Genomic DNA, 115,343 nt, shown 5'->3' on the forward strand with positions numbered 1-115,343 from the left:
TCCATAGTAAACGTTTAAAAGCCTGTTGATTGGAGTGGAAGGCGCGGAGACTCCTGCGGGAGCAGCGGGACAGGTGAGACCCCACAGGAGCATTTGCGACGAGGAGGCTCACCGCCCGCCCCGCGGAAAGCGAAGCGCCTGGAACGGAAATTAACAGACCCCATTAACAGGCCAAATAAAAAAATAACTGCAGGCAAACTCGATTTCATCGAGTTTGTCTACAGTCTGAGGCACTGTACATTCAGTGCCTTTTTTGAAGCTTATGATAAGTTTAGCTTAAAGAAAGCTTTAAAATCGAAGCAATATTTTCTGCCGTTCGTTCAGTATAATCTAAAGCGTTTGAAAGAGCATCATCAAGTGATACAGCTCCTGGAACGATACTGAACAAAGCATCAATACCGTGTTCTTTCACAACCGAACTATCCTTTGCAATATTACCGGCAATCGCAATAACCGGGATATCAAATTTCTTTGCCGTTTTTGCCACTCCGATTGGCGTTTTTCCGTAGATTGTCTGGCTGTCGATCTTCCCTTCACCTGTGATCACAAAATCAGCTCCTTCCAGCTTCTGAGCTAGCTGTGAGGCTTCCAGAACAATATCAACACCGCGTTTAAGTTCGGCATTTAAAAAGGCCATCAACCCAGCACCAAGCCCTCCAGCAGCTCCGGCACCCGGAATATTTTGAATGTCACTTCCGACCGCTGCTTCAATAACAGATGCAAAGTGGCCAAGATTGTGGTCAAGTAACAGAACCATCTCAGGCGTGGCACCTTTTTGCGGACCAAAAATAGCAGAAGCTCCCCGTGGACCTATCAAAGGATTATCTACATCGCAGGCGATTTCTATTTTAACTGCAGCAAGCCGGGAATCTATATCTGCCAGGTCGATTACTGCAAGGCTTCCAAGGGCGCCGCCACCTTCTTCAATATCCTCTCCATTTTGATCCAGCAGTTTCACTCCGAGGGCCTTTGCCATCCCAGCCCCGCCGTCATTTGTCGCACTGCCGCCAAGACCTATAATTATATGCTCAGCCCCTTGATCCAGTGCAGCGAGAATCAATTCTCCCGTTCCTTTCGTAGTTGTAATCAAAGGGTTTCTTTCTTCTCTGTCGACTAAATGCAATCCTGAGGCAGCCGCCATCTCAATAACCGCTGACTTACCGCCGCCAAGCATCCCAAAAAAGGCTTCTACCGGTTTTCCTAATGGGCCAGTAACCGTACAAGCAAAAATTTTGCCGCCTGTTGCATCTACCAATGATTGAACCGTACCCTCCCCTCCGTCAGCCATTGGGACTTTTACTATCTCTGCTTCAGGAAACACTTTACGAAAACCCCTATCAAAGGCTTCACATACTTCCAAAGCAGTCATGCTTTCCTTGAAGGAATCAGGCGCTAATACAACTTTCATTTTCTCATCTCCTGTTTCTGATACTGAAAACATACTGAACTAATTTTTCAATTGAATTTGCAATGCTTCAAATGGGCACAACGTATAAACAGGATGGAACAACTGCCAAGGGCTTTGATGGTTCAGGGTTTATTCAGTATATACACAAGAAATTTGCTCTTAATTGAAACTTGCCCGAACCTCAAAGGAACAGTATAAACTGGGCAGGCCGTTGACCATAAGGATTTAATAAACGGAGATTTGGTATTTTTTAATACTAACGGAAAAGATGTTTCATTTGTCGGCACATCTTATCTTGGCAACAGCCAATTTATTTGCAGTGACAGTAAAAAAAGGAGTTTCCAAAGAATCTCTGTCGTCAAAAACGCATTTTAAAACAATAGTACCCTAACAAACAGTCCGGGCACATTTTGTCAGCCCTCTAAATAAAATTCTCTCTTAATGACCAAAACCCTTTTTGGCTAACTTAAAAAGATCAAAGCAAAAGCACAAGTCGCTTGCCAATGGTAAGAAAGGTTAGTATTGTTACGCTCACACATAGTTATCATAGTTATCGTTTTGTTTTCTGCGTATATCGCTGCCAAAGCTTCCCTTTTCCAATGGCGACTTTGGTACTGGCACTTGCTGGGCATCGGGGTTTTATTTTTATTTCGTAAAAAAAGCTCCTGGGCGTTTGAGCTAGATTGACCCTTTTGTATACCATAACTCTTAACTTTATATCTTTTCTAAGAATGAAAAAAAGGAGCCGAAAGACTCCCCTTAAATTAATGTTCCTCGTTTTCCTTTTGTTACGTATAAAAGAAAACCGATTAGAAAGTATGTGATTACGCCTGAGTGGTTAAGGTATTACCAGTTTGCTGTTTGCTTTCCCTGATCTTTCTAATGTTAACACGTATTAGAATAGAAATAGCAAGTGCAGCCACAAAGGCTCCTGCAAAAATATAAAGAGTAATAGAGTAACTATTTGTTGCTTCACGTATCCATGATACAACAATTGGACCGACAAGCCCGGCTGCTGCCCAGGCAGTCAAAATATAGCCATGGATGGCACCGAGCTGCTTTGTCCCAAACAAGTCACCAATATAGGCCGGGATGGAAGCAAATCCGCCTCCATAGCATGTTAAAATCAGAAAAATCAACAGCTGAAACACAAAGGCATTTGTCACATTCGGCAGCAGCATGAATGCAATTGTTTGGATCACAAAGAATGTTGTATACACATTCGGCCGGCCGATATAATCCGAAACAGAAGCCCAGCCAATCCGGCCAAACCCATTGAAAACACCCATAATGCCCACCATTGTAGCAGCAGCTGCGGCGCTTAGGCCGGCTATATCCTGCGCCATGGGGGAAGCAACCGAAATGATTGCGATACCACATGTTACATTGATAAAAAGCATGGCCCAAAGAGCCCAGAACCGGATGGTCTTTATCGCCTCGTTTGCAGTAAGCTGGGAGAGATCTTCGGTAGCCTGCTCCTTGTTTTCTCTCTTGTCAGCCATTCCGTCCGGGAGCCAACCCTTTGGCGGCGGAGCCAGGTATAAAGATGAAAGGAACATGATCACAAAATATACGGCTCCAAGTAAATAAAAGGTCATGTCAATTCCAACTGACTTAATAAGGGACGCAATGATCGGACTAGCAATCATAGAGGCAAATCCAAATCCCATAATCGCTAAACCTGTTGCAAGGCCCCTTCTATCAGGAAACCATTTTACCAGCGAGGATACTGGTGTAATATATCCAATCCCAAGCCCTATTCCTCCAAGTACACCATAAAAGAAGTATAAAAGATAGATAGAGCCGATGCTTTCTGCTAGCCCTGCGCCAAGCAGACCAATCCCAAAACAAACTGAAGATATCATTCCCGATTTTCTCGGTCCGTGCTTCTCGACAAAATGGCCCATAAAGGCTGCTGATAATCCTAAAAATAGAATTGCAATACTGAAGGTTAGCGAAACTTCCCTTAAACCCCAATTATGCTCTTTTATTAACGGATTTGTGAAAACACTCCATGAATAGACAGAACCAATTGAGATATGAATCCCAACAGCAGCAGCAGCGATCAGCCAGCGATTTTTCTGTTTTGCCATTTATCTTTCAGCTCCTATTATTAAATGGTAAGCAAGGAATCCTACAACAAAGCTTACTCGCGGGCAGATCCATCTTTTTGGTGCTGTTGGTATTCGGGCAGCTGTGTTGTCCTTTCCAGTTGTTCTGTATCCTCTCCCATACCCTTAAGAAAATCAAGCAGCAATGTAACGGAACGGTTGATTTCGGGATCTTTAAGGGAACGGACAATATCGAGATAACCCATTTCCTTTTCTTTATCCTTTTGCTCGGCAACCCGGGCGATTCCCGAATTAACCTTTAACAATAACGGTTCAAGCTGCTGTACATTCAAGGTCCCAAGCGTTCCCATCATTAATAGAAGATTTTTGATTGTGTTTGCAGCTTCTGGCTTATCAGCTGCTTTGACCAGGACGTGCATAACTTTATCGCCCTGACCAAAGAGCCCGTTTAACAAAGAGAGTATGCCCCGTTCGTGCATATTCTGCATGACCTTTAACGATTCTAAAATAGCCGCTTTGTTTTCAACAAGCGCATTTTCCACCTCAAGGAGATCCTTCTTTCGCTGATCTTCCTCATTAATCTGAATTCGATGAATTGTATTTATCGCCTTAGCCATGCTGTTTTTCGCTCCTTTTCACCATGTCCCCCGGAAAGACATAATCTTTGCGGGCCCACTTTTTCTGAACCTGTACACCTATTTGCGGCTGTGGATTCCCATATCTGCTGTTAACTCGCGGCAGCGGATTTAAACCTTCCGCACTTAAAATCTCCAGCTTGGCACTTACTTCTTTATAGGCAGGTGTGTCTGTATCCTTATCCGCGTAGCTGCTTGTTAATAGGTTGATGGCAGCATCGCCTGAGTCATTCATTGGCAGGTAGACCTCCTTGCCTTTTACTCTGTCTGTAACAAGGCATTGAACTTTCACATTTCCATATGGTGATGAAAGCCTGACTAGAGTGCCATCCTGCAGACCACGCTCATCTGCAAGTTCAGGTGAAACTTCCAGAAATACTTTCGGAACTTTTTCGGTAATTCCCTTTGATTTATAAGTCATATTCCCTTCATGGAAATGTTCAAGTAAACGGCCGTTGTTGACATGAATATCATATTCTTTGCTAAATACCAGTGGTGGCGTCCATGCTACAGGAACTAGATTTGCCTTCCCATCCGGGAATGGAAACCCTTTTGTATATAGAAGCGGCTGGTCAGTGCCATCCTCTGCAACAGGCCATTGCAGGCTTTTATATCCTTCTAGCCTTTCATATGATACTCCGGCATAGATTGGTGAAAGCATAGCTGCCTCATCCATAATTTCTGCAGGATGGCTGTAATTCCAGCCTGCACCAAGACGGTTCGCAATTTCCATAATGATTTGCCAATCTGGCTTTGAATCCCCCAGAGGCTCAAGTGCTTTGTACAGCCGTTGAATCCGACGCTCTGTATTGGTGAAAGTACCATCTTTCTCAAGGCTAGGGCAGGCAGGGAGAACCACATCAGCAAATTGTGCTGTCCTTGAGAAGAAAATATCCTGGACAACAAAGAAATCCAGCTTTTGATAAGCCTCATGGACATAATTGATGTTGGAATCCACAATTCCCATTTCCTCGCCTTTTACATACATGGCTTTCAATGTCCCGGCATGGATGCCCTCTACCATATCATGGTTATTCAATCCAGGTTGTTCAGGGATTGGCACTCCCCAGACTTTTTCATACTTTGCACGTACGGCCGGGTCAGCAACCCGCTCGTAGCCAGGAAGCCTGTCTGGCATACTGCCAAAATCACTTGCACCCTGTACATTGTTATGTCCCCGCAGTGGATAAGCTCCTGCACCTGGCTTCATGTAATTTCCGGTCACGAGCAAAAGATTGGAGATCGCTGTACTTGTATCACTTCCGCCGCTATGCTGGGTTACACCCATTGCCCAAAGGGCCGAAACAGTTTTTGCATTGTAAATCATTTCTGCAACCTTAATCAATTCTGCTGCCGGGATGCCTGTCACCTGTTCGGCATATTCGATCGTATACATGTGAAGGCTTGCGGCAAACTCATCCCTCCCGTTCACATGATTCCTCAAGAAGTTTTCGTCCGCCCAGCCCTTGTCAAAAATGTATTTTGTAACAGCTGAAAGCCACACAAAATCAGTGCCGGCCTTTGGCTGTATAAACACGTCTGAACGGTCCGCCATCTCATGCTTCCTTAGATCAGCCACAATCAGTTTTTGCCCCCTGAGTTTGTGGGAACGCTTGACTCTTGTTGATAATACCGGATGGGATTCAGAGGTATTTGAGCCAATAATCAAAACAAGGTCGGACATCTCAATATCTTTTATCGAACCAGCATCCCCGCCATACCCTACTGTCCTGAAAAGCCCTACAGTTGCAGGGGTCTGGCAATAGCGCGAGCAATTATCAACATTGTTGGTCCCAATAACGCCTCTTGCCAGCTTTTGCATTAAATATGATTCTTCATTGGTACATTTGGATGAGCTGATAAAACTTAAAGAATCCGGCCCATACTTTTGTTTGATTTCGGTAAATTTATTGGCAATAAGGCTCAGCGCTTCCTCCCACTCAGCCTCGCGGAATGCATCGCCTTCCCGAATCAATGGCTTTGTCAGGCGTTCTTCACTGTTCACATAATCCCAGCCGAATTTCCCCTTTATACAGGTAGAAATGCCATTAGCCGGCGCCTCTATATTCGGTTCCACCTTCAGAATTTTCCGGTCTTTCGTCCAAACATCAAAACTGCATCCGACTCCACAATACGTACAAACTGTTTTCGTCCTCTTTATCCGTTCATCCCTCATAACCGATTCCATATCTGAAATTGCAAGAATGGACCCATAGCCAGTTTCCACATTTTTTGTAAATTCTATCATCGGCCTTAAAGTTTGTTTGGCAATGCCAGTTAGAAAGCCTGCCTCCCCAACCATTCCTTTTTCCATCATTGCATTACATGGACACACTGTTGAACAATGTCCGCATGATACACATGAAGATTCGTTAATCGGAACGTCATTATCCCAAATAACACGAGGCCGCTCCCGCTCCCAGTCGATTGTCAGCGTTTCCGTTACCTGTACGTCCTGACACGCTTCTACACAGCGGCCGCAAAGAATGCACTGATCTGGATCGTATCTATAAAAAGGGTGAGAATTATCTTCTTCATAAGGTTTTTGTTGAAAAGGTATACTCTGATGATTTATTTTCATTTCTTTAACGGTGTTATGTATCTGACATCCCCCGTTATTGTAATCACAAACTGTACAATAAAGCTCATGATTAACTAGAATCCGATCCATCCCGATCACTTGCGCTTCTCTTACTTCTGGAGCAGCGGTATCAATATGATCACCGTTTTTCAGCTTCGCAGAACAAGATCTGACCAGTTCGCCATTAACACTTACAATGCAAGTATCACAGGTCTCTATAGGGCCGAGACTCGGGTGAAAGCATACCTGGGGTACCTCGATTGAACTTTCATTCAGGAAATCAAGAACCGTACGATCCCCTCTTGTTTCCATCTCAACTCCGTTAATTTTGATGTGAATCGATTGTGACAATGCTATCGCCCCTTTCTGCCGTTTTGAAACTTCTAACATACCCACTACCCACCGTTTATTACCATTAAACCTAAGGGATTTGAACCCTTCTGTTAATTGAATGTATAGACAAGTATATGTTGGACTTGAACAACAAATAATGAGTTTATTGGAGAAAAACAATTGAAAGACCATAGATATTGATTTTATTTGTTTAATATGGCGGCGGCGTTTTTGCTGTCTCAGAATAGGTATTTTGTAAGGAGGGCAGGTGTAAATCGTGGAAAATCAAATAACGGATACCAATTTAATATTTAAATATGAAAATGGGACAATGCAGGAACAGTTCGATGAAATTGTCTCGGAATTTCCGCTGACAATCTTTCTAGGCAGAGAAGAATTCGCAACTATGGTCTGCAGTCCTGATTATTTAGAAGAACTTATTTTTGGCTTCTTAGCTTCTGAGGGAGTAATCAGAGTATATGATGATGTCAAAAGTCTGCAAATTGATGAAGGAAAGGGCTATGCCTATGTGGAGTTAAAAAATGATCAGTCCACCAGCAAAGAATACCATTCCAAACGGTTCATTGGCTCCTGCTGCGGAAAAAGCAGACAATTTTACTTTCATAATGATGCCCGGACGGCCAAAACTTCTACTTCTGCAATGCAAATTACAGCAGACAAATGCATTTCATTAATGAACGAGCTTCAAAACTCAAGTATTGTCTTTCAGGAAACAGGCGGAGTCCACAATGCCGGCCTCTTCAGCAAGGATGAAATGATCATAAATCGCGCCGACATCGGAAGACATAATGCCTTGGATAAAATATTAGGATACTGTGTCATTAACCGAGTACCAGTCCGGGACAAGATTATTGCATTCAGTGGAAGAATTTCCTCGGAAGTACTTATAAAAGCAGCAAAAATCGGTGTGGGAATCATCCTGTCAAAGTCAGCTCCAACCAATTTGGCCATTCAGTTAGCGAATGATTTGAACATAACTGCTGTCGGTTTTATTAGGGGCAACAGCTTTAATGTGTATTCCCATTCTCATCGGATATTGGAAAAATAGCAATGAAAGCGCAAGCACCCTGGCAGAGGAAGAAATGCTAAAATCGCCAGGGCCTGTGGCGATTTTAGCCGTTCACACCCGCATCCTGATAAAAGGAACGTCAACTAAGTTCTGGCAGGATGAAATTTAAGGCTTTTTCAACCTTCATCCTGTGCCAAACGTCGACCCCAGCACATTCCCATAAAGCTGCCGCTTTGTTTCGTGCGAGGTATCGCTGACGAAGCGTTCCTAGTCCTGTGCAAGTCCGACAAGCATTTGACAAGCGCTGACAGAAGGCGTTTTTTGCGTTCCGAAGTGATTGGCTAATGACCTCGAGGGGCTGGGCGCTGGAGCTAGAGATAAACACACTACTTTAAAATAAACAACTCTTGCCTTCTTATAATTACCTACCATAATGACAAAGAGTTAACGGCAGAGATTCGGCTGCCGTTAACTCTTTTTCGTTTATATTTTGGATTGCCTCATTAATTCTTTCTATAATCCCAAAGGGTTTCCCCAATACCTAACACACGTAATGAATCGTCACTAAGCTGCAGCCTTTTCCACTCCTTCAATAATCTTGAAAGGGCCTCTGGACCGGTATCATCTGCAAGCCGGTAAGCCCCATAATGCATAGGAATAAACGTTTTTCCCTTCAATTCTAAAAATGCTTTTATTGAGTCTTCCGGATTGATATGCGAAACAGCCATGAACCATTCAGGTTCATATGCACCGATTGGCATCAGGACAATATCCAGGTTAAATTGACTGGCAATATCTCTGAATCCGCGGAAGTACCCGGTATCCCCTACAAAATAAACAGATGGATCAGCAGCTGTCCCTTCCACCACCCAGCCTCCCCAATGGGAAGTGTTCATATCGGTAATGGTCCTTCTTGTCCAATGCTGGGCAGGCACAAAAGAAAGTCTAATCCCATCATGCGTGAAACTATCCCACCAATTAGCTTCGACTAACTTTTTATATCCTCTCCGCCTGAAAGCTCCTTTCAATCCGACCGGAACATAAAAAACTGGCGCTCCTTTTAACCTTCGAATTGAGCCAAAGTCCAGGTGATCATAATGACCATGCGAAATAACAACAATATCAATCTCCGGCATATCTGTTAGCGGGATACCCGGTTCTGTTAAGCGTTTCTGAAACCCCATCCTTTTTGCCCAAACAGGGTCTGTGAGAATATTCAGTCCATCTATTTGAATTAAAAATGTTGAATGTCCGATCCAGGTAACAGAAAAATCCTTGTGGTTATGCTTAAGTCGTTCTATTTCCGGACTCTCCCAATTAGGAGTATTTACGGTCAAATCTTTTTTCTTAGATCGGCGTTCCTTTGACCATTTCAGCATCTCACAAAAGGAGTTAGTATTACGGACATTATCATAGTTTTCAAAACGTTTCCGTTTCATGCGCTTTTCCTCTCTTTATAAAACATTCCTTCAACATTTTAACATGGCTACTGAAATTGTACATATGTATAGCCTGATAAACTAGATAAACAGTCAAGGATCCAGTTCAATAATAATTAATCGTTAATTGGATACAGTAATATAGGTTAAATCGGATCGTATACAAGAAAACGGATGGATTATTTTTTGCTCTCTCCGGGCTGAGTAAAAATTGGTATATCTGCTCCTGTGCATATTTTATTAATGGGGCTCTGCTTTTAAATTGCATTCCTGAATCAAAAATTAACTCTTAGCCTTCTATAAATGAAATTAATTCCTTCAATATCTCCTGTTTCAGTGCTGAAGGGTTGTTTTAAAAAGATGGGTAGTCTGCTGGGCCCGTTTGATGAAAAACCCACTGCGAAATCTGTCAATACTTGTCGAGTAATCGATATATTCTCGAAGTCGTCGATAAAAACAAGAATTCGCCGATATATTTTCAAAGTTGCCGATAAAATTCCTATTTCGCCGATATAATAGCAAAGTTGACTATACAGAGGAGGCCGTCTTTCCCGAGGCAACAGCGTGGAATCTTGAGTTGGTGATTTCAAGCAAGAAATCGCCGATATAGCTAACACAGTTGATGAAATCCTATTAAAATTTGACAACAAGGATAATTTAATTAACTATATTTTATGGATAGAACTAGACTCAATCTAAAAAGTCCGGAAAAATCATAATTTTTATCTAAATATGAATAAAAATCATTAAAAATCGTAAGAAATGCTTTACCTGAGAATTAGAATGATTGATGTTAACAAATGAGAGAGCGAACTTTATACGCAAAAGCTGCAGCTTGCTTCAGCGTTCTCCACAAACTGATCCGAACTGTCCTCAATGAAGAGCTGCGTTTAGAAGTATTTTAAATAGAAACTTTCCGATCAATCCAATTATAATTAACTGTTTCGCACGTTGACAAGATTGGCAGCAAGATACCAATACAGCATACTCGGATCTTTGCAGCAACGAAGCTAAAAAAGAATCCCCCTGTAAACTTACAGGGGGCGTTTAATTTCTTTATAAAGGACGCAAGCTGACTGATATTTCTTTTTTTAAATTTTCAACCATCTGAAGCCATTTTGCCGGTTTTTCAGGCAATACAGCATAATAGGTTGTAAGGAAATCCACGATAAGGCTGGCTGGAATTTCAGTCAGACTGTCATCGCTTGGCATAAAGCAAAGATCAAGTCCTTCTACTGCTTCTCCGTCATTTAACCAAGACGGATGCACATAAGGGAAGTCCAGTTTCTTATAGCCAAGATGGGATAACACTTCGCGTCGTACAAAAGGATTCATCGCCTGAACCCCGCCAAAATCATGATTGTCCCCAAGATACGGGTTATAGATTTCAGCAAACATTCCAAATAATTCTTTACCATTAGCTGTCGCAAGAGCATCCAGGTCTTTCTGGCGATTTTGAGCAAGGAATCGGCCAAGGCTTAAACCCGGCTTGCCAATAATCGTAAAATCGGTCATGGCGATATTCCAATCCGGATAGTAGCGGTATTCTGTTGCACCGACAACTTCCCCTTCATGGACCGCTACAAAAACACGGATTCCAGGATCTTCTAGAGGTTCTTTCCAAAGGCTGAATTCAAGGACCTCTTCTGGAGGAAAAACCTCCTTCATTAAATTATGCATTTTAGGAAATAATTCGTCGTTTATGTTCGTTATTCTGATAAATTCCATTTCGTTATAGTCTCCTTTATTTAAACGGATTTTTCCATTCCATTAACACCCCATAATTTAGTGATTCTTCATCCTCAAGATAGTTCTCAACCACTTTTAATGGAGTCCGGCCGCATTTCAACAGGAAAGTGATGACCGGGTCCTTCACTCCACCGGCTACTACCGCTTCTAAATATCGCCCAGGTGCCATCGTATCCGAATATTTTCGGTACCCTGGCATCCTTCCTCCTCCAAGAAGCCTGTCAAGCCCTAGCTGTACGACAACATGATACATAGACTGAATCAGCAGTTTTCCGAGTCCCAGGCTGCGGAACTTTGGCCTGACACTGATATCAACGATATACAGGGTATTTCCTTCAGGGCTGTGATTCCGGATATAGCCGTTATCGGTTATTTCTTCCCATTTATGGTCTGGATGTTTTGGATCGAAATCCACTATTAATCCAGTAAGCGATCCCGCAAGTTCACCATCCACCTCTATGCAAAGGGCTCCTTCCGGGAAAAGTGAAATATGATTATGTAATTGCTCCTTGTTCCACCAGAGTTCTGATGGAAAAGGAGGCGGAAAGCATTCGGACTGAAGGGATATCAGATCATCAAAGTCTTTTTCTGTATAATTTCGGACAGTTACAGATACAGGTTTGTTCTGGTCAAATACAAAAAAGTTGCTTTGATAAGCCATGATATCGTCATCCTTCCATTTTATGCTCCCAATCAGGATATAAATCCGTGCGCCGGTCACGCCATGTTGTTACTGATCCTTTTTCCCTTACTTCATATAATAAGGACAAGTCAAGATCAGCGGTAATGATCATGTCATTGTTCAATTCCCCTTCTGCCTGCAAGCCCTTTGGCGGAAATGGAATATCATTTGGAGTGATGATTGCTGCCTGGCCGAAGTTTGCACGCATAAAATCAACAGTTGGCAGAGCACCTATTGTGCCTGTTAAGACTACATATACCTGATTTTCAATTGCACGTGCATGGCTTGTATAACGGACACGGTGGAACCCGTGACGATCATCAGTGCAGGACGGGCAGAAAATTACATCAGCACCCTTTGCTTTAGCCATTCTCACGATTTCAGGAAACTCAATGTCATAACAAGTCAAAATGGCAATCCGGCCTTTATCTGTATCGAATACCCTTAGTCCATCACCTGCAGACATATTCCACTCATGTACTTCTGTAGGTGTAATGTGAAGCTTGGCCTGTTCTTCTATTCGGCCGTTCGGATAGAACAGATGGGCGACATTGTACAATTTCCCTTCCCTCTGAATCACATGCGTACCGCCCACGATATGCATATTCGTTTCTGCAGCAAACCGGGAGAAAAGCTCGCGGTACTGTTCAGTAAAGCCAGGAAGCTCATTAATTGTGAGCCTGGTACCCTGTTCACTGCCAATTGACAACAGCTGGGTTGTAAAAAATTCAGGGAACAGCACAAATTCGGATCCATACTCCTGTGCTGTTTTAATATAGTGCTCACATTGAGCGGCAAACTCCTGGAAAGACTGGATAGTGTGAAGATGATACTGAACGGCAGAAACGCGTAACTTCATTGTACTCCCCCTATTACTTTTTATTTTTATATCAGCATTTTGCTTATTGATTATTTCAGCTAAATATAAATATATAACAGGACAGATATGTTTTGTAAAGAAAAAAGTTTTCCTAAATTCACTTTAATAAAAAGCAGCATTTCTTATAGTATTCTTTGAACGGCAGGAACGCGATAACTGGAGAAAATATTATATATGGCTAGTACGCGGAAGGGGGAAAATAAAATGAAAAAAATATTGCTTTTAGCATCATTCTTTTTACTTTTTCCAGCGACACACCGTGGCGCCATATACTATATTACATTGAAGGAAAGAGCAATTTGGTCGATATCCGTAAGCTGGACAAGACAATCGTAATTGATATGCGGTATGTGTCACAAGAAATAACTTTACAAAAAAAACAAATATACCCTATTGCTATACCACTGTTTAGGAAAGAAACAGCCCAAAAGGTATTATGGCGAACCGGGAGCTTTCCAAAAAAGTCGGATTGCTTTCCGCTAAACAATATGGTCAAAAAATCCCTTGCCTTATATTCAGGACAAGGGTTAATTTTTAAATATGCGTTCTTCTGGCAAAATCAACAAAACGGAATTTGTCAGGCCTGTGCCTTGATTCAGTATATTGAAACAGGCTTGCGTCGTCCAGGTAGACAAAATTCTTGATGACAACTACATTATGGAATCCTTTCAGGTCCAATAACTGCTGATCTTCTTCAGAAGGCTCCTCTACTACAATTTCTTTTCTTGCAAAACTGATTTTTAAATGCAGCTCATGTTCAAGATAATCATAAATTGAATCCTCGCATATCTCTTTAGTTAAATGCGGGACGTGCTTTTTATTTAAGAAATCCTTATCAAGGATAATTTTATTGCCCCCGATTTCCCGGGTTCTAAGGATCCTCCAGACATTATCTTTCGAAGATAATTGGAGCTGCTGCTTAATAAAGTCATCAGGCTTGATTAATGAAAACTCATTTACCTCTGTTTTTGGCTTATTCCCCATTTTTTCAGCTAATTCTTTAAAACTTACTAATCCGGAAACCGGGAAATCAAGCTTGCCAATATCTATGACAATCGACCCTTTTCCCCTAACTTTTTGAATATAACCCTTTTGCGATAACATATTCAGTGCCTTGCGTATTGTTTCCCTGGATGTGCAGTAGCGATCCTTTAATTCATGCTCTGAAGGCAGGAGTGAGTTTGGCGGCAGCTCGCCGCTTTCGATTTGCCCGGCGATCTCGCCAAAGATTGTTAGATACTTGTTTGTCATAAACAATCCCCAATCAATTTAATTAGTATGCTGCAATCCCCATTCAAGACAGATTGCCAAAAATTTTATATAAGCTAGTATATCAATAATCTGTAAGGTTGACGGCTAAAATCTTTGATTAACTTTGTAAGAATAACAGCATATACACCATGTATTCTCATCATTCATTTCCACACAAATGGCTGTCTGTACAAACGCTTTCCGGAAAAAGCGTATTTTCAGGCTATCAACGCTTTCAATCAGGCCCCTAACACACTTAGTTTCGTTTGAAATGCAATTCTGAAAAAAAAGGAGAAGGAACAGCTGGCCGCGTCCCTCCTCCTTTTTCACACTTTTTATATTAAGCGGCCTTCTTGTTAAATGATACTTTAGAAATTTTTGTTTTGGCGAAAACAATTGTCAAAATGAATGGGATAACAATGGCAACTAACATAGCAACGGCAAACATTGAAATGTGCTGAGGCTGGATGGATAGAATTCCAGGCAGACCGCCGACACCAATGGAGTTAGCCATTACGCTGCTTCCGACAGATACGACTCCAGCAGCGAGTGAACCGATCATTGCAGCAAGGAATGGGAATCCGTATTTCAAGTTAATACCGAACATAGCAGGCTCTGTTACTCCTAAGTAGCAAGAAATAGCTGCCGGGATGGATACTTGTTTTTCTTCTTCATTTTTACGGTTGATATAAATCATGGCAAGAACGGCTGAGCCTTGAGCAATGTTTGATAATGCAATCATTGGCCAAAGGTTAGTTCCGCCAAGTTCGCTCATAAGCTGAAGATCGATTGCATTTGTCATATGGTGTAAGCCTGTAATAACAAGCGGTGCATATGCAAATCCAAAGATAGCAGCAAACAGCCAGCCGAATGATGATGTTAAGCCGGAATACACAACGTCAGAAATAAATGAACCAATGCTCCAGCCGATTGGGCCTAAAACTGTGTGAGCGATCAGGACTGTTGGAATCAAGGCGAAAAACGGTACTACAATCATGGAAATAGAATTTGGAACGATGTCACGCAATTTGCGCTCAAGCATAGCCAATACTAGACCTGCAAGGATCGCAGGTATAACCTGTGCCTGATAGCCAATCATTTCAATTTGGGCAAAGCCGAAATCCCAAACCGGAATGTCCTTTGCTCCAGCAACTCCATAAGCATTAAGCAACTGAGGTGATACAAGTGTTATACCGAGTACGATACCCAGGATTTGTGAGGTACCCATTTTCTTCGTGATAGCCCATGTGATTCCGACAGGAAGGAAGTGAAATACTGCTTCACCGATCAGCCATAGGAAGGCATGGACACCTGCCCAGAATTGGGATACTTCAGTCAATGACTTTGTGCCGTCTTCCAGCAGTTTAATGTCACCGATTACATTTCTGAATCCAAGAATAAGACCTCCTACAACAAGGGCAGGAATTAACGGAGTGAAAATATCTGCGAGATGGGCAATCATTCGCTGAAGGAAGCTCATATTCTGCTTGGCAGCAACTTTTGCTTCTTCCTTTGAAGTGCCATCAATATCAGCATGCTTAATAAATTCATTATAAAAAGATGATACCTCATTGCCAATAATGACCTGAAACTGGCCAGCTTGTGTAAAAGTTCCTTTTACTAGCTTAATTGACTCAATTTGTTCAACATTAGCCTGTTTTGGATCCTTTAATACAAAACGCATTCTTGTTGCACAATGAGTTACTGCTGCAACATTATCTTTACCGCCAATATGGGCCAGTAATTCTTTAGCAGGATCTGTATATTTACTCATTTCTTTTCCCCCTAATAAATTGGTATTGCACCAATCTACCTTTCTATTTGGCACTCATAATACCGGTGTGTCCGCTTACATTTACACCCATGTATATACAAGTTATTGTTTACGCTTTCATTTTATCCTGTATATACATGTATGTCAACAAAGAATATGTAAATTTTTTTTGTAAAATTTTTCATGCAACGCAATCGAAAGATCTTTAAGCTTAACTTCAAAAAAAAGAGAGCAAATTTTTGCTCCCTTTATGGCTTATTTATAGATGATGTCGTCTTTTAGTGTAGCTACCTTGAATAAGGCCTGATCGATATCCGGTTCGCTTACCTCAAAATGGGCAAGTGCATCGTGGAGATGTTTTACAATTGCATCAAAATGCTCCGGCTGCAGATTCATTCCTTCATGTGCTTTTGCCATTGATTTACCTGAATACTGTTTCGGCCCGCCTAAAGCAAAGCTAATGAATTTCTCCTGATGGCGGATTTGATTTTCCATATCAGAACGTTCAAAGAATACATTAACCGTTTCATCCTTCAGAACTAATTCATGATAAAAATATTCAACAACCTTAGAAATTGTTTCTTCCCCGCCAAGTTTATCGTATAGTGTTTGTTCCATAGCGTCACTCCCCGTCTCAATATAATTAAATGGTTCCCAATTTGTACCTATTTTATTACTGCGAAGCTATATGGATCGATAAATCGGGAGTGATTCAATTAATAAAAATATCTGTAAAAAAGGAAGAAACCGGCTGTAATAACAGCCGGCCATAGCATAACCACAATTTATAGATAAACAGTACTTATCCTTCGACGAATTGCTGTTTTCATACTTAACTCCTGTGAAAGGAGCCTATAACATCAGTTGTCTCAGTTATGTTTACAAATGCGTTCGGGTCAACTTCGTTTATAAGCAGCCTGACATCGTTTAGTTGATAGCGTGTAATCACAGTCATAAGGATTTTGCGCCTTTCACCTGAATATGCGCCTTCTCCATCCAGCAGTGTTATTCCCCTGTACAAGTTGGCAAGCAGCTTTGCTTTCATTTCTTCACCTTTTGCTGTTACAATCATCAGCGTTAATTTTATATGCTTTGTGTGAATAGTATCAATTACTTTTCCTGTAGCATAGATAGCAAGCAGGGTATTCAAGGCCGCATCCCAGGTAAATACAAAGCCTGAAATTATGACAACAACCGCATTCATGGAGGATAACAGGGCTCCCAATGGAAAATCCTTTCTCCTAGTCAACAGCATTGCAACGATATCAAAGCCTCCGGAAGAACCGGACACGCGAAAAATCAATCCGATGCCAATTCCGGTCAGCACTCCACCAAAAAGCGAGGAAAGAATCGGTTCAGATGAAATAGGAATGACTGGAACGATATATAAACTTACGGAAAGTACTACAACAGACAGTATGGTGTAACTAATAAACCGCTTCCCAAGATAGAGGACTCCCAGAATTAATAAAGGAAGGTTCAACAGGAAATTTAATATCCCTGTGTTAACAGGTGTGATAATCCCAAGCATGATAGCGATTCCGCTTAAGCCGCTGCTTAAGATTTTATGCGGTATCAAAAATAAGTTATAGGCGATTCCGACGATCACGGAACCAATGATCACAATAAGTATCCTATACATGGTTTCTCCTTTAATAATCTAGAGACTTGTGTAATTTATTATAGTAAAGTTTAATCCTAGAGAAAACATGATTGTTTATTCTAAATATTTGCCTTCATGGCGAAAATGATTTGTTTCGTCTTAAATCTTTGATAATAACCTCTGCAATAAACTAAACAAGCCAGAAATTCGAATAACTGCCAATCCTTCAAGAAAAATCACCCCAGCATAGAATGTCTGAGGTGTCAGGAAGAAGATTTGAGTTGCGGACTCTATATATCTTATGTATTGCATGGACAGATGTATAAACTCTTGTCCGTTGGATTCGAATTTTAAAGAAAACGGCTTGTGCCCAACCTTATTTACTCATTCATATTATTTTTCAATAATTCCATTTGCTCTTTTAACTGATGCCAGCATATTTCCTCCGAAGTTACTATAAGTACAAATGTAAAAAATGACCAATTTCTCATTCTTTTGCATAAACTTAGCCTTATAATGAATATACTTAATCTTTTAAAAATTTTTTATATTTCATTCTGGTATCGTTCGAAACAATAGCATATCAACCATGGGCGCCCGCTACTATTAAATAGGGAGGTTTACTATGGAAGCGAATGGATTACACTCAGTGGAACTCAAAGAACAAAGATCATTTTTTCAGTGGATAAGTTTTTTCATCCCGTATATCTATACGATAGGAATTATTTTAATTGTCGGATGGATGATCGCCGCATCATCCATATTGGGTTATCAAACCATCATGAAGAGTCCTGAAGCATTTTTTTTCCAGAATACCGTTGGGGGACAATCAATAAATAGTAAACATTCGTCATTATCTGGAGCTTACGATAATAACATGAAGAATACGGTTACTGCTTCAAAAGCGAAAGACACATGGCTAAATACTGTAGTGAAGCCTTTTATTGAACTCCCATTTAACAAAATAATCTTGCGCGGGTTATTTTTACTGTTGGTATGGATGCTTTTGTTTCTTGTTATTCCTGTTGCTTTTGCACGCTTAAAAAAGTTTAAACTGTTTAATCTTGAATTCGAGGTCGAAGATAAAGAACTTGCAGTCATTCAAACCGTTGAAATTTCAGGTGGAAAGGCAAAATTGATGGCCTATTTAACAAGTGACCACGCTTCCGGAAAAGTTCTTGATTTCTTAACCTCAGATTCCTCCATTATGTATCAAGAGGCGTTGGAGTATTTTTTAAAAGAAATCCAAGTAGGTTATTTTTGCCACTTTAATTCCGCCTTCTCATTTTCTATTCATATAGGCAATTTTCCGGAAAAACTTATTGATTTAGTGGAGGAATCAAAGGAATCCGGGGAAGCAGTAGCAAAAAACAAAGTTGATAATGATATAATTTTCAAGAAAAACTATCTTGTTTATCACTTTAGCTTTAATGGAATAGAATTTGTCACTCTGCTTAGCAGTTATTCATATCAATTTGATGTATTTGATAAATATCTAATCGGACTGCTGCATAATGTGTTAAATAAAAATGTAGAGAATATTGAATATATGGTCGCACTGACCTCTCCAAACAATGTGGAAACCGGATGAATCTTCTATTTTGCCTAAGTTTTGTTCCCCCCATTTCTGATTCAATCAGTCTTTCAAAAATGGAGAGTCTTCGGCTGGAAATGCAAAAGGAGTGAAGGAATGTCAACAAAGATTAAGACTCCCATACTTAACAAAGCTGTCAAAGAAAGAGCAGCAAAGAAATTAAAACAAGGCAAAGCTTCAAAGGCACCGGCAGTAACCGGAAGTATTGTACAACCCATTCATATAAGCAAGAATGATCCAATAGTCAGGAAAATGCTTGGCCATGTTTAGTACAAACTTGTTCTGCTAATGAATTTTCAAACGAAAATATACCATGCGGGTTATCACTGGTTCCTCAAAGATTTTGCATACTTTTTAGCCATTTGCTGCATAATCATTGAGCTTCCAACAAGGTCGGCTGGTTGTTTCACAGCCAAGTCCCTTAGGTTTATATCGCTTAATTCTTTGAACCTCTCTCCCTTTCGATATTTCCTGTAGATCTCAATCATCCTCAATTCATTCACCCTTTCATTAACAGGGTTTCTGCTCTGTCAGCAGACCTGATATTAATTTATGAATTAAACAGATTACTGTGCTCAAAAATAGTCATTCAATTATATTATTTTACGACATAAAGTGGGCAAGTGGAATTCACACCATCATATTATGTGATACATTTTCGAGGAAAACCACTTTATTGCGCTAAATCTCCCCATAACGATTGATCTGCATATTCCCATTTTGCGAATTCACAATAATTTGGTCCGGATTTTCTTCCAGTACAATACTCGTAATTTTATTTGGAAATTAATTAAGACTATACTTGTCTGCCTGAAGCATTTGCAATACTAAATCAATACTGAGACACTGATTAATTCAAAGCTGATTACCCCATAATAGGTCCGGGACGCCTGAAGCTCACCATCATAAACCCCCATCCAATTATATCAGCTCATCCTGTTTTGCAAGCGTAATCGCGGTTTTCAACTCTTTTTTTGCTTAACTCACGTTCATCGCATTGATTCTTCAGCATGCCGTTACCATAGAAATCATTCCCCACCCCTGGCTATAAGCTTAATATAAACATTTTATGAAGCAATGCTGTACACAAAATGTGTATGTAGTTCTGGAGAGCCTTTCTTTGTATTGGACCGATTTAGTTAATTTGTGTTGACACTTCACCGTTTATTGAGTAACTCATTGTTATTTTTGCATTTATCGAATTGGAAACGGAACAATACGTATCTCTAGAAAGCTTAATCGCCCTGACTACCTTCTCCTCAGGAAGCTCCCCTTCAAGCACGTAATGAATATGAACATTGGTAAAGCGCTTTGGATTTTCATCTGCCCGGTCAGCTTCCATTTCGATAGAGAAATTTGTCGGGTTTAAGCGCATTTTTGTTAAAATTAAAATGATATCAATACCTGTACAGCCCGCTACTGCATTTAATAATAATTCTGTAGGTCTTGGTCCGCTATTTGTTCCTCCTGCTTCCGGTGCTGCATCCATTTGAATAGAGTGGCCGGATGGAGTGGTGCTTGTAAATGCCATTTGTTCTTGCCAAGTAATTGTTGTCTTCAAATCTCTCATTCCTTTCTATAACCAGGCTCAATCCGAAATAAACACTATGACTAATGCTTATAATATGAACGTTGCTTCCTTTGTTTATTATTGTTTTTTAAAAAAACTCTGTTAAATCTAACCCTTGACCTTTTTTATTTATAAAAATATAATCGCTTTCATATAGTAACTAAGTTATTATTTTATTTTATACAATTACAAGCTGCCGCAGATTTCGGCAAGGAGGATAAATTCATGAAATTTCAAAGCTATCCAAACACTTTTGTCAGCCACGTTAGCTTAATTGTAACTGATATTAAGCGCTCACTTTCATATTACAAAGATATTATCGGTTTTCAAGTCCTGAATGAGACATCACAAAAAGCAATATTGACGGCGGATGGTATCACGCCCTTACTGACTATCGAACAACCTGAAAATGTATCGGCAAAGCAGCAGAGGACAACAGGCTTATATCATTTTGCCCTTTTGTTGCCAAACCGCTCCGACTTAGGATCAGTGCTATACCATTTCCTTCAGATCGGCTATCCGCTGCAAGGAGCCTCTGACCATCTGGTAAGTGAAGCAATATATCTTGCGGATCCGGATGGCAATGGAATTGAGATCTATGCTGACCGTCCATCAAATACCTGGAAGTGGGAAAACGGACAGGTATCAATGACAACTGAACGCCTCGATGCTGAGAGCCTTCTTGCTGAAGGACAGGGAAAGACATGGAAAGGACTTCCGAAGGAGACCGTTATGGGGCATATACATCTTCATGTTTCCGAGCTTAAAAAAACTGAGGAATTTTATTGTAAAGGTTTAGGTTTTGATGTTGTAACCCGCTATGGCGGACAGGCGCTTTTCATCTCCACTGGCAGCTATCATCACCATATCGGATTGAATACATGGAATGGTATAGGTGCCCCTACCCCTAACGAAAACAGTGTTGGGCTTAGATGGTTCTCCTTAGTCCTTCCGAATGAAGCGAAAAGACTTGAGGTAACGGAGCAGCTACAAAAGATTGGTGCCAGCGTGGACAATGAGAACGGTACCTGGATAACCCGCGACCCATCAGGAAATACCATTCATTTGCTGGTAATCTAAATTCCTTAAACGCACACAAATGCTGGAGCTAGAGATGGACACTCTACTTTAGTTATCCACAACTTTTACCATCTAATAATTTCCTGCCAAAAGAACAAAAACAGGCCTCATGCTATATGTGGCCTGTTTTGCATAGATTTATTATTCTTCGTCAAATACTTCTACTTTTTCCATTACATCGCCGTTTTTCATGCTGCGAGCAGCTTCCAGTCCGGAAGTCACTTTTCCAAACACTGTATGAACGCCATTTAAATGCGGCTGCGGCTCGTGAACGATGAAGAATTGGCTGCCGCCAGTATCTTTGCCAGCATGAGCCATAGATAAAGAACCAGCCTCATGTTTGTGCGGATTGCCTTCTGTTTCACATTTGATAGAATAGCCTGGGCCACCAGCACCAGTTCCAGTTGGGTCTCCACCCTGGCTTACGAAACCAGGAATAACGCGGTGAAACGTTACGTCATTGTAAAAGCCTTCGTTAGCCAGTTTTTCAAAGTTAGCCACTGTGCCAGGAGCTTCGTTCGGATAAAGTTCGAATTCGATCTTTTCGCCGTTTTTCATTTGTATGTATCCCTTTTTAGCCATTAAAACCATCTCCTTTTGATAAAAAAGCTCAATCCCTATATTAGCATTTTTTTTAGCTGAAAGAAAAGCATGACAACTTTTTTAGTCCCACTTTTCCATTTTGCATGTCATATTCATTTAACTTTCACAGTATTTTAGAAATAATCTTAAGATTTTCCGAGCACCCACGGCTCAATCTCCTGTGTAAAAGCAATTATGTGTGTTTCCAAGTAGTTTTCCATCTTGATATGGTCTTCCTTGATCAGTTTTTTGGATCATGGTTTCAAATAATTCATCCATCATAGTCTTCATCCGTTTTCCACGGAATTCGTTTATGGTACGGTAGTCGGGCTGTTGCATGGCCGCCAGTTGTTCGAGTCACGGCAGGAGTAAACCTTTTAGGAATAGCCAAACAGGATGACCTTTAGCATCATTTTTAGGATGGAATGGTGTCCTTCCGCCACCGGAGTAATGGGAGAATAATTTTTCATTCGGAATGGATTCAACCATTTCATCTATCAAACTGGCTGCATGGTGAGAAGGTAGCAGTTCGTTGATTTCAAAGATGACTTGGACCTGGTGGTTATTGTAGGGTTGGAATATAGGAGCAATATGTTCTCTTGGAAGCAGCATTTTCTTCTTTCACCTCTAGTGGAAGCGTGGTTTGCGCAGTATAAATTTCAGTAGTAGTCAAAAGATTGCTCATAAAAAACCGTCCTTTCCGGAGTGTTTATGTGGTAAGTTACTCTTTACAGGAAGAGACGGTTTTTTTTGGTTTTTTAATAGAAAAAGGAGCTGTCCCGAAAGTCGGTGTAACCGACTTTCGGGACAGCTCCTTTATATTTGTATTTACTTGGTATTAGCCAATAAAAATCTGCATGCTCAATTTTCCGCTATTTTATAACCAAAAGATTATTGCGGACAAATAACCAATTTTGCGGAAATGAAAGAGCCAAATGCCAGTAGGTCATGCCGGCTAAATCATATGAGTCCATTAGTCTGTATTTAGCGATGATGCTCCTGATATCTTCAAACCAGACAATATGCTGAATATTATTTTCGCTGTAGCGGTACCATGGTGTAGCTTGTGCAGCAGAAAATTTGATGGTTACTCCCTTGCTGATGGCTAAATTTTGTGCAGCCAGAACGGCTCGGGATGTGACCTTATTAGATGGAAGCGCCCAGTCATAGCTGTATAATGGCATTGCAGCCTGGATTTTCCCTGGTGGAATTCTCGAAACGGAGTAAATGAGCACCTGTTCCATCCAGTCAACTGGTGTTATTGGATTTGGCGGACCTCCAACATAGCCATACTCGATGGTCATAACCGCCACCAGATCAGCCACCTGCCCTATCGCCCGATAATCATGCCCCCCTGTAATAGGGTTTTGGGGCTGGTCAGATGTTTTTGCATGAATATTTACATGAAGCAACTTTGGAGCAATTGCAGCCTTCAGTTCACGCAAAAACAGTACAAAGTCACCTCTGTTTGCAGGGGGAACGTATTCGAAGTCGACGCTCACACCCGCATAGTTTTTCTGGCGGACAAATGATGCAACACTACTAGCCAAATTCCTTCTGTATTGTGTATTGCCAAGAACGGTTCCAACAAGAGGCCCATTAAAAGTCCCATTTTGGATATTCCTGATCATAAGAAGCGGATTTACATTTAACTGCCTACAACTTGTGATAATTGGTCTATCTTCTGCCTGGGCAATAGCAGTACCCTGTTCTGTAAACGTATAAGCAACTATAGCTGCATAGCTTAAAGAAGGGGCTGCTTCTGCGAGATTAGGTGTTATTGTCCCATCAGCGCGCGGAAGAATGAATCCGAGCGTAGTCACCTGTTTTTTGTATGGCGAAGGAATCTCAATTACCCTTCCTGTAACCAATGCGCTGGCCTCCACTCCAGGATTGGCAGCCAATATTTGGTCGACAGTTGTGCCATATCGCCTGGAAACACTCCAAAGAGTATCACCTGGCTTAATTCTGTACCCTCGATTAAGATGCTTCCGTTCCGGGATATATAGAGCAAGTCCTGGAACTATACCCGATGGCGATGGCAGTCCGTTTGCAGCAACAATATTCTCTACAGAAACATTATAGCGTTTAGAAATAGCCCATAAAGTATCCCCGTATTTAACGACATGTACCGCCATACCACCACACCCTTTTCACATATACTTAATAAAAGCATATGGGGCATGATGGCGATTCTATTACTTAATCCCTTAAGAATACCTTAAGTTTGCTAAATGAATTCTTTGATATCGTAAAATTTTCCGTTTTCAATCTCAGACTGATGGATTAATTCGTACAGTTTTTCCGAAACTAATTCAGGAGTCCTGAGTAACCCTTGCTCTTTATAGCCCTTAAAGATGGCTGAATCAGCAAAGTCTCTTTCCTCGGCTGTCCTAATTTTTTCCTGCATACCAGTATCCATAATCCCTGGTGAAAAAGAAACGATACTTGCGGGAAATTTTGCTGATTTTTGTTCTAATGCTGCTGTTCGGGTAAACATTTCAAGCCCTGCTTTTGTACTGCAGTAAGCTGACCACCCGCTGATCGGCCTTACCGCTGCACCGGATGAGACATTAACAACTACCTTTTTCAGATCCTTTTTTTCAAGCTGTGATATAAAAAGATTCGACAGCAGAACAGGCGCGAGAAAATTCAGGTTCATGCTTTTCTCCAGAATCTCCCTGTCTAATTGACCTGCAGGTTTAATTGGGTCTATCATCCCGGCATTATTAATTAAGTAAACCTCTTTAGAGGCGTAATGGAAATAAGAACTTATCTGGGAAGCAGCTTTTTGGGCTTCTTCAGGAACGCTTAAATCAACTTCTATGTATATCACTTTGGAGCCTGTTATTTTTGCAAAATCCTTAAATTCCTGGCTAAAAGAACGTGCGAGAAGAATACAGCAGTTCCCCTCCTTCATGCATTGTTCTGCAAGGCCTTTCCCCAATCCTTTTGAAGCACCAGTGATAATATATGTTTTCATTGTCCCAACTCCTTTTATTTCTATAATATGGCTATTTTCACTTTATCATAATAAATGTTTTATTCTAAGTAATTGAACTAGTGACAAGGAAAAGGAAATTTTTCGAATTATTTTTCCCGAAATATTCTTACACTTCAGATATTTGTCGTATATACTTATTTTTACAAAGAGTTTAAAAAGAGGTGCAACATGAACAAAGCAATTTTACTAGGCATTTTAGCCTCCTTTTTCTTTGCCTTCACTTTTGTGCTGAACAGGGCAATGGAGCTATCAGGGGGAAGCTGGATTTGGAGCTCTTCCTTACGGTTTTTCTTTATGATTCCATTTTTATTTATTATTGTCGGTTTACAGGGAAACCTAAAACCTCTATTTGCCAGCCTGAAGCAGCACCCGCTTGCCTGGCTCACCTGGAGCACTGTTGGTTTCGGGCTTTTTTACGCACCTTTAACCTACGCATCATCCTTTGGCCCAGGCTGGCTGATTGCGGGTACATGGCAAATTACAATAGTAGCTGGTACTTTGTTGATCCCATTTTTGCAAAAGAACAGCAAGAATGCAAAACAATCCTTTCCCATAAAAGGATTGGTATATTCGTTGCTGATTTTACTAGGGGTCGCTATTATGCAATCAGAGAATGCAGGTCAGGTATCAGCCAAGGAAGTCATTCTTTGTGTCCTTCCTATCTTGCTGGCAGCTTTTGCCTACCCGCTGGGTAATAGAAAAATGATGGAGCTTTGCGGGTCAGACCTTGGTACATTTCAAAGGGTTCTGGGGATGACGATTGCAAGCATGCCACTTTGGATTGCTCTTTCTATCTACGGATTTGTTTCAGAGGCTCCTCCGAGTAGTGCACAGCTAGCTCAAACATTTATTGTCGCCTTAAGTTCCGGTGTAGTTGCCACAGTTCTTTATTTTTTTGCAACCAATATGGTAAAACATGATATGCACTCGCTAGCCGCAGTCGAGGCCACCCAGTCAGGGGCTGTTCTCTTTTCCCTTCTAGGAGAAATTGTTTTTCTGAAAGGCTCGATACCAGGGATATGGTCCATTATCGGTATCATAATGGTTATTACCGGCATGATTCTGCACAGTCTATTTTCGGGTAAACCAAAGGCAAAACAACTGAAGAGGATAGCTGTTTAATTGCACCATTTAATTTTCTTATCAAAACCAAAAAGAACCCCTGCGCAATTCGGCAGGGGTTCCATTATTGTTAATTCTTTATAATGGCTGGGTCTTCAGCCTTTGGTTCTTCCTCTTTTACATAATTGTAATCAAGGCGATTAATTGGTTCAAAGCCCTCTGGCTTATAAAAACGGAGAAGGTCTTTTAATACGATATCATCTGATATGCTCAATTGGTTTTTAACTACAGTTGAGACTGATTGACAATCCTTTTTCTCCACTTCTTCACCGGTAGCAGTGTTATAGCACTGCTCACCAACCTTAGTGAATTGTGCTGACACATAGTCTCCGTTACGGAATGGCACAATTTGCTTACGCTTTTCAGATAATAAATCTGAACCTGATTCCAGGTAATCCTTCGTATCAATACCCAACAGATGCAGGACGGTTGCCCTGATGTCAACCTGTCCGCCAAAGGTATGATTGACACTTCCTTTTACACCCGGAACATGAATGAATACCGGAATGCGCTGGAGCATGGCATTTTCGTATGGCGTTATTTCCTTGCCTATTACTTTTGCCATCGCTTCATTGTGGTTTTCAGAAATCCCATAATGGTCTCCGTACATCACGACCATTGTATTATCATAAAGTCCGGAAGCTTTCAGGTCATTGAAAAATTGCTGTATCGCAGTATCCATGTAATGTGCTGACTGGAAGTACTGGTTAACTACATTATTATTGCCAAATTGTCCGGCTGGGAAATCTGTATCGCCTTCATCCATTTTAAATGGAAAATGGTTGGAAAGCGTAATGAATTTTGAATAGAACGGCTGTTTCAAGCTTGTTAAGAGCGGCATGGACTCCTTAAAGAAAGGAATGTCCTTCATGCCATAGTTCTTTGTATTTTCATCTGACATGCTGTAATATTCCGCATCAAAGAACTTATCATAGCCAAGTGACTTATACATCTCATTACGATTCCAGAATGTTTTGTAATTGCCATGGAAGGCAGCAGACGTATATCCTCTGGATTTTAAAATCGCTGGCAGAGCGTGATAAGTGTTTTGAGCTTTGTTTACGAAAACAGATCCCTGTGACATAGGGAATAATGCATTCTCCATCATAAACTCGGCGTCAGAGGTTTTCCCCTGGCCCGTTTGGTGGAAGACATTATCAAAATAAAATGTTTGATTTCCATGTGCAAGCGAGTTTAAGAACGGCGTTACTTCCATGCCATTAATTTTATAGTCGATCAAAAATGTTTGGAATGATTCCAAAGAGATATAAATTACGTTCTTACCCTCTGCCTTGCCGAAATATTTAGGGTTCGGTACTGAATGGTTTGCTTTAACATAGTTCTCTACTGCTGATATGTCACTGCTGTCAGCAAGCGCACGCTGGCTTGATGATTTTGCATTCTGGATCATATCGTAAATTGTAAAGTTATATGTTCCCAGATATTTGACGAGATAGTTTCGATCAAACGAACGTGTCAAAAGTTCCGGTCGATCCTTTTCAGCAAGTCCTAAATTTAAAAGGAAAACCAATACGGAAGCTGTCAAAACTGAGAAGTATGCTTTTCTGCTCTTTTGTTCAACAGGTTTATAAACTTTAAAAGCAAGCAATAAAATCAGAATGAAGAAATCACTAAAATAAAGTATGTCCAAAACAGACATTAATGACAGTGCACTGTCACCCAGCTGGCCGCCGTTTGTTTTGGTCTGCATGAGCACCGGCACGGTAATAAAATCATTAAAAAACCGGTAATACACTACGTTTGCATATAGCAGAAACGAAAGCAGGAAATGGATTCCTAAAAGTACGCAGTGCTGCAGGCGTCCTTTAAAAATAAGCGCAACACCAAGGAAAAAGAGAGCAGAGCTCAAGGGATTTAAGAATAGCAGGAATTTTTGAAGTGAGTTATCGATTCCTAATGTGAATTCAATTTTATAGGCAGCATAAGTTTTTAGCCAGAAAAGGATGACGGCAATAAAAAAGAACGCCAATTTCTGCCGGCTCACCATTTTCATAAGTTTCATAGTTTTACTCATTTTTTACACCTCTTTAAAAAGCATGAAAGAAACGCATAGAGAGCATTATACCACAGTTTTTTCCCAAATGAACTTTTCAGTAAATTTGATTTTTTCACTTTAAATTTACAATGTGTAATAAACCTGTTACAAAATCTGTTTAAAATTTTACCATACCTTTACAATGAGGGGAACTATTTGATACTTATATCTTTTTAAATCCTGCTTATTAAAACATAAAATCCCTTTTTTCCTTGGACGGTCCATTGGCTGTCGGAGCAATCTTCCGGTACAATTGAGTCTGACAAAAGGAGTGATTCGATGGCTTTACATCATTTTCATTTGACTGCGAACTGGCCTGGCCTTCGCAATGATGTCGGAGAAATAAATACAGGAAATTTGCAAACAAAGGTTTCCATTCCACTTGAAATGGATGGTCCGGGTATTGGCACCAATCCTGATGAAATGCTGCTTGGTGCAGCAGCAACATGTTATATAATTACACTGGCGGCTATGATGGAAAGGAGTAAATTGAAAAAAAAAGACCTGGTTTTATGTTCTGAAGGAATAGTGGAGCTTTCCAACGGAGTGATTACATATAGAAAAATTATACATAGGCCAAAAATAGTCCTTTTACACAATGCAATGGACAGGGACATTCGTCTCGCCCGGAGACTATCCGAAAAAGCCGAAGAATCGTGCATGATATCCAGAGCGTTAAAAGGAAATGTAATTATTGAAATTAATCCTTCAATTGTAAAAGGAAAAGAATTTTAGCCCTCCCTTTATTCCTAGGTTACCCCTCTCTTAAAATGAATACAAACCATACTTATAAGAGAAAGTAAACTATGGAGGTGAGCAAGATGGCAAAAAGAAAAACAGATCCTTCAACAATCGGCCTTGGTTCATCACAGCCTGAGGGTCAGGGAACAACAAATAGGGAAACAGGGTCTTACAAAGCTGACTCAACTCGCAAGAAAAAGAAAGCCCACTGACCGACATGTACGGAAAGATTGAAAAAAAGCTTTTATGAAAGGAATGGTAAGATGGACCGTACGATTGGTTACCTGCGAGAAATCCTTTCTAACTATACAGACCAATATCCTGAGGCACAGCAAATTTACGATAAAATAAAGCACGGAAGCTTCCCAACCGAGGAAGCACTGGTGAACGACTTGAACCACGGTGAAAGAGCGCTGCTCAATCAAATCCTTCCAGAGGAAATAAACCATGCCAAGGAAGTCCAGGATGACGAGCGTTATATCCAATTAAACGAGGTATATGAGTTGCTGCCTCTTTAAATTAACGAAAGAACCTTGTCCTCTAGTTCAATCTGGACAAGGTTCTTTCTCGCTGCCATAACGCGGCTTAATTAGCCAGCCCCTGATGCTGGACGAAAAAGCCGTCACAGCATCAGGGCTGACCAGAGGCGTTCGCTTTTCTAGTGCTCCATTTCGCTGAGGGAATCCATGTGGCTGGCAATCATGGCAATAATGGTACCAGCTTCTTCCTTGCTGAACATAAAATTAGTTTCATCTTTAATCATATCTTCATCGTCGGTATAGATGCGGTTGATTCTCCTTAATACACCGTCACCTGTTTCCTGTACAACACCGAACTGATAGGTTACTTCAACTTCGTTTTCCTTATAATAAGCGGTAACCTCAGGTGTTTCCCATTCGACATCGATTTCAAAAAGCTCAGTGTCGGACTCATCGTCCAAATCGTATACATATTCAATATCATCTGACTCACCATGGTCATCATCCATTTCATAAACTACATCCGTCTCATAAGGGGCATCCATATCAAATTGTTCATCCATGTCATCATCATCCATAAAGTCATGGAAACTTTCATGGACTGCATCAACGATATCCTCGATATCAGTCAGGACAACCTTGCTTGCTTGAATCAGTTCAGGATCGACGGATTCCATGTAGAATTCTTCATTATGAGGATCAAAAAACAGCGTGCAAAAATATGCTCTTTCGTCATCGTCCAACTCTGTGTAGAACTCGATTCTTGGATGTTTTGCCCCGCGTTCTATGGTCATTCCACCCTCTTGGTCGAATTTATCACAGATTGATTCAAGATGATCCTGCAACTCTCCGCTTACTCTGTCAAACCATTCTAAAGACATCCTCATCCCATCCTTTCAAGGTTATCGATTTTATTATTTCCGGAACAGAACGAATCTTCCCGTTCCATTTAAAACCAAAGTTGTTTGCAGGGTTTAGGGATATTCTAAATTTGAGCATAAGAAAATGCTGCACCTAAATTTCGATGCAGCAATATAAGTACTATTCATAATCATTACCATTTTAGGTTAAGTAGTTTGTTTCTCCCGGTTATAATAATCAATGCCATAAAGGCTTCCTTCAGCTACCATCTCGTTGTCAGGGATATCATAAGGATCTGGATAGGCTGCTTTTTTAATGGTAGGTTCTATATTTTTGTTTTGGTCCTTACCCATCATTTTCATGGCCTGGTCACGCATTGAATTAATCAAGTCCATTGCCTTCTGCCGATTATTTTTCTTCCGGAAGTAGGCCGCACCTGCTAGCCCGGCTCCCAGCATTAACAGTTGATTCCTTTTTGCCATAACAATCACCCTCCTTATTTTCCATATTATTTTTTTTACCCTTTTTCTTCCCTTTCAATCGTTAAAATCCTTACATTCTTATTACAAAGGAAATGTCACAAATAATTCACACTTTTTCAATATTACTAAAATTTACCTGTTTTATACCAGCTTTAATTATTTATAATAGTTTTATATTTTAAAAGGAGTTGAAATGGTTGAAACAACGTTCGAAATTGATGTTGAAATTTCTTCCGCTCTTTGTGGCGTTACTTTTAGCAGCAACTGGGTATTTATGGTATATACAGAGCGCCAGCAAACCGGTGCCTGTTTCTTTTTCAACAATGGTTCAAACCATTGAAAGCCAAAATGGCAAAACAGTATCGCTCGAAGAAAAAAGAGATGGAACGTTAACTTTGACAACAAAAGACGGGCACTACATTTCAAATGTTCCTCCTGGCAGCGAATCTGTTGATAGAATTATAGAAAAATATAATGTAGAATATTCGTTTTCAAATAGCACTCCTTTCGGTAAATGGATTCTAATTGTACTGGCTGCTGCTGCAGCAACTGGGGCAATCATTTTTCATAAGAAGGGAAAAGAAGGGTTTGGCACAGCGAGCAAGATGAAAAACAGCCTCGCAAAGGCACGTCCCCTTCCATCTATCACGCTTGATGATGTTGGTGGAATCCCAGAAGAAATGAAAGAGGAAATCTTTCAAACACTTGCCATCTTAAAAGATCCTGAACGTTCAGAGAAGATTGGCATTAAGCCTCCAAAAGGCATTTTGCTATACGGACCCCCTGGTACCGGTAAAACCTTGCTTGCGCAGGCTATTGCAAAGGAAATGAATGCCTCATTCTTCTCTACCAGCGGCTCAGCATTCAATGAAATGTATGTTGGCGTTGGAGCGTCCCGTGTCCGCAGTCTGTTCCAAAACGCCAGAAAGCAATCTCCTGCAGTTGTCTTTATCGATGAAGTGGATGCACTTGCGGGTAAACGTAAGCCGCAGGGCGGTGGGGATGAGAGTGAGAAAACCCTGACTGAACTCCTTGTCCAGCTGGATGGCGGGCATAGCAATGATGGCATTTTGTTCATCGCAGCAACAAACCGGAAGGATATGCTTGATGAAGCGTTCCTTCGTCCAGGAAGGGTAGACTTTTCATTTAATGTACCGCTTCCGGATACGAAAGGCCGACGGGAAATTATTGATATCCATACACGCGGTAAAAAACTTGCGTCTAATGTAGTAGCATCATTTGATACGCTAGCAGACAGCACCTCCGGATTCTCAGGTGCAGAACTGAGTTCTCTCTTTGAGACAGCAAGCAGACGCGCTGTACGTAACGGCCAGGATATGATCGAGAAAAGCGACCTGGATTTCGCATTGGACCGGACTATTTTAGGAAGCACTTCAAGAACATTAAAGGATCCAGAAACAAAACGCAGGGTTGCCATCCATGAAGCAGGACATGCGCTGATTGCAGCATTAACAAAACCCGGCTCCGTCCGTAAGGCAACCATAATCCCACGGGGCGAAGCCCTTGGTTATGTAGCACCTATTCCAAAGGAACTTCATTTATCGACCCGCAGTGAACTGCTTGATCAGGTAAAAATGATCCTTGCCGGCGGTGTTGCTGAACGGATGTTCCTCGGGGAACATAGTGTCGGTGTAGGCGGGGATGTCATGCAAGCGAAGCATGTCATAGAACAAATGGTTGAGATCGGTATGTTGCATGATGGTTTCTCGCTAACCTTTAATAAAGGAGCAAAAGAAGCAAAAATGCAGGATATTTTTGATGAAGCCCTACAGGGCGCTGAAATGCTCATCGAAAGTAACCAATACCAATACAATCAGCTTGTTGAAGCCCTTCTGCAAAAAGAAACACTTGAAGGCAGTGAGGTAGAAGAAATTGTTAACGGCGAAAGCCACGTGCCAAGCCTGATTAGCTAAGGCTGTAAAACCGATCTTAATAAAAAGAGGATGTTCCATTAAATTGGACATCCTCTTTTTTTACATTGGCCTGAATCTATTGAAGCAAAAGCTCACCTGTTCTTTTATAATCCGTCAGGCTGTGAGAAGTTATTTTAGACGGAGAAAGTGCAAACATTGTATCACCAATATAAATCAGGCGTTCAATACCCGTCCCCCATTCTTCGTATAGCGGAAGCTTTCCTTCTTCTATATGTGTAATTCTGTCCTGCAATGTAAATCCGTTAGTTTTATCAACTGTAAACACAAGGGCCCCCTGAAACGCCAGCTTTTTTTCTTCTGAATTCTTTACATCGCTGTATATGCTGACAGGAAAAGCAAACAATCCTGTTTTTTTATTAAAAAGCAATGCCCTATGGTCATAATTTAACGGAGAGCTGGTACCGTTAGCACCTATGACTTCAGAAAACTTTTCCTTTGGTTGCGTTACATCCGTAACATCAAATAATGTTATTGCCACAACAAAAGGGGAGACGTTTGATGGTAGAAGTCCTTCTTCAAACCATATTTATATATATGATCAAAACATGAAGCTGACCGGCCGGCTCGAAAACCTGGCAAGGGGTGAGAGAATATATTCTGCAAGATTTATGGGTGACAAAATTTATGTGGTAACATTCAAGCAGGTTGACCCTCTGTTTGTCATAGATGCAGCCAATCCAAATGCCCCAAAGGTGCTCGGTGAACTGAAGATTCCCGGTTTTAGTGATTATCTTCATCCGCTTGATGAAAACCATCTTATCGGGTTTGGCCATGATACGAAATTGATAAGCCAAAAAGGCGGCAGGGAACCGCTAATCCGGACGAACGGAGTGAAACTAACTAAAATAACCATTATGTTCATCCATTGAAAATTGGTTTAAAAGTGTTCCCTTTACTGTAGCTGTTTGCTGAAAGACTATTTTTGTTCCTTTTATTGCAAACTTGTATATTAATGTATCAGGATTCCATATGAAGTCTTGTTTCCCTTCACTATTTGAATTGTCGCTTACAGCGAGATATATGTTTTCTTTTGACATATAAAACTGTTCCCCGCTGCCCAGCTGTGTTGTAATCTCTGCTTTTTCAGATGGCTTAGTCAAATCAAAGGCAGATAGTATAGAAAAGCCTCTCTCCTGTGACTGGGGAAAATAGCTTATTTTATCATATTTGATCTTCTGCATCCTCTGTCCGTCTGCAGTATCAGCGTATAATGGGCGCAGGTCAGCATCTCCCTTCTCAAGCATCGTATAATCCGGATAATAGATGGAAGCAATATATAAGATCCCGCTGATTTTCCGGGATGAAATCATATGCCCTTCCTGTTTAACTTCTCGTGTATTTACTGGCTTCTCAGGGTTTTTCATATCATAAACAATTGTTTTTGTGAATTCATAAAAGGGCCTAGAGATCTTATCCTCGCTGTTCTGCCGTTTCTGGTACTTCCAATCTCCGCTTTCATTACCGATTACAACAAGCTGATTCTCCTCCAGGAAAATGGACTGAGGATAAAATTCAGTGTTGTACCGAATCTCTCCCACCTTATCCATTGTTCCTTTATCGGTTTTTATGATACTAATCTTTCCATCGACGAGATGATAAATATATTTCCCATCGGTTTTGACAGTGTCACCCTCCTCAATACCAGCCACCTGGACATTTGTTTCTGAACCATCAGCATTTTCATTTGATCCGCCTGCTGCACTATCCGATTTTTCTGCTGACTTTTCTTCTGATGACCAAAATCTTTTCTGATCTTTTTCGCGTTTTAATATCGTTAGAAAATGTTCATTCAAACGTTGTTTGCTGCCGATTACAGGAAGCGACTGCTGGACTGTAAAACCTATCTCCTGTTCTGAGCCAAGCCTTCGCCCTGCAGTTGATTTTATCTCCTTCGAGATGTGGAGAACATAGCTTTTGGATTTTAAGCTGTAGCCATCCTTCGGCGGTAAAATTACTACTGTCTTTCGAGAGTAATCGATTGACAAACTGGTATTCTGGCGCTCCCCCTTTTCATCGGTCACATAAAAATGTTTTTGCGTCAAACTGGAATTGTTGATTTTATCAGTAAACATCACTTTCCATGAATGGTTCGTCAACACTTGATATGGAACTTTAGTGTTGAATTCATTTATTAGCTTCGGCTTCCCCGACAGGAAAACATACATCAATGCGACCAAAAGACACATGGCTATCCCGGCAACAGAAAAATATATTTTTCTCATACTAACGCCTCCTACCTAACTGACGGAGGCTTCCTACAATACGTTACACAATCTATTGCATTGTTTTAAAGATCTTGAAAAAGGAGATATAAAAGATAACAAATGAATCATTGGAAAGGAGCAGCTATTTATTTATGCATGAAGAGTTCTTGGAATTAAAGCAGCGCCCCTATCCACCCCCTGCTTCGCCTTGGATTTTAACTCAGAAATGGAATCATTTATTGTTCATGCACTGGAAGGCCTCAAAAGACCAGTTAAATTCAAGGCTTCCTCCAGCCCTGGAGCTCGATACTTTTAACGGCGAAGCCTATATAGCCATCATCCCCTTTTTGGTCGATGGAATGCGGGCAAGAAATCTTCCGGAAATCCCGTTGTTAGGCTCGTATATTGAGCTGAATGTAAGGACTTATGTGAGATATAAGGGCGTACCAGGGATTTATTTTTTCAGTTTGGATGCAAACCATCCCCCTTCCGTGGCCGGAGCGAGCATATTTTTTAGCCTGCCCTACCGCAACGCAGCAATGGAAATCAGGGTGGATGGGTCATTTATCAATTTTCGCAGCAGCCGAAATCATCCAGGAAAAGAAGCGTTTGACTTTTATGCAGCTTATAAACCGGTGTCGGACATTTATATTCCTGAAACTGGAAGTCTGGAGCATTGGCTGTTTGAAAGGTATTGTTTTTTTACTGAACGAGGAAAATCGATATACCGCGGGGATATACACCATGACATGTGGCGGGTTCAAACAGCAGATTGCCAAATTAAACAAAATACGTTGGATTTCTCACTGCTAGATGAACCTCTTCTGCATTATTCAACCCCGAAACAAGTATTCTTTTGGCCGTTGGAGAAAGCGGGCGACGTTAGCGAAAGGTAAAGTTTTTTCCAAAATTGTTTGGATAGTTCCGGGAAAACAACGATTCACTCCTAGAAAAAGAATTTCGATCAAGGTTTGAAATATTAAACTTGAGTCTGTTTTTTCAGCTGGATTTGTTTATCCTCATTCCAATTCAGGTATGTAAATAATGAGTTTCTGGATACTAAGAGAGCGATTATTTTGTGAAATGGCGGTGATTGGATGAAACTATTGGATTGTATTATCATCGGCGGTGGCTTAGCCGGTCTGCAGGCAGCCATTCAGCTTGGAAGGTATAAGCATGACACGCTCGTAATTGATTCAAACAGCGGACGCTCGACGCTTTGCCATTGCTATCATAATATTCTTGGCTATCCAAATGGGGTCAGCGGAGACGAACTTAGGAGGCTAGGCCGCGAGCATGCGTCCCAATATAATATTTCGTTTACTGAAGATTTTGCTGTATCCCTTCAGCGGGACGGAGATTCATTTGCTGTACAGACTGAAAAGCAGAAGACCTATTCAGCGAAGACTATTTTGCTGGCTACTGGCATTAAGGATAATATCCCTCCTATAAAAAATCTAAAACCCTGCCTGGGACATACGGTATATCTATGCCCCGATTGCGATGGCTACGAAATCAAAAACAAACGTACCATAGTGCTTGGATCGGGTAATTCAGGTGCGGGAATGGCTATTGGCTTAGACTATTGGACAAAAGATCTTATTTTTCTAAACCACGATTCTGCGCCAATTGACACCGCCCTTTTAGAGAAGCTGAAACAAAACAATATTGAATGTATTGATGGAGCTATTCAAGAGGTTATTGCAGAAGATGGTTCCTCCTTTAAAGGAGTAATTTTAGAAAACGGGCGCACCGTGGAAGGAGATCGCGGATTCATTTCATTTGGAGGAAATTCTGTCAATACAGATCTGGCAAAGCAAATTAGTGTAGAAATAGATAACGATAACAAACATGTTGTTGTTAATCCTCGTACTAAAGAAACGAGTGTTTCAGGGGTCTGGGCTGCCGGTGATATGACTGTCCATTCAGAACAGGCAGCTATCGCCATGGGGGATGGGCTTCAGGCAGCCATTTGGATTCATAAAACATTATTAAAAAAAGAAGAAGATTTAAGTTAAACTTACAAATTATTCCCTGTCTCTTTGGAGGCAGGGTATTTCATTCCAGAAACATAACTGATTGAAAAGAGTTGTTGGGGAGAAAATAACCGGGAAGCTGATTTTTGCTGTAATAAACAAATGTTGATAAAAATGCAGCCAGTTCAGATTCATCACGATGCTATGGAGGTGGCACCATGGATAAATTAAAAGAGCGTGATATTATTGCGATTCAAAATGAACAGGGAGAAGAATCAGAATATGCTGTTGAAGCCCTTTTTGAAATGAATGAAGGCAGTTATGCCTTGTTAAGTTCTGGTGAAGATTCTTTTTTAATGCGTGTTGAATCAGAAGGTGACCAGCAATACTTGGTTAATATTGATGATCCTGATGAAAAAGAGAGTCTGCTGGATGCTTATTTGCTGGCTTCCACGGCTGATTATGATGATCCAAGAACCCGCCCATGACCGAAAACAAAGATGTGATTGACCTATCTTCTAACAAGAAAAAAATAGATGCAGTCATATCCACAATTTCTTTTACGAAAAACCTGAGATCAGCTACTGCTGAGGAATGGTTTATTTTTATTCCTCCATATCTGGATCCTTATACTGGAGGAGCGGCCGGAAAGGCGATTATCCAGTATAACCTGTATGGCAATAGAGATGTTTATATTAACACGACGATTATTTTAGACGATCCTCAATTACATGACATCAATGTTCATAGCCTGGTATACGCAATCGCAGATGAAATTGTGAACCGGCTTGTCGGATATGCCGATACACTGCTGTCCGTACATGCCGGGGCCAATTCTTACCAGGCTGAATATGTGAATGAATAATCCCAATTTACCCGGAGGTGTATCGACCATGCTTAAACAAGTAGCGGACAATATTAAGGAATATGCTGTTCCGTTAACCGGTACCGCAGACCTGGATGTGCTGGTGGATAAAATAGGTGACGCTAGAATTGTACTTCTTGGTGAAGCATCACATGGGACTTCAGAATTTTATCAGGTGCGTGCTGAGCTCTCAAAAAAACTGATTAAGGAGAAAGGGTTTTCTTTCATCGGTGTGGAAGGTGACTGGCCGGCTTCCCAGAAGGTTAATCGATATATAAAGGGCTATAATCATCAGTTCAACAGCGCTGAAGAGGCGCTGCGTTCCTTTCAGCGCTGGCCTTCATGGATGTGGGCAAATCGGGAAATGATCAATCTAATTGAATGGATGAAAACATATAATGAGAGCGGGAGTGCCAAGACAAAGGCTGGATTTTACGGTATTGATGTATATAGCCTCTGGGAATCAATGGAAGAGGTCATCCGTTACCTTGAAAAAATAAACTCCCCTGATTTGGAAACGGCCCGGCAGGCATTCTCCTGTTTTGAACCATTTATGCGGGATCCGCAAAAATACGCCGTTTCTTCGGGGATATATTCAGAGGGATGCATTGATGAAGTGACTGCCCTTTTAACACAAATCAGGACGAACGAATCGCTTTATCCTAAGACCGATGAGATCAGCCTTAATCTAAAGGTCAATTCACTGGTCGCTGCCAATGCTGAAAGATATTACAGTACAATGGTTCTTCATGATGCAATGTCTTGGAATGTCCGTGACCTCCATATGGTGGCAGCACTTAATGAGGTAATGGACTTTTACGGAAGCGATGCAAAGGCCATTGTCTGGGAACATAACACTCACATTGGGGATGCAAGAGCAACAGATATGGCCAGAGAAGGAATGGTTAACGTTGGTCAGCTGGTACGAGAACAGCATAAACCAGGCGATGTGTACGCTGTCGGTTTTGGCACGTACAGCGGCACTGTTATCGCTGCCGATGAATGGGGCGTTAATCATGATGTAAAAGAGGTACCGCCAGCTATATTAGGGAGCTGGGAGGATGTAATGCACCGCACCGGCGCCTATGACAAAATGCTGTTCTTTGATGATAACAACCGGCATCTCTTCAATGAAGCGATCGGCCACCGGGCCATCGGTGTCGTATATAACCCGGAATATGAACGGTTCGGCAATTATGTGCCATCTGTCATGTCTGAACGGTACGACGCCTTTGTTTTCCTAGATCAAACAAAAGCACTGCAGCCGCTTCAGCTTCAGCCATTTTTGGTATAGCCAAAGAATGTGTATTCGAAACCAAGGGAACGTTTGATTATGGTGCGGTCGATCCCACAAAGTTTACGCATTGTTTCATTTTTCGCTAACGGATCCTTTCGTCTATTGTAAGCACTGAGATTAACTAACTGCTTAGAACGTAAGAAAACCTTGTCGTATAAAAGACAAGGTTTTTCACATTCCGGATCATCAATCATCACCTTCGACATAAGGATCATGCTCATAAGCCGGCAAATCGCCAAACGCAGTCATAATCCCTTCCTCATCAAGCTCATTTTCATATTGTTGGTGTGCCTTAGTTGGGAAAATGGTGATATTTCCTTCCATATCGACACCGACATAATTTTCGTACGCCTCCACATATCCGCGGTATTCATCATATTCAATCAAAGTATCATTATAATCACCTGGAGGCCGGTAAAAATCCGATGGACTTTCTGACGAACCAAACGTTTCAAGCTGCTGCCACATGTCTTCGGCATCAAATGCAACATTCTCATCTTCTTCATCCTTTTCAAATTTTCCAAAGGGCGGCATCAGCACCCCTTCTTCGATTGGACGACTGTGCGAAACGCGGTGATCAGGAGTATGGTCCACACAGAATAGAGTTGAAGGCAAAGCCTCAAGCCTTTCCAGCGGGATATCTTCCCCACATGTTTCACAGCGGCCATATGTTCCTTTTTCTATTGCCTCAAGAGCACGCCTCAGACCAAACATTTCAAATTGGTAGTGCTCACTTAACCCCATATCTTTCTCCCGTTCATAAAGATCTGACGCTTCGTCACCGGGATGTTGGTCAAAGCTTGACAGCTCCCCAATTGATTCATGCAGAGTTGCCCGCTTTAAGTTCAAATGTTCATTACCCTCATATCTATCCTCTACATCCTTTAATGAATTCTGCAATGTTTCCCGAAAGCTTTCCAGCTGTTTTGCAGTAAGCATATTCGCCAGTCCCTTCAAATAGTTTTCTCTCTTACTATTGTTCACCATAATAGCGGCAATCATAAAAGGGAAAACTTGCAAAGACAGCAAAAACCCCCGAATGTTATCGGAGGTTTCTTATTTACGTTAACGTCTGGCACGGCCCTTTATGAAATTAAATACAAATACAACGGCTGCAACAATAAGAAGCAAATGGATCATTCCGCCTGCGAGATCGAATACAAGACCGACAATCCATAGAAGTAAGAGGACACCAATTATGGTCCATAGCATTAACCTTCACTCCTTCAAAATTGTGTGTACTAGTATATTCCCTTATTGTAGTGCCCTCAAACAAAGGCTGTGATTTTCTTACAACGAGGTATTGTAAGTTGATACCGGCGGGTTCACGAATATTATATCCTCATCTTCGGGATCCACTCCCTGTGGAATTTGCAGCACAGTCCGCAGTATTGTTTCATATTTTCCGTCGCTTACAGGATGATCTTCAGGTAGTGTAAATTCAAATGGGATACACGTTTCTTTTTTCGCAGATATTCCTTCAGGATGCTGTATTATAATCCGTGAAACTTCCTTTTCGTGATAGGAGAAATCACTATCCTCTTTTTCTGCTTCATACCGCACTGCCAGCGTGAGGACTATCGCTTCAACTTCTTGTCCAGCGGCTCCTCCCTGAATGACAATTTCACCTTCCACTGTTGAGGAAGGATACAAGGCTTTACTTTGAAGAACTGTATCGACCTTTGCGTTTCCGATTCCTATACTTGATAAGAATTCCCGCCACATTTCAAACTCTCCTTTTTGCCATGATTAAATGCATTGTGCATAATATCCCTGTTTTTTCTAATAATAATACAAAATCAAAATCGGGGTGAAAAAATGAGAAAAATAATCGTAGCATCATTATTGATCTTTATATTTACTTTAATCTCGTTTTCCTCTTCATCATATGCTGAACAGCAGGAATCCAAAACAAATATCCAGTTAACTAATACCCAAAAAGCCGAACTGGCAAAGCTTAATGAAGAAATATTGGTAAAAAAGAAAGAACTGATTGGTAAATACGTGGAATTTGGGATTATCACTCCAGAAAAAGGCGCAAAAATAAGAGCTCATATGGATGACCGTTTTGCAAGAATGAAGGAGAACGGTTTTATTTGTTATCGTATGCATTGTGGTCACAAGGGAAGACACCAACTTCATAATCAACAATCCAAAAATGACCAGAATTAATACGAATATAATTTCAAAATATTGAATAACCTTGTCAGAATGACAAGGTTATTCTAGTTTATTGTATACCTTCCTTGCTGCAGCACTTTCCTGTTTTCGGATATTTCACTCAAGCTATTCAGCGTTGGAGTTCTTTACTTTAGTCGGTGTTTTTATTGTATATGTTTTATTATTTCTCATTAGGAGTGAATTTTATTTTTCCGTCTGCCCATCAACATACTTTCCATAGTCAGGAATTGCCATTTTATCAAAATTCTCGACTAAGGTTTTCAGACTTTCAGAAAGAAGTTTCCCCTCCATCGGAATGCCGTGCCCGGTTACTGCAATGGCAGGCTTTAGCGCTTCAAGCTTTTCTACAGATTTCCGTGCACTTGGCCAGTCGGTCGTAAAATACCGTGGCGGTCCGCTTATTTCTTGCTCCTGTGTCAGCACTTTATATAGGTATTCCTGTTTAACGGTTACACATGCATCCCCTGCAATTAAAGCCCGGTCACTTTCGCGAAAAAGTGAAATATGCCCCGGTGTATGGCCCGGTGTATAGATCCATTTCCAGCCCGGCATAGCTGGCACACTGCCATCCGCTGGGAGAAACGCTGCCATATCCCCAATATCAATACCATCATTGGGAAACATGCCAGACATTTTAGCGACCATTCCGCCTTCAACCCCCATATCTGGTTCAGGGTAGTCCTGTTTCCCTGTTAAAAAAGGCATTTCCAGTTCATGAGCATATACCTTTACTCCCCAATGTTTTGCGAGCGGTATCAACGCCCCGACATGATCAAAATGACCATGCGTCAATATGATGGCTTCTGGCACACTTCCCTGTCCAAACAATTCTTCTGACGCAGCTATGATATCATCCGCAGACCGGGGCATTCCTGCATCCACCAGCACCCAGCCAGTTTGCCTTCCTGGTGTGCCAACAAAGCAAATATTGGCTACCTGGATTGTCATGCAGTGAATATCCGCTGTTACCTCCACTTTATCCCCGCTTCTTATTGTTGTAACCGGGATAATTTTTTTGTCGATGTTATTATCCATGAAATTCCACTCCTTATACGCAGTCAATAAAAATAAATCACACCGTTTCTCTTCTCTAGTATTAGGTTCGAAATGAGACATTATGTGCTTTCTGAATGGATTGGGAATTACTCATTAAATACCCAAAAATATGTGACATAATGCATCAAACACGGCCTTTCAGAACGGCCCGGAGAAAGTCTTGATAAAAAAAAAAGGGTGAACACCTGCCACAGTGACAGTGTTTCACCCTTCTATCGCTCATAAAAATGGATCATGCGTGCTGCAAAAGCAGCTGCCCATTCCATCTATTCATGACTAATTGACCTAAAATACATCCTTTCTTATAAAAGCAAAAAAGGCAACAAACAGGGCTGCGGCCCACCATGCGAGCAGCACAGAGATCGAAGAAAGCAATGTCATACCTTCAATTGGAGGAGCTATCCCGTTCAGGTATCCAGTAAGCTTCAGGTTAATCATGAATAGATATTTCGCTGAAGTCCAGGAGGAAACCATGTTTGCCAGCACCGCGCCAGATACTAGGGCTGCCAGCATAATCCCCATTCCAGCTGCTGTGCTTCGCACCAGAACGGAAACCATAAATGATAGCGTCGCGACAACCATTGCAACAAACCAAACAAGCCCAAGATCCATCAGCAAAAACTTCCACTGGCTTACCAGTCTTACCTCCGAGGTGTCAAGATTGCCATTTTCAACAGTAAAGCCAGTAAGGATTGGTGCATTTAGGCCTTTGTAGCCAAAGATCAGACCTGACAGGAAATAAGAGATTAATGCTGTCATGGCAACAATTGCTGAAACGGCTAAAATAAGAGCAATGTATTTGCTGAGCAGAATTTTCCCTCGCTTTACCGGCCTTGTCAGCAAGAGTTTAACAGAACCAAGTGCATGCTCAGACGATACCATATCGCTTGCAATGACCAAAACCAAAAGCGGGATAAATAAATCACTTGAGTTTTCGATAAACATACGGACAAAAGTAGGTGCACCCGGTTCGGAAGGGTTAATATTGTTATCAAGATAATATTGCTGCTGCTTCATGCTGATTTGCAGCTGTTCTCTCCATTCATCTGATAATCGACTGGAGCCGAGCCTGTTTTGAGTATCAATGATCTGCTGCTGAAGGGAAGCCCTCCAGTCAGATGTCCCTAGTTTTTCTCTTTGGGTTTCAACACTTTTCATTTGGGCGTATGTGAATAAGCCCACCAGAATAGCTACAATAACTGCAATAACCAGCAAACGTTTCTTTGCCAGCAGCTTCATTATTTCGTTTTGGACCAGGTTAATCAATCGTTCTCCCTCCCGTCAGCTCAAGGAACAGATCTTCCAAAACAGGCAGCTTTCGGTTCATTTCAAGTACAGATACTCCGTTTTCCACTAGTTCCCTGTTCCAAGCTGCAGCTTTTTCTTCAGCATATTCTGTAATGATAAGACCTTCCCCAGCCTCTGCTGGCTCGGTATAACGGCTAAGGATTTGCATTCCTTTATTATGTGGATCCAGGCGCCAGACTGCCTTTTCTTGATTATCCAGAAGGCTCGACACTGAGCCGACCCGTATTACCTCTCCTCCTGCAACAATAGCAACCCGATCGCACAATAGCTGGATCTCACTTAGCAAATGGCTTGAAACGAGCACGCTCAGCCCCTGCTGTTCGGCAAGCTGCCGGATAAATTGCCGCATCTCCCTAATACCTGCTGGATCAAGTCCATTGGTTGGCTCGTCCAGCACTAATACCTTTGGGCTATTGAGGAGGGCCTGGGCAATTCCAAGCCGCTGGCGCATGCCTAAGGAATAGGTTTTCACCTTATCATGTATCCTTTCCTGAAGGCCAACCAGCCGGATAACCTCATTCATTTTGGCGTCTCCCACACCGGGTAGCATCCGCGCAAAATGCAATAAATTATCCCAGCCGCTTAAAAATGGATAAAGCTCCGGATTCTCAACAATGCACCCTAAATAACGCATTGCCCGGGTAAATTCCTTTTTTACATCATACCCGCAAATCTGTATTGAACCTGAAGTTGGTTTAATCAGGCCTACAAGCATCCTGATCGTGGTTGTTTTACCCGCACCGTTCGGTCCTAAAAAACCAAATACTTCCCCTTCACGGAGCTCAAAGGAAATGCCTTTAATTATTTCTTTTTTACCGATCTTTTTTCGAAGGTTTTTGACTGACAGCGTAACATTTGACATTACTTTACTCCCTCCTGCCTTGAAAGCAGCGCTGCAACACGATCGGCAATCATTTTATATCCATCCCTGTTTGGATGGAATTTATCAGAAAAAAGATAATCATTGACGTTAAGCTGAAATAAGTCGAATGTTGGAACAAAAATAGTCCGCGGAAATTCAGAGCTCAGCTCTGCACTCCTTTGATTCCATTCGGTGACGGCTCGCGTTGTCAGCTCTGAATCTTCCAGTTCGATAAATGGATTATATAGCCCAATCAGATAGATAGCAGCTTCACTGTTAATAGAACGTACTGTTTCAAAAATCGATTGTATATTAGCTGAGTAAATATTTTGCGCCTTTTCTATTTCTTTTGGATCAATGTTCATTAAGGTTTGTCCGCCTTGAAACAGGTCATTTCCGCCAATAGTAATGAGAACAGCATCCGCCATCCCAATTTGGCGCTGGATTTCCTGCTTTTTAACCTGTTCTTTTAATTGCGCTGAACGCTGGCCGTTAATTCCAATGTTATGGATGATTACCTGTTTATCTGAATCCCTTTTTAACTGTTCTGAAACAATTCCTACATATCCCCTGCCGGTTTCATCCCCCGTTCCACGGGTAAGGGAGTCACCTAGCGCAATGATGGTCATTGCTTCATTTTCTCTCGTCTGAACAGCCGTTTCAGTGTCAGATGCCTTTATTGGCTGCGGTGCTGCACGATAATAATCATACAACGCCCAGGATAGGCTAAAAATTAAGATTAACGTTAGCAAAGCAGAAAATACAGTGAAGCTTACTACACTTTTCCGGTTCAAATGCATCTTCCTTTCAAAAACTTTCTCTTTCTATTTAATCACATCATAACCATAGAATAAAAAAGTAAGTTGTGAAGAACAAGGCGACAGCGAGCTGTTCAGAGGAAGAACGACCGAAATCGTCAGTCTCTAACTTGGAAATTGCCAGCTGCCTTCGTTACTTATTACCACTTGTATAATCAGTTCAAAACAACAAAAAACAAGCAGTTTACTATTACCCGCTTGTTTTTTCCTGATTACTATTTTTAAGGCGCTTTTCCATGAGCAGCTTTGTGCTTTCTTTTGGGGTCCAGCAGTTGAATTGGTAGTCCGGCTTCGTTCCAAATCCTAATCGGGAGCATAAATAAGCAGTTTTACCCTCTTCTTTTTTAACTCTGTAATGAATACATGAAGCACAGCAATGATATGGATTCATAACCCGATTCTCCTTGTTACCCCAGTTTGACAGTCGCAGCTGGCTTTTTCATTTTTTTATCAGCAGCTGCCATCCATATTGACAGAATAAGCCCAGCGCCAGCCAGAACGGCAAAGAAAAAATAAACAGCATAAATATGAAAAGACTCATAAATAACCCCTGACACAAATGTAGAAAACCAGTTGCCAAGGCCGTTGCCAATCGCAGAATACATTGTTACAGCTGTAACCGTAATATGATCAGGCATGATTTCACGGACATACCGGAGACCGGCCGGAATAAATAATCCTATTGAAAAACCCTGAAGGACTGCTGATACATAAACAATTTCCAGGCTTGGCTGTGTAAAATAAAAAATCCATCTGACTAAGGATACAGCGCTGGCCAGCACTACGACATTCATAATGCCAATCCGGTCGATCATCCTTCCAGCAACCTGCATAAATGGAATCTCAGAAAGAACGGCCACTAAAAAAGCAATGCCTATGCCTGTATACGTGCCTCCCCTGTCTTCAATGAATAATCCAAAATATACATTGTTCGCCAGGTTAGGACCAAAAATCAAAAATGTAATCGCAAGAAAAATGACAAACTTCCTAAGCCGGAAAATTTCCTTAATTCCAGAAAAGATATTGCCCCTTGCCTTACTGTTCTCATTAGGCATTCTTAGAGACAAAACAGAACTAATGATAAAGGCAGCACTGAATGCGTAAAAGATAACAGATAACCCCAGGTCAGTCTCTGACAGTCTTCCTATGATAAAAACCGCCAGCCCAAAACCGATCGAGCCAAATAGGCGGATATTTCCATAGTTCAATTTTTCCCGTGTGGAAAATTGAAGTGAAATGCTGTCTGATACCGGAATAACTGAACTTTGGAAAACGGCTACTAATACTGCAATAGCAATAAATACATAATAGTTATCAAACAGCAAATACGTAAGTCCAAACAGTCCCGCTAACACAGTTGTAAACGTCAATATCAATCTTGGCTTTTGTGTAATATCGCACAGCATTCCCCAAAGCGGCTGGAAGAATATCATGATAACAGGCCCAATGGATAAAATAGTTCCGATCTGATATCCATTTAAACCTTCCACTTCACTGAAATAAAGGCTCAAAAACGGATACAGACTGCCCATAGCAAAAAAGGCAAATAAATAATAGCCTTGCAAAGTATATGTTTGTTGTTTTACTTTCTTCTTCAAAACGGCTTCTCCTTAAAGTAATTCAAAGTTGTTTTTTGATTGGGCTCCTTTCGGCGGTGTGTCGCCGTGCAAGAAAGTTTTCCTGCCTTACTATACCGAAAATGTATATATGTTCTATTTATTTTAGGCTTTGTTAAACATGCCTGTTGGTTTCCGCTCCAGGTACTCGCTTCCCGCTGGCGGTTCGGGAGCTTCCTCGGCTCCTGCTTGCGCTGCGGGGTCTCCATTGATCCGCTTTTCCCGTGAATTGGTTTTCCCGAATAAACACCGCACGAGAAAATGAGGATGGATTTTCGACCGATTAACCTGTCTCGGCTGGAAGCAGTATACTAAATGTGGTTCCCTCATTTAAGCGGCTTTCAATAAATACCTTTCCGCGGTGGCTTTCAATAATCCGGAAGCTGACCATCAGGCCAAGCCCATTGCCATTTTTCTTGGTAGTGAAGAAAGGCTCACCTAATTTCTTTAGCTTCTCCACCGGGATTCCAACACCTGTATCCTTGAAGGCAACATGGACTGCCCGGTCTTTGATTTCTACCGTAACGGTCATTGTCCCGCCATCCGGCATAGCCTCGATTCCGTTTTTAAGGAAGTTAAGGAATACCTGCTTTAAGCGGTTTTCATCACATGACACTTTAATAAATGATTCCTTGGATTCAAGTTCCAATTTAACTTTCTTTTTCTTTGCCTCAAATTCAACCAGAGACAGGACATTCTGTATAATCGGAATAATATTGCGCTCTTCGAGGTCAACAGTTTGCGGCTTAGCCAGCACCAAGAATTCTTCCACAATAGAATTGACCCTTTCGATTTCATCAAGAATGATATCGAAATATTCACGCCGCTCTGGACTGGATTCATCCAGCTGCAGAAATTCTGCATAGCCTTTCATTGATGTAAGCGGATTGCGGATTTCGTGGGCAACCCCCGCAGCCAGCTGTCCAACTGCCGCGAGCTTATCCTGACGGTGAACCATTTCTTCGGTCTTTTTTCTTTCCGTAATATCATTGCGGATTGCTAGATATTGGTAAGGTTTATTACTCTCATCCAAAAACGGAACAATGGTCGTAGCGACCCAGTAAAATGTACCGTCCTTAGCCCGATTTCTAATCTCACCTTTCCATACACGACCGCTCGAAATTGTATTCCAGAGGTTTTTAAAAAATTCCTTGGAATGGTAGCCTGAGTTTAAGATTCTATGTGTAGAGCCAATCAATTCATCACGTGAATATTTAGATATCTCGCAAAACTTATCATTGACATTCGTTATGACGCCACGATGGTCTGTGAATGCGACGATTGATGATTGATCCAGCGCAAAATGAATATCCTTAATATCCTTTAGTGAGTTTTTCAGTTCAATTTCCGCTTTTTTCCGGTTTGTAATATCAGTCCGAATGGAAACGTATTGAAATGGCTTTCCTTTTCTATTTAAAAACGGGACGATCGTTGTGTTCACCCAGTAAAAGGATCCATCCTTTGATCGATTGCGAATTTCGCCGTTCCATGTTTTCCCTTGGCCAATCGTTCTCCAAAGCTCTTTAAAAAATTCTTTGGAATGATAGCCTGAATTAAGGATGGCATGATCCTGGCCAATCAATTCATCCTCCGTATATTTTGAGATCTCGAGAAATTTATCATTTACATATGTGATTTTCCCCTTTGGATCTGTTATTGCGACAATTGACGATTCATCGAGTGCAAAAAGTAAATCCTTAACGTAGGTATCACTTGCTGCAAGTCTTCTGCTCATCAATGTGCTAGAGCTGACCAAGCCGGCAAGAATCAATATGGAAACGAACACTGCTATATATATCAATAGCGAACTCTGTCCACCTGTGATTTCTGCAGATTCCTGATAAGTCATCGCCCTTGATAGCAGGAAATTCCCTTCCACAATGGCTCCAGAAATGATCAGCGCTCCTACAGGCTTTAGCCATAGCTGATGTCCCTTAACTAACCGGCTGGAACCGAAAAAAAGCCAAAACGAGAAATAAAACATTCCTAACATCATTAGGACGGTTACGGTTAAAACTGGCATATCATATTGGATGCCTGTTTTAAGTGCTGTTATCCCTACAATATGGTTTGCCAGTACAGCCAATGTAAGCAGAATACTGCCTTCAACTAAATGAAAGGATTTAACCCTCCTGTTCGTGATTGAATAGACAGCCATCCCTGAAAATGAGATACCAAGAATCATAGATAGAAACATGAGGGCAACATTAACAGAAATCAGATCCTGAACAACCGCCCCAAAAAAGTTCATAGCCCATATTCCAATGCCGAGCGAAAAGGAGGAACCAAGGAATAAAAACCGTCTATTTTTTTCCTTTGTATGAATCAGTGTTATCAGATCAAGCGCGGTGTAAGCTGCTATATATGTCAAAATGACCGCTATCACAATCAATATCGGGTTTGATGAAAAAGTCATTGTTTCCACTAGCTTATCACGCTCCCCTTAAAAATAGTCTATCTTATTGTAATGGATTGAAAAGTTCACGGAAAGGAATTTTTTATACCTGATAAGCTAGTTTAAAACATGGAAATCCCGCCAATTCTCCGGCAGCATTCGTATATATCTGCTAGTGAGAAAGCGGTCGTCTACCAAGAAAATTTTTCCAGCATCTGTTTCCGATCGGATCAGCCTGCCGCCGGCTTGCAGTACTTTATTGATTCCTGGAAATACATAAGCATAATCATAGCCATTTTTCCCATATTTCTGAAAGTAATTCTTAATAATGTCACGTTCAAAGCTTAGCTGAGGCAGGCCAACCCCTATGATAACCACGCCATTTAGCCGATCACCCTTTAAGTCGATTCCCTCAGAAAATATTCCGCCCATTACAGCAAAACCCAGCAGCAGCCCATTACGCCCTTCACTAAACGAACCAAGGAAGGTTTCCCTATCCTGCTCGGTGAAGAAAGTATCCTGCACCAGCACCTCCGCTTTTGGATTAATAATCATGAAAGCATCTTGCACCTCACGTAAAAATTGATACGAAGGAAAGAAAACAAGATAATTCCCTGTTTCTTTGTTTTCGATTTCTTTCAGCAAGTCTACAATAGGCTTTATGGCCGCTGGGCGGTCTTTGTACCGGGTTGATAGAGGCAATATAGAAACTTCCGTTTGCTCAGCACTAAAAGGAGAGCCGATGGCAATATGGTAATCTTCCTCACCTCCACCAAGCAGCTCAGTATGGTAGGCGAGCGGAGCCAAAGTGGCCGAAAAGTGGACCTTAGCACAGAAACCCTTTCCCATCCGTTTTAAATGAAGTGAAGGGTCAAGGCAGAACAGTTTCATACTGACTTCATTTTTTGTTGCCTCTGCATAGGTAACAAAGCTTTCGTCAAACAATTTTGCTATTCTTATAAAAGAATGCACCTGAAAATATACTTCCAGGAGGGCTGAGTCGTTATTTGAGTTAACAATCAAAACGGACTCCGCTGCCTCCGAGAATTTTTCCAAAAGCGGCAGAATTTCATTAGGAAGCTGCTTTGAAACCAGCTTTTTTTCCTCACCACATTGTTTTTTTAGCGCAATAAAGTAATTGTTGATATTTGAAGACACTTCAAAAATTGCATAGTTGTTTCCTTTGTATTTCCTTTGCAAATCCAGGAATGCTTTTTTATGTAATATTGCAGAAAACATGTCTCTGCCACGTTCCACCAGATTATGTGCCTCATCTATCAGCAGCACAGTCTGCCGTTTTTGTTCCTCTAATAACCGTTTTAAGGATACCCGGGGATCAAAAATATAATTATAGTCACAAATAACCGCATCACTTGCAAAAGCCGCATCCAAAGAAAATTCGAACGGACATAGCCTGTGTTTTAAGGCATATGCTTCTATAACCTGCCTATTGATGAGGCCTTCGTTCATAAGAAGATCCAGCAGAGCATTATTCAAACGATCATAATAGCCCTCTGTAAATTCACAGGATCCCATGCTGCAGGCTTCATTCCTATTAAAGCAAATTTTATCCTTAGCGGTTATCACAACAACCTTCAGTTTTAGTCCGGCATCCAGCATTCTTGAGAAAGCATCTTCCGCTGCCTTCCGGGCGATCGTTTTTGCCGTCAAGTAAAAGATCCTTTTAGCATGTCCCGCGCCAATGGATTTCACTGCCGGGAATGAAACACTAATCGTTTTACCGATCCCCGTCGGAGCATCAGCAAACAAGCTCCTTTTTTCCTCAATTGTTTTATAAACTGCTCCTGCCAGTTTACGCTGTCCACTCCTGTATTCGGGAAATGGAAATTCAAGTTTTGCTATGCTGTCATCCCGTTCGGCGATATGGTTTATTCTCCACTTGGCATATGGATAAAAACCTTCAAGCATTTCAATGATAAATTGCTGGAGCTCTGAGGAGGAATAGATCCGCAGGAAGCTTTTCTGTTCTTCAGAGACTGTTTGGTAGTAAGTTAATTTAACAGTGATCTCGCTCAGGCCGTGATCCATCGCATAAATATATGCATAGCATTGTGCCTGAGCCCAGTGAACGGGATAACTATACTCTTCAATGTTCACTAATTCGCCGCCAGTGGACTTTATTTCTTCGACCGTGACTCCATTACCACTAAAAAGCAGCCCATCACACCGGCCCTCAAGCGTGAATACTAATTCTTCATACGGAATATCTGCTCTAAGGAATACCTCACTTTGATCATTGCCACTGTATTCGTTCTGTACCTTATTATGTGCCTTTGTCCCTTCGGAAAACGATACCGCCGCCCTGAAGCGGGAAGAGATACTCCCGCTGCGGTATACATATTCCACAAGTGTTCTGACTGATAGCCTGTACAGCATAAGGTTTCTCCCCCGCTCCATTGATTTATCTCCATCTTAATCGTTGGTCTATAATTTTTAAAGCCACACTGCTATTATATAAGTCAAAAAGGCATACGAATCTGCTGGTATGGTGGAAAAAACAGAAAATCCAGATTAAATGGCCTGCGCAAAAATGCTGTCGCTTATGATTTCGTTAGTTGGATCGGACAAACCTTGCACTTATAGGAGGCTTTATCAGCGTTTTACAATAAAAATATGTCGGGTCTAGGCTGAAAATGATGTAATTAGCTGCTCGCTCGTGCTATTAAAAAAGGAAAAGGCACCTTTTCCAGGTGCCAATCAAAAACCATTCTATTATGCTTGGGTAATTCTTGGATTATTAATAGCCTGGAGCATTTTTGTACTGGCGGCCATTTCACTGCCGCAAAGTGGACAAATCTGGCTTCCTTCTGTTCGAAAATTATCACGAATCCAGCCTTTACATGTATCGGAAGTACATTCCCATACTTTCGTTTCTTCCGGTGGTACTTCTTCAACATTTTTGCGATTATACATGCGTCCCACTCCTTTACGTCATTTGGTTAGTGCATTAATGCCAAATCAGCTCTGCATATAAATTGGACGAAATAAAAACTATACCAATGCTGACGTCTTTCTTTATTATAACACAACTTACCAATTTTCAGGAAGAAGTCCGTTCACAAGAAAAGTGCAGCCGGTCGAAATGAAAAAACGGCTTAAATCGCCACGTCCTCACAAAGCTAATGCTTTGGTTTGTGCGATGGATACTGCCGTAGTGTTCCTTGTTATGTTTGTCTGGCTTTATTTTACTCCTTAAAAAGTTGCTGGGCACTGAAGCTGGATATAGATGGAAAAATCCCCCGCTGCTTTCATTAGCAGCGGAGGATTTTTTTATTTTAAAGTAGCATTTACCGGTCTTGCCAGGATAATTCCTGCACTAAAGACCGGTGATCATAGCCTTCGATTCATAAATGAAGACTAGGGAGAGTATATCGCGTTTCAACCTAAAACAATGAAAGCCCTGCCTCTCTCTCATCCTTACGGTTCCTAGACCGCGCCAGTAGAATCAGATTCAAGCATTTTATTAAAGGTGAAGACGTTCCAACCGTTAATGATTTTTACATGGATAAAAGTAATTAAGGAGTTATATGAACGAAGAATTTCATCTGCGGAAATTGTTTACGGACTTCTGCATCACCAGCAGCTTAAGACTGTGGGAAATCCGTATGTGCGATACTAAATCACATTTGCTTTAATAAAATGTTCATGCAATTTACCCTCCTAATGTTCTTTTCCCGTTCCTAGGAAATATAAACATCAGAAATTGAATTGTAGCACGGTTATTTATATTTGTCAAAGTAATTTAGGAACTTTAATCGCGCCAGCAATCCAGAGTCACTCCAACTTTAGGATTATTTGGAAAAATTTTATAGTGAAAGTCGTTTGCTGGTGATAGAATGTTAGCTGTAAATATTATTTAAGGACCGAAACTTTATTCTCCTATAGACGACTAATTTTTACAGGAGGTTTGACATGAACAGCAAGCTCCAAGAGTTATATGATAAATATCACCAAAACCTTTTTCAATTTTTATTTTATATGGTAAAAAACCGGGAACAGGCAGAAGACCTGGTTCAGGAAGTATATATAAGAGTTTTGAATTCTTATGACCGATTTGAAGGACGGAGCAGTGAAAAAACATGGATTTTTTCAATAGCACGCCATGCCGCTTTGGATTATCTCCGCAAACAGAACAGATGGAGTCAGCGAATCTTTTCAGCATTCGATTTAACGAAGCGGCCAATCCTTGATACTTCCCCCCTACCGGAAGAAATCGCTGTCCAGAACGAAATGATCCAGCAGATGTACCGCTGTATGGACAAATGTACCGTTGACCAACGCTCCGTGGTGATTTTGCGCTATATTCAATCACTAACCATTTCAGAAACTGCCCAAATTCTTGGCTGGACGGAAGGAAAAGTCAAGACCACGCAGCATCGGGCCATTCAGGTGTTAAAAGCGAACATGAGAGAATTATCAGAGAAGGAGGAATCCATCGATGAAAAAATTCAATTACGAAGATAGTGATATAGAAAATATTCTGCAACAAATGCCTGAGGTCAGAGATAACCGGAAAATGCTGGAAATTTTGGAGCGCGCTGAAAAGCTCTCCAAAAAACGGAAGGGTTTGGGCTGGGTAATGCCTGCTGCAGCATCTGCAGCGGCCATACTGCTTTTTGCCTTGATCAGTACATCTATCTTTCAAAACGACAGAAATAGAAACACTGCTGGCCTCAACTCTAAAGAAGACGCTTCTACGGCAGCACCTATAGAAAAAAAGGCTTCATCAACGGAGAAGCGTTTTGTTATAATGCCTGATCAGAATTTCATAACATTTTCGATTACAGGCATGGATCAGGCAGGGCTCATTATGCCACTGAATATTCCAGTAAGCATGGCTGTAGAAGAAAATGCTTCCCCTGCCGTTCTGTACACTAAATACATTGACAAGATGAAAAATGAACAGTGGGGACTGGCTCCGCTGGATTTTAAAAACCATGCCACATTTTCTGAAGCTTCTGACGCCAATGGCAATAAGACACTTGTGGTAGATATGATAAAAAACAGTTCCTTAGGTGTATCATCGGCCGGGACCGCCTTTATGGATTCTCTGAAAGAGTCCTTCCGCTGGCACGGATATAACCAAATTGAGTTTCAGACTCAGGGCCAAAAAGGTACAATTCTAGGCAATACCGAATACACCAGTATTCCACTTGTCGCTGAAGGAAAAAAAGCTTATTTCCAATATATATATGGACAGGATTATCCGTCGTTTCTCGTTCCATCGCCGGATACTTATCCCGACTTTTCTAAGGCACTGAATGCCATGGAAAGCGAGCAGTTTACCCTCCAGGCACCACTCCATGCCCCTATCCCAGGCGGGGTGGATATCAGCAATATATTGATTGAAGGCAGCCATGCTGAAGTTAAGTTTACAGCTGATAGCGGATTAATGGACAATGAAACCTTCGTGATGATGCTCGATGCTATCTTGCTGTCCGCCAAAGAGTTTGGTTTCCGGACGGTAACTTTTTCAGGTGCACAGAATGCCAACATTGATCAAATCGGGACTATTAAACTCGGCATGCCAAATGAAGTTCCAGCAGCCCCAAATCCTGTTCAATAAGATTTAATGAACAATTCCTTTTAATAATAGAACGATAAATACTGATATGAACAATTTGATTCAGAACGGAAACCGTGAAAATGGCAAAGGTATTGAAGTAATATTTTATCGGGCTAGATTAAAAAGGACCCTGTCACATGACGGAGTCCTTTTTTGGTGAAAATGAATATGTTTTCAGGCGTTTTTCGTTATCTAAAAGTGCGAAAATCATTTCTTATTTGAGGCAATTCCCGAACCTCTTCCTTCAGTGCTCCTCCGCACATCGGACAGGAATGATTATCCATGACAAATTCCTGGCGCATCCAGCCGTTGCACAACTCGGATTCGCAGGCATACACAACTGTTTCTTCCATTATGGTAACCTGTTCTTCTGCATTCTTCTTAGCAAAGTACATGAGCAGCCTCCTTTTGTCGGCGTTCCTTGTTAAACAGGGCGCTACCGCTTCTTTCGTTAGTATATTCATTTTGCTCATGTTTTATTTGCCGCAATAGGATTAGTTACACTTTAAGGAGTTTTTTGAAATGTGACTGCCGGGTATTTTACAAGAACTGCTTTGATTTGAAAATAACTGATATTTTCAGGCAAAGTCTCTTTAATAGGTTTTAGCTTTTCAGCTCCAATGTTCCTTATGGCATTAATTATTAGCTCCTGCTCTGAATTACCAACAATCTGTTCCCAATCCAGAGGCATTTCTTCCTGTGCACAGCGAATAATATGGTTTTCGACTGTTACCACTGACAGATTAAGCTGTGCAGCAATTTCATCAAATGAAGCACCGGAGTTATATAGTTTATAAGAATCCAGATAGCTTCCTTTTTTTACTTGCTGTTTCGTACTAATGCTTTGAATTGGTTCTGCTTTTGCAACAGGATTTTGACTAAGATAACCACTGATTGCCTTGAGAAATGCTGCTCCATACCGTTCTGCTTTTTGTTCACCGACTCCTTTAACCTGAAGGAATTCCTCCTTGGTTTGAGGCTGTTTTAAGCTCATGTCTTTTAAAGCAGCGTCTGAAAAAATGATAAACGGCGGTACTCCTTCGCCGGCCGCAAGTTCTTTCCTAACAGCCCGAAGCTTTTCAAACAGAACGTCATCAGTCTGAGCAGCAGTGATTGTAAGTTGCTGCTTCCTCAGTACCCTTTCCTTGTTTAGCAATACCTCTTTTCCCAGGTTGGTTACATCAAGTACGGGGTATTGCCCTCCGGAAATTCCGATATATTGCCTGGAAGCGAGAAAATCAATGAACTCTGCTATTTCTTTCGCTGACCTCTGTTTCATAATCCCATAAGTAGATAGTTTATCAAATCCAAAATCAGCTATCTTCTTATTTTTTGACCCTGCCAGTACCTGGCTGATCAGTGTACGGCCAAACCGTTCACCCATTCGAATCATACATGACAGAACCATTTGAGCTTCTACGGTAACATCCTCTACAGACCGAGTATCAAGACAATTGCCGCATCGGCCGCAGGGCTCGGAATTCTCTTCCCCAAAATACTGCAGGATAAATGATTGCAAACAATCTTCCGTATGGCAGTAATCCTTCATTTGGTTCAGTTTTTTCAGTTCTTGCTCTCTTCTAGAATCAGAGGTACTTGATTGGTCAATAAGAAAGCGCTGAACTCTAATATCCTGAGCGGAATAAAGCAGGATGCATTCACTATCAAGGCCATCCCGCCCTGCACGGCCTGCTTCCTGATAATAGCTCTCCATATTTTTGGGCATTTGATAGTGAAAAACCATTCGTACATTCGTTTTATTAATTCCCATTCCGAAGGCTGATGTGGCAACCATTATTTTGATATCATCGTTTAAAAACAGTTCCTGCTGGCTGGCACGCTCAGATTCATTCATCCCGGCATGGTAGCGGCCGGCCTTGTAGCCCTTTTTCAATAAGTACTGATAAAGATTATCCACTTCTTTTCTCGTTGCTCCGTATACTATGCCGGATTCCTGTTTGTTTTTTGACAAATAACGTTCAAGGAATGTTAGGCTGTTTTCATCCTTTACAACTGAAAATGATAGATTGGTCCGTTCAAAGCCGGTAATGATTGTATTCTCTTCCGAGATGCCGAGCAAGCTGCAAATATCCTCTCTTACCGTAGGTGTAGCAGTAGCGGTTAACGCCAATACTCGAGGATTACCAGGCAGCTTTGACATCAAAGAGCTGATCTTTAAATAGCTAGGCCGAAAATCGTGTCCCCATTGAGAAATGCAATGTGCTTCATCCACTGCAACGAGGGAGATATCCAATTGCTTAAGCTCTTCCAAAAAGTAAGGAGATTCCAGCCGTTCAGGAGCCATGTAGATTAATTTGTAGCGGCCCTTTACCGCATCATCCAGCCTTTTGCTTACCTCTGAAGCGGTTATCGAGCTATTGATAAAGGTTGCCGGGATTCCAGCCTGAACCAGTGAATCTACTTGGTCTTTCATTAAGGAAATGAGCGGGGAGATAACGAGAGTAGAGCCAGGGAGAAGCAGTGCAGGAATTTGGTAGCATACCGATTTACCGCCGCCAGTCGGCATAATTCCTGCAGCGGGAACACCATCTAAAACAAATTCAATAATTTTTTCCTGGCCAGGCCGAAACGAGTCATAGCCAAAATACTTTTTTAGATACTCTCTTGCTTTTTTAATCAAAACTTATCCCTCTATTCTTGGTCGCGTCTTATAAAATCATTAGGTAGCGCAAACTATGGTAAGCAGAATGATATAATTGTATCGCTTTTTTAATGATTTTTCATTAATTTAAGAGATATAGGTTAGAATCGGCCGATGGATTTTTACGCTCGTTTGTAAGGGGGTATAACTCGGGAGTAAGGTACTAAATAAAATGAAGAACTTTGAAAAGCGGGTTTGTTTTTTAACTAATATTGATGATTTTTACAAGAGATGTACCCACCTTGACTACTTCTATATAGTTTTTCAGCAAGATTTTAAACAAAAACATCAACTTCTTTGTTGTTTCAGTAATCATCATTAAAACATACCGTTCTGGGTACCATTCTTTTTTTATTGCTTTTGCCAACTTTTTACCTTTATCGCCAACTACGAGGATTTTATCAGTGAATCAATTTCACGACAATTTCCGAGATCCAAAATCAGGAAAAACCCCTCATGTCTTGTAAAAGAGCCGCTGCAGTGTTCCATCAAACACTGCAGCAGCTCTTAATGAAACAGCTTGTTAAATTCATCTTCCCAATTCCCCGCCCGAAAAAATGAGTCGGAGGCAATTTCTTGAAGCAGTTTTATTTTCTGATTAGAATTAAGTGAACTCTCTATAATTTTCTTTCTGACATCAAATAAAAAATATGTAAATTGTTCATATTCCTGGCTATAGCTTTCTTCCAGTTCACGCCTTAGTCTGACCGCCAAAGAAGGGCTCGCGCCGGAAGTTGATACTGAAATTGTAAGCAGACCCCTTTTAAAAGCTGCAGCCGTATGGAAGCTGGAACCTGCCGGATCATCTGCGATATTGACCAACTGGTGTGGTTTACAGGCCTCTTTGACAGCCTGATTGATTTCACTGCTATTTGAGGCAGCTACTACAATATAGGCATCCATCGTATCCTCAGGTTTAAATTCCCTGCTATGCCAAATGCATAAGTTTTGCTCCGTATGCCGCACCAATTTTGACGTCAGGGATGGGCTGACGATTGTGACATTAGCCTCTGCTTCCAGAAGTCCCTGTATTTTTCTTTCTGCAACCTTACCGCCCCCAACCACAAGTACCCGTTTGCCTTTTAAATCTAGCATGATGGAATATCCGCTCATAAAACTTCTTCTCTCCTTGTTTTAGGATACCGCTTTGCCCATCCTTCAATTAAGAAAAGCGTTCTTCCATTTTCATTCCTGCTCCATTCATAGCTGAAGTTAAGATCAGGGACGGACTTGCTCAGCCAATTGAATGATGCTTTCAATTGTCGGTTTTTCCGCTATTTCTACATGATCCTTATAGAAATCGTTCAAGGCTGCAGCTGTTTGCTTTCCCATTACCATTGTTTGTTTTCCCTGTAAAAAAGCTCCAAAATTTTCTCCGAGGTTGGTCAATCCCTGATCCAGCCCTCTCACTGAACTACTGCTTGGGAAGATCACTGTATCAATATCCGCCTCTTGCAGCATTCGTTCAAACAACGGCAAATATTTATCATCCATTACCTTATGCCCAGTGATCCAGAAATCACAGGAACCGAACTGCTGTGTAAAAGAGAGTTTATCGGCCAGCATACTCTCCTCCCCAACAATCAGAACGTTGTCTTTATCTATTTGTTCCTTCGGTAATGCTGAAAAACCATGATTTTCAATAGCAGAAAGTGTTGTTGAAGATCCATACAGGTCTGCAGTTATCTTTCTTATATCTATTTTTCTTTCTTTGAGCGTTTTAAAAAAAGCATCACAGCTCCGTGGTGAAGTAAAGAGGATCTTCTTGAAGCCCGGCAGCTTTTCAAGCAGCTGCACATCCGGCATAACTATTTCATATTTCCATTTTGGAAATTCGATTACATCCGCTCCCCGTTCTGCAAGCCTTTCAGCCAGTTCACTTGCCCCGCTGCTGCTTCGTGCGACCAGAATTTGCCTTCCGAACAAAGGCTTTTTTTCAAACCAATTCAGCTTTTCACGCAGTGAAACGATATTACCTACAAGTGTAATGGATGGATTGTTGAACTTTTCTTTCACGGCTAATGCAGAAATGTTTGCTAAATTTCCTTGCAAAACTTTTTGTCTGCTGTATGTTCCCCACTGAACAAGCATCACAGGGGTATCAGGAGCTTTGCCATGTTCAATTAATTTTTCGCAAATAAACGGCAAATTGGCTATTCCCATGTAAAATGCTACCGTATCAATGCCATTGGCTATCCCTTCCCAGTTTAAGTTGGGCTTTCCATCCACTGATTTATCGTGGGCAGTCACTACAGCGAATGATTCGCCAAATTCCCTGTGTGTCACAGGAACACCGGCATACATTGCTGCGGCTATCCCGGATGTTATCCCGGGAACGATTTCATACGGCACTTCATGTTCAGCCAGGAATGCAGCTTCTTCTCCTACCCGGCCGAAAACTCCGGGATCACCGCCCTTAAGCCGGACGACCCTTTCAAATTCAGAAGCCTTATCTACCATAAGCTGGTTAATCGCTTCCTGCCGTAAAAAATGTCTGTCAGGCAACTTGCCGCAATATATGAATTCACACCCGTCAGGAGCAAAGTCTAGGATTTTTGGGTTCACCAGCCGGTCATATAAAATGACTTCTGCATTTTTTATAGCGTTCAATCCCTTTACCGTTATCAGTGAAATATCTCCCGGACCTGCTCCCACCAACCACACTTTTCCTTTAATCATATAATGCCTACCTTCCCGCCAAGCTGCCATTTCTTATTTTTTGGTCTATATATTCATCTTACATTAAAATAAACACCGAATCTCCTAAAACTTCAATTTAAAACCACTTTTCCCCTTCCCAGATCAGTATCCTGTTACCTGGTAATACCGAACAAAAAAATATAAAAGCCCCCTACGCTATAGTAAGGGGCAATCGATTCAATTGAGGAATCACTTAATTAATGGAATCGGCGGCAAGTAGCAATTAGCTTAAAAAACAAAAGCATTCATTTATTCCCGCACCCTAAATTTACATTCATTTAGTTATTGGAGCCTTCAGTGGCAGCTGGGTTTCCTTGAGGTGTTTCAGTATCCGGGGCCTGTTTTGCCCGCTTGATAAAGAATGCAAGGATAAGGGAAACTGCAACAAGTCCAGCTGCAACCAGGAATGCATCATTAATACCTTCCAGCATTGCTTTCATGCCAATTTCCTGCTTCATTTGTGCGATCTGATCCGCCGTTGGCTGAGCAGTTAGACCCTTCATGGCCTCTTTACCCAACTCTTCGGCATGCGTTTCTGTACGGTTGGACATGATCGTTACTAATAGTGCAGTACCAATAGCACCTGACACTTGGTTCAACGTATTGTTCATGGCAGTTCCGTGTGGATAAAAACGTGGTGGCAATTGATTTAGTCCATTAGTAGAAACAGGCATCATTACCATCGACATACCGAACATCCGCACCGAGTTTAAGATAACGAGGTTAGTATATGATATATCAAATGTCAGCCTGCTGAAGAAATAAGTAGTTATAGCTGTAATAGCCAAACCAATGATTGATAATATTCGTCCCCCAAACTTATCAAACAATCTTCCTGTAATCGGAGACATAAGCGCCATCACTACTGCTCCCGGCAGCATCATTAATCCTGCATCTAGCGGTGAAATCCCGCGCAGTGTCTGAACGTAGATAGGGATTAATAGCATTCCTGAAAACAGGGCCATGTTAAGGACAATAGTAATTGCCGACGATAACGCAAACATAGGGTATTTGAAAATTCTAAAGTTAAGCATTGGCTGTTCCTGCTTTAATTGGCGTAAAATAAACCATACCAAGGCAATGACGCCAACAATAATAGTTAAATAAACCTGCTTGCTATCCCAGCCTTTACTTCCGGCAGAGCTAAAGCCGTACAGCAATGAGCCAAACCCTACGCTTGATAATACAAGCGAGAAAAGATCGAGTCGAAGATCAACTTTTTCTTTTTTATCCTTAAGAAGAAAAAGACCTACTAATAAAACGATAATCGCAATCGGTGTGACAAAATGGAATAGCATTCTCCAATCATAATGTTCAATAATCCAGCCCGATAATGTCGGTCCAATTGCCGGAGCAAACATAAGAATTAGTCCAAAAACCCCCATGGCTGCACCCCTTTTTTCAATCGGGAAGCTTACCAGCATAACATTCATTAATACCGGCATCATGATGGCCGAACCGGATGCCTGAATCATTCTGCCTGATAGCAGCAGCGGAAAGGCATGGGCAAAGCCGGAAAGAATGGTGCCCAATGTAAACAAAACCATCGCTACCAAGAATAGCCGCTTTACAGAATATTTTTGAATAAGAAAGGCGGTGGTCGGAATCAGAATCCCGTTAACGAGCATAAATCCTGTGGTTAGCCACTGAACGGTCGATGCTACAATATCCAAATCCTTCATAATCGAAGGAAGGGCAATATTTAATAAGGTATTGTTTAAAAAAGTTATAAATGCTCCAATCATCAGCACCGCAAGCATGCCATACGGCGGACGACTAGGAGTTTGAACGGAATGGTCCATATTTTCCTCCCATGTACTTATAGTTCATCTTTTTATACCAGCATTATACGCAAAAAACATCATATACCATGTGTTCATAAATTGCAATTCAAAAAAACCTGCTCTATAACTAGGTTTGTATTAATCGACTGAATCCTGTACTATGATTTTTATACTGGCATTCCAATTCCATTAACAGGTGATAATATGAATGAGAGAAAGCAGCATGTTATAAAAGCGGCACACCAATTATTTATTGAAAAAGGTTTTCAGGCGACCTCTATTCAAGATATTTTAGACTATAGCGGAATTTCAAAAGGAACATTTTATAATTACTTTTCATCAAAAAACGAGTTGTTACTCGCACTTTTTAAATCCATTCTTGAAAATACTGAAAAAGAGAGGAATGAACTGCTTATTGGTCAGGATCCTGCTGACATAAAAATCTTTATAAAACAGGTTGAATTACACTTGATTACTAATAGGAGAAAAAGATTGATTACTCTTTTTGAAGAGGTTCTTGTTTCAAATGATGAAGATCTCAAGCAGTTTATGAGGATTGGGCAAGTAAAGGTGCTCCGTTGGCTATACAAACGATTCATACAGATTTTTGGCAAGGAAAAGCAGCCATATCTGCTGGATTGCGCGATTATGTTTATGGGTATTTTACATAATAATCTCAAATATAACGCACGGGCAAACGGATCAATTATTAATTATCACCAAATCGTCCGATATAGCGTTGATCGAATTGCTGGAATAGTAAAGGAAGTCGCAGAAGCTGGTGACCAATTAATTCAGCCAGAACTTTTAGAGAGCTGGCTGCCTGAAAGCAATTCAGCCAACCCTGCTTTCAGGCAAAGGCTTCGCAGTATAGTGCTATCAGTCAAAAAAAAGCTTAGCAATTGTGGGGATCAGTTTAGATACGTAGAACTGCTTAATTTTATTGAAGAAGAACTTCTGCATTCTAAAACCCCTCGAATGTTTCTGATTGAAAGTGCCCTATCTTCATTGAAAGCAGGAAACCTGGATATAAGTGAGCTGGAACAAATAGTGCATAGCTTATCTAGCGAGACGAAATAAAGGATATTCCATAGGGTTTTTAAAAAACAAGCAAGAATGGAAGTTCGCTTGCCGAATGGGAGGGATCTTCAGTGAAAGTAATAGCAAAGCTGGTTATCAGGTTTTATAAGCTTTTTTTGGTTGGCTGGATCTTGCTGACTCTAGGTCTGGGTTATTTTGCTCTGCAGCTGCCAGGTCTTTTGCATGGAGATGGATTTGAGACAAATGGCGAATTTAAGAAGGTTGAGCAAGAACTAACGGAGACTTTTGGAGTCCCAAAATCGACCATTCTTTTATTATTTGAAAAAAAAGCCACTGAAAAAAATGCAGATTTCAATAGGAGAATCTCGGAAACACTCACAAGCATCCAGGATAAAAAAATAACCGAAAAAATTCAGTCGCCCCTATCGGATGATAAGCTTAGAAAGGATAAGATTTCCTATGCTGTTCTAGCCTTTGATGAAGAACAGGATGAAATGAGGGATCAAGTAGAACATATTCGCGGCATAGCAGGCAACGATAAGCATATAAAACTTACAGGTCCGCCTGTTTTGAATCTTGATATTAACCAAGCGAGCCAGGATGACTTAAAACGAGCGGAATTAATTGGGCTCCCTTTTGCTCTTTTAGTGCTGCTATTTGCGTTTGGCAGCGTTGCAGGATCCCTTGTTCCAATTATCACAGGTGCCATTACTGTTATGGCATCATTCGGAGTGCTAACTCTTCTTAGTGCCAATATTCCATTATCCATCTTCATTTTGAATGTTGTCCCGATGATTGGCCTGGCACTCAGCATTGATTTTTCCCTTTTGTTTATCAATAGATACCGTGAAGAGCTGCATGATTCCCAACATGATGTCGCGATTGAAAAAACGATTATGACAGCAGGAAGGTCAATTATCTTTTCAGCTGTGTGCGTGTTTATCGGACTAGCTTCTATGCTGGTTTTTCAAATCGATATATTTAAAACGATATCGGCGGGAGGAATGGTAGTTGTCGGAATCGCAGTGATTTCTTCTCTTTCCCTGCTCCCTTCCATTCTATTGCTTTTAGGCGACCATATTAACAAATGGATGCTGCTAAAGCCGAAAGCCGGGAATGAAAATGGCTGGAGAAAGTTTGCCTCCTTTGTCATGAGACGTCCCGTCATTGTCAGTCTGGCAGCATTCGCTGTTTTGCTGGTTTCCATTATACCGGTAAAGGATATGACACTCGCCATTCCAAAAGCCGATTCACTTCCTAAAAGCTATGAATCCAGGCAGGCATTTGAGGATATCCAAAAAGAATTTCCGGAAAGCAGCCGTAACACTGTTTATGTTCTCGCCAAGCGAGATCAAGGATGGAAATCTGCTGCCGGACTTGAGCAATTAAAAAAGCTGGAGGATGAATGGAATCGGGACTACCGGGTACAGTCAATCAGCTCTGTCTTTACCGCCGCTAACGTAAAATCAGCAAAAGAACTTAGAATGGCCCTGGAAAACCCGCAAAGCCAATCTGCATTGGAGCCTGTAACCCAGAGTTTTATTCAAGATGAAATGGCCATGATGCAGGTCCATTTAAAAGGCAATCCTTCATCTGAAGAATCAAAGGATTTTGTGCGGGAATGGAGCAGCAAAGACTTTGACGCACCGGTATTGGTCGGCGGCCAGGCAAAATTCAACCAGGAAATATTCGATGAAATATACAATAAAATCGGGATTGGTGTTTTGATTATCCTGCTGTCCACCTACTTTATATTGCTTTTAGCATTCAGATCTCTCGTTATTCCGCTAAAAGCCATACTCATGAACACTATTAGTCTCAGCGCCACCTTTGGCGTTCTCGTCTGGATCTTTCAATACGGGCATTTTGGCATCCCGAAATCAGACATAACACTGATTATTCCGGTCATAGTATTTTCGCTTGTATTTGGACTGAGCATGGATTATGAAGTGTTTTTGATATCGAGGATTCACGAGATTTACCTTGAAACCCGCGACAACCACTTTGCAACCGTTGAAGGGCTCTCCTCCACAAGCAAAATAATCACATCCGCTGCACTGATCATGATCGTAATTACTGGGGCCTTTGCCTTTACTGGCGTAATGCCCGTAAAACAAATCGGTATTGGAATCGCCATCGCAATTTTCATCGATGCAACCATCGTTAGGATGCTGCTCGTACCTTCGCTAATGAAGCTCCTTGGCGACTGGAACTGGTGGCTTCCATTTACAGGTGCAAAAAAACAAGCACGAGGATAGGAATAAATTATTGTAGTGGATTGCTGCTTATACGAAAGGTAGGCTGTAAGAGGAAAATTTCAGTCTTTTAGTATAACGTCCCTTTTCAAAGAGTGAATATGAAATTTCTGCTAGAAACGGAAACGCTTAAGAAACTAAATATTCTGCGTTAGACGATTAAATTTTGGGTTTTGGCGAGGAAATCCTGCACTTTGGCTAGTAAATAGTCCGGTGCTGTTACTGAATATGTTCAGGCAGTTTGATTTATCGGCTTAAACATCTATTTGGTCAAGTAAATCACTTATTATAGAAAGTAAAAGTTCTGATTTGGAAAGTATTTCTTCAATTTTGGAAAATAAATCTGCCATTTTAGAAAGTATTTTTTCCATCCGTTAAAAAAGGAGCGGGTTACAACAATATGCCCACTCCTTCTTCTTACTTAGAATTAATCAAGCACCTTTACAGTTACTTGTTTTGTGCCCCAGTTTATAGCGTCTTGTTGATTTGGAATGAAAACATCAATTTTGTTTCCTTTGATTGCACCGCCTGTATCGCCGGCCACTGCATTTCCATAACCTTCCACATATACTTTAGAGCCTAATGGGATGACATTTGGATCTACAGAGATAACTTTAGCATCCGGATTGTCCTTCAGGTTGATTCCTGTTGCTGTCACACCACTGCAGCCTTCACAGCTAGCTGTATAAGCAGTTGCTTTTACAATAATTTCTTTTGAATCAGAAGACTGAGCCGGTTGTTCAGCTGCTGGACGGACCACAGACTTCTCTGCCTGTTTTTCCCGGACAGGTGCTGACTGTTTTGGCTGAGCAGGTGCTGGTTTTACAGTTGCACTCTGATTTTGCTGCGCAGGCGCTGGTTTTGCTGACGCCGGCTGCTTTACTTGAGCAGTTGCTTGCTGCTTTTCCTGCGAAGGAGCCGTGGATTGCTGTTTATGCTGAGCAGCAACAGTTTCTCCCACTGTTGCCGGCCCCGCATAAACACCCTCAGTTATGATCAGCAACTGCTTTTCAGCAAAGATACGATCTCCGGTTAATTGATTCCATTTCTTTAAGTTTTCTACTGTTACACCGTAAGAACACGCAATTTCTGAAAGGGTGTCACCTTTTTTAATAGTGTAATATTCCTCAGCTGAGACCTTCAAGCTATCTCCAGGGTGAATGATATCAGAAGATAAATTGTTCCAAGATCTAATATCGTCCACTGTTACTTGATATTTCTCAGATAGTTTCCATAGACTATCTCCCTCTGCTACCTTCACTTCCTGAGCTGATGCGTTCGCACCAAACGCTGTTGTGAATGCTGCTGCCGCCGCAAAAGTTAAGATTGATCTTTTCATATTAAAACCCTCCATTTTCTATGTAAATCGTACATTGTTTATTCTGTTTGTTCCCGATTATGAACGCTTATGTACTTCCGATCGAAATAAGCTAACAAAAATTATCTTAACATACATTTTTCTGATCCAAAGAACAAACAGATGAAAGTCTTATTACAAACATTTCATTCAATTGACAGCAGAATAACAAGATAACAGAAAATTGGGATAACATTACGATGATATTTTGCAATAACAGAATTTTACTAAATGTATTTTAGGCATGAAGACAAGTGATCTTTACATAAAATGAAAATAGATAAATTAAATCAAAAGGAGCATTTTTTAGTGGCTGAATGGATTTATCCGATGACCCAGACATCCAATGATTCCCTCAGATTTTTAAGGGAGCGGGAAGTTCGTCCATTTATTAAGGTTCAGGGAAGCGGTAGAAATTTCGAAGAAGAGCGGGGCCGACAAAAGATATTCTAAGTATTTATGTTAGAAGCAACACATACATTAACAAGAAAAACCTTGAACAGAGGATGAATCCCACAGTCAAGGTTTTTCCTTTTTTATTATTCATCCTGTTTCTTATCAATGGTGTATGACCAGCCATCTTCCTGATAAATCTTACCGTCCTTCATCAGTTTCCCAAGAGCTCGTTTGAAAGCTCCTTTGCTCATACGGAAATGGAATTGGATGTCCTCGGGAGAGGTTTTATCTCCATATGGCATCGCACCGCCTCTTCTGAGTAAATAGGTATAGATCGCTTCTGAATCATCATCCATTTTTTCCTGTTTAAAAGGCAAAAGTGAGATGTTAAGTGACCCATCGTCTTTTTGATCAATTACACGGCCTTCCACCAACTCTCCAAGCCTCGGCTCACTTTTGCGCTCACTTTCGTGAAGAAAGCAGCGGTAGCCTTGCTCAGAGAAAACAAACGATCCGACTTTTAACAAACGGTACACATTGCCTTTGATCGTTTGGTTCCATATACCCTTTGGTGCCGGGACCGCTTCCCGCTGGATAATATCTTCTGTTGCCAGCTGGCCGAACAGCCTTTCCTGCTTGTCCAGTTTAAGAGTAATAAACAAGCTATCTCCTTCTGCGGGCCACAAGCTCATGATGGCAGGCAGCTCATCAAGTGATACGAGAATATCTTTTACCAAGCCAATATTAACAAATACACCCAGGTCCCGCTTAACACTTACAACCTCAGCCCAGCCGTATTTCCCAACTTGCACCTCTGGAATCCTCATTGTCGCCGCCAGTCGCCCTTGCTTATCATAATAAATAAAAACTTTAACTTGATCTCCGATTTCTATATCATCTACGATCTCACTGCGGTGAAGCAGTACGTCTTCCTCTCCGTCCGTAAGGTAAAAGCCAAAATCCGTTCCCCGGTCCACTTCCAATGTTACTTTGTATCCCGCTAGTATCCTGTTCATAAAAATGATTGTCCTCCTACTTGGTACCCCATTTTATATCCATTTTCCAGTTTACCCATTTTATTGTTTTTCATCATCTTCGAATCTACCATTATTTGCAGGCGCTGTATATACAAAAATCCTTCATGATTTTCTCCATTTTAATTTAATCCAGGTTCTAGCCTACTCGCCTAAATGATATACTTACTCTTCAAAATGCTAACTACTCCTCAAACTTTCTTCATCGGCTACTGCTTTTAAAAACAGGTTAATATCAGCGTCTAAATACGTACTTTCTAATAGTGAAGCGGTTAATGATATAATCTTGGTAATTATAAAGAGGAAGGAAAAATGTCTAATGCAGGAAAGGTTATATTATTCGCAGCCGGATGTCTTCGCATGGGAGACAAAAATAGTATCATATGGAAAAAAGGGAGACCTTTATGATGTGATTTTGGAAGAGACAGCATTTTATCCTGAAGGTGGAGGACATCCTTCTGATACTGGTGCTATTGCAGGACTTACAGTGAAGGATGTGTTTAAGCAGGATGATGTCGTTCATCATATTTTGCCTTCCCTGCCATCCGCTGAAAAGGTAAGCTGCCAAATCGACAGCCGCCGCAGGATTGACCATACTCAGCAGCACACCGGCCAGCATCTTTTGTCAGCGGTCTGCATTGAGCTTTTTAATGCACCTACAGTAAGCTTCCACCTGGGAATTGAAACTGTAACAATCGATATTGAGATTCCTGATCTAACTTTCGACATGGTAAAACAGATTGAACAACGGACAAATGAATATATTTATCAAAATCGAAAAATTAATACCTATTATGTTACGGAAGCAGAACTTGAATCACTGCCTATCCGGAAAATGCCCAAGGTCAGAGAAAACATCCGCATCGTTGAAATTGATGGAATTGACGTTTCAGCATGTGCTGGAACACATGTAAAACAAACAGCAGAAATCGGTACTTTAAAAATTTTAAAGACAGAAAAACAGAAAAACAACACTCGGGTTTATTTTATTTGCGGTTTCCGCGCAATTGCTGATTATCAGGAAACCCATGATACAGTTATGGCGTTATCAGCAAAATTCAGCACCAACAGGAATGGATTAGCGGATCGTATAGAAAAACTTCAACAGGACCAAAAGAAGCTGGAGAAGGAAAATGCCATCCTAAAAGAGCAACTTTTAGCTTACCGTGCAGAAAAAATGCTTTCCAGTACTGAAAATGGCTTTTTGATACAAAGTTTTGATGATATTCCATTTAAGGAAGTGCAACTGCTATCCACACAAATAATTAAAAAAGCAGATATCGTTGTTTTGTTAGTTGCCGAAAGTGAAAACAAGGTTATGCTTGCCCATAATGGATTTTCTGAAGTTCATCCCGGCCTGATTTTCAAGGAAAATGTTACAGAATTTAATGGAAGAGGCGGCGGCAGCAACAAAACCGCCCAAGCTGGCTTTCCTTCAAAAGAAGACTGCAGCCGCTTTGTTCAGCTCATTTCATCCATGCTGGGTTAAGGATGAGATATTTGCCTTACGTGAATAATAGAATACCTCCCGATAAGCCCTAATGTCGGTTCAATCACTAGCGACAGGGATGTCATTTCGGAAATTCATATTTTTTCGATCAATAAACACCATTCACGGGGACCGAATCCCACCGAAAAGAGGATCCGGTCCTTTTTGGTTCAACCCACTGTCGACTTAATATTCTCTGCGATTCTACTAGTGCAAAGGCTCTATCAATAAGATTTAAATGGTTACCAGAAAAAAACGGAAGCTCCATATAACACTGCGGTAATAACGGCTGCAATTAATGCAGGCTTTAATTTGTAGCGGGCATATTCCATAACAGATAAATTGAGTATCCTTGCAATGGTGTTTGTATCATCGCTCAATGGAGACGCAAGAGCACCGAAAGTCCCGCTGGCAAAAACAGCGCCTATTACTAGCGGAAGATAAATGTCGGCTGAGTGCGCCAAAGTTACTCCTAACGGCATGAAAATGCCCCATGTTCCCCAAGCTGAACCAATAAAATATGATAACACCCCTCCAAACAGAAACACGAGCGGCACCACTACGGACGCCGGAATCCATCCAGCATGATTTGTTACAAAGCTTGAGAACCCAAGATTCTCAGTTACGGAAGCAAGTCCCCAAACGATCGCCAGCAAGATGATGACAGACATTAACTCATTTCCCCCGGCAATAAAGCTATTTAATAAATCTGATGTTTTCATTTTCTGCAACCGCAAAAACAAGAAAGTGAAAATGGAAGTCAATAGGAGGGATATAAGCATTGCATCCATGACATCCGCTTTTATGAATGCTCCGATGAACCCCTTTTCTTTTTTGTATCCATCCCACCAAGTGAGAACTAATGTTAGGGTCACTACTAAGAATAGAGGCACAAGCAGATTCCAAGGTTTTGAAGGCAACTCACTGCTTACTGCGGGATCACAGTTATGCCAATCATCATCTTCGCTGTCCGGCTCTTTACCGATTTGATTCGGGTCACTGTTTTGTGTCGACTTCGAATGATGGAAAAAGCTTAAATATATACCAAGCAAAATCATGACAATAGAAAAGAAGTTAAATGGAATGCTTTGTATAAATAATCTGTAAGGATCTGCATTAATTTGTTCATTCTTAACTGCAATGTCAACGATCGATGTCATATAACCCACAAAGGCCGTAGCAATCGGAATCAGGACGATTATTGGTGTGGCCGTAGTTTCAATCACAAAACCAAGTTCTTGTGTTGACATTTTCACTTTCTTCAAAAGAGCACGCATAATTGGGGCAATGGTTACAAAACGAAAGCTTGGTGCGGCAAAAGTTCCTATTGTAGAAAAATATGTGAGAATGAGAGCTTGTTGTTTAGTGTGTATCCTTGCTGAAGCCTCTTCTACGAACCCTCGAATCCCTCCAGAGACCTTTATCATGCCAATTAAACCTGAGAACGAGTACAGAAACAACAGTATTTTTATATTATTAGAATCAATCAGCCCCTCCACTAAAAAACGGACCATTGTTTCAAGGCCGCCAACGAGCGAGGGCTCAAGCAAATAAGAGCCAGCCAACAAACCTGCAAACAAGCCTGGCAGAACCTGCTTTGTTTTTATAGCAATTGGAATCACCACTAAGAAAGGTATAAATGAAACCCATTCATTCTTCAAAATCTTCACCCTAACTATATGTACTCTCGTTAGATTGTGAAGGATAGTCATAATTATGCATTAAGCTCTAATAACCTTTTACGCATTCCTTATTCGTTGGATGTACTAAGTTAGTCCATCCCACCATTTCCATAACGGATTATAATATTTGATTTCATGCTCCTTGCCTAAAAAAAGAAAGCCCTTTAATGTAAGGGCTTCCACTATATTTTAAGAGCGGACCTTCACCGAATAGCGAGTAGTCCTTTCAGTGTTTTTAGTAACTGCGATGACGCCAGCATGCGCATCGCTTACCCCGGCGTCGGTTATCGCGTTCATCGTCATTCCGGTCGTCGTGATGCCGGTTATCGCGATGCCGGTTTCGGTTATCGCAATCATTGTCATGGCCGATTCGGCTAAATGGAAAAAGTTTATTTTGATTTAAAAATTTTGGTCTTTTTTCTTTATCCCGCCTTTTTGTCATTTCACATCCCCCCTCTCTAACTAATGTATTCAAGTGTTTAAATAGAAGTTAGACAAGCACCCTAAAAAATGGCGGATTTTTTAAAGTATCGAGGGTGATTCCGAAAATGTTTCTTAGAGGCTGTCTCCTGGAGAATGCAGAAGGGTCCGACTACTTAAGACAACCAATCGCTCTCTTTAGATTTTTCGGCGAAGAAATTCGTTATCGACTTTCGATGTTTTCAATTCGCAGCGATACTCATCTATGTGAACTAGTATGATAGATGATAATCCTATCCCGTCCCCATAATGAGCACAATGTATATGTAACAATCAATATCAATATAAGGTTATGCACGAAAAACAGGCCCCCCCATGGAGATGCCTGTATATATTAATAATCCGAAGAATGTAATCCAGCCGTCGACATGATATACCGTAACGGCTCCGTATAAGGTATTTGCCAGTTTCAGAAACACACTTACAAGCGTTTTATCATTCCGCGTAAGAAGCAGCAATGCTGGAGGCAGGGAGATAGCTTTATCAGATAAAATAGGAGCTAGCTTTTTTCCTGTATAAATATCATGAACGGTTTGATTTCTTCAACTAAGCGAAACAATATACCTATTCCGGTAAAAACGCATCTGCAATACAAAGAAAACAAAGTGCATGCTTTTTTCATCGATTCAGTCCAGGCAAGTGTATTCAGGCCAGGATGATTCCACCCTCCTCCATAATACGCCCGTTTATTCTTTCGTATAAAACACTCATTCCGGCTCTACTTTTATTTTTTCCAGTCCAGTTTTCTCAAGGAGATTATGATACTTATCCTCCACTTCAACAAGCCTTGTAAAGTATTCTTCCTCACTATAGTTTGCATCTCGCGCTTCTTCTTGAAGCTCCCGGGCAGCAAGATAATAAGCCAGCTTATCCCAGAACACCAGATCTTCATAGGCATTTATAATCTTTTGCAGTTCATTTTCATAATCTTCATTCATTTCAAAACCGCCAGCTTCTTTATCAGCAATCCCGTTCACTTTGAAGGCACCAGCAAACGAGAGTATATATTGATGAAATTTGTCGTATTCCTCATTACTCATTTCCGTTTCGCTTGACCCCGCCATCCAGGTGCCGAAGGTCGTCAGCTTAAGCAAGGTTTCGTACTGTTTTTTTGTAAACTGAATATCCATTTTTGCCCTACTTTCTACGTTTATTATGACTTATCCCTCGTGGTTACTGAAGATGTCTTCATCATGTCTTTTGCTTAATATTCTCAATTTTTTACGGTTTTCCTTTGAAGCAAAAATAATATCAAAATCATAATCATCAGTATATAGCTATTCAGAAGCAATATCGAGCTTTAGTCTTTTATGGTTAATCTCTTGTTTTTCCCCTTTAATTTGGACAGCATAATTCCCCTTCATGTCCGGCCCTTTATACACAATCCCATATTCTTGTGTTGAGGGGATAGACACACTACCTCCCATTTTATATACAGTCAGCTTCTCGGCACCGTTTAAGAGGAGATTGAGAGTATATGTCGAAATTATTTAATAAGCACTATTAGGAGGTCAAACATCAATGATAATTTCTAAATCAAAGCGGATGGATTTATTTCCATCGTCCATATTTACAGAACTGGCTGAATATAAACGGAATAAAATACGGGATGGCAAGCAGCTGATTGATTTAAGCATCGGCAGTCCGGACCTGTCTCCTCCCGATTTTTTAAGAGAGGAATTGTCCCGGCAAACATCCATCGGAACCAATTATGGCTACACCCTGAACGGGACGGCGGAATTCCATTCAGCAGTCGCTGATTACTACAAACGCAAATACAATGCAAGCGTTGATCCTGAATCCGAGGTTCTGCTGTCGATGGGTTCACAGGACGCACTTGTCCATTTACCGATGGTATTTTGTGATCCAGGAGATATAATCTTCGTGCCAGATCCAGGCTACACCGCGTATGCGACCGGAATTTCACTTGCAGGTGCAACCCCTTATTTTATGCCTTTACAAAAAGAAAATGGCTTTCTGCCTGATTTGTCAGCAATTCCTAAAGAGATTGCGTTAAGGGCAAAAATGATGATTTTGAATTTTCCTGGCAATCCAATTCCGGCAATGGCTGATTTTAATTTTTTCACAAAGGCTATTGAGTTCGCAAAACACTATAATATCCTGATTGTTCACGATTTTGCATACTCAGAATTATATTTTGATAATCATAAGCCTATTAGTTTCTTGTCAGTACCCGGGAGCAAGGATGTTGCTATTGAACTTAATTCACTTTCAAAAAGCTTTAATTTGGCAGGCTGCAGGATTGGCTACGCAGCCGGCAACCGAAGCGCGATAGCCGCATTGCAGCATTTTAAATCAAACCTTGATTATGGTGTGTTTCTCCCAGTTCAGAACGCTTCAATTGCTGCAATGAAATATGGGGATGAGTTCAGTGAACAAAATCGCAAGGTGTACGAACAGAGGAGAAATGTATTGGTGGAGGGTCTTCGTTCACTGGGCTGGAATGTTGATAGACCACAGGGCGGGATGTTTATTTGGGCACGTATTCCAGAGGGTTATTCTTCATCCGGATTCGCCTATGAATTAATAGACAGAACCAATGTGGTTGTCACTCCCGGTAACGCTTTTGGGCCAACAGGAGAAGGCTATGTCCGCATTGCCTTGGTGCAGAATGAAGCAGTGCTCGCAAAGGCTGTAGATAATATCAGTACGAGCGGAATTTTTGATATCCAAAGGGTTTAATACAATGGATGATTCATTTCAGCAAAGAATAAAATGAAAAAAGTCGCTTGGGCAGCGATCCAGGCGACTTTTTTGCAATTACACTCTTACACGCGAGAGCTGTCCTTATTTACCCAGCTCGGTTACACAAAAGTAGGCAGCCTTGTCAGTATCAACAACATAATAAGAGCCATCCTCGGAAAATTTATAGTATTTATTTTTCTGAATGCTGCTGATTACCTCAACCGCATCCGTTGCTTCTGTTTCATGTGAGACACTTGTATTTCCCTCAAAATTAAAAGTTACTTTTACCTTCATTGCTGCTCCATCCCCTTCAAGTTTTCCGTCAAACCAGCACATATGTATATAAGCGGCTTGCCTTTTATTACTTATTACCTTTAGTGTCCTGTATTAAACATGAATATGGGCCGAGAACTGGAATTTACCCGCTGTCTAAAGTATTCAATACAAATCTCCCAGCAGAAAATCACTTTTATTTTTCCCTAAAAAATATAGCCTGTTCAAAGGACGCGTCATTGTTACATATAGCAGCTTCACATCCAGCTCGTTGCGTGAGATCCTGAGGTAGCTAGTTTTGATGTTTCTTAAGCTGATCAATTTCTTTTTCCATATCTTTTATTTTTTCCTTTAAACGGAGGTTTTCGGTTAAGATTTCTTCTTCAAGATCTGAACTGGAATTCAGGGTAGGAGACGGGCTGCATGAGGTTAGAAATAATAAGCAAACCAACAATAAAGAAAACAAAACAAATTTCAATTCCCCACACCTCTCCCTATTTTCATTTAAGACATCTTTATTTCCCTCATATAAATAAACGAGACAGGAGGAGAAAAGGTTTCATTTTTTTAGAAAACTCAAAGAATTTCTTAAGTGCAGATCCATTTCCTTTAAGGTTGGTTTACTGCCTCACATCAAAAACACTCTTCCAACAAGAGATTTTCACGGATTCCGCTTGAAAACATGGTTTTAACATGCTTTCCATGCTATAATTTGAAGGATAATTTTTTTGGAGGAATGTATTTAATGATTACAGTTCAAAATGTCGGCTTGCGTTATGGTGACCGTAAGCTGTTTGAAGATGTTAATATAAAATTCACACCCGGTAACTGCTATGGCCTCATCGGTGCAAACGGTGCCGGTAAATCAACGTTTCTGAAAATTCTTTCCGGTGAGATTGAAGCGCAGACAGGCGATGTCCACCTTGGCCCAGGAGAACGTCTTGCCGTTTTAAAGCAGAACCACTTCGAATATGAGGACCATGAAGTTATGAAAGTTGTTATCATGGGACATGAAAGATTATATCAGGTTATGCAGGAAAAGGACGCTATCTACATGAAGGCTGATTTTAGCGATGAAGATGGAATGCGTGCTGCTGAGCTTGAAGGAGAATTTGCTGAACTGAACGGTTGGGAAGCTGAATCGGAAGCAGCCATCCTTTTAAAAGGATTGGGAATTGAAGAAGATCTGCATACAAAAAGGATGGCGGAACTGACGGGTGGCGAAAAGGTGAAGGTTCTCCTTGCTCAGGCATTGTTCGGCAAGCCAGACGTACTGCTTCTCGATGAGCCTACAAACCACTTGGATATTAAAGCGATTCAGTGGCTGGAAGAATTCCTGATTAATTTTGAAAATACCGTTATCGTTGTTTCGCATGACCGTCACTTCTTAAATAAAGTATGTACCCATATTGCCGACCTAGACTTTGGAAAAATTAAAATTTATGTCGGAAACTATGATTTCTGGTACGAATCAAGCCAGCTTGCATTAAAACTTGGCCAGGAATCCAATAAGAAAAAAGAAGAAAAAATTAAAGAATTACAAGCCTTTATTGCCAGATTCAGTGCAAATGCTTCCAAGTCTAAGCAGGCAACTTCTCGTAAAAAGCTGCTCGATAAAATTTCTTTGGATGATATTCAGCCTTCATCCCGTAAATATCCTTACGTAAACTTTACTCCTGAGCGGGAAATCGGAAATGATCTGCTGAGGGTTGAGGGTATTTCGAAAACGATTGACGGTGAAAAGATCCTTGATAATGTTAGTTTTATCATGAATAAAGGTGACAAAATTGCTCTTGTTGGCAGAAATGAGATTGCACGAACAACGCTGTTCAAAATCCTTGCAGGTGAGATGGAGCCAGACAGCGGTTCCTATAAATGGGGCATTACAACATCCCAGGCATATTTTCCAAATGATAACTCCGAATATTTTAATGGCAGTGAATCAACTCTTGTTGACTGGCTGCGCCAGTTCTCGCCAAACGACCAAAGTGAAAGCTTCCTAAGGGGCTTCCTTGGCAGAATGTTATTCTCTGGAGAAGAAGTTCTCAAGAAGCCTAGTGTTTTATCAGGAGGAGAAAAAGTCCGCTGCATGCTTTCTAAAATGATGCTTAGCGGGTCAAATGTTCTGCTTCTCGATGAGCCTACGAACCACCTTGATTTGGAATCTATCACAGCATTAAACAACGGCCTGATTAACTTTAAAGGTTCCATGATTTTTTCTTCACATGACCACCAATTCGTACAGACAATCGCTAATCGTATCATTGAAATTACTCCCAAGGGAACCGTCGATAAGCAAGTGTCTTATGACGAGTACCTGGATAACAAAGAACTGCAAACTCAAGTTGCGGAAATGTACGCTTAACACAAAAAGCAGAAGCGCCCTGACATTGGAAGGACAGCTAAGTGCGCCAGTGTTGTAACTTAAACCATGTTACAACCTTCGTCCTGTGGCAACGCTGTCCCGATCCACATCCTGTACAAAGGAACGTCGGCGTTTGGCACGTCCTGTGCAAGTCCGGCAAGTATAGACAAACGCTGACAGAAGGCGCTTTTTTCCTTCCGGAGCGATTGGCTTATGACCAGGGTTGTTACGGCTTGTGGTCACAACATTCGAGGGGCCGTGCGCAGGAGCTAGACATCTTTACTGGTTAAAAACATTCAACCTTCTAGATAAATTTTGAAGAACCTTGTCTTTGGACAGGGTTTTTTCTGTTTCGGATTTTCCGGTCCCAAAGTAAACTGTATAGCGGATTTATCCCCTGTCTTTAGTAGTAAGGTTCTCTGCTCTATTTTTCATTCAATGGATTATATTTCCTCTCTTAATTGGTGTATGATAGAGATACATTGAATTTATTTGTTGGAGTTGAAAGAATGCCTCAGTCAAAATGGTTTAGGTTTGGTTATGGAATTGCTTTGATTTTGCTGATTATATTTTTAGGTTCGCTTGTTGATTTTATTTTCACCCCAATTGCCGTAATGGTAACGACTTTATTCGCCCCAATCGTTCTTGCAGGTGTGCTCTATTATTTAATCCGGCCGCTGGTTAATTTTTTATCAAAATATATACCCCGTTCTCTATCAATATTGCTGATTTATTTGGTAATCATCGGTTTGGTCACGGCTCTAGTATTTGTTATTGGACCCCCTCTCCAGAAACAGGTCAGCTCATTGATTGACAATACGCCGGGTTACGTTAATAAGGTGCGGGAAATCGTCGTGGATCTTAGCGAAAATGAATACGTTGACCGATTTCAGCAAAATGACAATTTTTCAATTGAAGAGCTCACAGGGCGTCTTACAGATAATGTGAACAAATTCCTGCAAACAGTCGGCAATAATTTAATGAGTTTTATCTCAACGCTTACCGGTATACTCGTTCTGGTTGTACTTATACCGTTTATCCTGTTTTACATGCTAAAGGATGGCGAAAAGCTCCCGGGTCGCATCCTGAATTTTGTACCGGCTGCACACCGTGAAGAAGGCAGAAAAGTACTGAGTGATATGGACAATGCCTTAAGCTCTTATATCCAGGGTCAGATCTTAGTCAGCCTTCTTGTCGGTATCCTAATTTATATTGGATATTTAATTATCGGGCTCGACTACTCGCTGGTGCTTGCGTTCATTTCGCTGATTACCAATGTCATTCCATTTGTGGGTCCCTTCATCGGACTAGTTCCGGCACTGGTAGTAGGTTTTCTTGATTCACCAATGACCGGAGTATGGGTAATCGTCGTCGTACTGATTGTCCAGCAGCTTGAAGGCAATCTGATTTCTCCTCAAATAATGGGCAGACAATTGGATGTCCACCCTTTAACCATTATTCTTTTGTTAATGGTTGCTGGGAGCTTAGCTGGTTTATTAGGATTGCTGCTCGCAGTGCCAACATACGCTGTATCAAAAGTAATTGTTGTGAATACTTGGCGTTTCATCAAGCTAAGACGGGCGGATGATAATCTGGCCGCCAAATAGATAAGTTTCAACAAAGAAAAAGGCAATTAACAATTTCCTGTTTTAAACCGCCTTTTTCTTTTTAATCACTTATAAGGCAGCTGTAATAAACCTAAACTGATATCATAGGAGGCTTGAAGATGGAAATGCACGAAGTAGAAGCAGTTTTCGAGGAATATGCAGCTGATTTTTTGTTTGAAAAATTCCGTTATCAATTGTATGTGTCTGGATTGTTTGATCAGCTTGAGGAAAGTGAGGTTCTTTTAGATTTTCTGGAGGCGTACTCTTTTGACGAGAAAGATTTATTGAACTTTGATGAGTTTCGCTATTTTTTTAAGACATTTATGTATTTTCACGGCAAAAATAAACTGGCCAGCGATTCATGGCAATCTTACTTCTAATTTACATGAAAGAACACCCCTAACTGCCATGAGGAATTGCAGAATCGCAGACAACAGCAGCTCAATGACTGCCATTATTCCGGTTGCATGCATAAGGCTAACGCTTGAAAATCCAGCTGTAAGCCAGCCAGGATATCTTGTTGCAAAAAAACCTGAAACCCCCGCTAAAGCATACAACACACCGATCCATTCTACAGGCACAGACGCAGCCTTTAAAAGCGGCTGATCAAACTTGTTAAAAACAGTACCTGCTGGAATGAATACCAATGTTAATTTGATAGACATGAACAGCAGCTGAGGTGTTTTCCGAATGACCTTAATCCCTTCCTTTACAAATAGGAATGGATTAATCAAAATTTATGTTGCAATATCTGCTTCCTTCTCCGGCACTCCAGCCTTTGAGTTTTTCGGCTTTAGTGTTAGCAAAAATACCATGGCAATGATGCACACTGTACCGGCTGCCTGCCAAATGCCGAAAGGGACACCCAGCCAAAGTACAGAAGCAACTACTGAAGAAAGCGGCTCTGAACAAGATAGAAGGCTAGAAATTTTAGAATTGATTAACCTGAGGCTGTCAATAAACAAGTAAAATGGGATAACGGTTCCAAAAATAATAACAAAAATAATTAATAGATATTCTTTTATCCCCCAGCCTGTCAGGTCAACGGAAAAGGGTGATTGAAGAAACGAAATTGCCATACCGCCAATCAGCATACCCCAGCCCACCACTATTATGGAATCAAACTGTTTAACAAGTCTTTCTGAATACAAGGTATAAAAAGCGAGAGCAAAAGCCGAAAGGACTCCCCAGAACACAGCAAGTCCTGGTACTATTAGGTTTTCAGCGGAGCCATTAGTCAGCAGCAGGAAGGCTCCAAGCAAAGTGAGAAATACTGCAAGCACTTCAAACAAAGTTGGGACTTTTCTCAAAATCAGCAAAAAATAAACTAAAATAAAAACAGGAGCAATATACTGCAGTAAAGTAGCTACAGCCGCATTCCCTTCATCGATAGCAGCAAAATAAGTATATTGGACACCTAGCATCCCAATAATTCCGAAAATAGCAAAATGAAAAATGGAAAATTTGTTTTTCAAGACATCAAAGACCATTTGTCTCTTCTTCCCCAACAAGGCCATAGCCAGGAAAATTAAACCTGCAATCAGCATCCTGACAGTAACCAGCCAATCCATTTCCACCTTCGCTTCCTGAAACAGGTTTTGTGCAGCCGTCCCTGACAAGCCCCATAGAGATGCAGCCACAATTACCATTAAATATCCTTTAAAATTGTGCATTGATTTTTCACCCGAATTCCATTTACTGTTAAAGTCAATAAAAACATTATACAACAATAAGGCTAAAATTTCAGAAAAAAACAAAAGTGAACTTTCAAAAAATACGAAGAAAGTGCACAACCTATTCGCGAGGGTTTGCTATAACGAAGATGGGGACGGCACTTGATTCATTATCTCTATAAGCCGCGCATTTTGATACACAGTTCCTCCTTTTCCTTTGGTTCAGTAACTACAATATCCCTTTTACTGAATCTCATTTTCAAAGAATAAATTTATTTTTCACGGAATTGGTTCTTGTTTTACGGAATTTTTTTCATTCACGTTTTTCTACTTATTATCATTTCGCCAAAGTCAAAAACCCTGCTAATATCTAAGCAAGGTTCTCTAATAGCTCTTTAAAAAATACTTAATGAGTATTTCTTGGATAGCAGTTCCAGCAGTTTCAAACCGGCGATACTGTTTCCTTTTTCATTGAGTGAAGGTCCAGAAATCCCGATGCCATACTTCCCAGGCACAGCACCAAGAATGCCACCGGAAACGCCGCTTTTGGCTGGAATTCCGATCTTAATTGCAAATTCCCCTGCTTCGTTGTACATTCCGCATGTCACCATAAATGTTTTGCAAATCCGCGAAACATCAACTGGGATAATCTGTTCTTTTGTTTCAGGATCCTTCCCGTCAAGCGCAAACACAAGCCCAGCTTTTGCAAGGTCAAAGCATGTCATTTCGATGGCACATTGTTTAGTGTATAAGCTCATTAGTTCTTCAACATCTTCATCGATTATGTTGTGCTGTTTTAAAAAGTAGCATAATGACCTGTTTAAATGAGACGTTTGCATTTCTGACTCGGCTACCTCTTCGGAATAGCCGATGTTGGAATTACCTGATATCATCTTCGAAAATGCCAGCAGCCGGTTGAACCGATCCTCTGTAGTATTGCCTTTGATTAGATGAGTAACCGCCAGTGCACCGGCATTGATCATAGGATTCAACGGTTTTACCTCGCTCATTGTCTCAAGCTTTGCAATTGAATTAAACGGGTCACCCGTCGGTTCCATGCCGACCTTACGAAATACTGCGTCCTCACCATGATCAATTAATACAAGTGCCAGGCTAATAATCTTGGATATGCTTTGCAATGTAATTTTTTCGTGAATATCCCCTGCTGAAATACATCTTCCATCCGGATATTGAATGGCCACAGATAATTCATCAGGGTTATTTTTAGCAAGCGCTGGAATATAATCTGCCACTTTACCTTTCTTAGCATACTCCCTCGCTTCATCTACAAGCTTCTGCAGTTCTTCGTTTGATTGACATAACATTTTTCATCACCTTTGCTAGTTTGCGCAGTAGAATGTGGATTTATGTTAAACACCGATTTCAGCCATATTCATGGAACTCTTATTGACTGCATTAAACTGTTCTGCAAAAAAACGCCCGCTTATGATATTTCAAGTTACTTCGCGTGAACCATATACACCTTAAAGACCATTAAAAATAAGCGGCCTGCACGAGAAATGGCGTACAGCCCTTTAAACGGATGGATGTCAGAATTTTTGAAATTTAAACCAATTTACATAAAGCTTTATCTTCTATGGATAATAATCTAAAAAAGAAAAAAACATGATAGGGTTAGGCTTATCATCTCAATAATTGTATTTAATCTAATTGCTTTCTGATATTTTACACATTTCTGTAGGCTATCGTATTAACCATATTTGCAGGATTTGATTGCCATTTAATCTCTTAATCGTTGTCAACGATTAAAGCCAGGTATTTAAAATATGGAAAGGGCAATGAATAAGCTCTGCCATTGCATGGCAACAATATTGAGAATAAGAACCATCTATAGGAGAAGAGGAATTTGAGATTACATGACGAGTCCAGAAATACGGAGCATTTTTACCAGCAAGTAGCACAAATCAATGAAAAATATTTTGAGTTTTGGAGAGAACATACATTTCTGCAATGGGAATGGTGGTTATCTGTGGGGCTTTCGATAATTCCGTGGATAATTTGGTGGAAATATATCAATAAAAAAAGTACTGCCCGCTACATGTCTGCTGCTTTTTTCATAATTATTATCTCCTCATGGCTTGATTTTTTTGGAGTTGTTAATGGACTATGGTATTACTCTGGAATAGTAATACCAACAATCCCCTCTTATGTCCCGTGGGATCTTTGCTTAATCCCCGTAACGATGACTTTATTTATGCAATTTAAGCCTCATGTTTCATCCATTAAGAAGGCCATAGTCTATGCTTCGCTGGTCGCCTTCGTCGGAGAACCGGTTTTTGATTGGATAGGGCTTTATGAAATAGTCAATTGGAAACATATTTATTCTTTTCCTATTTATGCTATTATTTATCTTACCGCTGATTGGATCACTAAGCGAAAGTCGTTTGGACCAGTACAATGAGGATTCTTAAGTGTAGGGGTTTATGCCCTGTAAAAACTATACTATTCTGTGAACTATTTTTTTTATGAAATAACCCACAGCTAAACCGATCGGCAACGATAAAATAGGAAGCCAGATGGGTCCTATTAACACTCCAAATATTTTTAACGTCGGGGAATAAATCAAACCTACCGTTATAAAATAAGCGGCAAACACAAAGGGCAGAAATGAAAACTTGCTTTTTCCTCCGCCGGCATCTTTATACGCATCCCACATTGCAAACATGTAAAGACAAGGATAGAACATAAGCCATTGGTAATTTGTTTGCTCGATTGATTCTTGTACCCTTCCGTAAAAGCTTAATATTATGACTTGATTAAAATTGGACCGAACATTAATTACAAACTCAAGGGTGACAAAAAGAAAGCCTTTGAGCAGTTTTCCATTCAATAGTTGGCTAAAGCCAGGTAATGCTATACTCCAAAGAATAACTTCTAATAATTTCTCGTTTCTTTTATCGCTCATGTCAATCTCTACCACATTAAATCCGTATTGGTTTATCATTGGGGATAACTGATAATTGTAAATATTCATAAAGATATGTAACATTCCGCCAGAAATTGTAAAAAAATGTTTCCATTTGAAATGCCTCCCAACTATGTTGTTTCACTTTTTTAGTTAAAAAAGATTTATTTTAGTTTAACCAAGATGGATTCGTTCATACGTTTTATAGAAACTGTCTCGAATAAACCGATATTCATATGGCAAAACTTCATATATAAACATATGGGGGGAAAGTCATGTCAAATATCTTTGAAGCGTTAATCAATACCATTAAAACTGCAATGGATGAAGATACGCAAACAAGATTGCATACAGGCGAAGTAACATTATGCTGGCTTTATTACACTAGCATGAGCGAGGCTCTTGGCTATGAAGAAGATGCCCTTAATATGTCTACAGACGGTGAAGTGCTAGAAATGTTAAACGATGCAATCAAAACTTGTGGTTCACAGGTCAAAAGACTTGAACAATTTTTAATGAGAGAAGGAGTGCCTCTTCCTGCAATGCCTGCCAGAAAACCTAAAAGTGATCCTGAAGAAGCACCTCTTGGTGTAAAGTTAACTGAAAATGAAATAGCAAATGGTGTTTCAGCCAAGGTAGCTTATATGAATATACAATGTGCAACTGTGCAATCACAATCGATCAGAAATGATGTAGCCTTAATGTTCATGGAATTCCAGGCAGAATTGTTAACTTTTGGAGCCACTTTAAAACCTTTAATGAAGAAAAGAGGGTGGCTAAGAATCCCACCCTATTACTATCCTCCTGGAGTACCGGAAAGCTAATCTTTCTGGTACTTTTTAATTGATAAACAAGTATTCCTTATTGAAAATATACAGATGTCAATTAACATCGCTATATGTTAATTAGAATGAAGTCATATTCCTACCAGAAAAAGGTTTCATAGGCCCAATTGGCGCCATAGATGAAAATCCCCATAACGATATTTACCCAACCGGTGATTCGGGCCACTCTATACTCCTTTTTCATTTTTGCCACCTTATATGTACCCGCATCATAACGTAAAATAAAAATTCCAGTGACAATGAAAATAATGACAAGGTAATTTATATATCCAATTTGAACCATTTTTCTTCCTTCCTCGGAACCCATTTTTGGAAGTTTACTACTTTGATTTCATACCTACAAGTCTGATATCCGTTTTACAATCGACTTGGACCGTTAGATTTTCGTATTCCCTATGCCAATCTTCCAATGTCCTTACATTCTCTTTCCAGTAATTCGGTTCTTTGGCACGGAAATGTTCACCGAATCCATAAATGTCCGACTGGTCTTTTTGCGTTTTTTTGATTAGCTGTTTTATTTCTTTCTCAATTCCTTTGCTAAATTGTTCTTCGATAGAGTTAATGGCCTTTGGATTAAGGGGTTTTTTGGCGTTTTTATCCTCCTCAATTTCAGAGATCATAGCTTCATAATGGGCAATAATCCGAACATGAGGACGACCATTCTTAAATGAAGTTTTTACTTTTACGTTCCTTTTAGTTGCCCGGACAAGTAGAAATCCGTCTATTTCAGGTGAGTCCACAAAGGTGCCGTATCCCCCTTTTTCCTCCCCGAGAATACCCATGAACAATCCAATTTCTAAAGGATTGGTTTTTCCAATCATTTTATCCCCCTTGAAATAAGCCACCCCTTTAATTTGGACGTTTTCTTTATTCTTTATATTTAAATACGGTAGATAGGCATCCTGGGCATTACTTGAAAGGATCGACCAAAATGTTCCAATAAAATCACTTGGAAACTTCCCAATATCAACGGCATCGTCCAACACTGTGGAAAGGTAAAGGGCAGGGACCCTTTCTAACTGGGGGGCCATCTTCATGAATTTATCCGCCTTACCTTCGCTAACCACCATCCAGGCCGTTCTTCGTATTTCCGGGTTTCGCTTTAGATAATCCATAAATCGGTTTACTCCTTCACGGGCTATCTCTTCACTAACAACTATAATCCGCAAATGACCAAGAAAAAGTTCGTCAGCCACTTGCTGCTGTAAATTCAACATCGCTTCGTCTATTGTATGCCCATTGACACTGACTACCCATACAGGCGATTGATCCCCACCTCCACCGCCGCCTGTAACCGGCCCAAGCGGAATCCTGCCAGGCAATGCAATTTGTGCACTTATTCGAATCAGAGGTAGATCTGATAAATCTGCCGTTTTCCCAGAATGTGCAATTTGTATTTCTTCTTTTTCAGCCTCTTCTTTATCTATTGAAATGGCCAGAACAACTGCCCGGTCATCTATTTCATCACTGTCCCAACACCCAGTCAAAAGAGTGCATATCATAATGGGTATCAAAATAACAAACCATTTACGTTTTGGCAGCAGCACTCCTCTTCCCCCTCTTTCTGCGGATTACATCAATGACAAGGAGCAAGCATGGGTAAACAATAGTTAGGATTAATCCCATTCTGCCGACGACCTCTATTGTTTTATACATTTGAAGAAGGTTTCCTGGAAGCATAGAGAAAAGAAAGATAATCGGCAGCAAGGAAAACGAAAAAATCTTATGGTCACTTAGTCTGAATATACCAGTCAGTGCGTAACAGGTAAATGTGTATCCTGAAAATAGAGTAGTGAAGACGGCTGTGACCCAAACGGCCAGGAAAACAACATCGAGTCTTTGTAAAATATTTCCTGGAAGAGAAGTGGTTCTTGCCAATTCCAATGTCGGCCAAAGGAGCTTTTTCGTTTCTTCTGCCCCAAACACGGCTAGACTTGCCACTACAAGCATAAATAATATAACACCTGCAATCAACAAGCCTGCGGTGCATGCCTTCATGGCCCTTTTTGGTTGTAACATCGATGGGATAATGATTGTCAGGACAAAAGACCATTGGCATAACGCTGCAATTGTTAACGATCCCTTAAACATATCACCCATGTCCCCCCCCAGTAACGGCTGTAAATATAGGAAGTTGGCATTTTTCAGAGACAGAACTACTATTATTACTACAGGCGATAATATGACAGGCAGATAAAAAGTGTGGATATAAGCAAAAATATTTAAATCATTACGTGACGTGATAGCCGCTAATAAGAGCATAACGATTACGGTAACTTCGATAGGTGTTTCCCTCAAAATCGCCGTAATAACGACGGCACCAAACTCCCTTGCACCTAATCCGGTTAAAAGTGCAAAAAATAGAATGACAATGATATTGCAAAACCTTGCAAGCCATTTTCCAAGAATTTCTTCACTATACCCAATAATCGTCTTAGTTGGGTGTGTCATTCCCAGCTTAGTGATGATTAATAACGCAAAAAGCGAAATAGTAATCCCTATTAATGTAACAATGGGTGCGGCAGTATTCCCAGCTTTAACTGCAAAGAGCGGTAGAGGAAGAACACCTACGCCAATAATTGAACTAATCACAACTGCAGCCGTTTGTATTTCGGATATTTTTTTTGGAGTATCCATTACTGATATCCTCCTATCGTTATTTTCCCTCGTCAACGGGACCTGGCACACGTCTGCGATCCCTTAGTTCTTGTGTTTTTGCTCCCACACGGTTTTTGTCTTGTGCTTGCAAAAAACCAGGCCTGTTTTTCATCTTCCAAAGTGGACCGCGGACAACCACATCTTTCATCCCTTCCTTATCAGGCGGGGATACAGGACTCATATAGGGAACCCCAAACGATTGTAACGAGAGCATATGGTTTAAAATCAAAATGGCGCCGATAACTACACCATACAAACCAAAAAGACCTGCCAACATCAAGATTGGAAATCTTAGCATCCTAAGTGCAAATGCTGCCGTATAAACGGGAGTAGCAAACGAACCAATAGTAGCGAGAGCGATTACGACCACAGTAACCGGGCTTGCGAATCCTGCCTCAACAGCAGCCTGTCCAATTATGAGAACACCGACTATCGATAGAGCCCCTCCCACTTGCTGAGGCAAACGAACAGTTGCTTCCCGCAGGATCTCCATTGCCACTTCTATGACCAATACTTCTATCACAGCCGGAAAAGGAACCCCCGCTCTCCCCCCAGAAACAGCTACAGCAAATTCCGTCGGCAGCAGCTCAGGGTTAAAAGCAATAAAAGAAACGTACAAAGAAGGAAAAATTAAAGAAAACACAAGAGCCATAACACGTATGATTCTTATAAAATTGCCCATTAAAAAACGATTGGTATAATCTTCAGTTGTTTGATAAAACTGGCTAAACACCGTAGGCAATAACAGTGCAAAAGGAGACCCTTGGGTTAAAATAGCTACCCTTCCTTCGATTAAGTTTCCGACAACTCTGTCAGGTCTCTCTGTAGTTTGAATTTGCGGAAAAGGTGAATAAGGATTATCCTCGATAAATTGTTCAATAATTCCCGAATCCAAAACTGAATCAAATTCAATCTTGGACAGGCGATCTTCAACTTCCTTAACCAGTTCAGGATTAGTAATCCCTTTAATGTAGCAAACTGCAACTTTTGTCTTGGTTAATTTTCCTATCTTAGTGGTCTGTATCACGAGATCGGGAATAGGAAGCCGATATCGCAGCAGGCCTATGTTAGTACCTAATTGTTCAACAAAACCTTCCCTCGGCCCAAGAACGACCAGCTCTGTACGTGGTTCATCTATACTTCTTTCTTTTAATTTACGGGTGCCGAGCTGTAAGCCCACATCTTGCCCCTGAATCAAAATAATTGTGTCACCTAGAAAAAGATTGTCGATCAGAACATCCCACTTTGTTTCTGTTTTAACCCTGCTTTGATAAAGTACCTCCTTTATAATAACGTCAACTAACTTCGATTCATCAGGCAGGTTTTTCTGAATATGTTCTGGAGGATACATTAAGGGTTTAAGAATATCGGTATTTATTTCAGAGGGGTTTGCCTGCTCCGAAAAATAACACAAATACGCCGGGATACTTCCGAATATATAAAAGTCACGATATACAAAATCATCGTTCTTTCCTAATAATTCATTTATATAAGTAATCGAATCTTGTAAGTCACTACTTAATTTTGTTTTTTCGTTGCCATTTTGTTCTTGAGGACTTGTTTTCAGCTTTTTTCTATTCTTCCGAAACAATGACAAACTTACACCACCTTTTAAGCAGATATGGAAATATAATGAATTACTATTGAATTAGCATATCTTGTTTTAAGTAAATTATTCTCTTTATGGAAACGTTTTAAGTTAGGTCTTATAGAATTGAAAAATACAAATAGCCCTGTAGAGGATGACAGGGCTTTACACTTTAATATAATGTTTAAACATTAAACTTTAATCGGAAGAACATAAAAAAGAATCGCAAAGAAATGGGCGACAGAACCACCAATCACGAATAAATGCCATACGGCGTGATGAAAAGGAAATCCTCGCCATACATAAAACACGGCCCCCACTGTATAAAGGATACCCCCAATAACAAGCAATGACATCCCGGCTGCCGGCAGCGTAGAGGTAAGCGGCTCCCAGGCTATTACTATAAGCCAGCCCATGACTATATAAAGGATAGTGGATATGTATAGAAATTTTTTAACAAAGAATGCTTTAAAAGCAACTCCTGCAATTGCGATGCCCCAGACAATCCCAAGTAATGTCCAGCCAAGTGCACCATTAATTACGATTAATGTAAACGGTGTATAGGTGCCCGCAATGAAAATATATATCGCAGAATGGTCAAAAATCTCAAAAACATCCTTAGCCCTTCCTGGTGGAAAGCTGTGGACCAGCGTCGAAGCCACATACAGCAGCAGCATGGAAACCCCATAAATGACAAAGGTGGTAATATGCCAGGCAGTTCCTTCTCCAGCAGAATATATAATCAGGAAAACCAGAGCTGCAACACTGAGCAGCACGCCAATACCGTGCGTAATTGCATTAACCAGCTCTTCCTTTTTTGTATACACATGTGTATCAGCCAATCCGTTCGCTCCCTTTTAGCATAGAATAGATTCATTATACCCATTCCGCTGAAAAAAAGAAAAAATTTTTACCCAAAAGAAAGGACCCTATTTCGAAACAGGGTTCCCTTTCAGTTTATATCGCAAAGTGATGTCCTCCTATTTTTTTGGTTACTTCCCTTGTTCTTATCCATTTATCATCAGTAAGATCAGGATTGAAAAAATATAATGCATCACTATTAGGTTCTTCTAATGCTTCTTCAACTGCCCGTTTTGATTCCTGGTCGGCAGGTCTTCGAATGCTTCCATTGCTAACAGGCGAAAACTGGTTTTCCTCGTATACAACTTCTGAAACTGAGTCTGGGAACTGTTTAGCTTCCATTCTGTTTAGCACTACAGATGCAACGGCTACCTTGCCTTCAAATGGTTCTCCCTTTGCCTCAGCATGAACTAAACGTGAAAGCAAGTCCTTTTCAGCTGCTGTCAGCTCTACAGTTTCCGTTTCGGCCTTCTCATTTGATACGGTTTCTTTATGTTTAAGTCCGCTGTTCTTTTTATCGCTAAGACCAGCAGTAAGTGGAGTATCGCTGGAGCTTTGTGAGGTGAAGGCCATTGATAGCAGCGTAAACGTGAGCAGAAGTACGCTCACCATAGCGTTTCTCATGGTGTTACCCCCTTTTTTTCGTTACCATTCAGGATAGCAGAATCCCAATAGAAAAACATTATTTAATAATTGGGTACATGGTAAGGATTTAGTTAGATTGCAATACTTTTGGTTCTCAGGAAGTATTCCCCATGCTTAATAAGCCGACAATTGTGTTTGAACAAATTGCAATCTCAGGGGGATTTATATATTCTAGCGAGGTTTTTGATTGAATAATCTCTAGACTGTGACCCATAAGTTTCTGCGTTCAAGACCAGCAAGCAGGAAAACAGCGACAACCCATCCTCAAATTGGTCCGAAGATGAGAAATATTCGAAAAGGCCATAGCCAGCGAACACAACTCCCCAGAAAAAGACAGAAAGAATGAGAATTGCTTTACGCCCGAACTTGTCGGACAAATATCCCCGGAAAAACTTGAGAAAACTCCGACCAGTGAGCAAACTGCAAAGATCGCACCTGTCATATCAGGGGGAACAAACTTAACCTGAGTTAAATAGATAGCAGGAACGGTATGCTCATAGAGGTAGCCAACCGGCCAAACATCGTTCCGATTTTCGACGGACTTATATGTTTTAAATTGCTTACATTTCTTTCACAAGAATTCACAAGAAATTTCAAACGGTAAATCGGCGTCCTGATTTAGCCGAATGTATGATTATTACATTAAAAAGAGATAACACTAATTAATCCATAATAATTTGGATAGCTAAATTTTTCCAAAAACAAAGAACGGGAGGACTGCTATGGCTACTGCCAGCATGATTACTGCCACCGCTCCTCGTTTGTTTTTTTCTTTCCATAGGGCGACAGAAAAGCCGACAGTGTATATGAAAGTGGTTACTATTACCAAGATGATCAATATATGCATTTCTAATCCCTCATGTGTTTAATATTCGGAACTTTTGTCTGTTTCCCGAAACCAGTAAAAAAAATGTTTACAGTTACATGAATGTCCATATCCGGATATGTTTTCATCCAATCAAAATTTTTATATTCTTTAATCGTAAGGAAATATTTTCTGGCATCCAAGGATAGCGGAAACGGACACCCTTTGAATTCCTGTTGTGACTTAGCAATTAATCCGTTATATTCCCGTTCAAAATCTACTTTGATCTGTCTCCTTAAAATCTCTCTTTTTCGGGTATCTTTTGTATAGTCGACCATGGACCTGTCAGATAGAACGTCGACGACTAAAGGAACTTTGATCCGAATTTCCGGGGTGCTTTTTTCCAAATTCATGGTAACTTCATTATTCTGTTTTTTAAGTATTCTGACCGCAAGCCTGTACTCCTTATTGAATGGGTCGTGAATAGTAGACAGTACATCTTTAATATCTGTCGTTTCATCCAAAACAGATGCAATCCTTGTTTCCTGGCCATTTAATTTACCTATCATGACCCCTTCCTTAAAAACAGCAGCGCCAGCGAATTGTGTTTTATTTGCATCGCCTTTCGCATTGACCTCCCCTGCCATATATTCATCTTCATGCCTTGCTGGCGGATCTTTTGCCGGCTTAGAGGTAGTATATATGGCTAAAAACAAATCGGCATCCTGTTCGGTAATCTCATAGAAGCGATGGAAAGTTGAATCCGGAAGCATACCGGTTTCAACCCCTCTTGTAATCATAAATTGGAAATACTTATGGGGCCTGGTCTCCAATTGAGGTTTATTATTTTGCAAGTACTCACTTGCATCCTCCTTTGAAATTGCCAAATAAGTGTCCCGGCGGATTTCCCGATCCTTTGTTGTATCATAGAACCAGCGAATGAAGTCTTTGCGGCTGGCCAGCTCCTCTGACACGACCATGATTTGGAGCATCTCGTAGGTTAATTGCTTGGATACAACCGTATTCGCTGTGTTTTTAGCTGTTATGAAATCACTCGAATGAACCGTTATCGTCTCTTGGGGAGGTTCGTCTGTGCTGCCTCCCACCAATGAACCAACCTCGGGGTTTGCAATTATATATGTAATCTTTAACTGATTTTCGCGTTCCGACTTATCAAGTCCCATTGCAATTACATATGCGCGCTGATCTACCTCTTTCAAGTCATAGCACCCAGCGAGGCAAACTGTAAATAAAAGTACTAAGATAAGTAAAAGGGTTCTATACATGATTCTTTCTTCCATGTTTAAACTCTCCTTTCAAGCTTGCAATCAGCCAAAGCAGAATCGGCAGGAAAAAAAATAAGGGGCTCAGGAAATTGAATAAATACCTGCGAAGCGTAAAAATGGTATAGGTAGGTGGTTCCAAAAGCATCCCAACACATAGAAAGACCAAGGCGAGTGAAGGAATAATATATTCAAAGCTTTTAATCCTGAACAAACCTCCGAAGAGCAGCGCGTTTATATATAAATAAATTGAAAATCGGACAAAGGATGCAATAAGCCAAATTGGAAAAAAAAGTGTTTCAATGTTTGTCAAAAACTCCCCGAGTGTGATGTAGCGAATGGTTTCATGAAATGGATAATTCATCATTTTTACCGGAATGTAGTCAAATAAGGCAAGATAAATCAGGAAAGCAAGACTCAATTCGACCATCAAAAAGATCAGAACGAACCAAGTGCCTTTCTTATAATCCTTAACTCTTGCCACATAAGGAAATATGAGCGCCATATATAGAATATCCACGTAGATAGCCGTATTTAATATGCTTTCTTTCATTATTTCACGGGGACCGGATCCAAATACAGGGAAAATTTTACTGAAATCCGCATCAGGAATCACGAGAATAAACGCTAAGAACAGGAATCCGATTACTATATAGATCAATAAATAGGCAACAGATCCGATTGCTTCAATCCCCTTTTTGGCACCAAACACACATGCGGCCATAAGCACAAAATAAATAATGATTGTTGGTGTAGCGGGAAAATACATTGTTTTAATGATGTCCACATAACTTCGGGTATCTATTACTATCGCAACCGATCCGATCAGCCACAATAGCAGCGAAATCAGAAATCCAATATGACGCCCAACCAGACTTTTGTGGATCTCATGCAGGTTTTTATTTTCGAAGTGTGAAAGCAGTTTGTTAAGGAGGAAAACGGGCAGGAAGATGATCAGCCCTGAAAGTATGGGAATCATCCAGGCAGAGCTTTCCAGGTCGTCAAACAACAGGGCGGGAGTATCATCAGAAAGCTTGGTTCCAACCATCATCATTAGAATGGCACTGTATTCTTTTATGCCTATTTTCCCTTTATTGTTGTCAATCACGAATTACACTTCTCCCTTTTTAATGCTGTCTTTTGGTTTCAGATAACCTGGGCGGAACCGTTCCGAGCCAATCCTCTTTCTGGTAACGATATCTTCCGATGATCTGTATGTTGGTGTATATGGAGCAAGGTATGGAACCCCGAATGACTTGATTGAAACCATATAAAAAAGACACAAGATAAATGATGCTGTGAGGCCATAAACACCCAGTATTCCAGCTGCAAAGATAAATATAAATTTCATTAGGCGGACTGTATAGTTCAAATTTACATCATTAATGGCAAATGAAGTAAGGCCTCCTAGTGCAACAATAATAATAACCAAAGGACTAATGATATTTGCTTGTACAGCGGCCTGTCCCAGTATTAGGGCACCGACAATTCCGATGGTTGGGCCAATTGGGCTTGGCACCCTTAAGCCTGCTTCCCTGATCAATTCAAACGCGAATTCCATCATTATAATTTCTATAATGGCGGGAAACGGCACCTTCTCCCGTGTGGCTGCGATGGCCAGCAGCAAATCAGGCGGTATCATTCCAGAGTGATAATTCGCTATCGCAACGTATAATGGGGAGATAAATAAGGCAATAAATAAGGCAAGAAATCTTAATAGTCTGGTGAAATTCCCATATGGATAACGCAAATAATGTTCCTCAGGGTTGTGAAAGTGTGCCCAAAAAGTAGTCGGTACTATCAAACATGCCGGAGAGCTGTCTAACATAAGTACAATATGCCCCTCTTCCAAAAATGCCGAAGCCCTATCCGGCCTTTCAGTGTACAAAACCGTAGGGAACAGCGAGCTTTTCCGCTCTTCGATCAACTGTTCTACAAAGCTGATGCTGTGAACTGCGGCTAGATCCAGTTTGGAGATACGGCTTTTCACCTCGTTTAACAGTTCATCGTTCACTAAATCCTTAACATAAAGCATGAACAACCCGTTATTGGACCTCTTTGATATAACCGTTCTTTCAGCAACCAAGTTTTCATCACGTATGAGCTTGCGTACAAGTGATATATTTATGATAGCTTTTTCTGTAAAGCTTTCCTTCGGGCCCTTGAGAACTACTTCATTTTCCGCCATGCCAATCGAACGCGACTGGAAGTTTTGCATTTCCATAAGATAGCACTGCCTGTCGCCATCAACAAAAAGAGCTGTAACCCCGCCATTGACTTCATTTACAATGTCTTCTATTTTTTGTGCCGTTTTTAACGTTTGGGCGCTGACAATGTTTTCAATCTTCCCGCTGCCGTCCGAATGGTGCAGAAGGGGATGAAGGATTCTTTCTTCTATATCAATTACATCGCTAATCGAAGCAATATAAAGAATGGCCGCATTACGATTAAGCGATGGAATGGTAATCTCACGGATTTTCACATCCACATTATCAGGCACAGTGTATAAATACTTGAATATTTTTAGATTCTGGTCAAGTGTTTCCTTGATATTTTGCTTTTTTAAAGCAATATCTCCATGTGAGGACACTTCGGGAGGATTTGGAGTTGGAGTCTTAATTTTTTTCAGAATCCGTTTGAAAATTTTTCTGCGCATGCAAATTCCTCCCTGCCTTAATATTCACTTAGTAAGTGTTTCCTTCCTGGAAATAAATTATCAGCTTTTATGCGATGACACGTTCTACTTTTCCATGTGAAACGGGACTTATGTGGGTAGTATCGCAGCACAGTATGTAGATCATTTGTAACTGACATTAACCCCTTCAGCAGAGAAAATATTGATAATTACGCGGCCGCCCACTACTTTTGCCAGTATAAGAATTGGTTGGTTTATGTTATTTTGAAATTTAAAATCTGGTCCGTTCCAGCTGACTGTAGCATCACGTCCGAATGGTACATAAGGAACCTGCCTGGTATGGCAATAGCGCTCAACAATTTTTAATCCTGCCTGATCCACCGCATTAAACAATGTGGAAGAAACCTGGCAAATTCCGCCGCCAATCCCTTCTGAGAATTCTCCGCGGACGATCACCTTTGCTTTCATGTATCCCCTTGCTGCAGTCCTTTTACCAACAATCTTGTTAAACGAAAAAGTTTCCTGAGGGAATAACACATGATTATTGAGGGCCTCTGCCGCAAGAGAAATATTATTGGTTCGGTTTTTGTTGTATGAATTAAATGATGAAACAAACTGCCCAATCTTATGCACCCTGATTTCTGCAAGAAGCTCTTCGTCTACTTTCGGGTGAATCGGCTGTAAAGGAACTTCCAGTTTAGAAGGACCGTTCCCATAATAATAACGTAAAAAACGATCGCTGAATTTTTCACGGTACAGCTTATGCCCTGCCACTCCAGGTATAATATGTCCACTCTTATCAATATAAGCATTTTTGGGTGCCTGATACATTTCTTTATCCATTAGTTCGAGAAATTCAAGATACTTTTCAACATGTATGGTTGGTATCTCAGGTGATGGATGAGTAAAATCAGAACGGTTTACACGATTTACTTCTGTTTCTTTATGAAGAATTATCAATTCATTAGAATAAAAGCCCAGCTGACTTAGTAAGAGTATTCCAGTTAAAAATGGTATTTTTAACAGCCGGCCCACCTCCCTGCAAGTTCTAACGGAATTAAATTCTGAAGATGTATACAAAAAGTATTTCCTGTTCATCTAGTTTTATCAAAATGGCAGACAGAAATGAGCTTCCATAAATTTCGTTAATTATAGAGTGCACATTTCGAAAAAGATAAATAAAAGAGGTGATTCAATTGTGAGGACAGCTTTATTTTTCCTTATCTTCTATTTCTTAATAAGTGAGCCGGCAAAAGCCGCCCATCCCTTAAACTTTATAGAAAATTATGACAACCCTATCAGTTTTAAGGTTGAAGTGCTGCCCTGGGAAATAACCAATGACATATTGCCTAAGGGTACGGTCTTTACCATTATAGATGTAGAAACCGGCTTACAATTTAAGGTTCAAAGACGAGCAGGAAGGAACCATGCCGATGTGCAGCCTTTAACGAAGAAAGATACAAAAATTATGAAAATGATTTACAACGGAAGATGGAGCTGGCAGAGAAAAGCGATAATTGTCCTTGTTAACGATCAAATGATTGCCGGTTCCATGCATGGGATGCCACATGGTGCGGGTGCTCTTACAAATGGTTTTCGCGGACATTTTTGCATTCACTTTTTAGGCAGTACTACACACCGCTCACGAAAAACAGAGCCATTGCATCAATTGATGATCTTAAAGGCTGGCGGCAAGCTGGATGAATATATAGATAACCTTACACCTGCTGAATTAATAACAGTGTTTTCCCACGCTGTTAATTTGCATGATATGACAATCATTCATCAAATTTTGGACTCTAAAAAGAATGATATGAAACTAAAACAGGACCTGAATCAAATCATATATATGTCGGCAACAGTGCTGCATCATGAAAATATTAACGATACCATGATGCTCACTGAAATACCGGTAAAAGTGGAATTAAAACGGAAAAATCAGCCTAAGGAAAGAAATGTAATTAGCTTTGTAATCAGACGGAGTAGTTTGACCGACAGGTGGTATCTTGATGGCAGCTGTCTAGAAAGAGAGTTCAATCCACCGGAAGAAATGGACAGGGAATAAATTCTCTTTCCCTTATCTATTTGGCCATAAGGGAATTGTTTTGGATCTAAAGTAATCCGTATTAACAAACTTAATACAACCAGATTTGCTAAATTTCACATTGTAGTTTATGTAATTTAAAAGCGGTAAGCAAAAAGACAATTAACTGTGCATATCCATAAACCGCTAGCTAAGACAGGAGCGTTTCCATGACTGGAAAATTTTATAAAGCATAAAAAAGCCTGTATCGTTAATTCTAACTAACCAACGATACAGGCTTATAACGTTTGTACTCTTATTTATTTTTGTACATTTGCATAAAAGCTTCTAAAATTTCAATACCTTGGAACGTTAATAAACTAATGGCAGTAAACGAGAAAAATCCCATCATGATAAAGCGCATCCACATCATATAAATTATCCTCCTTTGCTGATAAAGTAATTACCTACTTATTCGCAAAGGACTGAAACCAAGATAATTCCCCTGAAAAAGAACAGGTGTGAGCAATATAAACCTCCTAATATTGCCGATTTGAAGAGAGCATAGAACTCGGGCACCCTGGATTACGCTTATAAAAATGAGACACGGTATGCAAAGCTGCCGCTATTTCTTGCTTTCCGACCTGATCACTGGAGGTGTTATCATTACTGCACTAATTTGCTTTCACATTATTTATCAATTTTTTATGAGCTTATCTAAAAATCTTCACACCTGTTTTATCTGTACGCTCTGAAAATACCTTTTTTGGACGTATATAAGCCTTGCTGATAAGGCAATCCCGGCTGCAAGCAATCCTGCAGTCAAGCCGATCCAATAGCCTGAAGCTCCCAGCTTGGTATAATGGGCAAGCAAATAACCAACCGGCAGGCAAATGAGCCAATAGGCGATTAAAGTCATGATAAAGGCAATATTGACATCTTTATATCCTCTCAATGCTGCCAGGGCGGTTGCCTGGATGGCGTCCGAGATTTGAAAGAACAGTGCGTAAATTAAAAAGTGGGCCGTTAACGCGATTACGGCCGTCTCGTTTGAATAAATGGCCGCAACTTCATACCTGAAGAAAACTACGAGCAGGCCTGTTACAAAGGCAATTAAAATGGAAAGGTTAATACCAAGCCAGCTGTAGGTTTTTGCATCCTTATACCGGCCGGCTCCTACCTCAAATCCCACTAGAACGGTTTGCGCCATTGAGATGCTCATCGGAATCATATAGATGAATGCAACAATATTCAACGCTGATTGATAGGCCGCAATCGTCGTAATATCATACTTACTGATTAGAATCATTACGACTGCAAATATGCCCGATTCAAAAAAAATCGAAAGTCCCATCGGCACACCAATTTTTAAAATCTCAGTGAACTTATCGGAGTCAAATTGCTTAAAGGCAGCTAACGTTACATAGGGAGAAAAAGGTTTTTGTGTCTTTACGATGAAAGCCGTTAGCCCGGCAATTAGCCAATAAGTAATGGAAGTTGAGTAACCAGCCCCTGCCCCGCCAAGCTCCGGAAAGCCCCAGTTTCCAAAGATAAGTACATAGTTTAACATGAAATTGACAGGGAGTGAAGACAGGAGGATGATCATCACGATTCTGGTTTTTCCCAGTGCATAAATAAAGGATCTTAGAACATTAAAAATAAATAGCGGAATGATTCCATACGCCAGACCGATCAAATAATCACTGGCGATCTGCTGAACATTGGCATCCAAATCCATTATCCCCAATATCATTTCCAAAAAGAGAAATCCGGCCAAGATCACCAACACAGCAATACCTAATGCTAGGTATACTCCATGTGCCAGCACCACAGACACTTCCTTATCTTTTTTCTGGCCAAAACGCTGTGCAGCAATGGGTGATACGGCAAGCAGTATCCCGCTTAGCCCTGTAAAAACCGGATTCCAAATCGCTGAACCTATCCCCACCCCGGCCAGGTCAGACGGATTGTATTTCCCTGACATAACAGTATTGAAAAAAACCATGGAAAACATCCCAAGCTGGGTAATTAAAATAGGGATCAGCATAATAATTAATTGCTTAATCTTCTCTTTGTAAGTAAATGTTTCATACATAAGCAGCTACTCCTTGAATAGTAAAAAATAACAGCAAAAGTTAATTATATGCCATATTGCCTGCTTTTAAAATATCCCAATCATGTATTTTTTTGTATGTAATCTTGCCATTAAAAGAAAATTATAGATGAAGATATTGGGATTCACCTGGAAAGGACTGCACGCTATTTAAACATAGGGAAGCCCAGATAGCCATTTTCAGTTCACTGGCATGCCTTTTTTCTTAATGGATTCATTTTTGATGTTTTTTGTAAAGATTTTTCCAAATTAGCTTTTTAGGAGACCCCCTGGCATTTTTTAGCAACCATTCAAATGGTATAAACAAAACCGATTCAACGACATTACCTTCGACGGAAAGACGCCTTATGAAAGGATTCAATATACTTGAAAAGTTCTTGGCCTGTAAATGTAACCTTGCCACCTTTTTGCAAACTAATATACATGGCCTGATATAGCTCGGGAACCCAAATGTATTGATGGGTATAATCTTTTAGAAGAAGATAACCGCATTTTTCCCAAAATCGTATCCGTGCGATATTGTCAATAATTTTTTCACTTTCAACCTCAATCAGAATGGTATCAAATTTCTTATGTGCAACGGCCCATTCCCTTATGTATTTGTTCAATCCCTTTCCGATGCCGCGGTTTTGATATTCCTTTTCAACGGCCAAATAGTCAATCAGTAAAATCCGGGAATCTCTTATCGATCCTGTCAACGCCATCGCAACGGTGTGTGTCCCTTCTATTACAACATGCAGAGAACAAAGACGTTTGGCAAACATATTACGGATGATAGTTTCAGGCTTTGGTGAATGATTCTTAAATGCCTCAAAGTAAATATCCTTTACCATATCCCATAAATCTTCGTTCCATTGATCAGTTGTAAGGAATTCCATAATGTAAACTCTCCTTTATTACCCTCTCGAAAATAGCTAAATGCTAAGTTGAATGCCTTATAACTAAAAGTTACAACCTTATAACTTATATGTATTATCTGCCAGCTAAGTGTAAGAGATAACATATAAGTAAATTCTTTATTAAGGAGTTGGTCTTTATGAATCATACAACAATTACCCTGCAGGAGATAATACAAGCTCATCAACGTATAAAAAATTATATAAGACATACACCTTTAGAGTATAATGTTGAATTTAGCCGTTTATACGGAGCAGAGGTTTATTTAAAATTGGAGAACCTCCAGGTTACGGGCAGCTTTAAGCCCAGGGGTTCCTTTAATAAGCTATTGGCTTTAAGCCATACGGAGCGAAAACGCGGTGTTATTGCTCCTTCCGCAGGCAATCATGGAATTGGATTGGCTTATGCAGCTAATCAATTAAAGGTTCCAGCGCATGTTTATTTACCGAATGAAGCCGATCCAAGCAAAATAAATGCATTGGAAAGCTATGGTGCCGCTATTACTTTTTTTGAGTCGATTGCGGATGCACGGCTGGCAGCAGTAAAAGATGCCCAAGAAAAAGGCTATACCTTTCTTTCCGCCTATAATGACCGTTCAGTGGTTGCTGCAGGCGGCACTGTAGAATTAGAGATTTTAGATGATTTATCTGATGTAGAGGTAGTCATCACCTGTTTGGGTGGCGGGGGACTTACACCTGGGATTTGTGTGGCTCTCAAATCGATAAATCCGAAATTAGAGGTATGGGGAGTACAAACAAAGAATAGTCCGACATTCGCTGTTTGGTTTCAACATGCTAAAACGGTACCTGTGAATTTAAAGCCATCGATAGCGGAAGGATTAAGCGGACCAATCGAGCATCATACTATGACATTTCCTATCATCCAAGAACATATTGACCGAATCATAACAGTTACAGACGAAGAGATTATGGAAGCCATGACTACTATGCCGAACTATCAATATATTATTGAACCTTCTGGAGCAGCAGGATTAGCTTCATTAAAACAAAATGGCGGGGAATTAAAAGGACGAAAAGCTGCTATTGTCGTTACTGGCCGCAATATTTCTTGGACCAGGTTCAGTTCTTTCATTTCCAATAGAGTAAGTTATGCTAAGCAATAACTCATCTCAGTTCCCTTAAAGCCATCATTCCTCCAGCTAAAACGGAGGGATGATTTTGGTTGTCCTGCCGTTATGTTCAGCTATTTCCAAGCAGTTTTTGATAAAATAAACATCACATCAACTACCTCTTACTGAAAGCCTCTCCCCTTTTTCCGGCACGAATATTGGGATTTGCTTTATTTCATTTGAGGTGAATATGCAGCTTACTGGCATCGGCGGCATGAATGTTAATTAATTTTTAAAGGAACTGAAAAACAATCTTTTTTCCTCCGAGCACAAAAATTTACCAATCTCAATAGGCGGCTGTAAATAAAAAAAGCCCGCCGCAGCGAGCCCCATCACCCTTCAACTATTTTGATATAAAACTCCCGCTCCCTTGGTCCATCAAATTCACAGAAATAGACCCCTTGCCATCTGCCAAGCAGTAGCCTCCCCTCATGGACAATCAAATGCTGGGAAGCACCCATTGCGCTCGCTTTCATATGTGCAGCCGAGTTTCCTTCATCATGTTTATCCTGCGTTAAGTTCCAGGGATACATTTCATCAAAGCGGCGAATCATGTCGCTTTTTACATCCGGATCGGCATTTTCGTTAATGGTGATCCCAGCTGTAGTATGGGGGCAATAGACAATAGCAGCAGCTTTGCTGAATCCTGCCTCTCGGACAAACTCTTGAACTTCTGTTGTGATTTCAATCATTTCGTCTCTTTTTGAACTGGAAATTTTATATTTTTTAATCATCAACTTGTAACCTGCCTTTTGTAATTAGTTTCTATCTATCCTTTACCCCAAACTGGGTTTTTGAAATCAATCTCCTGGGATGGTTTCTGTCATAGCTATCCGGCAGTAGCCTATTTGGTTGGGATCAGTCCGCTTTACTTCCCTTCTTTTTGCTTAATTTAAGTCTTCACCACCAGTTTGTCCATTTCCCTTTGAAAAACCGTACCTTCTTCTTTGTTGAGTAATTTCTCTTCATAACGCAATTTATGATACATGTTTTTTAACTGTTTAGTCTTATTTGTTGAAACCTGTTTATTGTATTTGTGGAAAACTGTTGATTCTAACTTATCGTTTACAAAATGTTAAAACAAGGTATTTCAACCTAAATTTAATTGTTGTTCCAAAAAAACTGTACGTTTTTTACCATTCCTTTAGTCTTATATCCTCACAAAATAATAGAGCTAAGTGAAGAGTCTGATTTGTCTGATTTTAGCGAAAATAAAAAATGCACCGCCACTGTAATAAGTGACGATGCTTTTGGTTCTTAATCTATTATCCTTCTAGTAAAAGCTGTTCTGGATCTTCAAGCAATTCTTTCACATTTACCAGGAAGCCTACTGCTTCTTTACCATCAACGATACGATGATCATAGGAGAGGGCAAGATACATCATTGGTCTGTTCTCCATCCGCTCGGAATCAATAGCGACTGGACGAGTTTGAATTTTGTGCATGCCAAGGATTCCTACCTGAGGTGCATTTAATATCGGCGTTGATAATAATGAACCGAACGTTCCGCCGTTTGTGATCGTAAATGTACCTCCCTGCAGGTCTGAAAGGGCAAGTTTATTGTTTCTTGCTTTGACAGCAAGCTCGCCGATTGACCGTTCGATATCGACAAATCCCTTTCTATCTGCTTCTCTCACAACCGGTACAACCAAGCCTTCATCAGTGGAAACAGCCACACCGATGTCATAGAAATTCTTTTTCAGGATATTCGCACCCTGAATTTCAGCGTTCAGCAATGGATATTTCTTCAGGGCGCCAATTACCGCTTTTGTAAAGAATGACATGAAACCAAGTTTAACTCCATGCTGTTTAAAGAAAGCATCCTTGCGGCGGTTCCTCAGCTCCATAATGGCAGTCATATCAACCTCGTTGAATGTGGTAAGCATTGCCGCGGTCTGCTGTACTTCCACCAGACGTTTTGCAATAGTCTGGCGTCGGCGAGACATTTTGATAACCTCGATACGGTCATCAGAAGTAACAGATGCTGCTTGGGCCGGTACAGGTGCTGGCTTGGATGCCGGAACACTTTGCTGTGCAGGGGCACTTGCGGCAGCCTCCACATCTTGTCTTCTTACTCTGCCAAGAGGGTCGGCAACAGATACCTCGCTTAAGTCGATCCCTTTTTCACGGGCAAGCTTTCTTGCTGCCGGTGAGGCGATTGGACGCTGGCTGCTCACAGGTTTTTCTTCCTGCTGTACTGTTGCCTCATGTGGTACAGCTGATTCAGGCTGAGCAGAAGGCGCAGATGTTTCAGCTTGAGACGGCTGGGATGGAGATGCTTGGGCGCCGGCTTCATCTACGATGGCAATTGCCTGTCCAACTTGTACCGTATCCCCTTCTTCTGCAAGCAACTCCTTCAGCTGTCCAGCGTAATCTGAAATGATTTCTACGTTTACCTTGTCTGTTTCCAGTTCTACGATGTAATCCCCTTTTTCAATTACATCTCCCGGTTTTTTCAGCCATTGGGCGACTGTCCCTTCAGATATCGATTCAGCTAGCTCGGGTACCTTTACTTCTGCCATCTTACTTTTCCCCCTCTTGATTACGAGTTATTGCTTTCGTTATGATTTGTTGCTGTTTCATTTTATGTGCATTTGGATCACCCTCAGCCGGGCTGGATCTACGCTTTCTTCCTACATAAATGACTGGGACTATGTCGTTGCAGGCACTAATCAGACGCGGTTCCACAAATGTCCATGCACCCATATTTTTTGGCTCTTCCTGGACCCAGAAAATTTCCTTCAAATTCGTAAACTGCTTCAAAAGTTGCTGAATGTCCTGGTATGGGAATGGATATAGTTCTTCAATCCGGATGATGTGCAGCCAATCCAGATCTTCACGTCCCGTTACTTGAGCGCTAAGATCGACCGCGATTTTCCCTGTACAGAAAACAATCCTTTCGACTTTTTCCGGATTTGCTCCAAGCCCCGGCTGCTGGATACATGGTTTAAAATCTCCCTCAGTAAATTCAACAGGGTTTGATGATGTAAGCGGGTTTCTAAGCAGGCTCTTTGGTGTCATAATGACAAGCGGCCTGACCTCTTCCATTTCAAGTACCTTTGCCTGTCGTCTTAAAATATGGAAATACTGGGCTGCAGTGCTAAGGTTTGCAACCGTCCAGTTATTTTCTGCAGCAAGTGACAAGTATCGCTCCAGGCGTCCGCTTGAATGCTCTGGCCCTTGTCCTTCATACCCATGAGGCAGCAGCATAACAAGCCCTGATTTCTGCCCCCATTTAGCGCGGCCAGCAGCAATAAACTGATCAAAAATTACCTGTGCTGTATTGGCAAAATCTCCATATTGCGCTTCCCAGAGAACGAGTGTTTCCGGAGAGAAAACATTATATCCATATTCAAATGCCAGCACAGAAGCCTCTGAAAGCGGGCTATTATGCACTGCAAACGAAGCTGCTACACCTTCCAGCTGATGCAGCGGAGAATATTTTTCGCCTGTAGAGCTGTCATGCAGCATTAAATGACGCTGGGCGAAGGTACCACGCTCTGAGTCCTGGCCTGTTAAGCGGATTGGCGTCCCATCCTTAAGAATGGTAGCAAATGCAAGCGTTTCCGCCTGGGCCCAGTCGATCTTGCCGTCCGTACCGAACGCATCCAGGCGGCGGGACAGGATCTTGCCGAGTTTTTTATTTATCTGGAACGATTCAGGCCATTTCACAAGATTTTCATTTACGGCCTTCAGTTCATCATTGGTAACTGAGGTTTCAAACTTTGGAATACCGTGCTCGACTGTTTCCGGCGGATTCAACTCATTAGCTTCCTTTGGTTTGTTGCCGGACACTTTGCCGTAAGCCGTTGAAAGTTTTTCCTCTACCTGTGCTTCAATTGCTGCTACTTCCTCACTTGTCAGCTCTCCTGCCTGAAGAAGCCGCTGGGAGTATACTTCCTTCGTTGTCGGATGTTTGTGCACAAGCTCGTACATTTTTGGATTTGTTACTAATGGCTCATCCATCTCATTGTGTCCAAAGCGTCGGTACCCGATTAAGTCTATGAGGAAATCCTTTTTAAAAGCAGTGCGGTATTGGTAAGCAAGCTGAACTGCTGCCATGCACGCTTCCGGATCATCCGCATTGACGTGGACAATTGGGATTTCAAATCCTTTTGCCAGATCGCTTGCGTATTTTGTAGATCGGGAATCTTCGCTCTCAGTGGTAAAACCGATCATATTATTAGCGATTATATGAATGGCTCCGCCCGTTTGGTATCCTTTCAGCCGGCTAAGATTTAGTGTTTCAGCTACAATTCCCTCGCCAGGGAATGCAGCATCGCCATGGATCAGAATGGCAAGTGAACGGGAAACATCCTGTGCTGGGAAACCAGCTTCCTTTCTATTTTCTTGAGCAGCTCTTGTGTATCCTTCCACAATTGCTCCTACAAACTCAAGATGGCTTGGATTATTTGCAAGCGTCAGTCTGGCTTTAATTGTATTTTCCCGTGTGATTTGCTTATCAAGACCTAGATGGTACTTTACATCACCGGTCCACCCATAGTTGATGCCAATAGAACCTTCAGAAGGTACTAAATCCTTATTTGGTGAATGCTGGAATTCAGAGAAAATAATTTCATATGGCTTGCCGAGTACATGGGCCAGCACATTTAACCGGCCACGGTGAGCCATCGCAATATTGACATTAGTTGTGCCATTTTGAACAGATTCAGAAATGATGCCATCCAGGAGCGGGACTAACGTATCCAGCCCTTCAATCGAAAATCGTTTCTGGCCAACATAAGTACGGTGCAGAAATTTTTCAAAGCCTTCCACTTCATTTAAGCGCTTTAATAGTAAGCTCTTTTTTTCTTTGGACAGCTTTGGAAAAATATTTCCTGATTCCACAGCATCCTTAAGCCATTTTTTCTCGTTTAAATCATTTACATGCTGAAACTCGAAAGCGATTGTACTAGTGTACCGGCCTTTCAGGTATGTAACGGCTTCGAATGCATTTTTAAGGTCAGAAGGCGGATTTTCCATTACAAAAGCTGCCGGGATACTTTTTAGATCCGCTTCAGTCAAATTGTAATTTGATAGCTCTAATAGCTGTGTATCCATTTTGCTTTTTGTCAGCGGATAGATATCAGCTGCGTGGTGGCCATATGTACGTATATGGTCAGCTAATTTAGTCGCGGCAATGATTTTCTGGATATCCGGCAATCCTGCCTGAGGAGCATTGATTGCATGTGTTGCTGTAATGCTTTCCTCTTCATTTTTTCTACTACCTTCTAATACCGGAGCACCCCATGCCTCAAATAAGGCTGCAAGCTCCGGTTCGACCGCCGCTGTATCCTGCAGGTATAAATCATATTGCTCCATAATATAGCCAAGATTCGGACCTGCAAAGCTTTTCCAAGGATCAGCTTTTTTGTTGGTCATTTCAAAAACCCCCAACTTTTCTCAAAATTAGTTAGTAATTTACACATTATTTAGAAATAGTTATTTAAAGCGAAAATTCTTAATAATTAAGTATAAAACGCTTCCAGAAATTATATTACATGATTCTAGTTAAATATTCAAAGGTTTCTCACTTTTTTATAATAGAAACTAAAGGGTTGACCTGACATTTTTTATTACTTTAAGAAATAGTATTTAATTCTATTTGTACCTGCTAGATTTTGAAGTATAAAAAAATGAATGCATACCAAATATTCTGCTTTCGTCCCCATCCCAGCTTTAAAGGAATACTAACTGCTCATTCTTAAAATTTCCAAGCAGAAAGGCTTAAATTTCCGTACTGGAAGCTGCGATGAAGTAATTCAGGTTTACGCTTATGGTTACCTGCTCCCATAGCAATCAGCAGAGGGGCAAAATGTTCCTTTGTGGGCACAGCCAGGCTGGCAAATGGGGCAATCTCCTCAAAGTTCAATAAACTTTCCATATCCCGCTTCAGAAGTTTTTCCTCGATCCAATGTTCAAAAGTTACTGCCCACCCTTCAGCAACCTCCATTCCCACAATGAATTGCTCAGGGTTGTGGACTATGCCGCCACTGCCGATAACCAGCACATTTTGCCTCTTTAAAGATTTCACTGCCTTTCCAATCTTGTATTGGGCCTGGTTTGAGAGGGCCGGGTTTACCGAAATTGATACAACTGGAATGCTTGCATCTGGATACATGATTGATAAAGGAACCCAAACTCCGTGATCAAGGCTTCTATCATTCTTTAACTCTGCCAAATAACCTGACTTCGCAAACAACGTAAGCAAATGGTCGGAAATATCTAAATCTCCTTTTGCCGGGTATGTAATTTCATATAATGAATCCGGAAAACCGGCAAAGTCATGAATTGTACTATGGTTTTGTACAGCTGTAACCGATAGGCTGCAGCTTTCCCAGTGGGAGGAAAAAATGACAATCGCTTTAGGTTGATCCATGTTTGCGGCAAGATTTTTTAAAAATTCTGTATAACTATTATTTTCTATAACAAGTGATGGAGCTCCGTGGGCTAAAAACAAAGAAGGCATCATAAAAAAACTCACCGTGTCCTTTCTAGCGTGAAAAATGAATCCTCTATTCCTTTTTCCTCATGAGGCTTTGTACTAAACATGGATAGGCCAGAAAGAATGCTTATAATCCAAAGAGAAAGACCCTGCTCTTTTATTAAAAAGACAGGGTTAAAAGTGAGTTTTGTATTTTCTGAAGAACAGAAATTGAATAAGCTTACTTAGTTATTTGGTTTTTTTGCAAAATTTCTTCTGGCATAGCATAGCCCGCGTTTTGCAATATGTGTTCAAGCTGTTTAGCGGCTGCTTCAATTGAGTCTGCATTGACAACAGTAAGCCTGTCGGCAAATTCCTTTTCCTTATGGTTGTATCGTGTATCATAATAATAAACATACAAAAGTTCAATCAGCTTCCGATAATCCTCATTATTTGCTGCACGAGTTATCTCCTGGATTATCTCTGGGTTATTGATCCTTTTTAAAATATTTCGAAGGGCCAATTCAACTTTATCCTTGAACCATTGCTCATCCTGAAACTGTTCTACATACTCTTTATAAGTCCGTTCCACCCTTTTTTCGAGCGATGCTTCTACATGGATGTGGAGCGCGTTCTCCCTTGCGGCCACCATAAAGTCTGGCTGGACCGCATGCCCGATCCGCTTGCTTTCCGCCTCCATCAGAAAATAATCTGCGTCCTTCAGGTTACGCAGTTCCTTAAATAGCAAAGAATCGAATATCTTCTGATTATGAGGTTTTCCAAGACCAAAAGAGCCGAAGACAGATCCGCGATGGTTCGCAATTTCCTCCAAATCGAGTACCGGGTACCCTTTTTCACTCAGACTCTTTAAAATAAGGGTCTTCCCCGAACCGGTCATCCCATGTAACACAACAGCGCGGGCAGGCAGCATATCTTCCATTGTTTCTAAGATATACTTCCGGTAGGCACGGTACCCTCCTGTTACCCGAGCAACGTTTAAACCCGAAAATACAGCGAAGCTTGCAACTGATTTACTTCTCATGCCGCCGCGCCAGCAATACACCACAGGTTTTTTGCCAGTTTCTATTAGTCCTCTGATTTCTCCGAGCAGTTGCGGCAGCTTCGGCGCTACCGTTTCCATCGCCCTCCACTTGGCCGCATCTGAGCCTTCCACTTTATAGAGCGTTCCTATTTCCTGTCTTTCCTCATTTGTAAACAGTGGTATATTAATTGAATCCGGGATGGATCCTTCCTCATATTCAATCGGTGAACGAACGTCTATAGCAATAGCGTCAGGGTGCTGCAAAAGCTCTTCTATTGTCCATTCCTTCATAGCCATTGCCCCTTTCCTTAATATCATTATCTATTATAAACCAGAAATCCCGCATGACAAACCCCATGACCCTTTTAGTAAAGAAACAGCCTCTTTTGAAAAAAAGCTGTCATTACAAATTACATGCTTGGAGTTAGCCAATTCAAGATTGTTTGTGCTCATTAAGCATTAAAATATTAATGGTCCGTTTAAAGAGTTTTAAGCTTGGCGAGCGTTTTTCCCCGCTTCTCACAACTGTCCAGCCCGTTATTTGGCTGGTGAAAGACCCCAATCTTTCGTCCTCTTTCGAATGTTCAGGAATCGAGAAAGGCTTCAGGCAAGAATACTTATTGGCACAGGAGCATTCGTCCGCCAATCTCGTATTGAATCTCTTTTAGCCTGCAATAAAACATAAAAAACCTCTCCTAATGAATCCAGAGAGGATAATAAGTTATTTTTTCAGACAGAAAGCATTTAGAAAAGAACACTAGAATAACTAGACATAATTATTCCCTAATGCAATTTTCCAGCTAAAAAACATTTTTATGATTTAAATGCCGAAAAACAGGGTTAGTAATTCATTTCTCAGAATTTTATTACCTTCAATATAATATCGTATTTAGAAGACACATTGGCACAGCTTCCAGTAAAGCTACATGGTAATAGCGTGAAGTCCACCACGGGAAGCAAAGGAAATTCTGCCAGTTTCCTCAGAGACTACAATCGCTACCGCATCGGTATGTTCAGTAATACCCATCGCCGCACGGTGGCGGGTTCCAATCTTTCTTCCTTCAGAAATTTGTTTCGATAATGGCAGGACATTGGCTGCAGATACAATAATATCTCCCCTGATCAAAACCGCACCGTCATGCAGGGGACCACCTGGGAAAAATATAGTTTCCAGCAACTGCTGGGTCGTTTCCGCAGAGACAGGGACACCATTCTGTAAAAAAGGATCTAGAAAATCTTCCCTCTCAATAACGATCAGTCCTCCCTGCCGTTTCCCCGCCAGAACTCCTGCGGCTCCTGCAATGCTATTTCCCTTCTTTGTATATGGAGAGAGATACGACTTTAAATAAAAAGACGAGGCCAAACTTTGAGCTGTCGAAATAGACTGTGAAAGTTTTTCAAACTCTGTAAGCATACAGCAGTCATCTGTCCGTAAATGTTCGGTTAACCCTTCCGACATTTTCGTTATACCTTCGAGAAGCGGTTTAACTTCCTGTTTAAATATTTCCTGAAGCTCTTGATAATTACTAATATGCATGTCTATTCACCCTGATTTTGGTTTAAGCATTTTGTGATTCATAAGGATAGGTTACACATTAACTGGAAATTTTAATCATACTTTCATACAAGTCCTATCTGCACAATACATCACAAAATTTATCCTATCATATCAAAAGAGGAAATAATTTTCGGCATTTAGTTCAAACGGTTAGTGCACTTAATAAACTATGCAAACCCTCCCAGTAATAGATTTATAAAAAAAAGCTGGAATAATGTCAATCCTGCTATTTTTCTATTTTGATCTCGGGCTTCATGATTTATCGCTCTTTACAGCACATTAAAATACCTTGCTTCTGGATGGGAAAATACTATTGCTGAAACAGATGCTTCCGGTTCCATCATAAAGCCTTCGGTAAGCCTGATTCCCACTTCTTCGGGGTGGAGCAGCCTAAAGATTTTCGCCTGGTCTTCTAGGTCCGGACAGGCCGGATATCCAAATGAGTAACGCTGTCCGGTGTATTTTGCTGAAAATCTGTCCTTCATTGTCATATCGATCGGATCAGAAATTCCCCACGCATCTCTCATGAGATGGTGCATTCTTTCTGCGAACCCTTCTGCTGTTTCGAGAGCAATGGCCTGGACGGCATGGCTTTTCAGGAAGTCACCTTCCTGTTTCCAGTGTTCAGAATGCTTGCGGATACCTTTTCCGGCTGTGACAACAAACAGGCCAACATAGTCCATTTCACCAGAACCTGCAGGTTTTACATAATCAGCAAGACATAGATGCGGTTCGTTTTCCTGGCGCGGGAAATCAAAGGTCTCCAGGATTTCCGCTGTATTTTCAGGATCATATAGATGGACTTTATTCCCCTCGCTCTGTGCCGGGAAAAATTGATATATTCCGCCTAATGAGTGCTCTTCATCCTGTTGCAGAAAAGATATGAGCTCATTCGTTAAACTATTAAGGGCTTCCGCTTTTTCATCTCCTTTTTTCAAAAGCTCTTCAACCTTCCCCTTTAAACCCAGGTGATGGCCGATCAGCATTTGTTTATTTATATATGGTTCTACAATACGAAGCGGATAATTTTTAAGAACATGACGTTTTAGATCCAATGGTACAGGAACTGCGACTTGGGGAAGAACAGCACTCCTTGTCGCCACAGCCACTTTTTTCGGCAGTTCAAGCGTGGCAATCTGTTCATTCCTTGACCTTCTCCGTTCTTCCAGCTCTTGAAGGTGAATATCACGCTTTTTTTCATCATGGAGTATGTTTGTTACATTGAGCCCATCCATCGCATCTTTAGCATATAAGACTGATCCTCCATATTCTGGAGCAATTTTCAGGTCAGTAAACTTCCTTGAAAGCGCAGCTCCGCCGACCAGAATTGGGAGGTCAATGTTGGCCTGTTTTAAATCTTGTGCGGTTAGGACCATTTGCTGCGCTGATTTCACTAGCAAGCCCGACAAACCGATCGCAGTCGGGTTGTGGGTACGGACCGCTTCAATGATTTGGTTTGGCGCAACCTTGATTCCGAGATCAACGACTTCAAAACCATTATTGGACAGAATGATATCAACAAGGTTTTTACCAATGTCATGAACGTCCCCTTTTACAGTTGCAAGCAGGATTTTCCCCTTTTTAGAGCCCGCTTCACCCTTTTCCATCCTCGGTTCCAGATAAGAAACAGCAGCTTTCATTGCTTCCGCACTCTGCAGCACCTCTGCTACAATAAGCTGGTTATCGTTAAAAAGCCTGCCGACCTCAGCCATGCCCGCCATTAAAGGTCCATTGATGATATCGAGCGGCTTATCCCCTTGTTGCAGTGATTCCTCAAGGTCTTCGGTCAATCCTTCTTTTGTACCTTCGATAATGTATTGAGCCAGCCTTTCTTCTAGCGGCAGTTTTTTTCCTTCAGATTTTTTTTCAGGCTTTTTATCCCGGTAATATTCTGTAAATACCTGTAACGTTTCCTTAGATGTTTTAAAAAGCAAATCTTCAGCGAGCTTAATTTCATTTTCAGCTATTAACGCAAACCGCTCCAGCTTTTCAGTATTGACAATTGCATAATCAAGTCCCGCCTTTGTGCAATGGTAGAGAAAAACGGCATTCAGAATTTCCCTGCCGCGGGGCGGCAAGCCGAATGATACATTGCTGACCCCAAGTATCGCCAATGTATCCGGGTAGGCTTCTTTTATCATCTTTATTCCCTTGACCGTTTGTTCTGCAGCACCAATATACTGCTCATCACCTGTTCCAACAGGGAATACAAGCGGGTCAAAGATTATATCTTTTGGATTCACACGATATTTATTAACCAGAAGATGATATGATCTTTCAGCAACTTCAAGCTTACGTTCAGCAGTAACCGCCATTCCCTGTTCATCGATTGTGCCGACAACAAGAGCCCCGCCATAACGGTGCAATAGAGGAATAACAGCTTCAAAACGTTCCTCTCCATCCTCAAGATTTATCGAATTGATTATCGCTTTACCCTGGGAATTCTTTAGGGCTACTTCAATAACCGCTTCATCTGTGGAATCTATGACCAGAGGCACCTTTACTTTTTTTACTGCCTCCTGAACGAATGTACCCATGTCGCCAAGCTCATCTCCGTCTGGATCAGCCAGGCAAATATCAATGACATGCGCACCCTTCTTCACCTGAGCTCTGGCAATTTCGGCAGCCTGCTCATATTTTTTTTCACGGATCAATTCCTTGAACTTTTTTGAACCGATTACATTGGTCCGCTCCCCAACAAACAGCGGTCTCATGCTGTCATCATAAATAAGCGGTTCAATTCCTGATACGGCATGGGAATGGGAAGCTTTAGAAACATTCCTTGGGCTGAGGCCTTCCAGCTCTTTTCTCAGCTCGCGGATATGGTCGGGTGTTGTACCGCAGCAGCCCCCAACAATATTAACCCATCCTTTTTCAGCAAATTGCTTAATCTTTCCCGCTAATGAAAAAGGGGATTCATGATAATGACCTTCTTCATCCGGCAAACCAGCATTCGGGTAGCAGCTGATTGCGCTTCCGGCTATTTCAGACAGGCTTCGCAGATGGTCTGTCATAAATTCAGGCCCGGTGGCGCAATTGAGGCCAACCGCAATCGGCTTCATATGCTCGCATGAAAGATAAAAAGCCTCAATCGACTGACCTGCAAGAGTAGTCCCCATCGGTTCAATTGTTCCGGAAATCATGATTGGCAGTTCAAAGCCTGCAGCATCAAAAGCTCTTTGAATACCTGTAAACGCAGCTTTCACGTTTAGTGTATCCTGGCATGTTTCCACCAGGAGCAGATCGACTCCGCCATTAATCAGCCCTCTCGCCTGCTCTTCATAATCTTCAGCCAGCTTATCAAATGTGGTACCGCCAGTTACAGTAAGAGTTTTGGTTGTTGGCCCAATTGCCCCTGCCACATATCTTGGCCATTCAGGAGTAGAGAATTTTGCTGATGCCTTCTTGGCAAGCAGTGCAGAAGCAATGTTTATTTCATATGCCAGCGAGCCAAGGTTGTATTCATCCAGGACGATTGCGGCAGCCCCGAAAGTATTGGTCTCAATTATATCTGCCCCGGCTTCCAGATATGCTTCATGAATTTGCATAATCGTTTCAGGCTTGGTCAAAGACAAATACTCATTGCAGCCTTCATATTCCTCTCCGCCAAAATCCGCTGCTGTCAAATTGGCCTGCTGAATCATGGTACCCATTGCACCATCAAGAAGCATTATTTTTTTACCCAGCTGCTCTTCCAAAGAAATGCTGCCTTTTTTATTGCCCGATTGAACCTGACCTGTATTGCTTAAATGATTGTCCAGTTGAACTGCCATTGCTGCATTACTCATGTGTTGCCACCTCTACTAATCGTTTATTGTCAATTGTACGAACATGCTTAGTAAGCTCGGCTGTCATGTCATACCGCAAAAATGGAGTAATGAAATATAATCCGTTAAATCGTTCAGCGGCTGCTGCCGCAAGGCTTTTTGCGATTGCCATTCCCTCTGCCCGTGCTTTCATAGGGTCATTTGCTGCGGCTGCCATTGCTTTTCTGACCGGCTCCGACAGCGTAATCCCCGGTACTTCATTATGCAGATATTCCGCGTTTCTGCTGCTGGTGAGCGGCATGATTCCAAGGAATATGGGGGTTTCTAAATGTTTTGTAGCCTGATAGACTTCTTCAATTTGGTTTTCCGAAAAAACCGGCTGGGTAAGAAACGATTGTGCACCGCATTTAATCTTCTTTTCCATCCGTTCGACCGCCTTGCCAAGATAACGGACATTTGGATTAAATGCCGCGGCAATCCTAAAATTTGTCTTCCGGCCAAGCGGCTGGCCTGAGTAAGAAAGCCCGTCATTAAACTGTTTAATGAGAGATATTAAATCAAAGGAAGACAAATCATAGACAGAAGTGGCTCCTGGAAAATCACCGATTTTTGAAGGATCACCTGTAACAACAAGAATTTCATTCAAGCCCAGCGTATCAAGTCCCATCAAATGCGACTGCAGGCCGATCAAATTCCTGTCCCTGCATGTAAGATGTATGAGTGGAATGTTTCCTGTTTTATTTTTAATCAGCATACCGAGAGCACCATTACTGATTCTCGGAGTTGCAAGTGAATTATCAGCAAGCGTAATAGAATCTGCACCTGCCTCATACAGTGCATCAGCACCTGCCATAAAATCTTCTATTCCAAGCTTTTTTGGCGGATCCAATTCTATTAATATCGTTCTTTCATTCTTCGCTTTATTAGCTAATGCTACTGTTGTGTTAATGTTGCCAGCTTCAATGATTTCAATTTTTCGCGGTCTGACCGTTTTTTTCGAAACAGGTTTAAGAGTTCCGATCGCCCTTTTCATGGCTTCTATATGCAGAGGTGTTGTACCGCAGCAGCCCCCAATGATCCGAGCTCCCTGCTTTCTTAATTCAAGAGCACTTGATTCAAAATATTCCGGTACGGCGGCGTATACAAGCCGCCCATCCACAAAATCCGGCAAGCTTGCATTTGGGTAAACAGCAAGGTGTGCATGAGCAGGCAGCGGCACTTCCTCCAATGAGCGGATCATATGATGCGGGCCCAGCCGGCAGTTCACTCCAACAACATCAGCACCGATTTCTTCCAGCCTGGAGAGTGCTTCACTTAAATGTACACCGTTTTGCAGATAGCCAATTTCATGCAGGGAAACATTTGCGATGATTGGAATCTCTGTCTCACTCCTGGCAATTTCCAAAACGGTTTCGATTTCTTCCAGGTCATAATAAGTCTCCAAAATTAACCCGTCAGGCTGAGCCATTAACAGGCTATACAGCTGTTCACGAAAACTTCTCTTGATCTCCT

102 protein-coding genes and 2 pseudogenes (1 of these 104 running past the window's edge) are annotated in these 115,343 nt (G+C 41.1%); 32 read left to right on the plus strand and 72 right to left on the minus strand.

The features are described 5' to 3' along the window. Window positions 1–271 precede the first annotated feature (271 nt). Window positions 272–1,408, minus strand: coding sequence for a glycerate kinase (locus D0469_RS16915; RefSeq protein WP_117327902.1), 1,137 nt, complete (start codon window positions 1,406–1,408; stop codon window positions 272–274). A 219-nt stretch (window positions 1,409–1,627) separates the two neighbouring features. On the opposite strand from D0469_RS16915, the pseudogene D0469_RS22170 reads away from it, so the two are divergent. Further along, window positions 1,628–1,783, plus strand: a pseudogene (locus D0469_RS22170) (hypothetical protein); the annotation flags it as partial. Window positions 1,784–2,232: 449 nt separating this feature from the next. On the opposite strand, the gene D0469_RS16925 reads toward D0469_RS22170, so the two are convergent. The 3 genes from D0469_RS16925 to fdhF are packed head-to-tail and all read right to left on the minus strand — an operon-like array spanning window position 2,233 to window position 7,086. Continuing rightward, a complete protein-coding gene (locus tag D0469_RS16925) occupies window positions 2,233–3,501 on the minus strand; it encodes an L-lactate MFS transporter (RefSeq protein WP_117327904.1) in 1,269 nt (422 codons plus the stop codon). Between the two features lie 53 nt (window positions 3,502–3,554). Beyond that, window positions 3,555–4,097 (minus strand): DUF1641 domain-containing protein, encoded by a 543-nt coding sequence (locus D0469_RS16930; protein WP_117327905.1) that lies wholly within the window; start codon window positions 4,095–4,097, stop codon window positions 3,555–3,557. Beyond that, on the minus strand, window positions 4,090–7,086 hold the full coding sequence (gene fdhF, locus D0469_RS16935; protein ID WP_117327906.1) for a formate dehydrogenase subunit alpha: 2,997 nt from the start codon (window positions 7,084–7,086) through the stop codon (window positions 4,090–4,092). Before fdhF ends, D0469_RS16930 begins: the two co-directional genes overlap by 8 nt. A 220-nt stretch (window positions 7,087–7,306) precedes the next feature. Here fdhF and fdhD point away from each other — a divergent pair, with 220 nt between their 5' ends. Then, window positions 7,307–8,098, plus strand: coding sequence for a formate dehydrogenase accessory sulfurtransferase FdhD (gene fdhD, locus D0469_RS16940; protein ID WP_117327907.1), 792 nt, complete (start codon window positions 7,307–7,309; stop codon window positions 8,096–8,098). A 464-nt stretch (window positions 8,099–8,562) separates the two neighbouring features. Here the strand turns inward: fdhD and D0469_RS16945 are convergent, their stop codons facing one another. The 8 genes from D0469_RS16945 to D0469_RS16980 all read right to left on the minus strand — a co-directional run bounded on the left by D0469_RS16945 (window position 8,563) and on the right by D0469_RS16980 (window position 17,476). Further along, complete coding sequence (locus tag D0469_RS16945; RefSeq protein WP_117327908.1) at window positions 8,563–9,498, minus strand: MBL fold metallo-hydrolase; 936 nt, start codon at window positions 9,496–9,498, stop codon at window positions 8,563–8,565. A gap of 1,056 nt (window positions 9,499–10,554) precedes the next feature. Continuing rightward, window positions 10,555–11,226, minus strand: a complete 672-nt coding sequence (locus D0469_RS16950; RefSeq protein WP_117327909.1) for a GNAT family N-acetyltransferase — start codon at window positions 11,224–11,226, stop codon at window positions 10,555–10,557. 16 nt (window positions 11,227–11,242) lie between these two features. Beyond that, the gene (locus D0469_RS16955; protein ID WP_117327910.1) at window positions 11,243–11,908 is read right to left on the minus strand and encodes a GNAT family N-acetyltransferase; all 666 of its coding nucleotides are present in this window, start codon (window positions 11,906–11,908) and stop codon (window positions 11,243–11,245) included. Between the two features lie 7 nt (window positions 11,909–11,915). Further along, window positions 11,916–12,788: a carbon-nitrogen hydrolase family protein gene (locus tag D0469_RS16960; protein WP_117327911.1), complete on the minus strand. Its 873-nt coding sequence runs from the start codon at window positions 12,786–12,788 to the stop codon at window positions 11,916–11,918. Window positions 12,789–13,343: 555 nt separating this feature from the next. Beyond that, window positions 13,344–14,060, minus strand: coding sequence for a trehalose operon repressor (gene treR / locus D0469_RS16965; protein WP_117327912.1), 717 nt, complete (start codon window positions 14,058–14,060; stop codon window positions 13,344–13,346). Between the two features lie 340 nt (window positions 14,061–14,400). Then, the gene (treP, locus tag D0469_RS16970; protein ID WP_117327913.1) at window positions 14,401–15,834 is read right to left on the minus strand and encodes a PTS system trehalose-specific EIIBC component; all 1,434 of its coding nucleotides are present in this window, start codon (window positions 15,832–15,834) and stop codon (window positions 14,401–14,403) included. Between the two features lie 255 nt (window positions 15,835–16,089). Next, entirely contained in the window at window positions 16,090–16,452 is a 363-nt protein-coding gene (locus D0469_RS16975) for a group I truncated hemoglobin (protein WP_117327914.1), read from the minus strand. Between the two features lie 214 nt (window positions 16,453–16,666). Further along, window positions 16,667–17,476, minus strand: a complete 810-nt coding sequence (locus D0469_RS16980; protein WP_117327915.1) for a YitT family protein — start codon at window positions 17,474–17,476, stop codon at window positions 16,667–16,669. 586 nt (window positions 17,477–18,062) lie between these two features. On the opposite strand from D0469_RS16980, the gene D0469_RS16985 reads away from it, so the two are divergent. Continuing rightward, window positions 18,063–19,028 (plus strand): hypothetical protein, encoded by a 966-nt coding sequence (locus D0469_RS16985; RefSeq protein ID WP_117327916.1) that lies wholly within the window; start codon window positions 18,063–18,065, stop codon window positions 19,026–19,028. Between the two features lie 99 nt (window positions 19,029–19,127). Next, window positions 19,128–19,301, plus strand: a complete 174-nt coding sequence (locus D0469_RS21195) for a hypothetical protein (RefSeq protein ID WP_158553543.1) — start codon at window positions 19,128–19,130, stop codon at window positions 19,299–19,301. A gap of 53 nt (window positions 19,302–19,354) precedes the next feature. On the opposite strand, the gene D0469_RS21200 is transcribed toward D0469_RS21195, so the two are convergent. Both D0469_RS21200 and D0469_RS16990 read right to left on the minus strand, forming a co-directional pair. After that, window positions 19,355–19,519 carry a hypothetical protein gene (locus D0469_RS21200; protein WP_158553544.1) on the minus strand — a complete coding sequence of 55 codons (165 nt, stop codon included), beginning with the start codon at window positions 19,517–19,519 and terminating at the stop codon, window positions 19,355–19,357. Between the two features lie 647 nt (window positions 19,520–20,166). Next, the gene (locus D0469_RS16990; RefSeq protein ID WP_117327917.1) at window positions 20,167–20,592 is read right to left on the minus strand and encodes an OsmC family protein; all 426 of its coding nucleotides are present in this window, start codon (window positions 20,590–20,592) and stop codon (window positions 20,167–20,169) included. A 234-nt stretch (window positions 20,593–20,826) separates the two neighbouring features. Between D0469_RS16990 and D0469_RS16995 the strand changes: the two genes are divergently transcribed. Then, complete coding sequence (locus D0469_RS16995; protein ID WP_117327918.1) at window positions 20,827–21,681, plus strand: VOC family protein; 855 nt, start codon at window positions 20,827–20,829, stop codon at window positions 21,679–21,681. A 141-nt stretch (window positions 21,682–21,822) separates the two neighbouring features. On the opposite strand, the gene D0469_RS17000 is transcribed toward D0469_RS16995, so the two are convergent. The 4 genes from D0469_RS17000 to D0469_RS17015 all read right to left on the minus strand — a co-directional run bounded on the left by D0469_RS17000 (window position 21,823) and on the right by D0469_RS17015 (window position 25,246). After that, window positions 21,823–22,263, minus strand: a complete 441-nt coding sequence (locus tag D0469_RS17000) for a peptidylprolyl isomerase (RefSeq protein ID WP_117327919.1) — start codon at window positions 22,261–22,263, stop codon at window positions 21,823–21,825. A gap of 357 nt (window positions 22,264–22,620) precedes the next feature. After that, complete coding sequence (locus D0469_RS17005; protein WP_117327920.1) at window positions 22,621–22,875, minus strand: transposase; 255 nt, start codon at window positions 22,873–22,875, stop codon at window positions 22,621–22,623. A gap of 260 nt (window positions 22,876–23,135) precedes the next feature. Then, window positions 23,136–24,401 (minus strand): LysM peptidoglycan-binding domain-containing protein, encoded by a 1,266-nt coding sequence (locus D0469_RS17010; protein WP_117327921.1) that lies wholly within the window; start codon window positions 24,399–24,401, stop codon window positions 23,136–23,138. Window positions 24,402–24,493: 92 nt separating this feature from the next. Next, a complete protein-coding gene (locus D0469_RS17015) occupies window positions 24,494–25,246 on the minus strand; it encodes a (S)-benzoin forming benzil reductase (protein WP_117327922.1) in 753 nt (250 codons plus the stop codon). A 189-nt stretch (window positions 25,247–25,435) separates the two neighbouring features. On the opposite strand from D0469_RS17015, the gene D0469_RS17020 reads away from it, so the two are divergent. Continuing rightward, window positions 25,436–26,389, plus strand: coding sequence for a DMT family transporter (locus D0469_RS17020; protein WP_117327923.1), 954 nt, complete (start codon window positions 25,436–25,438; stop codon window positions 26,387–26,389). Between the two features lie 70 nt (window positions 26,390–26,459). On the opposite strand, the gene D0469_RS17025 is transcribed toward D0469_RS17020, so the two are convergent. After that, a complete protein-coding gene (locus D0469_RS17025) occupies window positions 26,460–28,424 on the minus strand; it encodes an LTA synthase family protein (protein WP_117327924.1) in 1,965 nt (654 codons plus the stop codon). A 300-nt stretch (window positions 28,425–28,724) separates the two neighbouring features. On the opposite strand from D0469_RS17025, the gene D0469_RS17030 reads away from it, so the two are divergent. The 3 genes from D0469_RS17030 (at window position 28,725) to D0469_RS17040 (ending at window position 29,704) form a co-directional block, all read left to right on the plus strand. Further along, complete coding sequence (locus D0469_RS17030; protein WP_117327925.1) at window positions 28,725–29,180, plus strand: OsmC family protein; 456 nt, start codon at window positions 28,725–28,727, stop codon at window positions 29,178–29,180. An 86-nt stretch (window positions 29,181–29,266) separates the two neighbouring features. Further along, window positions 29,267–29,398: a YuzL family protein gene (locus tag D0469_RS17035; protein WP_117327926.1), complete on the plus strand. Its 132-nt coding sequence runs from the start codon at window positions 29,267–29,269 to the stop codon at window positions 29,396–29,398. A gap of 51 nt (window positions 29,399–29,449) precedes the next feature. Then, window positions 29,450–29,704 (plus strand): sigma-G-dependent sporulation-specific acid-soluble spore protein CsgA, encoded by a 255-nt coding sequence (locus D0469_RS17040; protein WP_117327927.1) that lies wholly within the window; start codon window positions 29,450–29,452, stop codon window positions 29,702–29,704. A 140-nt stretch (window positions 29,705–29,844) separates the two neighbouring features. On the opposite strand, the gene D0469_RS17045 is transcribed toward D0469_RS17040, so the two are convergent. After that, window positions 29,845–30,546 (minus strand): hypothetical protein, encoded by a 702-nt coding sequence (locus D0469_RS17045; protein ID WP_117327928.1) that lies wholly within the window; start codon window positions 30,544–30,546, stop codon window positions 29,845–29,847. Window positions 30,547–30,732: 186 nt separating this feature from the next. Further along, window positions 30,733–31,008: a hypothetical protein gene (locus D0469_RS17050; RefSeq protein ID WP_117327929.1), complete on the minus strand. Its 276-nt coding sequence runs from the start codon at window positions 31,006–31,008 to the stop codon at window positions 30,733–30,735. A gap of 197 nt (window positions 31,009–31,205) precedes the next feature. Here D0469_RS17050 and D0469_RS17055 point away from each other — a divergent pair, with 197 nt between their 5' ends. Then, complete coding sequence (locus D0469_RS17055; protein ID WP_407675751.1) at window positions 31,206–32,942, plus strand: AAA family ATPase; 1,737 nt, start codon at window positions 31,206–31,208, stop codon at window positions 32,940–32,942. 76 nt (window positions 32,943–33,018) lie between these two features. On the opposite strand, the gene D0469_RS17060 is transcribed toward D0469_RS17055, so the two are convergent. Further along, complete coding sequence (locus tag D0469_RS17060; RefSeq protein ID WP_158553546.1) at window positions 33,019–33,441, minus strand: beta-propeller domain-containing protein; 423 nt, start codon at window positions 33,439–33,441, stop codon at window positions 33,019–33,021. Here D0469_RS17060 and D0469_RS17065 point away from each other — a divergent pair. Continuing rightward, a pseudogene (locus tag D0469_RS17065) lies at window positions 33,434–33,805 on the plus strand (beta-propeller domain-containing protein); the annotation flags it as partial. The gene D0469_RS17060 and the pseudogene D0469_RS17065 sit on opposite strands and share 8 nt — an antisense overlap. Here the strand turns inward: D0469_RS17065 and D0469_RS17070 are convergent. Then, entirely contained in the window at window positions 33,800–35,185 is a 1,386-nt protein-coding gene (locus D0469_RS17070) for a beta-propeller domain-containing protein (RefSeq protein ID WP_117327932.1), read from the minus strand. The pseudogene D0469_RS17065 and the gene D0469_RS17070 overlap by 6 nt on opposite strands. Before the next feature lie 134 nt (window positions 35,186–35,319). On the opposite strand from D0469_RS17070, the gene D0469_RS17075 reads away from it, so the two are divergent. From D0469_RS17075 to D0469_RS17095, 5 genes are all read left to right on the plus strand, one after another. Further along, on the plus strand, window positions 35,320–36,063 hold the full coding sequence (locus D0469_RS17075; RefSeq protein WP_117327933.1) for a YqjF family protein: 744 nt from the start codon (window positions 35,320–35,322) through the stop codon (window positions 36,061–36,063). Window positions 36,064–36,264: 201 nt separating this feature from the next. Then, complete coding sequence (locus D0469_RS17080; RefSeq protein WP_117327934.1) at window positions 36,265–37,185, plus strand: NAD(P)/FAD-dependent oxidoreductase; 921 nt, start codon at window positions 36,265–36,267, stop codon at window positions 37,183–37,185. A 176-nt stretch (window positions 37,186–37,361) separates the two neighbouring features. Continuing rightward, entirely contained in the window at window positions 37,362–37,631 is a 270-nt protein-coding gene (locus D0469_RS17085; RefSeq protein ID WP_117327935.1) for a DUF1292 domain-containing protein, read from the plus strand. Then, entirely contained in the window at window positions 37,628–38,008 is a 381-nt protein-coding gene (locus D0469_RS17090) for a hypothetical protein (protein WP_117327936.1), read from the plus strand. The genes D0469_RS17085 and D0469_RS17090 overlap by 4 nt, the downstream gene beginning before the upstream one ends. Before the next feature lie 28 nt (window positions 38,009–38,036). Then, window positions 38,037–39,302 (plus strand): erythromycin esterase family protein, encoded by a 1,266-nt coding sequence (locus D0469_RS17095; RefSeq protein WP_117327937.1) that lies wholly within the window; start codon window positions 38,037–38,039, stop codon window positions 39,300–39,302. A 189-nt stretch (window positions 39,303–39,491) separates the two neighbouring features. Here the strand turns inward: D0469_RS17095 and D0469_RS17100 are convergent, their stop codons facing one another. From D0469_RS17100 to D0469_RS17110, 3 genes are all read right to left on the minus strand, one after another. Continuing rightward, on the minus strand, window positions 39,492–40,325 hold the full coding sequence (locus D0469_RS17100) for a TraR/DksA C4-type zinc finger protein (protein ID WP_325048974.1): 834 nt from the start codon (window positions 40,323–40,325) through the stop codon (window positions 39,492–39,494). Window positions 40,326–40,370: 45 nt separating this feature from the next. Beyond that, window positions 40,371–40,517, minus strand: a complete 147-nt coding sequence (locus D0469_RS17105; RefSeq protein ID WP_117327938.1) for a lmo0937 family membrane protein — start codon at window positions 40,515–40,517, stop codon at window positions 40,371–40,373. Window positions 40,518–40,595: 78 nt separating this feature from the next. After that, a complete protein-coding gene (locus D0469_RS17110; RefSeq protein WP_117327939.1) occupies window positions 40,596–41,030 on the minus strand; it encodes a sporulation protein in 435 nt (144 codons plus the stop codon). 93 nt (window positions 41,031–41,123) lie between these two features. Here D0469_RS17110 and D0469_RS17115 point away from each other — a divergent pair, with 93 nt between their 5' ends. Further along, on the plus strand, window positions 41,124–41,477 hold the full coding sequence (locus D0469_RS17115) for a YckD family protein (RefSeq protein ID WP_117327940.1): 354 nt from the start codon (window positions 41,124–41,126) through the stop codon (window positions 41,475–41,477). Window positions 41,478–41,669: 192 nt separating this feature from the next. On the opposite strand, the gene D0469_RS17120 is transcribed toward D0469_RS17115, so the two are convergent. From D0469_RS17120 to D0469_RS17165, 9 genes are all read right to left on the minus strand, one after another. Further along, window positions 41,670–42,521: an MBL fold metallo-hydrolase gene (locus tag D0469_RS17120; RefSeq protein ID WP_117327941.1), complete on the minus strand. Its 852-nt coding sequence runs from the start codon at window positions 42,519–42,521 to the stop codon at window positions 41,670–41,672. Window positions 42,522–42,827: 306 nt separating this feature from the next. Then, window positions 42,828–43,808, minus strand: a complete 981-nt coding sequence (locus D0469_RS17125; RefSeq protein WP_117327942.1) for an ABC transporter permease — start codon at window positions 43,806–43,808, stop codon at window positions 42,828–42,830. Continuing rightward, window positions 43,801–44,712 carry an ABC transporter ATP-binding protein gene (locus D0469_RS17130; RefSeq protein ID WP_117327943.1) on the minus strand — a complete coding sequence of 304 codons (912 nt, stop codon included), beginning with the start codon at window positions 44,710–44,712 and terminating at the stop codon, window positions 43,801–43,803. The genes D0469_RS17125 and D0469_RS17130 overlap by 8 nt, the downstream gene beginning before the upstream one ends. Then, window positions 44,712–45,506, minus strand: coding sequence for an SGNH/GDSL hydrolase family protein (locus tag D0469_RS17135; RefSeq protein ID WP_233523099.1), 795 nt, complete (start codon window positions 45,504–45,506; stop codon window positions 44,712–44,714). The genes D0469_RS17130 and D0469_RS17135 overlap by 1 nt, the downstream gene beginning before the upstream one ends. Before the next feature lie 214 nt (window positions 45,507–45,720). Continuing rightward, window positions 45,721–45,921 (minus strand): hypothetical protein, encoded by a 201-nt coding sequence (locus D0469_RS17140; RefSeq protein WP_117327945.1) that lies wholly within the window; start codon window positions 45,919–45,921, stop codon window positions 45,721–45,723. A 16-nt stretch (window positions 45,922–45,937) separates the two neighbouring features. Next, window positions 45,938–47,128, minus strand: coding sequence for an MFS transporter (locus D0469_RS17145; RefSeq protein WP_117327946.1), 1,191 nt, complete (start codon window positions 47,126–47,128; stop codon window positions 45,938–45,940). Between the two features lie 301 nt (window positions 47,129–47,429). After that, window positions 47,430–49,562 (minus strand): PAS domain S-box protein, encoded by a 2,133-nt coding sequence (locus tag D0469_RS17155; RefSeq protein WP_117328058.1) that lies wholly within the window; start codon window positions 49,560–49,562, stop codon window positions 47,430–47,432. A 96-nt stretch (window positions 49,563–49,658) separates the two neighbouring features. After that, entirely contained in the window at window positions 49,659–51,938 is a 2,280-nt protein-coding gene (locus tag D0469_RS17160) for an ATP-dependent DNA helicase (RefSeq protein ID WP_117328059.1), read from the minus strand. Between the two features lie 336 nt (window positions 51,939–52,274). Beyond that, on the minus strand, window positions 52,275–52,475 hold the full coding sequence (locus D0469_RS17165) for a cold-shock protein (RefSeq protein ID WP_117327948.1): 201 nt from the start codon (window positions 52,473–52,475) through the stop codon (window positions 52,275–52,277). 999 nt (window positions 52,476–53,474) lie between these two features. On the opposite strand from D0469_RS17165, the gene sigX reads away from it, so the two are divergent. Both sigX and D0469_RS17175 read left to right on the plus strand, forming a co-directional pair. Next, complete coding sequence (gene sigX / locus D0469_RS17170; RefSeq protein WP_117327949.1) at window positions 53,475–54,026, plus strand: RNA polymerase sigma factor SigX; 552 nt, start codon at window positions 53,475–53,477, stop codon at window positions 54,024–54,026. Further along, a complete protein-coding gene (locus D0469_RS17175) occupies window positions 54,001–55,128 on the plus strand; it encodes a hypothetical protein (protein WP_117327950.1) in 1,128 nt (375 codons plus the stop codon). The genes sigX and D0469_RS17175 overlap by 26 nt, the downstream gene beginning before the upstream one ends. 188 nt (window positions 55,129–55,316) lie before the next feature. On the opposite strand, the gene D0469_RS17180 is transcribed toward D0469_RS17175, so the two are convergent. The 5 genes from D0469_RS17180 to D0469_RS17200 form a co-directional block, all read right to left on the minus strand. Continuing rightward, entirely contained in the window at window positions 55,317–55,523 is a 207-nt protein-coding gene (locus tag D0469_RS17180) for a cold-inducible protein YdjO-related protein (RefSeq protein WP_233523100.1), read from the minus strand. A gap of 110 nt (window positions 55,524–55,633) precedes the next feature. Next, window positions 55,634–57,769 carry a DNA helicase RecQ gene (recQ, locus tag D0469_RS17185; protein WP_117327951.1) on the minus strand — a complete coding sequence of 712 codons (2,136 nt, stop codon included), beginning with the start codon at window positions 57,767–57,769 and terminating at the stop codon, window positions 55,634–55,636. 528 nt (window positions 57,770–58,297) lie between these two features. Beyond that, a complete protein-coding gene (locus tag D0469_RS17190) occupies window positions 58,298–58,903 on the minus strand; it encodes a precorrin-2 dehydrogenase/sirohydrochlorin ferrochelatase family protein (RefSeq protein WP_117327952.1) in 606 nt (201 codons plus the stop codon). Window positions 58,904–59,008: 105 nt separating this feature from the next. Continuing rightward, window positions 59,009–60,469, minus strand: a complete 1,461-nt coding sequence (gene cobA / locus D0469_RS17195) for a uroporphyrinogen-III C-methyltransferase (RefSeq protein ID WP_158553548.1) — start codon at window positions 60,467–60,469, stop codon at window positions 59,009–59,011. Window positions 60,470–60,768: 299 nt separating this feature from the next. Beyond that, a complete protein-coding gene (locus D0469_RS17200) occupies window positions 60,769–62,292 on the minus strand; it encodes a DHA2 family efflux MFS transporter permease subunit (protein WP_117327954.1) in 1,524 nt (507 codons plus the stop codon). Between the two features lie 186 nt (window positions 62,293–62,478). On the opposite strand from D0469_RS17200, the gene D0469_RS17205 reads away from it, so the two are divergent. Together D0469_RS17205 and D0469_RS17210 are read left to right on the plus strand one after the other, a co-directional pair. Further along, window positions 62,479–63,354, plus strand: coding sequence for a TetR/AcrR family transcriptional regulator (locus tag D0469_RS17205; protein WP_117327955.1), 876 nt, complete (start codon window positions 62,479–62,481; stop codon window positions 63,352–63,354). Window positions 63,355–63,425: 71 nt separating this feature from the next. Further along, window positions 63,426–65,573: an MMPL family transporter gene (locus D0469_RS17210; RefSeq protein WP_117327956.1), complete on the plus strand. Its 2,148-nt coding sequence runs from the start codon at window positions 63,426–63,428 to the stop codon at window positions 65,571–65,573. Between the two features lie 424 nt (window positions 65,574–65,997). Here D0469_RS17210 and D0469_RS17215 read toward each other — a convergent pair whose 3' ends face one another. Next, a complete protein-coding gene (locus D0469_RS17215) occupies window positions 65,998–66,909 on the minus strand; it encodes a 3D domain-containing protein (protein ID WP_117327957.1) in 912 nt (303 codons plus the stop codon). A gap of 327 nt (window positions 66,910–67,236) precedes the next feature. On the opposite strand from D0469_RS17215, the gene D0469_RS20865 reads away from it, so the two are divergent. Continuing rightward, window positions 67,237–67,380: a hypothetical protein gene (locus D0469_RS20865; RefSeq protein WP_158553550.1), complete on the plus strand. Its 144-nt coding sequence runs from the start codon at window positions 67,237–67,239 to the stop codon at window positions 67,378–67,380. Between the two features lie 86 nt (window positions 67,381–67,466). Here D0469_RS20865 and D0469_RS17220 read toward each other — a convergent pair whose 3' ends face one another. Next, the gene (locus tag D0469_RS17220; RefSeq protein ID WP_117327958.1) at window positions 67,467–68,339 is read right to left on the minus strand and encodes a CvfB family protein; all 873 of its coding nucleotides are present in this window, start codon (window positions 68,337–68,339) and stop codon (window positions 67,467–67,469) included. 337 nt (window positions 68,340–68,676) lie between these two features. Between D0469_RS17220 and D0469_RS17225 the strand changes: the two genes are divergently transcribed. Next, a complete protein-coding gene (locus tag D0469_RS17225; protein WP_117327959.1) occupies window positions 68,677–69,846 on the plus strand; it encodes an alanyl-tRNA editing protein in 1,170 nt (389 codons plus the stop codon). A gap of 242 nt (window positions 69,847–70,088) precedes the next feature. On the opposite strand, the gene D0469_RS17230 is transcribed toward D0469_RS17225, so the two are convergent. From D0469_RS17230 to D0469_RS21205, 4 genes are all read right to left on the minus strand, one after another. After that, window positions 70,089–71,507, minus strand: coding sequence for a Na+/H+ antiporter NhaC family protein (locus tag D0469_RS17230; protein ID WP_117327960.1), 1,419 nt, complete (start codon window positions 71,505–71,507; stop codon window positions 70,089–70,091). 256 nt (window positions 71,508–71,763) lie between these two features. Continuing rightward, the gene (locus D0469_RS17235; protein WP_117327961.1) at window positions 71,764–71,970 is read right to left on the minus strand and encodes a hypothetical protein; all 207 of its coding nucleotides are present in this window, start codon (window positions 71,968–71,970) and stop codon (window positions 71,764–71,766) included. Window positions 71,971–72,715: 745 nt separating this feature from the next. After that, entirely contained in the window at window positions 72,716–73,138 is a 423-nt protein-coding gene (locus tag D0469_RS17240) for a hypothetical protein (RefSeq protein WP_117327962.1), read from the minus strand. A gap of 147 nt (window positions 73,139–73,285) precedes the next feature. Further along, window positions 73,286–73,423, minus strand: a complete 138-nt coding sequence (locus D0469_RS21205) for a hypothetical protein (RefSeq protein WP_158553552.1) — start codon at window positions 73,421–73,423, stop codon at window positions 73,286–73,288. Between the two features lie 106 nt (window positions 73,424–73,529). Between D0469_RS21205 and D0469_RS17245 the strand changes: the two genes are divergently transcribed. Then, window positions 73,530–74,711 (plus strand): LL-diaminopimelate aminotransferase, encoded by a 1,182-nt coding sequence (locus D0469_RS17245; RefSeq protein WP_117327963.1) that lies wholly within the window; start codon window positions 73,530–73,532, stop codon window positions 74,709–74,711. 105 nt (window positions 74,712–74,816) lie between these two features. On the opposite strand, the gene D0469_RS17250 is transcribed toward D0469_RS17245, so the two are convergent. Then, window positions 74,817–75,008, minus strand: coding sequence for a hypothetical protein (locus D0469_RS17250; protein WP_142919203.1), 192 nt, complete (start codon window positions 75,006–75,008; stop codon window positions 74,817–74,819). A gap of 402 nt (window positions 75,009–75,410) precedes the next feature. Between D0469_RS17250 and D0469_RS20870 the strand changes: the two genes are divergently transcribed. From D0469_RS20870 to D0469_RS17270, 4 genes are all read left to right on the plus strand, one after another. Then, on the plus strand, window positions 75,411–75,665 hold the full coding sequence (locus D0469_RS20870) for a hypothetical protein (RefSeq protein WP_142919204.1): 255 nt from the start codon (window positions 75,411–75,413) through the stop codon (window positions 75,663–75,665). A 67-nt stretch (window positions 75,666–75,732) separates the two neighbouring features. Next, on the plus strand, window positions 75,733–77,352 hold the full coding sequence (locus D0469_RS17260; RefSeq protein ID WP_117327966.1) for an ABC-F family ATP-binding cassette domain-containing protein: 1,620 nt from the start codon (window positions 75,733–75,735) through the stop codon (window positions 77,350–77,352). 509 nt (window positions 77,353–77,861) lie between these two features. Further along, on the plus strand, window positions 77,862–78,959 hold the full coding sequence (locus D0469_RS17265; RefSeq protein WP_117327967.1) for an AI-2E family transporter: 1,098 nt from the start codon (window positions 77,862–77,864) through the stop codon (window positions 78,957–78,959). Window positions 78,960–79,078: 119 nt separating this feature from the next. Then, the gene (locus D0469_RS17270; protein WP_117327968.1) at window positions 79,079–79,339 is read left to right on the plus strand and encodes a hypothetical protein; all 261 of its coding nucleotides are present in this window, start codon (window positions 79,079–79,081) and stop codon (window positions 79,337–79,339) included. Here the strand turns inward: D0469_RS17270 and D0469_RS17275 are convergent. From D0469_RS17275 to glsA, 3 genes are all read right to left on the minus strand, one after another. Next, complete coding sequence (locus D0469_RS17275; RefSeq protein ID WP_158553554.1) at window positions 79,319–79,624, minus strand: hypothetical protein; 306 nt, start codon at window positions 79,622–79,624, stop codon at window positions 79,319–79,321. The genes D0469_RS17270 and D0469_RS17275 overlap by 21 nt on opposite strands. Before the next feature lie 72 nt (window positions 79,625–79,696). Then, window positions 79,697–80,632, minus strand: coding sequence for a DMT family transporter (locus D0469_RS17280; RefSeq protein ID WP_117328061.1), 936 nt, complete (start codon window positions 80,630–80,632; stop codon window positions 79,697–79,699). A 395-nt stretch (window positions 80,633–81,027) separates the two neighbouring features. Continuing rightward, a complete protein-coding gene (gene glsA / locus D0469_RS17285) occupies window positions 81,028–81,957 on the minus strand; it encodes a glutaminase A (protein ID WP_117327970.1) in 930 nt (309 codons plus the stop codon). 542 nt (window positions 81,958–82,499) lie between these two features. Here glsA and D0469_RS17290 point away from each other — a divergent pair. Next, window positions 82,500–83,054, plus strand: a complete 555-nt coding sequence (locus D0469_RS17290; RefSeq protein ID WP_117327971.1) for a CBO0543 family protein — start codon at window positions 82,500–82,502, stop codon at window positions 83,052–83,054. A gap of 36 nt (window positions 83,055–83,090) precedes the next feature. Here the strand turns inward: D0469_RS17290 and D0469_RS17295 are convergent, their stop codons facing one another. Continuing rightward, window positions 83,091–83,558, minus strand: a complete 468-nt coding sequence (locus tag D0469_RS17295; RefSeq protein ID WP_117327972.1) for a hypothetical protein — start codon at window positions 83,556–83,558, stop codon at window positions 83,091–83,093. Window positions 83,559–83,833: 275 nt separating this feature from the next. On the opposite strand from D0469_RS17295, the gene D0469_RS17300 reads away from it, so the two are divergent. Beyond that, on the plus strand, window positions 83,834–84,382 hold the full coding sequence (locus D0469_RS17300) for a DUF3231 family protein (RefSeq protein WP_117327973.1): 549 nt from the start codon (window positions 83,834–83,836) through the stop codon (window positions 84,380–84,382). A 100-nt stretch (window positions 84,383–84,482) separates the two neighbouring features. Here the strand turns inward: D0469_RS17300 and D0469_RS17305 are convergent, their stop codons facing one another. From D0469_RS17305 to D0469_RS17350, 11 genes are all read right to left on the minus strand, one after another. Beyond that, window positions 84,483–84,686, minus strand: coding sequence for a CLC_0170 family protein (locus tag D0469_RS17305; RefSeq protein WP_117327974.1), 204 nt, complete (start codon window positions 84,684–84,686; stop codon window positions 84,483–84,485). Window positions 84,687–84,723: 37 nt separating this feature from the next. Beyond that, complete coding sequence (locus D0469_RS17310; RefSeq protein WP_117327975.1) at window positions 84,724–85,950, minus strand: Ger(x)C family spore germination protein; 1,227 nt, start codon at window positions 85,948–85,950, stop codon at window positions 84,724–84,726. Then, window positions 85,931–87,040, minus strand: a complete 1,110-nt coding sequence (locus D0469_RS17315; protein WP_117327976.1) for a GerAB/ArcD/ProY family transporter — start codon at window positions 87,038–87,040, stop codon at window positions 85,931–85,933. Before D0469_RS17315 ends, D0469_RS17310 begins: the two co-directional genes overlap by 20 nt. A 19-nt stretch (window positions 87,041–87,059) precedes the next feature. Continuing rightward, on the minus strand, window positions 87,060–88,658 hold the full coding sequence (locus D0469_RS17320; RefSeq protein WP_117327977.1) for a spore germination protein: 1,599 nt from the start codon (window positions 88,656–88,658) through the stop codon (window positions 87,060–87,062). A gap of 182 nt (window positions 88,659–88,840) precedes the next feature. Next, the gene (trhA, locus tag D0469_RS17325; RefSeq protein ID WP_117327978.1) at window positions 88,841–89,491 is read right to left on the minus strand and encodes a PAQR family membrane homeostasis protein TrhA; all 651 of its coding nucleotides are present in this window, start codon (window positions 89,489–89,491) and stop codon (window positions 88,841–88,843) included. Between the two features lie 115 nt (window positions 89,492–89,606). After that, window positions 89,607–90,134 (minus strand): cell wall hydrolase, encoded by a 528-nt coding sequence (locus D0469_RS17330; protein WP_233523101.1) that lies wholly within the window; start codon window positions 90,132–90,134, stop codon window positions 89,607–89,609. Between the two features lie 706 nt (window positions 90,135–90,840). Then, window positions 90,841–91,002 (minus strand): hypothetical protein, encoded by a 162-nt coding sequence (locus tag D0469_RS21210; protein WP_158553556.1) that lies wholly within the window; start codon window positions 91,000–91,002, stop codon window positions 90,841–90,843. 2 nt (window positions 91,003–91,004) lie between these two features. Next, entirely contained in the window at window positions 91,005–92,261 is a 1,257-nt protein-coding gene (locus tag D0469_RS17335; protein ID WP_117327979.1) for a Ger(x)C family spore germination protein, read from the minus strand. Further along, a complete protein-coding gene (locus tag D0469_RS17340) occupies window positions 92,239–93,351 on the minus strand; it encodes a GerAB/ArcD/ProY family transporter (RefSeq protein ID WP_117327980.1) in 1,113 nt (370 codons plus the stop codon). Before D0469_RS17340 ends, D0469_RS17335 begins: the two co-directional genes overlap by 23 nt. Before the next feature lie 3 nt (window positions 93,352–93,354). Next, complete coding sequence (locus tag D0469_RS17345; protein ID WP_117327981.1) at window positions 93,355–94,899, minus strand: spore germination protein; 1,545 nt, start codon at window positions 94,897–94,899, stop codon at window positions 93,355–93,357. Between the two features lie 141 nt (window positions 94,900–95,040). Further along, window positions 95,041–95,958, minus strand: coding sequence for a VanW family protein (locus D0469_RS17350; RefSeq protein WP_158553558.1), 918 nt, complete (start codon window positions 95,956–95,958; stop codon window positions 95,041–95,043). 118 nt (window positions 95,959–96,076) lie between these two features. Here D0469_RS17350 and D0469_RS17355 point away from each other — a divergent pair, with 118 nt between their 5' ends. Next, complete coding sequence (locus D0469_RS17355; protein ID WP_117327983.1) at window positions 96,077–96,943, plus strand: hypothetical protein; 867 nt, start codon at window positions 96,077–96,079, stop codon at window positions 96,941–96,943. A 685-nt stretch (window positions 96,944–97,628) separates the two neighbouring features. On the opposite strand, the gene D0469_RS17360 is transcribed toward D0469_RS17355, so the two are convergent. Then, a complete protein-coding gene (locus D0469_RS17360) occupies window positions 97,629–98,996 on the minus strand; it encodes an MATE family efflux transporter (RefSeq protein ID WP_117327984.1) in 1,368 nt (455 codons plus the stop codon). Window positions 98,997–99,337: 341 nt separating this feature from the next. Further along, on the minus strand, window positions 99,338–99,892 hold the full coding sequence (locus D0469_RS17365) for a GNAT family N-acetyltransferase (RefSeq protein WP_117327985.1): 555 nt from the start codon (window positions 99,890–99,892) through the stop codon (window positions 99,338–99,340). Between the two features lie 158 nt (window positions 99,893–100,050). Here D0469_RS17365 and D0469_RS17370 point away from each other — a divergent pair, with 158 nt between their 5' ends. Next, on the plus strand, window positions 100,051–101,034 hold the full coding sequence (locus D0469_RS17370; protein ID WP_117327986.1) for a threonine ammonia-lyase: 984 nt from the start codon (window positions 100,051–100,053) through the stop codon (window positions 101,032–101,034). Between the two features lie 338 nt (window positions 101,035–101,372). Here D0469_RS17370 and D0469_RS17375 read toward each other — a convergent pair whose 3' ends face one another. The 8 genes from D0469_RS17375 to D0469_RS17410 all read right to left on the minus strand — a co-directional run. Continuing rightward, window positions 101,373–101,774 carry a secondary thiamine-phosphate synthase enzyme YjbQ gene (locus D0469_RS17375; protein WP_117327987.1) on the minus strand — a complete coding sequence of 134 codons (402 nt, stop codon included), beginning with the start codon at window positions 101,772–101,774 and terminating at the stop codon, window positions 101,373–101,375. Between the two features lie 531 nt (window positions 101,775–102,305). Next, window positions 102,306–103,562: a 2-oxoglutarate dehydrogenase complex dihydrolipoyllysine-residue succinyltransferase gene (odhB, locus tag D0469_RS17380; protein ID WP_117327988.1), complete on the minus strand. Its 1,257-nt coding sequence runs from the start codon at window positions 103,560–103,562 to the stop codon at window positions 102,306–102,308. Between the two features lies 1 nt (window position 103,563). Then, window positions 103,564–106,422, minus strand: coding sequence for a 2-oxoglutarate dehydrogenase E1 component (sucA, locus tag D0469_RS17385; protein WP_117327989.1), 2,859 nt, complete (start codon window positions 106,420–106,422; stop codon window positions 103,564–103,566). 322 nt (window positions 106,423–106,744) lie between these two features. Beyond that, a complete protein-coding gene (locus D0469_RS17390; protein WP_117327990.1) occupies window positions 106,745–107,512 on the minus strand; it encodes a dioxygenase family protein in 768 nt (255 codons plus the stop codon). A gap of 193 nt (window positions 107,513–107,705) precedes the next feature. Then, the gene (mnmH, locus tag D0469_RS17395) at window positions 107,706–108,797 is read right to left on the minus strand and encodes a tRNA 2-selenouridine(34) synthase MnmH (protein WP_117327991.1); all 1,092 of its coding nucleotides are present in this window, start codon (window positions 108,795–108,797) and stop codon (window positions 107,706–107,708) included. A 631-nt stretch (window positions 108,798–109,428) separates the two neighbouring features. Beyond that, entirely contained in the window at window positions 109,429–110,043 is a 615-nt protein-coding gene (gene cdaS / locus D0469_RS17400; RefSeq protein WP_117327992.1) for a sporulation-specific diadenylate cyclase CdaS, read from the minus strand. 290 nt (window positions 110,044–110,333) lie between these two features. Next, a complete protein-coding gene (metH, locus tag D0469_RS17405; RefSeq protein ID WP_233523106.1) occupies window positions 110,334–113,735 on the minus strand; it encodes a methionine synthase in 3,402 nt (1,133 codons plus the stop codon). A 109-nt stretch (window positions 113,736–113,844) separates the two neighbouring features. Then, a protein-coding gene (locus D0469_RS17410; RefSeq protein ID WP_117327993.1) for a bifunctional homocysteine S-methyltransferase/methylenetetrahydrofolate reductase crosses the window boundary here: on the minus strand, window positions 113,845–115,343 show its 3' portion. It continues 355 nt past the right edge of the window; only the last 1,499 of its 1,854 coding nucleotides appear in the window; the start codon falls outside the window, past its right edge — the gene reads right to left on this strand; the stop codon is at window positions 113,845–113,847.

It is taken from the genome of Peribacillus saganii, assembly GCF_003429095.1.
Lineage (GTDB): Bacteria > Bacillota > Bacilli > Bacillales > DSM-1321 > Peribacillus > Peribacillus saganii.

What these genes read in the sequence shown, in the direction of transcription:
- D0469_RS16915 (WP_117327902.1), bottom strand. Translation starts at nt 1,408, where the DNA reads ATGAAAGTTGTATTAGCGCCTGATTCCTTCAAGGAAAGCATGACTGCT.
- D0469_RS16925 (WP_117327904.1), bottom strand. Translation starts at nt 3,501, where the DNA reads ATGGCAAAACAGAAAAATCGCTGGCTGATCGCTGCTGCTGCTGTTGGG.
- D0469_RS16930 (WP_117327905.1), bottom strand. Translation starts at nt 4,097, where the DNA reads ATGGCTAAGGCGATAAATACAATTCATCGAATTCAGATTAATGAGGAA.
- fdhF (WP_117327906.1), bottom strand. Translation starts at nt 7,086, where the DNA reads ATGTTAGAAGTTTCAAAACGGCAGAAAGGGGCGATAGCATTGTCACAA.
- D0469_RS16945 (WP_117327908.1), bottom strand. Translation starts at nt 9,498, where the DNA reads ATGAAACGGAAACGTTTTGAAAACTATGATAATGTCCGTAATACTAAC.
- D0469_RS16950 (WP_117327909.1), bottom strand. Translation starts at nt 11,226, where the DNA reads ATGGAATTTATCAGAATAACGAACATAAACGACGAATTATTTCCTAAA.
- D0469_RS16955 (WP_117327910.1), bottom strand. Translation starts at nt 11,908, where the DNA reads ATGGCTTATCAAAGCAACTTTTTTGTATTTGACCAGAACAAACCTGTA.
- D0469_RS16960 (WP_117327911.1), bottom strand. Translation starts at nt 12,788, where the DNA reads ATGAAGTTACGCGTTTCTGCCGTTCAGTATCATCTTCACACTATCCAG.
- treR (WP_117327912.1), bottom strand. Translation starts at nt 14,060, where the DNA reads ATGACAAACAAGTATCTAACAATCTTTGGCGAGATCGCCGGGCAAATC.
- treP (WP_117327913.1), bottom strand. Translation starts at nt 15,834, where the DNA reads ATGAGTAAATATACAGATCCTGCTAAAGAATTACTGGCCCATATTGGC.
- D0469_RS16975 (WP_117327914.1), bottom strand. Translation starts at nt 16,452, where the DNA reads ATGGAACAAACACTATACGATAAACTTGGCGGGGAAGAAACAATTTCT.
- D0469_RS16980 (WP_117327915.1), bottom strand. Translation starts at nt 17,476, where the DNA reads ATGTATAGGATACTTATTGTGATCATTGGTTCCGTGATCGTCGGAATC.
- D0469_RS16985 (WP_117327916.1), top strand. Translation starts at nt 18,063, where the DNA reads ATGGAAGCGAATGGATTACACTCAGTGGAACTCAAAGAACAAAGATCA.
- D0469_RS21195 (WP_158553543.1), top strand. Translation starts at nt 19,128, where the DNA reads ATGTCAACAAAGATTAAGACTCCCATACTTAACAAAGCTGTCAAAGAA.
- D0469_RS21200 (WP_158553544.1), bottom strand. Translation starts at nt 19,519, where the DNA reads ATGATTGAGATCTACAGGAAATATCGAAAGGGAGAGAGGTTCAAAGAA.
- D0469_RS16995 (WP_117327918.1), top strand. Translation starts at nt 20,827, where the DNA reads ATGAAATTTCAAAGCTATCCAAACACTTTTGTCAGCCACGTTAGCTTA.
- D0469_RS17000 (WP_117327919.1), bottom strand. Translation starts at nt 22,263, where the DNA reads ATGGCTAAAAAGGGATACATACAAATGAAAAACGGCGAAAAGATCGAA.
- D0469_RS17005 (WP_117327920.1), bottom strand. Translation starts at nt 22,875, where the DNA reads ATGCTGCTTCCAAGAGAACATATTGCTCCTATATTCCAACCCTACAAT.
- D0469_RS17010 (WP_117327921.1), bottom strand. Translation starts at nt 24,401, where the DNA reads ATGGCGGTACATGTCGTTAAATACGGGGATACTTTATGGGCTATTTCT.
- D0469_RS17015 (WP_117327922.1), bottom strand. Translation starts at nt 25,246, where the DNA reads ATGAAAACATATATTATCACTGGTGCTTCAAAAGGATTGGGGAAAGGC.
- D0469_RS17020 (WP_117327923.1), top strand. Translation starts at nt 25,436, where the DNA reads ATGAACAAAGCAATTTTACTAGGCATTTTAGCCTCCTTTTTCTTTGCC.
- D0469_RS17025 (WP_117327924.1), bottom strand. Translation starts at nt 28,424, where the DNA reads ATGAGTAAAACTATGAAACTTATGAAAATGGTGAGCCGGCAGAAATTG.
- D0469_RS17030 (WP_117327925.1), top strand. Translation starts at nt 28,725, where the DNA reads ATGGCTTTACATCATTTTCATTTGACTGCGAACTGGCCTGGCCTTCGC.
- D0469_RS17035 (WP_117327926.1), top strand. Translation starts at nt 29,267, where the DNA reads ATGGCAAAAAGAAAAACAGATCCTTCAACAATCGGCCTTGGTTCATCA.
- D0469_RS17040 (WP_117327927.1), top strand. Translation starts at nt 29,450, where the DNA reads ATGGACCGTACGATTGGTTACCTGCGAGAAATCCTTTCTAACTATACA.
- D0469_RS17045 (WP_117327928.1), bottom strand. Translation starts at nt 30,546, where the DNA reads ATGTCTTTAGAATGGTTTGACAGAGTAAGCGGAGAGTTGCAGGATCAT.
- D0469_RS17050 (WP_117327929.1), bottom strand. Translation starts at nt 31,008, where the DNA reads ATGGCAAAAAGGAATCAACTGTTAATGCTGGGAGCCGGGCTAGCAGGT.
- D0469_RS17070 (WP_117327932.1), bottom strand. Translation starts at nt 35,185, where the DNA reads ATGAGAAAAATATATTTTTCTGTTGCCGGGATAGCCATGTGTCTTTTG.
- D0469_RS17075 (WP_117327933.1), top strand. Translation starts at nt 35,320, where the DNA reads ATGCATGAAGAGTTCTTGGAATTAAAGCAGCGCCCCTATCCACCCCCT.
- D0469_RS17080 (WP_117327934.1), top strand. Translation starts at nt 36,265, where the DNA reads ATGAAACTATTGGATTGTATTATCATCGGCGGTGGCTTAGCCGGTCTG.
- D0469_RS17085 (WP_117327935.1), top strand. Translation starts at nt 37,362, where the DNA reads ATGGATAAATTAAAAGAGCGTGATATTATTGCGATTCAAAATGAACAG.
- D0469_RS17090 (WP_117327936.1), top strand. Translation starts at nt 37,628, where the DNA reads ATGACCGAAAACAAAGATGTGATTGACCTATCTTCTAACAAGAAAAAA.
- D0469_RS17095 (WP_117327937.1), top strand. Translation starts at nt 38,037, where the DNA reads ATGCTTAAACAAGTAGCGGACAATATTAAGGAATATGCTGTTCCGTTA.
- D0469_RS17105 (WP_117327938.1), bottom strand. Translation starts at nt 40,517, where the DNA reads ATGCTATGGACCATAATTGGTGTCCTCTTACTTCTATGGATTGTCGGT.
- D0469_RS17110 (WP_117327939.1), bottom strand. Translation starts at nt 41,030, where the DNA reads ATGTGGCGGGAATTCTTATCAAGTATAGGAATCGGAAACGCAAAGGTC.
- D0469_RS17115 (WP_117327940.1), top strand. Translation starts at nt 41,124, where the DNA reads ATGAGAAAAATAATCGTAGCATCATTATTGATCTTTATATTTACTTTA.
- D0469_RS17120 (WP_117327941.1), bottom strand. Translation starts at nt 42,521, where the DNA reads ATGGATAATAACATCGACAAAAAAATTATCCCGGTTACAACAATAAGA.
- D0469_RS17130 (WP_117327943.1), bottom strand. Translation starts at nt 44,712, where the DNA reads ATGTCAAATGTTACGCTGTCAGTCAAAAACCTTCGAAAAAAGATCGGT.
- D0469_RS17140 (WP_117327945.1), bottom strand. Translation starts at nt 45,921, where the DNA reads ATGAATCCATATCATTGCTGTGCTTCATGTATTCATTACAGAGTTAAA.
- D0469_RS17155 (WP_117328058.1), bottom strand. Translation starts at nt 49,562, where the DNA reads ATGACTTTTTCATCAAACCCGATATTGATTGTGATAGCGGTCATTTTG.
- D0469_RS17160 (WP_117328059.1), bottom strand. Translation starts at nt 51,938, where the DNA reads ATGCTGTACAGGCTATCAGTCAGAACACTTGTGGAATATGTATACCGC.
- D0469_RS17165 (WP_117327948.1), bottom strand. Translation starts at nt 52,475, where the DNA reads ATGTATAATCGCAAAAATGTTGAAGAAGTACCACCGGAAGAAACGAAA.
- sigX (WP_117327949.1), top strand. Translation starts at nt 53,475, where the DNA reads ATGAACAGCAAGCTCCAAGAGTTATATGATAAATATCACCAAAACCTT.
- D0469_RS17175 (WP_117327950.1), top strand. Translation starts at nt 54,001, where the DNA reads ATGAAAAAATTCAATTACGAAGATAGTGATATAGAAAATATTCTGCAA.
- D0469_RS17180 (WP_233523100.1), bottom strand. Translation starts at nt 55,523, where the DNA reads ATGTACTTTGCTAAGAAGAATGCAGAAGAACAGGTTACCATAATGGAA.
- D0469_RS17190 (WP_117327952.1), bottom strand. Translation starts at nt 58,903, where the DNA reads ATGAGCGGATATTCCATCATGCTAGATTTAAAAGGCAAACGGGTACTT.
- cobA (WP_158553548.1), bottom strand. Translation starts at nt 60,469, where the DNA reads ATGATTAAAGGAAAAGTGTGGTTGGTGGGAGCAGGTCCGGGAGATATT.
- D0469_RS17200 (WP_117327954.1), bottom strand. Translation starts at nt 62,292, where the DNA reads ATGGACCATTCCGTTCAAACTCCTAGTCGTCCGCCGTATGGCATGCTT.
- D0469_RS17205 (WP_117327955.1), top strand. Translation starts at nt 62,479, where the DNA reads ATGAATGAGAGAAAGCAGCATGTTATAAAAGCGGCACACCAATTATTT.
- D0469_RS17215 (WP_117327957.1), bottom strand. Translation starts at nt 66,909, where the DNA reads ATGAAAAGATCAATCTTAACTTTTGCGGCGGCAGCAGCATTCACAACA.
- D0469_RS17220 (WP_117327958.1), bottom strand. Translation starts at nt 68,339, where the DNA reads ATGAACAGGATACTAGCGGGATACAAAGTAACATTGGAAGTGGACCGG.
- D0469_RS17225 (WP_117327959.1), top strand. Translation starts at nt 68,677, where the DNA reads ATGCAGGAAAGGTTATATTATTCGCAGCCGGATGTCTTCGCATGGGAG.
- D0469_RS17235 (WP_117327961.1), bottom strand. Translation starts at nt 71,970, where the DNA reads ATGACAAAAAGGCGGGATAAAGAAAAAAGACCAAAATTTTTAAATCAA.
- D0469_RS17240 (WP_117327962.1), bottom strand. Translation starts at nt 73,138, where the DNA reads ATGGATATTCAGTTTACAAAAAAACAGTACGAAACCTTGCTTAAGCTG.
- D0469_RS17245 (WP_117327963.1), top strand. Translation starts at nt 73,530, where the DNA reads ATGATAATTTCTAAATCAAAGCGGATGGATTTATTTCCATCGTCCATA.
- D0469_RS17250 (WP_142919203.1), bottom strand. Translation starts at nt 75,008, where the DNA reads ATGAAGGTAAAAGTAACTTTTAATTTTGAGGGAAATACAAGTGTCTCA.
- D0469_RS20870 (WP_142919204.1), top strand. Translation starts at nt 75,411, where the DNA reads ATGAGGTTAGAAATAATAAGCAAACCAACAATAAAGAAAACAAAACAA.
- D0469_RS17260 (WP_117327966.1), top strand. Translation starts at nt 75,733, where the DNA reads ATGATTACAGTTCAAAATGTCGGCTTGCGTTATGGTGACCGTAAGCTG.
- D0469_RS17265 (WP_117327967.1), top strand. Translation starts at nt 77,862, where the DNA reads ATGCCTCAGTCAAAATGGTTTAGGTTTGGTTATGGAATTGCTTTGATT.
- D0469_RS17270 (WP_117327968.1), top strand. Translation starts at nt 79,079, where the DNA reads ATGGAAATGCACGAAGTAGAAGCAGTTTTCGAGGAATATGCAGCTGAT.
- D0469_RS17275 (WP_158553554.1), bottom strand. Translation starts at nt 79,624, where the DNA reads ATGTCTATCAAATTAACATTGGTATTCATTCCAGCAGGTACTGTTTTT.
- D0469_RS17280 (WP_117328061.1), bottom strand. Translation starts at nt 80,632, where the DNA reads ATGCACAATTTTAAAGGATATTTAATGGTAATTGTGGCTGCATCTCTA.
- glsA (WP_117327970.1), bottom strand. Translation starts at nt 81,957, where the DNA reads ATGTTATGTCAATCAAACGAAGAACTGCAGAAGCTTGTAGATGAAGCG.
- D0469_RS17295 (WP_117327972.1), bottom strand. Translation starts at nt 83,558, where the DNA reads ATGAGCGATAAAAGAAACGAGAAATTATTAGAAGTTATTCTTTGGAGT.
- D0469_RS17300 (WP_117327973.1), top strand. Translation starts at nt 83,834, where the DNA reads ATGTCAAATATCTTTGAAGCGTTAATCAATACCATTAAAACTGCAATG.
- D0469_RS17305 (WP_117327974.1), bottom strand. Translation starts at nt 84,686, where the DNA reads ATGGTTCAAATTGGATATATAAATTACCTTGTCATTATTTTCATTGTC.
- D0469_RS17315 (WP_117327976.1), bottom strand. Translation starts at nt 87,040, where the DNA reads ATGGATACTCCAAAAAAAATATCCGAAATACAAACGGCTGCAGTTGTG.
- D0469_RS17330 (WP_233523101.1), bottom strand. Translation starts at nt 90,134, where the DNA reads ATGAGAAACGCTATGGTGAGCGTACTTCTGCTCACGTTTACGCTGCTA.
- D0469_RS21210 (WP_158553556.1), bottom strand. Translation starts at nt 91,002, where the DNA reads ATGCATATATTGATCATCTTGGTAATAGTAACCACTTTCATATACACT.
- D0469_RS17335 (WP_117327979.1), bottom strand. Translation starts at nt 92,261, where the DNA reads ATGGAAGAAAGAATCATGTATAGAACCCTTTTACTTATCTTAGTACTT.
- D0469_RS17345 (WP_117327981.1), bottom strand. Translation starts at nt 94,899, where the DNA reads ATGCGCAGAAAAATTTTCAAACGGATTCTGAAAAAAATTAAGACTCCA.
- D0469_RS17360 (WP_117327984.1), bottom strand. Translation starts at nt 98,996, where the DNA reads ATGTATGAAACATTTACTTACAAAGAGAAGATTAAGCAATTAATTATT.
- D0469_RS17365 (WP_117327985.1), bottom strand. Translation starts at nt 99,892, where the DNA reads ATGGAATTCCTTACAACTGATCAATGGAACGAAGATTTATGGGATATG.
- D0469_RS17370 (WP_117327986.1), top strand. Translation starts at nt 100,051, where the DNA reads ATGAATCATACAACAATTACCCTGCAGGAGATAATACAAGCTCATCAA.
- D0469_RS17375 (WP_117327987.1), bottom strand. Translation starts at nt 101,774, where the DNA reads ATGATTAAAAAATATAAAATTTCCAGTTCAAAAAGAGACGAAATGATT.
- odhB (WP_117327988.1), bottom strand. Translation starts at nt 103,562, where the DNA reads ATGGCAGAAGTAAAGGTACCCGAGCTAGCTGAATCGATATCTGAAGGG.
- sucA (WP_117327989.1), bottom strand. Translation starts at nt 106,422, where the DNA reads ATGACCAACAAAAAAGCTGATCCTTGGAAAAGCTTTGCAGGTCCGAAT.
- D0469_RS17390 (WP_117327990.1), bottom strand. Translation starts at nt 107,512, where the DNA reads ATGATGCCTTCTTTGTTTTTAGCCCACGGAGCTCCATCACTTGTTATA.
- mnmH (WP_117327991.1), bottom strand. Translation starts at nt 108,797, where the DNA reads ATGAAGGAATGGACAATAGAAGAGCTTTTGCAGCACCCTGACGCTATT.
- cdaS (WP_117327992.1), bottom strand. Translation starts at nt 110,043, where the DNA reads ATGCATATTAGTAATTATCAAGAGCTTCAGGAAATATTTAAACAGGAA.
- metH (WP_233523106.1), bottom strand. Translation starts at nt 113,735, where the DNA reads ATGCTTCTTGATGGTGCAATGGGTACCATGATTCAGCAGGCCAATTTG.